Annotated in this window: 105 protein-coding genes and 4 tRNA genes (1 of these 109 running past the window's edge); 51 read left to right on the top strand and 58 right to left on the bottom strand. The window is 47.8% G+C overall.

The window, feature by feature from the left end; translation table 11 throughout:
- Positions 1–437: the 3' portion of an RPA family protein gene (locus MHUN_RS13250; protein WP_011449497.1), read on the top strand. It extends 139 nt beyond the left edge of the window; the window shows 437 of its 576 coding nt (coding positions 140–576); its start codon lies beyond the left edge, outside the window; its stop codon occupies positions 435–437.
- Between the two features lie 42 nt (positions 438–479).
- On the opposite strand, the gene MHUN_RS13245 is transcribed toward MHUN_RS13250, so the two are convergent.
- Genes MHUN_RS13245 through MHUN_RS19245 form a run of 5 tightly spaced genes read right to left on the bottom strand, consistent with a single transcriptional unit; the run spans position 480 to position 3,789 of the window.
- Complete coding sequence (locus MHUN_RS13245; protein ID WP_011449496.1) at positions 480–791, bottom strand: hypothetical protein; 312 nt, start codon at positions 789–791, stop codon at positions 480–482.
- A 44-nt stretch (positions 792–835) separates the two neighbouring features.
- Positions 836–2,569 (bottom strand): IS1634-like element ISMhu4 family transposase, encoded by a 1,734-nt coding sequence (locus MHUN_RS13240; RefSeq protein ID WP_011447340.1) that lies wholly within the window; start codon positions 2,567–2,569, stop codon positions 836–838.
- Between the two features lie 58 nt (positions 2,570–2,627).
- Positions 2,628–3,080: an XcyI family restriction endonuclease gene (locus MHUN_RS13235; RefSeq protein WP_011449495.1), complete on the bottom strand. Its 453-nt coding sequence runs from the start codon at positions 3,078–3,080 to the stop codon at positions 2,628–2,630.
- Positions 3,077–3,526: a DNA-methyltransferase gene (locus MHUN_RS20070; protein ID WP_204222974.1), complete on the bottom strand. Its 450-nt coding sequence runs from the start codon at positions 3,524–3,526 to the stop codon at positions 3,077–3,079. Before MHUN_RS20070 ends, MHUN_RS13235 begins: the two co-directional genes overlap by 4 nt.
- Positions 3,442–3,789 (bottom strand): DNA methyltransferase, encoded by a 348-nt coding sequence (locus tag MHUN_RS19245; RefSeq protein ID WP_204222972.1) that lies wholly within the window; start codon positions 3,787–3,789, stop codon positions 3,442–3,444. The genes MHUN_RS20070 and MHUN_RS19245 overlap by 85 nt, the downstream gene beginning before the upstream one ends.
- Positions 3,790–4,130: 341 nt before the next feature.
- Between MHUN_RS19245 and MHUN_RS13225 the strand changes: the two genes are divergently transcribed.
- The 3 genes from MHUN_RS13225 (at position 4,131) to MHUN_RS13215 (ending at position 6,382) form a co-directional block, all read left to right on the top strand.
- Positions 4,131–4,757, top strand: a complete 627-nt coding sequence (locus MHUN_RS13225; protein WP_011449494.1) for a peptidase M50 — start codon at positions 4,131–4,133, stop codon at positions 4,755–4,757.
- A 61-nt stretch (positions 4,758–4,818) separates the two neighbouring features.
- Entirely contained in the window at positions 4,819–5,394 is a 576-nt protein-coding gene (locus MHUN_RS13220; RefSeq protein WP_011449493.1) for a flavodoxin family protein, read from the top strand.
- Positions 5,395–5,455: 61 nt separating this feature from the next.
- Entirely contained in the window at positions 5,456–6,382 is a 927-nt protein-coding gene (locus MHUN_RS13215) for a hypothetical protein (protein WP_011449492.1), read from the top strand.
- Between the two features lie 4 nt (positions 6,383–6,386).
- Here MHUN_RS13215 and MHUN_RS13210 read toward each other — a convergent pair whose 3' ends face one another.
- Positions 6,387–6,983: a chemotaxis protein CheW gene (locus MHUN_RS13210; RefSeq protein ID WP_011449491.1), complete on the bottom strand. Its 597-nt coding sequence runs from the start codon at positions 6,981–6,983 to the stop codon at positions 6,387–6,389.
- Positions 6,984–7,067: 84 nt separating this feature from the next.
- On the opposite strand from MHUN_RS13210, the gene MHUN_RS13205 reads away from it, so the two are divergent.
- Positions 7,068–7,676, top strand: coding sequence for a chemotaxis protein CheW (locus tag MHUN_RS13205; RefSeq protein WP_048067541.1), 609 nt, complete (start codon positions 7,068–7,070; stop codon positions 7,674–7,676).
- A complete protein-coding gene (gene hisD / locus MHUN_RS13200; RefSeq protein ID WP_394296007.1) occupies positions 7,649–9,007 on the top strand; it encodes a histidinol dehydrogenase in 1,359 nt (452 codons plus the stop codon). Before MHUN_RS13205 ends, hisD begins: the two co-directional genes overlap by 28 nt.
- 24 nt (positions 9,008–9,031) lie before the next feature.
- On the opposite strand, the gene MHUN_RS13195 is transcribed toward hisD, so the two are convergent.
- Positions 9,032–9,727, bottom strand: coding sequence for a dolichyl-phosphate beta-glucosyltransferase (locus tag MHUN_RS13195; protein WP_011449488.1), 696 nt, complete (start codon positions 9,725–9,727; stop codon positions 9,032–9,034).
- An 82-nt stretch (positions 9,728–9,809) separates the two neighbouring features.
- On the opposite strand from MHUN_RS13195, the gene MHUN_RS13190 reads away from it, so the two are divergent.
- From MHUN_RS13190 to MHUN_RS13160, 7 genes are read left to right on the top strand one after another with little or no spacing between them, the layout of a single operon-like run.
- Positions 9,810–10,259, top strand: a complete 450-nt coding sequence (locus MHUN_RS13190; RefSeq protein WP_011449487.1) for a PaaI family thioesterase — start codon at positions 9,810–9,812, stop codon at positions 10,257–10,259.
- A gap of 46 nt (positions 10,260–10,305) precedes the next feature.
- Positions 10,306–11,889: a glutamine hydrolyzing CTP synthase gene (pyrG, locus tag MHUN_RS13185; protein ID WP_011449486.1), complete on the top strand. Its 1,584-nt coding sequence runs from the start codon at positions 10,306–10,308 to the stop codon at positions 11,887–11,889.
- Positions 11,889–12,806 carry a glutamine-hydrolyzing GMP synthase gene (gene guaA, locus MHUN_RS13180; RefSeq protein ID WP_011449485.1) on the top strand — a complete coding sequence of 306 codons (918 nt, stop codon included), beginning with the start codon at positions 11,889–11,891 and terminating at the stop codon, positions 12,804–12,806. Before pyrG ends, guaA begins: the two co-directional genes overlap by 1 nt.
- Positions 12,807–12,825: 19 nt before the next feature.
- Entirely contained in the window at positions 12,826–13,965 is a 1,140-nt protein-coding gene (locus MHUN_RS13175; protein ID WP_048067539.1) for an aspartate aminotransferase family protein, read from the top strand.
- Positions 13,940–15,016 (top strand): histidinol-phosphate transaminase, encoded by a 1,077-nt coding sequence (gene hisC, locus MHUN_RS13170; protein WP_011449483.1) that lies wholly within the window; start codon positions 13,940–13,942, stop codon positions 15,014–15,016. The genes MHUN_RS13175 and hisC overlap by 26 nt, the downstream gene beginning before the upstream one ends.
- The gene (locus MHUN_RS13165) at positions 15,013–15,525 is read left to right on the top strand and encodes an adenylate kinase family protein (RefSeq protein WP_011449482.1); all 513 of its coding nucleotides are present in this window, start codon (positions 15,013–15,015) and stop codon (positions 15,523–15,525) included. Before hisC ends, MHUN_RS13165 begins: the two co-directional genes overlap by 4 nt.
- Positions 15,522–16,115 carry a CDP-alcohol phosphatidyltransferase family protein gene (locus tag MHUN_RS13160; RefSeq protein ID WP_011449481.1) on the top strand — a complete coding sequence of 198 codons (594 nt, stop codon included), beginning with the start codon at positions 15,522–15,524 and terminating at the stop codon, positions 16,113–16,115. Before MHUN_RS13165 ends, MHUN_RS13160 begins: the two co-directional genes overlap by 4 nt.
- Here the strand turns inward: MHUN_RS13160 and MHUN_RS13155 are convergent.
- The 3 genes from MHUN_RS13155 to MHUN_RS13145 form a co-directional block, all read right to left on the bottom strand.
- A complete protein-coding gene (locus MHUN_RS13155; protein ID WP_204222970.1) occupies positions 16,110–18,638 on the bottom strand; it encodes a PKD domain-containing protein in 2,529 nt (842 codons plus the stop codon). The two genes, MHUN_RS13160 and MHUN_RS13155, sit on opposite strands and share 6 nt — an antisense overlap.
- A 127-nt stretch (positions 18,639–18,765) precedes the next feature.
- The gene (gene fen, locus MHUN_RS13150; protein ID WP_011449479.1) at positions 18,766–19,767 is read right to left on the bottom strand and encodes a flap endonuclease-1; all 1,002 of its coding nucleotides are present in this window, start codon (positions 19,765–19,767) and stop codon (positions 18,766–18,768) included.
- 7 nt (positions 19,768–19,774) lie between these two features.
- The gene (locus MHUN_RS13145) at positions 19,775–20,089 is read right to left on the bottom strand and encodes a hypothetical protein (protein WP_011449478.1); all 315 of its coding nucleotides are present in this window, start codon (positions 20,087–20,089) and stop codon (positions 19,775–19,777) included.
- 44 nt (positions 20,090–20,133) lie between these two features.
- Between MHUN_RS13145 and MHUN_RS13140 the strand changes: the two genes are divergently transcribed.
- The 5 genes from MHUN_RS13140 to MHUN_RS13120 all read left to right on the top strand — a co-directional run bounded on the left by MHUN_RS13140 (position 20,134) and on the right by MHUN_RS13120 (position 24,226).
- Positions 20,134–21,057 carry a presenilin family intramembrane aspartyl protease PSH gene (locus MHUN_RS13140; protein ID WP_011449477.1) on the top strand — a complete coding sequence of 308 codons (924 nt, stop codon included), beginning with the start codon at positions 20,134–20,136 and terminating at the stop codon, positions 21,055–21,057.
- A 1-nt stretch (position 21,058) separates the two neighbouring features.
- Positions 21,059–21,991, top strand: coding sequence for an ABC transporter ATP-binding protein (locus tag MHUN_RS13135; RefSeq protein WP_011449476.1), 933 nt, complete (start codon positions 21,059–21,061; stop codon positions 21,989–21,991).
- Complete coding sequence (locus MHUN_RS13130; RefSeq protein ID WP_011449475.1) at positions 21,988–22,779, top strand: ABC transporter permease; 792 nt, start codon at positions 21,988–21,990, stop codon at positions 22,777–22,779. Before MHUN_RS13135 ends, MHUN_RS13130 begins: the two co-directional genes overlap by 4 nt.
- Positions 22,776–23,270, top strand: a complete 495-nt coding sequence (locus MHUN_RS13125; RefSeq protein WP_011449474.1) for a DUF6125 family protein — start codon at positions 22,776–22,778, stop codon at positions 23,268–23,270. The genes MHUN_RS13130 and MHUN_RS13125 overlap by 4 nt, the downstream gene beginning before the upstream one ends.
- Positions 23,271–23,353: 83 nt before the next feature.
- Positions 23,354–24,226 carry a hypothetical protein gene (locus tag MHUN_RS13120; RefSeq protein ID WP_158498228.1) on the top strand — a complete coding sequence of 291 codons (873 nt, stop codon included), beginning with the start codon at positions 23,354–23,356 and terminating at the stop codon, positions 24,224–24,226.
- Positions 24,227–24,311: 85 nt separating this feature from the next.
- Here the strand turns inward: MHUN_RS13120 and MHUN_RS13115 are convergent, their stop codons facing one another.
- The 3 genes from MHUN_RS13115 to MHUN_RS13105 all read right to left on the bottom strand — a co-directional run bounded on the left by MHUN_RS13115 (position 24,312) and on the right by MHUN_RS13105 (position 28,804).
- Positions 24,312–25,505, bottom strand: a complete 1,194-nt coding sequence (locus MHUN_RS13115; RefSeq protein ID WP_011449472.1) for a PLP-dependent aminotransferase family protein — start codon at positions 25,503–25,505, stop codon at positions 24,312–24,314.
- A gap of 149 nt (positions 25,506–25,654) precedes the next feature.
- A complete protein-coding gene (locus MHUN_RS13110) occupies positions 25,655–28,198 on the bottom strand; it encodes an MEMAR_RS02690 family S-layer glycoprotein (protein WP_011449471.1) in 2,544 nt (847 codons plus the stop codon).
- Between the two features lie 533 nt (positions 28,199–28,731).
- Positions 28,732–28,804: transfer RNA gene (locus MHUN_RS13105), tRNA-Thr, on the bottom strand.
- 83 nt (positions 28,805–28,887) lie between these two features.
- Here MHUN_RS13105 and mmp10 point away from each other — a divergent pair.
- From mmp10 to MHUN_RS13070, 7 genes are all read left to right on the top strand, one after another.
- A complete protein-coding gene (gene mmp10, locus MHUN_RS13100) occupies positions 28,888–30,114 on the top strand; it encodes a methyl coenzyme M reductase-arginine methyltransferase Mmp10 (protein WP_011449470.1) in 1,227 nt (408 codons plus the stop codon).
- A 187-nt stretch (positions 30,115–30,301) separates the two neighbouring features.
- Positions 30,302–30,760: a 30S ribosomal protein S15 gene (locus MHUN_RS13095; protein WP_011449469.1), complete on the top strand. Its 459-nt coding sequence runs from the start codon at positions 30,302–30,304 to the stop codon at positions 30,758–30,760.
- A gap of 13 nt (positions 30,761–30,773) precedes the next feature.
- Positions 30,774–32,000 (top strand): DHH family phosphoesterase, encoded by a 1,227-nt coding sequence (locus tag MHUN_RS13090; RefSeq protein ID WP_011449468.1) that lies wholly within the window; start codon positions 30,774–30,776, stop codon positions 31,998–32,000.
- Positions 31,997–32,257, top strand: coding sequence for a KEOPS complex subunit Pcc1 (locus MHUN_RS13085; protein WP_011449467.1), 261 nt, complete (start codon positions 31,997–31,999; stop codon positions 32,255–32,257). The genes MHUN_RS13090 and MHUN_RS13085 overlap by 4 nt, the downstream gene beginning before the upstream one ends.
- 70 nt (positions 32,258–32,327) lie before the next feature.
- On the top strand, positions 32,328–32,924 hold the full coding sequence (locus tag MHUN_RS13080) for a 30S ribosomal protein S3ae (RefSeq protein ID WP_011449466.1): 597 nt from the start codon (positions 32,328–32,330) through the stop codon (positions 32,922–32,924).
- A 152-nt stretch (positions 32,925–33,076) separates the two neighbouring features.
- The gene (serS, locus tag MHUN_RS13075) at positions 33,077–34,354 is read left to right on the top strand and encodes a serine--tRNA ligase (RefSeq protein WP_011449465.1); all 1,278 of its coding nucleotides are present in this window, start codon (positions 33,077–33,079) and stop codon (positions 34,352–34,354) included.
- A 96-nt stretch (positions 34,355–34,450) separates the two neighbouring features.
- Complete coding sequence (locus MHUN_RS13070; protein WP_011449464.1) at positions 34,451–35,287, top strand: hypothetical protein; 837 nt, start codon at positions 34,451–34,453, stop codon at positions 35,285–35,287.
- Positions 35,288–35,367: 80 nt separating this feature from the next.
- On the opposite strand, the gene MHUN_RS13065 is transcribed toward MHUN_RS13070, so the two are convergent.
- The 5 genes from MHUN_RS13065 to MHUN_RS13045 form a co-directional block, all read right to left on the bottom strand.
- Positions 35,368–35,700: a P-II family nitrogen regulator gene (locus tag MHUN_RS13065; protein WP_011449463.1), complete on the bottom strand. Its 333-nt coding sequence runs from the start codon at positions 35,698–35,700 to the stop codon at positions 35,368–35,370.
- Positions 35,701–35,712: 12 nt separating this feature from the next.
- On the bottom strand, positions 35,713–36,906 hold the full coding sequence (locus MHUN_RS13060; RefSeq protein ID WP_011449462.1) for an ammonium transporter: 1,194 nt from the start codon (positions 36,904–36,906) through the stop codon (positions 35,713–35,715).
- Positions 36,907–37,164: 258 nt separating this feature from the next.
- Positions 37,165–39,270, bottom strand: coding sequence for a DEAD/DEAH box helicase (locus tag MHUN_RS13055; RefSeq protein WP_011449461.1), 2,106 nt, complete (start codon positions 39,268–39,270; stop codon positions 37,165–37,167).
- A complete protein-coding gene (locus tag MHUN_RS13050; protein WP_011449460.1) occupies positions 39,267–40,070 on the bottom strand; it encodes a winged helix-turn-helix transcriptional regulator in 804 nt (267 codons plus the stop codon). Before MHUN_RS13050 ends, MHUN_RS13055 begins: the two co-directional genes overlap by 4 nt.
- Positions 40,063–40,548, bottom strand: a complete 486-nt coding sequence (locus MHUN_RS13045) for an ArsR family transcriptional regulator (protein ID WP_011449459.1) — start codon at positions 40,546–40,548, stop codon at positions 40,063–40,065. The genes MHUN_RS13050 and MHUN_RS13045 overlap by 8 nt, the downstream gene beginning before the upstream one ends.
- 77 nt (positions 40,549–40,625) lie before the next feature.
- Between MHUN_RS13045 and hypF the strand changes: the two genes are divergently transcribed.
- Positions 40,626–42,851, top strand: coding sequence for a carbamoyltransferase HypF (gene hypF / locus MHUN_RS13040; RefSeq protein ID WP_011449458.1), 2,226 nt, complete (start codon positions 40,626–40,628; stop codon positions 42,849–42,851).
- On the opposite strand, the gene MHUN_RS19785 is transcribed toward hypF, so the two are convergent.
- The 5 genes from MHUN_RS19785 to MHUN_RS13015 form a co-directional block, all read right to left on the bottom strand.
- The gene (locus tag MHUN_RS19785; RefSeq protein WP_011449457.1) at positions 42,846–43,970 is read right to left on the bottom strand and encodes a PKD domain-containing protein; all 1,125 of its coding nucleotides are present in this window, start codon (positions 43,968–43,970) and stop codon (positions 42,846–42,848) included. The genes hypF and MHUN_RS19785 overlap by 6 nt on opposite strands.
- A 75-nt stretch (positions 43,971–44,045) precedes the next feature.
- On the bottom strand, positions 44,046–45,443 hold the full coding sequence (locus MHUN_RS13030) for a PEGA domain-containing protein (RefSeq protein ID WP_011449456.1): 1,398 nt from the start codon (positions 45,441–45,443) through the stop codon (positions 44,046–44,048).
- A 21-nt stretch (positions 45,444–45,464) separates the two neighbouring features.
- Positions 45,465–50,060, bottom strand: coding sequence for a PKD domain-containing protein (locus MHUN_RS13025; protein WP_011449455.1), 4,596 nt, complete (start codon positions 50,058–50,060; stop codon positions 45,465–45,467).
- A gap of 332 nt (positions 50,061–50,392) precedes the next feature.
- The gene (gene lysS / locus MHUN_RS13020) at positions 50,393–51,910 is read right to left on the bottom strand and encodes a lysine--tRNA ligase (RefSeq protein ID WP_011449454.1); all 1,518 of its coding nucleotides are present in this window, start codon (positions 51,908–51,910) and stop codon (positions 50,393–50,395) included.
- A gap of 129 nt (positions 51,911–52,039) precedes the next feature.
- On the bottom strand, positions 52,040–53,284 hold the full coding sequence (locus tag MHUN_RS13015; RefSeq protein WP_048067537.1) for a PEGA domain-containing protein: 1,245 nt from the start codon (positions 53,282–53,284) through the stop codon (positions 52,040–52,042).
- 228 nt (positions 53,285–53,512) lie between these two features.
- Between MHUN_RS13015 and MHUN_RS13005 the strand changes: the two genes are divergently transcribed.
- Positions 53,513–54,892, top strand: a complete 1,380-nt coding sequence (locus MHUN_RS13005; protein WP_158498227.1) for a S8 family peptidase — start codon at positions 53,513–53,515, stop codon at positions 54,890–54,892.
- Between the two features lie 33 nt (positions 54,893–54,925).
- Here the strand turns inward: MHUN_RS13005 and trxA are convergent, their stop codons facing one another.
- The gene (gene trxA, locus MHUN_RS13000; RefSeq protein WP_048067534.1) at positions 54,926–55,351 is read right to left on the bottom strand and encodes a thioredoxin; all 426 of its coding nucleotides are present in this window, start codon (positions 55,349–55,351) and stop codon (positions 54,926–54,928) included.
- A gap of 92 nt (positions 55,352–55,443) precedes the next feature.
- On the opposite strand from trxA, the gene MHUN_RS12995 reads away from it, so the two are divergent.
- From MHUN_RS12995 to MHUN_RS12985, 3 genes are all read left to right on the top strand, one after another.
- Positions 55,444–55,518 (top strand) — tRNA-Met (locus MHUN_RS12995).
- A gap of 24 nt (positions 55,519–55,542) precedes the next feature.
- A complete protein-coding gene (locus MHUN_RS12990; protein WP_011449450.1) occupies positions 55,543–57,795 on the top strand; it encodes a hypothetical protein in 2,253 nt (750 codons plus the stop codon).
- 10 nt (positions 57,796–57,805) lie between these two features.
- Complete coding sequence (locus tag MHUN_RS12985; RefSeq protein ID WP_011449449.1) at positions 57,806–59,173, top strand: MBL fold metallo-hydrolase; 1,368 nt, start codon at positions 57,806–57,808, stop codon at positions 59,171–59,173.
- Between the two features lie 9 nt (positions 59,174–59,182).
- On the opposite strand, the gene MHUN_RS12980 is transcribed toward MHUN_RS12985, so the two are convergent.
- Both MHUN_RS12980 and MHUN_RS12975 read right to left on the bottom strand, forming a co-directional pair.
- On the bottom strand, positions 59,183–59,455 hold the full coding sequence (locus tag MHUN_RS12980) for a 2TM domain-containing protein (protein WP_011449448.1): 273 nt from the start codon (positions 59,453–59,455) through the stop codon (positions 59,183–59,185).
- Between the two features lie 131 nt (positions 59,456–59,586).
- Positions 59,587–59,658, bottom strand: a tRNA-His gene (locus MHUN_RS12975).
- A gap of 231 nt (positions 59,659–59,889) precedes the next feature.
- On the opposite strand from MHUN_RS12975, the gene infB reads away from it, so the two are divergent.
- On the top strand, positions 59,890–61,704 hold the full coding sequence (gene infB / locus MHUN_RS12970; RefSeq protein WP_011449447.1) for a translation initiation factor IF-2: 1,815 nt from the start codon (positions 59,890–59,892) through the stop codon (positions 61,702–61,704).
- A 124-nt stretch (positions 61,705–61,828) separates the two neighbouring features.
- The gene (locus tag MHUN_RS12965; protein ID WP_011449446.1) at positions 61,829–62,236 is read left to right on the top strand and encodes a 30S ribosomal protein S6e; all 408 of its coding nucleotides are present in this window, start codon (positions 61,829–61,831) and stop codon (positions 62,234–62,236) included.
- A 5-nt stretch (positions 62,237–62,241) separates the two neighbouring features.
- On the opposite strand, the gene MHUN_RS12960 is transcribed toward MHUN_RS12965, so the two are convergent.
- Complete coding sequence (locus tag MHUN_RS12960) at positions 62,242–62,706, bottom strand: DUF2240 family protein (protein WP_011449445.1); 465 nt, start codon at positions 62,704–62,706, stop codon at positions 62,242–62,244.
- A 183-nt stretch (positions 62,707–62,889) separates the two neighbouring features.
- Here MHUN_RS12960 and MHUN_RS12955 point away from each other — a divergent pair, with 183 nt between their 5' ends.
- Positions 62,890–63,348 carry a hypothetical protein gene (locus MHUN_RS12955; protein WP_011449444.1) on the top strand — a complete coding sequence of 153 codons (459 nt, stop codon included), beginning with the start codon at positions 62,890–62,892 and terminating at the stop codon, positions 63,346–63,348.
- 18 nt (positions 63,349–63,366) lie between these two features.
- On the opposite strand, the gene MHUN_RS12950 is transcribed toward MHUN_RS12955, so the two are convergent.
- Positions 63,367–63,744 carry a 30S ribosomal protein S8e gene (locus tag MHUN_RS12950; RefSeq protein WP_011449443.1) on the bottom strand — a complete coding sequence of 126 codons (378 nt, stop codon included), beginning with the start codon at positions 63,742–63,744 and terminating at the stop codon, positions 63,367–63,369.
- Positions 63,745–63,841: 97 nt separating this feature from the next.
- The gene (hypB, locus tag MHUN_RS12945; protein ID WP_011449442.1) at positions 63,842–64,489 is read right to left on the bottom strand and encodes a hydrogenase nickel incorporation protein HypB; all 648 of its coding nucleotides are present in this window, start codon (positions 64,487–64,489) and stop codon (positions 63,842–63,844) included.
- A 55-nt stretch (positions 64,490–64,544) separates the two neighbouring features.
- On the opposite strand from hypB, the gene MHUN_RS12940 reads away from it, so the two are divergent.
- The 5 genes from MHUN_RS12940 (at position 64,545) to MHUN_RS12920 (ending at position 66,917) form a co-directional block, all read left to right on the top strand.
- Positions 64,545–64,826, top strand: a complete 282-nt coding sequence (locus tag MHUN_RS12940; RefSeq protein ID WP_011449441.1) for a signal recognition particle subunit SRP19/SEC65 family protein — start codon at positions 64,545–64,547, stop codon at positions 64,824–64,826.
- A 1-nt stretch (position 64,827) separates the two neighbouring features.
- Positions 64,828–65,478, top strand: coding sequence for a histidinol phosphate phosphatase domain-containing protein (locus tag MHUN_RS12935; RefSeq protein ID WP_011449440.1), 651 nt, complete (start codon positions 64,828–64,830; stop codon positions 65,476–65,478).
- A gap of 104 nt (positions 65,479–65,582) precedes the next feature.
- Entirely contained in the window at positions 65,583–65,813 is a 231-nt protein-coding gene (locus MHUN_RS12930; protein ID WP_048067533.1) for an H/ACA ribonucleoprotein complex subunit GAR1, read from the top strand.
- A gap of 8 nt (positions 65,814–65,821) precedes the next feature.
- Positions 65,822–66,835, top strand: a complete 1,014-nt coding sequence (locus tag MHUN_RS12925; RefSeq protein ID WP_011449439.1) for a transcription initiation factor IIB — start codon at positions 65,822–65,824, stop codon at positions 66,833–66,835.
- Between the two features lie 10 nt (positions 66,836–66,845).
- Positions 66,846–66,917 (top strand) — tRNA-Ala (locus MHUN_RS12920).
- Positions 66,918–66,956: 39 nt separating this feature from the next.
- Here the strand turns inward: MHUN_RS12920 and MHUN_RS12915 are convergent.
- A complete protein-coding gene (locus tag MHUN_RS12915) occupies positions 66,957–68,093 on the bottom strand; it encodes a PEGA domain-containing protein (protein ID WP_048067532.1) in 1,137 nt (378 codons plus the stop codon).
- Positions 68,094–68,302: 209 nt separating this feature from the next.
- Here MHUN_RS12915 and MHUN_RS12910 point away from each other — a divergent pair, with 209 nt between their 5' ends.
- Positions 68,303–70,612, top strand: a complete 2,310-nt coding sequence (locus tag MHUN_RS12910; protein WP_011449437.1) for a S8 family peptidase — start codon at positions 68,303–68,305, stop codon at positions 70,610–70,612.
- 7 nt (positions 70,613–70,619) lie between these two features.
- Here the strand turns inward: MHUN_RS12910 and MHUN_RS12905 are convergent, their stop codons facing one another.
- Genes MHUN_RS12905 through MHUN_RS12890 form a run of 4 tightly spaced genes read right to left on the bottom strand, consistent with a single transcriptional unit; the run spans position 70,620 to position 73,773 of the window.
- Positions 70,620–71,753: a pyridoxal phosphate-dependent aminotransferase gene (locus tag MHUN_RS12905; protein WP_011449436.1), complete on the bottom strand. Its 1,134-nt coding sequence runs from the start codon at positions 71,751–71,753 to the stop codon at positions 70,620–70,622.
- A complete protein-coding gene (gene ribH / locus MHUN_RS12900; RefSeq protein WP_011449435.1) occupies positions 71,750–72,172 on the bottom strand; it encodes a 6,7-dimethyl-8-ribityllumazine synthase in 423 nt (140 codons plus the stop codon). Before ribH ends, MHUN_RS12905 begins: the two co-directional genes overlap by 4 nt.
- A gap of 12 nt (positions 72,173–72,184) precedes the next feature.
- Positions 72,185–72,643 (bottom strand): riboflavin synthase, encoded by a 459-nt coding sequence (gene ribC / locus MHUN_RS12895; protein WP_011449434.1) that lies wholly within the window; start codon positions 72,641–72,643, stop codon positions 72,185–72,187.
- Positions 72,640–73,773, bottom strand: coding sequence for a pyridoxal-phosphate-dependent aminotransferase family protein (locus tag MHUN_RS12890; protein WP_011449433.1), 1,134 nt, complete (start codon positions 73,771–73,773; stop codon positions 72,640–72,642). The genes ribC and MHUN_RS12890 overlap by 4 nt, the downstream gene beginning before the upstream one ends.
- Before the next feature lie 168 nt (positions 73,774–73,941).
- Between MHUN_RS12890 and purE the strand changes: the two genes are divergently transcribed.
- The gene (gene purE, locus MHUN_RS12885; RefSeq protein WP_011449432.1) at positions 73,942–74,337 is read left to right on the top strand and encodes a 5-(carboxyamino)imidazole ribonucleotide mutase; all 396 of its coding nucleotides are present in this window, start codon (positions 73,942–73,944) and stop codon (positions 74,335–74,337) included.
- A gap of 19 nt (positions 74,338–74,356) precedes the next feature.
- Here purE and MHUN_RS12880 read toward each other — a convergent pair whose 3' ends face one another.
- The 3 genes from MHUN_RS12880 to MHUN_RS12870 are packed head-to-tail and all read right to left on the bottom strand — an operon-like array spanning position 74,357 to position 77,310.
- Positions 74,357–75,568, bottom strand: coding sequence for an aminotransferase class I/II-fold pyridoxal phosphate-dependent enzyme (locus tag MHUN_RS12880; protein WP_048067531.1), 1,212 nt, complete (start codon positions 75,566–75,568; stop codon positions 74,357–74,359).
- Positions 75,525–76,016, bottom strand: coding sequence for an Lrp/AsnC family transcriptional regulator (locus MHUN_RS12875; protein ID WP_011449430.1), 492 nt, complete (start codon positions 76,014–76,016; stop codon positions 75,525–75,527). Before MHUN_RS12875 ends, MHUN_RS12880 begins: the two co-directional genes overlap by 44 nt.
- A gap of 19 nt (positions 76,017–76,035) precedes the next feature.
- Positions 76,036–77,310, bottom strand: coding sequence for an ORC1-type DNA replication protein (locus tag MHUN_RS12870; RefSeq protein ID WP_011449429.1), 1,275 nt, complete (start codon positions 77,308–77,310; stop codon positions 76,036–76,038).
- A 385-nt stretch (positions 77,311–77,695) separates the two neighbouring features.
- Here MHUN_RS12870 and MHUN_RS12865 point away from each other — a divergent pair, with 385 nt between their 5' ends.
- From MHUN_RS12865 to MHUN_RS12855, 3 genes are all read left to right on the top strand, one after another.
- Positions 77,696–78,184, top strand: coding sequence for a MogA/MoaB family molybdenum cofactor biosynthesis protein (locus MHUN_RS12865; RefSeq protein WP_011449428.1), 489 nt, complete (start codon positions 77,696–77,698; stop codon positions 78,182–78,184).
- 81 nt (positions 78,185–78,265) lie between these two features.
- Complete coding sequence (locus MHUN_RS12860; protein WP_011449427.1) at positions 78,266–79,075, top strand: HAMP domain-containing protein; 810 nt, start codon at positions 78,266–78,268, stop codon at positions 79,073–79,075.
- An 11-nt stretch (positions 79,076–79,086) separates the two neighbouring features.
- Entirely contained in the window at positions 79,087–79,317 is a 231-nt protein-coding gene (locus MHUN_RS12855; protein WP_011449426.1) for a hypothetical protein, read from the top strand.
- Positions 79,318–79,319: 2 nt separating this feature from the next.
- Here the strand turns inward: MHUN_RS12855 and cgi121 are convergent, their stop codons facing one another.
- The 8 genes from cgi121 to MHUN_RS12815 form a co-directional block, all read right to left on the bottom strand.
- Positions 79,320–79,856, bottom strand: a complete 537-nt coding sequence (gene cgi121, locus MHUN_RS17725) for a KEOPS complex subunit Cgi121 (protein ID WP_011449425.1) — start codon at positions 79,854–79,856, stop codon at positions 79,320–79,322.
- Entirely contained in the window at positions 79,850–82,249 is a 2,400-nt protein-coding gene (locus MHUN_RS12845) for an ATP-dependent DNA helicase (RefSeq protein WP_011449424.1), read from the bottom strand. The genes cgi121 and MHUN_RS12845 overlap by 7 nt, the downstream gene beginning before the upstream one ends.
- A gap of 44 nt (positions 82,250–82,293) precedes the next feature.
- A complete protein-coding gene (locus MHUN_RS12840) occupies positions 82,294–82,833 on the bottom strand; it encodes a KH domain-containing protein (RefSeq protein ID WP_011449423.1) in 540 nt (179 codons plus the stop codon).
- A 29-nt stretch (positions 82,834–82,862) separates the two neighbouring features.
- Positions 82,863–83,633, bottom strand: coding sequence for a serine protein kinase RIO (locus MHUN_RS12835; protein ID WP_011449422.1), 771 nt, complete (start codon positions 83,631–83,633; stop codon positions 82,863–82,865).
- A 15-nt stretch (positions 83,634–83,648) separates the two neighbouring features.
- Entirely contained in the window at positions 83,649–84,590 is a 942-nt protein-coding gene (locus MHUN_RS12830) for a tyrosine--tRNA ligase (RefSeq protein WP_011449421.1), read from the bottom strand.
- A 42-nt stretch (positions 84,591–84,632) separates the two neighbouring features.
- The gene (locus tag MHUN_RS12825; protein WP_011449420.1) at positions 84,633–85,652 is read right to left on the bottom strand and encodes a type II glyceraldehyde-3-phosphate dehydrogenase; all 1,020 of its coding nucleotides are present in this window, start codon (positions 85,650–85,652) and stop codon (positions 84,633–84,635) included.
- A gap of 87 nt (positions 85,653–85,739) precedes the next feature.
- Positions 85,740–86,186, bottom strand: coding sequence for a GIY-YIG nuclease family protein (locus MHUN_RS12820; protein ID WP_011449419.1), 447 nt, complete (start codon positions 86,184–86,186; stop codon positions 85,740–85,742).
- Complete coding sequence (locus tag MHUN_RS12815) at positions 86,179–86,784, bottom strand: MBL fold metallo-hydrolase (RefSeq protein WP_048068037.1); 606 nt, start codon at positions 86,782–86,784, stop codon at positions 86,179–86,181. Before MHUN_RS12815 ends, MHUN_RS12820 begins: the two co-directional genes overlap by 8 nt.
- 37 nt (positions 86,785–86,821) lie before the next feature.
- Between MHUN_RS12815 and thiC the strand changes: the two genes are divergently transcribed.
- Entirely contained in the window at positions 86,822–88,096 is a 1,275-nt protein-coding gene (thiC, locus tag MHUN_RS12810; RefSeq protein ID WP_011449417.1) for a phosphomethylpyrimidine synthase ThiC, read from the top strand.
- A gap of 661 nt (positions 88,097–88,757) precedes the next feature.
- Here thiC and MHUN_RS12805 read toward each other — a convergent pair.
- Both MHUN_RS12805 and MHUN_RS19780 read right to left on the bottom strand, forming a co-directional pair.
- Positions 88,758–88,967 (bottom strand): histone family protein, encoded by a 210-nt coding sequence (locus tag MHUN_RS12805; protein ID WP_011449416.1) that lies wholly within the window; start codon positions 88,965–88,967, stop codon positions 88,758–88,760.
- 600 nt (positions 88,968–89,567) lie between these two features.
- Positions 89,568–89,690: a hypothetical protein gene (locus tag MHUN_RS19780; protein WP_275039186.1), complete on the bottom strand. Its 123-nt coding sequence runs from the start codon at positions 89,688–89,690 to the stop codon at positions 89,568–89,570.
- Between MHUN_RS19780 and MHUN_RS20065 the strand changes: the two genes are divergently transcribed.
- Together MHUN_RS20065 and MHUN_RS12790 are read left to right on the top strand one after the other, a co-directional pair.
- The gene (locus tag MHUN_RS20065) at positions 89,689–89,940 is read left to right on the top strand and encodes a DUF7123 family protein (protein WP_011449415.1); all 252 of its coding nucleotides are present in this window, start codon (positions 89,689–89,691) and stop codon (positions 89,938–89,940) included. The genes MHUN_RS19780 and MHUN_RS20065 overlap by 2 nt on opposite strands.
- A gap of 1,270 nt (positions 89,941–91,210) precedes the next feature.
- Positions 91,211–91,528 (top strand): RNA recognition motif domain-containing protein, encoded by a 318-nt coding sequence (locus MHUN_RS12790; RefSeq protein ID WP_011449414.1) that lies wholly within the window; start codon positions 91,211–91,213, stop codon positions 91,526–91,528.
- 16 nt (positions 91,529–91,544) lie between these two features.
- Here MHUN_RS12790 and MHUN_RS12785 read toward each other — a convergent pair whose 3' ends face one another.
- Genes MHUN_RS12785 through larC form a run of 3 tightly spaced genes read right to left on the bottom strand, consistent with a single transcriptional unit; the run spans position 91,545 to position 94,884 of the window.
- Positions 91,545–92,948 (bottom strand): NosD domain-containing protein, encoded by a 1,404-nt coding sequence (locus MHUN_RS12785; RefSeq protein ID WP_011449413.1) that lies wholly within the window; start codon positions 92,946–92,948, stop codon positions 91,545–91,547.
- Between the two features lie 47 nt (positions 92,949–92,995).
- Positions 92,996–93,700, bottom strand: a complete 705-nt coding sequence (gene radB / locus MHUN_RS12780) for a DNA repair and recombination protein RadB (protein ID WP_011449412.1) — start codon at positions 93,698–93,700, stop codon at positions 92,996–92,998.
- Positions 93,697–94,884 carry a nickel pincer cofactor biosynthesis protein LarC gene (gene larC, locus MHUN_RS12775; protein WP_011449411.1) on the bottom strand — a complete coding sequence of 396 codons (1,188 nt, stop codon included), beginning with the start codon at positions 94,882–94,884 and terminating at the stop codon, positions 93,697–93,699. Before larC ends, radB begins: the two co-directional genes overlap by 4 nt.
- Positions 94,885–94,927: 43 nt before the next feature.
- On the opposite strand from larC, the gene MHUN_RS12770 reads away from it, so the two are divergent.
- Both MHUN_RS12770 and MHUN_RS12765 read left to right on the top strand, forming a co-directional pair.
- Complete coding sequence (locus MHUN_RS12770) at positions 94,928–97,342, top strand: CDC48 family AAA ATPase (protein ID WP_011449410.1); 2,415 nt, start codon at positions 94,928–94,930, stop codon at positions 97,340–97,342.
- 92 nt (positions 97,343–97,434) lie between these two features.
- Positions 97,435–98,988 carry a class I adenylate-forming enzyme family protein gene (locus tag MHUN_RS12765; protein ID WP_011449409.1) on the top strand — a complete coding sequence of 518 codons (1,554 nt, stop codon included), beginning with the start codon at positions 97,435–97,437 and terminating at the stop codon, positions 98,986–98,988.
- On the opposite strand, the gene MHUN_RS12760 is transcribed toward MHUN_RS12765, so the two are convergent.
- The 4 genes from MHUN_RS12760 to aspS are packed head-to-tail and all read right to left on the bottom strand — an operon-like array spanning position 98,945 to position 102,088.
- Positions 98,945–99,274: a hypothetical protein gene (locus MHUN_RS12760; RefSeq protein ID WP_011449408.1), complete on the bottom strand. Its 330-nt coding sequence runs from the start codon at positions 99,272–99,274 to the stop codon at positions 98,945–98,947. The genes MHUN_RS12765 and MHUN_RS12760 overlap by 44 nt on opposite strands.
- 7 nt (positions 99,275–99,281) lie before the next feature.
- Complete coding sequence (locus MHUN_RS12755; protein ID WP_011449407.1) at positions 99,282–99,839, bottom strand: helix-turn-helix transcriptional regulator; 558 nt, start codon at positions 99,837–99,839, stop codon at positions 99,282–99,284.
- A 42-nt stretch (positions 99,840–99,881) separates the two neighbouring features.
- Positions 99,882–100,793 carry a methionine synthase gene (locus MHUN_RS12750; protein WP_011449406.1) on the bottom strand — a complete coding sequence of 304 codons (912 nt, stop codon included), beginning with the start codon at positions 100,791–100,793 and terminating at the stop codon, positions 99,882–99,884.
- A 2-nt stretch (positions 100,794–100,795) separates the two neighbouring features.
- The gene (aspS, locus tag MHUN_RS12745) at positions 100,796–102,088 is read right to left on the bottom strand and encodes an aspartate--tRNA(Asn) ligase (RefSeq protein WP_011449405.1); all 1,293 of its coding nucleotides are present in this window, start codon (positions 102,086–102,088) and stop codon (positions 100,796–100,798) included.
- Between the two features lie 101 nt (positions 102,089–102,189).
- Here aspS and MHUN_RS12740 point away from each other — a divergent pair, with 101 nt between their 5' ends.
- Complete coding sequence (locus tag MHUN_RS12740; RefSeq protein WP_011449404.1) at positions 102,190–103,539, top strand: amidohydrolase family protein; 1,350 nt, start codon at positions 102,190–102,192, stop codon at positions 103,537–103,539.
- A gap of 31 nt (positions 103,540–103,570) precedes the next feature.
- Entirely contained in the window at positions 103,571–103,819 is a 249-nt protein-coding gene (locus MHUN_RS12735; RefSeq protein ID WP_143709500.1) for a hypothetical protein, read from the top strand.
- On the opposite strand, the gene cofD is transcribed toward MHUN_RS12735, so the two are convergent.
- On the bottom strand, positions 103,814–104,707 hold the full coding sequence (gene cofD, locus MHUN_RS12730; RefSeq protein WP_011449403.1) for a 2-phospho-L-lactate transferase: 894 nt from the start codon (positions 104,705–104,707) through the stop codon (positions 103,814–103,816). The two genes, MHUN_RS12735 and cofD, sit on opposite strands and share 6 nt — an antisense overlap.
- A 45-nt stretch (positions 104,708–104,752) precedes the next feature.
- Here cofD and MHUN_RS12725 point away from each other — a divergent pair, with 45 nt between their 5' ends.
- On the top strand, positions 104,753–105,952 hold the full coding sequence (locus MHUN_RS12725) for an HD domain-containing protein (protein WP_011449402.1): 1,200 nt from the start codon (positions 104,753–104,755) through the stop codon (positions 105,950–105,952).
- Positions 105,953–105,959: 7 nt separating this feature from the next.
- Here the strand turns inward: MHUN_RS12725 and MHUN_RS12720 are convergent, their stop codons facing one another.
- The 3 genes from MHUN_RS12720 to MHUN_RS19770 all read right to left on the bottom strand — a co-directional run bounded on the left by MHUN_RS12720 (position 105,960) and on the right by MHUN_RS19770 (position 115,110).
- On the bottom strand, positions 105,960–108,785 hold the full coding sequence (locus MHUN_RS12720) for a PKD domain-containing protein (protein ID WP_011449401.1): 2,826 nt from the start codon (positions 108,783–108,785) through the stop codon (positions 105,960–105,962).
- A 149-nt stretch (positions 108,786–108,934) separates the two neighbouring features.
- A complete protein-coding gene (locus MHUN_RS19775) occupies positions 108,935–111,925 on the bottom strand; it encodes a PKD domain-containing protein (RefSeq protein WP_011449400.1) in 2,991 nt (996 codons plus the stop codon).
- A gap of 44 nt (positions 111,926–111,969) precedes the next feature.
- Entirely contained in the window at positions 111,970–115,110 is a 3,141-nt protein-coding gene (locus tag MHUN_RS19770) for a PKD domain-containing protein (RefSeq protein WP_083758466.1), read from the bottom strand.
- Between the last annotated feature and the right edge of the window lie 233 nt (positions 115,111–115,343).

Here is a 115,343-nt window from a genome sequence, read left to right as displayed (position 1 = left end):
GAGAACGGTGTAATCGTGTATTCATCGCCGGAACTCTGACTGAAAAGAAGAAGTCTGAAGGAGAGGCGGTCTTTTATCAGATCAGGGTCATGGATCCCACCGGAATCTTTTTTGTGAGTGCCGGGAGCTACCAACCCGAAGCGCTTCATCAGATCTCATCGATCGAATCACCATCCTATGTAGTCATTATTGGAAAGCCTGGGGTGTTTCAGGCCCCTGATGGCAGAAACCTGGTATCAATCAGGGCAGAATCTATTACCGCCGTTGATAAAACTGTGGTTGACTGCTGGATTCTGGATACTGCCCGGCTTACGCTGGACCGGATTGAGAAGAATAATGACGATCCCGATCATCAGAAAGCTGCTGAAATATATCAGCGGCCATTTGAATCCTGGAGACCAAAAGTAAAAGAAGCACTTGCTTCTATACAACTCTGATTTTTTGCTGAAAAAAGTTATATTACGGTTATTAACCGCTGTTTATAAACCGTACTTGCCTGTCCGCCTCTGTTTACCGTCAGCCGGACTGAGAATGTCCCTTTCTTGAGATAGAGTTGTATATTCAAAAGATGCTTCACAGATCTCAGGGTACTGGAATGCATCCGGGATATCCCGAAGGACACGGCGGATAGCATCCTTGAGACTGAGTGATGTATCTCCGAGGATGCGTGTAGAATCCAGGAGTAATTTCTGCTCTTTCAGGCGTTCTATATACTGTGCAGCAAGTATTTTCAGTTTTTCATCTTCGCCTATCTCTGCTTTGAGCAATTCTTCAAGACCTGTAAATCTCATTATCTATCCCCTACCAATGCAATTAATTAAAATTTATTCTGATCTCACCGTTCGCTGATCTTAAATTCAGATTCCTGAATTGATCCCAATTGAGTATAAACACTAATATCAACATTCATCAGATTTAAAATCTCTCGATGCTTTTGATTTATCCCAGTAATTGTGTAAAAAACCTGTTCACCATAAAATGAAACTAACAAATAAATCTCTTTGAAAAACTCAATAATTCTTTCAGTTTTAGGATTATTTACTATTTTCGTTGGATTATATTCGAAAAGACCACTCAAACCCTGACCTCTACTTTTCAGCGAATCCCTGACTTTTTTCTCAATAATAACAAGTGGTCTCATTACAATAGTCAAAAACTTCACTAAACCATCAATTCTGTCATCTCGTTGAATAAACATTGGGGCAAGTGAAAGTGCCTTTCCCTTCAGCCGATGAAATTGATGCTCTATGATATACTGATCACGGTAAGTCAGAACAACATCTTGCATCGATAATTCATTTTCTGGTTTATTTGTTACATATACCCTCCATCCTGATAATTCCTGCGCTTGTTGAAGGGCTTGCAAGTTAATAGTTGGTTTAACCTCAATTCTCGTCGATTGTTCAATTCTGGCGGGATTGTTTCCGTATTTTCGTTTTGGAGTATTACTAATATGCTCGATATACTCAACTTCGAATACCGCTGTTAATCCCTTATCTCCAAGAATAGCATGTACTTTTTCTTTTGCTTCCTCGATTGTTCGGTAAATTTTCTTTCCCTTTCCTCTTTTATTCATTGAATTTATCTCAAAGAAAGCTTTTTTTACTTGCTCTTCAAGTGATAATCTGAATTTATTTGCATGAGCAAATGATTTTGCGTAGATTAGCCGTTCCTCCCAGGTTATGATTTTCCCCTCATATTCCATTGAATGAGATATTTTTTTCTCAAATCCTTCGGCTATAATCGCATCGCTTCCATCATAGTACGATCGTGAAACTTGTGTGAAGGAAAGATTAGACTCCTGATGTGCTATGATTGCAGAATAAATTTCCTGAGTAGGATGAGAGACTTCTGATAACGGGCATAAATAAAAGTCATTATTGATAGTCGTATACAAACGAGTTGCTATGGCACCCATTTTGCAATCTCCCACAAAAAGTAATCCAGATTGTCCCGTAGATTTTTTCACCTTTTCCATTGCAGGGATATAGAGAGGATCATCAGCACAATTTCCAGGGACTACACTAACGGTGAGGGGCAAACCCAGCACATCAAGCACTGAAAGTACGATTTTTATTTGAGGGAGGGAGGCGTCATCTTTTGAGTTGCCAAATTGTATTAATCCGTTTTTATCGATAATTCCATTGCTGTTTACTGTTGTCATATCAAGACGGACGATGTTTTCATCCGTTAAACCATATATACGCAGTGTAGAACGATTTAATTCAGATTCAAATCGGTTCCAAAGTTCATTATTGTGCAATAGAGATAATATACGAGCCAAATGGTCATCAGTAAAGCATTTTGGACTAAATTGAAAACCAATCAATTTTTCCAGTAAATTTTTTTTGGTAGTAACCCACTTCTCCAAGGGACACATACGATGATCATTTTCGGTCAGGCAGTAGCAGATCCAAATGGCAATCGTTTCACCAATCGGCAAACCCACCCAGTTTCTGTGAGGCGAATATACCTCATTCAAAATTCGTATGATTTGAAGTTCTTTTAATGTTTCAAAGATATATGGGATTCCGCCGATGTGTTCAATTTGATGTGTCGGAGCGATCATCCCATATATATGTACACTTCTCAGATATAAAGTTAAGCTTTATAATTTAACATTTACCTTATAAGATCAGCGAAAGGTAAGCTGATACAACCCGAAACTGCAATGTGCCATACAGGCGGTCATATACGATAAGAAATAATTTCATGATTAAGGTATAAAAGCTCATGCCATGGGATGAGAATATTCCAAATTTACCAAAAATATTCGATTGATAAAACTGTTTTTGAGAAAAACCAAATAATAAACGATAATAGCCTAATAAAAACGGATTTGCCACTAAAATACATGGTATGGGGAAAATTCTTTCTCCACGCAGACCCCAACCTGCAACTTTCCTAATTTTATCCTTTGATACAAGCTGTAGTAATTCCCCGTCAATTCTTTCAATATCCATTTTCAATATCGTATCAGTGAGAGCTTTGGAAAGATACTGTTCAGAAATTATCTTTAGTTGATTATAAAAGGAAAACTGAAGGTCTGGAGATAGTACAATAAGAGATCTATCACTCATAGTGTTTGTTGGGATAATCTATTCAAGCTAATATTAATAAAATCGGGATTCAATTCAATTCCTAGAAAACACCGACCTAATCTTCGACTTACGATCCCTACTGTCCCTGTCCCAAAAAAGGGATCAAGTACAATGTTACCTTCTTTTGATCCACCTAACACACATGGCTCTATTAATCCTTCAGGGAAAATTGCGGAATGATCATACGCATTCGGAACAGTATGTATTGACCATACTGTACGAAGATTTCGAAGGCCATCACCTTTCGAATCCGGTTCTTTCATAACAGAATGATTATAATAATATCTTTCATTTTTTGAAAGCAAAAATACATACTCATGTGATCTCGTAGGACGATCTTTTACAGACTCAGGTTGGCAATTTGGTTTATGCCAAATAATGTCCGACCGGAGATACCAACCATCTTCGAGAAGAGCAAGGGCCATCTCCATGGGATACCAATGAGGTCTTTAGGTTTCAGACCTTCAGGTGTTGGTGGCCTATAATCCATCTTTCGGGCAGGATTTTTCTTATCAGAATCCCTGGTTTTACGGTTACCACTTGTATAGGTATCACCAATATTGATCCATATCGTTCCATCGTCTGTAAGAGTCCGTCTCACCTCCCTGAATACGGCAACAAGATGGGCAATATAATCATCAAGATACCTTTCGGCACCGATCTGTCCAGGGATTCTATAATCCCTCATCCCATAATATGGGGGACTCGTTATAACAGTTTGAATAAAAGAATCGGGCAATTTTTCCAATATTGTGAGTCCATCACCACAGATAATGTATGAACCTTTCCCATCGTTCCATCGAATTTCAGGAATTTCTGGAGTATGCCCAACGCTAAATAAAGAATCCCTGAAAATATTATCAGAATAGTGATCGACACTGGTTGTTTCCAATTTATTCCATTGATAATTTTACTATGGATATTTTTACACCCACATAATGAAACCTTTTATTCAGGATTAATCCACTGAAGCAATCTTGTAAATGTGAATCTTGGTATCCGTCAAACCATTGTAGTATTACAACATACATGTATGCCATGTATATATGGGAAAAAATCCCCCCCCATGAAAGACGTGACCTTTTGGTTGCCTGGCTCGCTCTTTCTGCAGCATTTACCCTCGCGATGGTGTGGGGGCAGCGACTTGATCCATTCATTATCGGACAGTTCTTTATAATCTCCCTCGTCACAGCAGGAATCGCCTTCATTGTACATGAAATGGCCCATAAATTTACCGCAATGAAGTACGGATACTGGGCTGAATTTCAGATGAACAGTATGATGCTGGTAGTTGCCGTTGCCATGGCTGCACTCGCAGGGATTGTCTTTGCAGCTCCGGGAGCTACCATGATATATGGAAATTATATCTCACGGGAAGAGAATGGAAAAATATCACTTGCCGGGCCGGTGAGCAATCTCATCCTCTTAATACCCTTTGCTGCCCTGATAGTAATTGGTCAGTCAGCAGGGTCAGCTTTACTTGCGATCATCGGCCTCGTGGGCGTCAAAGTCAATGCGATGATTGCCGCATTTAATTTACTCCCAGTCGGACCTCTGGACGGGGCTAAGATCCTCAGCTGGAACCCGGTCATCTTCGCAGGTGTGGCACTCATTGCATTTGGTATCCTCTTCGGATCTTTGAGTGGCTTTTTCTAAGACGGAGCATAGAAAAATCCCTGAGTGGATTTTATCAATCTCCCTCACTCATGTATGATTTATGAAAGTAGTTGCATTTCTTGGAAGCCCCCGTCCGGATGGAAATTCGGAGCACCTGGTCCGTCGTGTCTTTGATATTCTGGAATCAAACGGGATAGAGACAGAAATGGTTCGAATCGGTGGAAAACCATTGCATGGATGCCTTGCCTGTATGAAATGTTACGAAACCAGAAATGGACAATGTGCAAATCAGACCGATGATCTGAATGAATATGTTGAGAAGATGCGGGAGGCAGACGGGATAATCTTCGCGTCACCAACCTACTTTGCAGACGTCACCGCCGAGATGAAGGCTCTCATTGACAGGACCGGTATGTTAAGCAGGTCAGGTGGTGACTTTCTCAAATTTAAGGTAGGTGCTGCGATCATATCGGTCAGAAGAGGAGGAGCCATCCATGCGTTTGATACCATCAACCATCTGTTCCTGATGTGTCAGATGATAGTGCCCGGATCATCCTACTGGAACATGGGCCTTGGAAGGCTTCCAGGGGAGGTCGACTCAGACGAGGAAGGTTTGGAATGCATGGAGACCCTTGGGGTCAATATGACCTGGCTTCTCAAACGGATCGCTGAATAAATCCTTTTTTTCCCACCGACCAGCTAACATATCAGGTACCGGGCTGAGGTATGTGCTAGTCATGGTACTTGAAGAAGAGATCTTGTTTTCTTCGGAAGAAGAAGCACAGGGTTGTGTAAAGATTTTTCGAAATCTGAACATCTCTGCCAGTCTGAAGACCAAGGTGGAACTGGAAAGCAGGGTGTTATACAAAGCACCCTTCAGAGCGTTAAAGGGAGTTTTTGAAGAAGAGATAGCCCGTATCCGTGATGCCGGGGAGGAAGGATTTGAAGAGTTTGTAAAGGCCTTTGAAGAGGGTTTACAGGATCTCATCACTGAAAGAAACTACCTGGAGCAGACATTTATCAGCCATAAACCTGGAGATCACATCAACACGAAGCTTTTCAATGTCCTTATCAGTGACGGTGAGATGCCTGAAACCGAAGAAGATATGGAGGCATTTTTAAGAGAAGCCACAGTTACACAAATTCTGGGGCTCAATAATCTCCTTGACATAGATGAGGAGGGCATGATTCTGACACGTACCATCTCTCCTGATGACGCGGTCATGTCCCTGTTCGGTGATGAAATTCCCCCATTCAGGGAGGAGGCATTACAAAAATGGGAGATCATCCGGAGCCTTGAGGCACGGCAAACCTATACCTATGTCGTCACCACAGGGCCTGACGTCATATACCTGGAAGATCTGACAGAACTGGAAGAGTACTTCAAAAAGACTGATAATGAGGAGGAAACAGATAAATTCTTCGCCAACCTTCAGGTGAAACAGGTATTAGTCGGAGAGATTCTGGGGATTATTCAAAAGGATGGCCGGGCATCAAAAGAGCACCTGATGTCTGAATTTATCCATAAGACCCTGCCGATTGAAAATGATAAACTCACTATCGACTTTCACCTCTCGCCGGCATATATTGAATCGGTCCTCAATGACATGAAAAAACTGGGAATCTTGAAAGGAAAAGACTCAAAACTGAAACTTGTGATCTAATCCCTTATGCTTTCATTTTTCCGGTATTCTTTTTCCATTCTCCAGAGAGCAGATATTGCGGATTGAAAAGAGCAGTGAGACGGAAGACAATAGAATCAGCCTGGTCCCCGTCAATGATCGTACGGATAAGATCTTCAAAGTCGATCCAGACAAGGTCATCTTCGCCAGCCGCGAACTGTCGTCCATTCTGGTGCAGGAATGTATCAAGTGAAATTTTCATAAACCCGAGCATGAAATTATTCTGAATTTTTGCATCAGACCGGTCAAGATGGGATACAACAGCATCAGGAACCTCCATAATTCCATACACATCATCGACCAGGATACCAAAACGCGTACTGTGTGCATCCTCAGGGACGAAGACGATGATCTTCTTTTTGGCCCGTTCCTTTCCGAGCGGGATGATTCTTCTGATATCGATGACCTTTATGACGTCAGATCTGACATGTATGATACCTGGGATAAAATCCGGTGCGCCAGGAAGGGGATTTTTCACCTGGTCAGGCACTATCTCGCGGATATATGAGACCTGTGCCCCGTACAGACCATCCCCAAGGGCAAAAAGCAATAACCGATGAAGTACATCATTTTTTGTCGTCATCCCATTAAACCCCCGGGACTGACCGGCATACATTCAGGCCCGGTCTATCATAGGAGTACTGTTGGTTCAGGATATGGATATATTTTGCAGCAGAAGAAGACAGATACCAAAGAGTATATACAGGGAACGGATAAGATAAAAAACAGAACGGATTTTACTAGCATGCAGGAACATCTGACACTCGTTGAGATATTACTGGGAAAGGATCACTATCTTATTGATGGAGACATCATCGACAAGTTTGTCCGTCCCCTTCAGACCATCGATGTCTATGATGCTCCCCCGTACATCGAAGGGATGGCACAATGGGGTGAGGAGATGATACCGGTCATCAGTATTGCACCCCTTCTTGGCATGGACAGGGCAGAAAATAAAAGACGGAGAACTCTTATCATCCACAAAGGAGCAGTCAGTGAAACAGAAATGGCGGTCTCGGTTGATGATGTATTCAATGTCAGGAATGTCAATCCGTCTGATATCATGCCAGCCGATATATCGGCATGTGACGGGATGGAAGAGTATGTAAAAGGATTGATCCGGCTGAAAACAGAGTCTGAAGGGAAAACAGAGGAACTACTTCTCCTCTACCTGAATCTTTACAAAATGCTTACCGACCTGTTACGTGGAAAAATTGCGCGTCCTGCACCTGATTTTTACATCTGGAGATGGGACAGCGGGATTGCATCCCCCTAGTATTGGTCTGGCACCCATTCCGGTCTGCTCTGTCATATCACTTTTTTGAGCCATACATCCATGTACTACCCATGAGCTGGAGTCCGGTAACACTCGAGAACTGGCTGATAAGACAGAAAGACACGCTTGATGAAGTCAGGGGGCCGGTTGAGGCGATCATTTCGGAAGTCAGAGCTCGTGGCGATGCAGCGCTCCTTGATTATGCTGAAAAGTTCGACAAAGTCCGTCCAGAAGCAGTCAGACTGAGCGAAGAGGACTGGGATGCAGCATACGAGGACGTATCGCCAGAGTTAGCCGAGGCATTATCTGAAGCATATGCACGAATCAGCAGATTCCACGAACTCCAGCGCCGTGAGGACTTCTGGATAACAGAAACAGAGCCGGGGATCTCCCTGGGGGTAAAGACAACCCCTCTCACACGGATTGGTATCTATGTTCCGGGGGGGAGGGCAAGTTACCCCTCAACTGCTCTCATGTGTGCTATTCCAGCGAAAGTAGCCGGGGTACAGGAGGTCATATGCTGCACACCCCCACCGGTTCACCCGCTGACTTTGGTTGCTTGTGATATCGCCGGAGTTGACGAGGTGTATTTGACCGGAGGAGCACAGGCGGTTGCTGCCATGGCATATGGTACTGAAAGTATGGCTCCGGTCGAGAAGATCGTCGGTCCGGGGAACCGGTACGTGACCGCAGCAAAGATGATGGTTCGCCATACCGTCGAGATAGATTTTCCGGCAGGACCGTCTGAGATCGCTATCATCGCCGACGAGGATGCCAGACCGGACTTTATCGCTGCTGACATCCTTGCCCAGTCTGAACATGACCCGCTTGCAGCGTCCATGCTCATAACCCCAAGTACACAGCTCGCTGATGAGGTGGGGAAGTGGATTGCCCGACTGACTGCAGAGGCTGATCGGAAAGAGATAATTTCACAATCTCTTGAGCGCTCAGGATATCTTATCGTAAAGGATCTAGACCAGGCAGCAGAGGCAGCAAATAAAATCGCTCCTGAACACCTGGCAATACAGGTCAGTGATTCCTTCTCCCTGCTCGGAAAAATTAAGAATGCCGGATCGATATTTATCGGCCCCTACGCAGCAGTTGCTTGTGGAGATTATGCATCAGGTACAAACCATGTCCTCCCGACCGCAGGTAATGCCCGGTACTACTCTGGTCTGAATGTTGCACATTTCACAAAGACATCCACGATCCAGATGATTGACCGTGAGGGTCTTGAGATGATTGGGGATATTGTGGAGACGATTGCAGAGGCAGAGGGGCTGTCAGCTCATGCAGATTCAGTTCGGATAAGGCGTTCCTCTCCAAGGTGAAAAAAATCTTTTTCCTTTTTTGTCTTACGATAATAAATGGAAACGTATCCGGAAGAGTGTTACCAGCATTGAGAGTGTATCTGATAGCCGAAGCCGTGAATCAAGAGTATCATTCCAGATGACCGGGACTTCAATAAGCGAGTATCCTTTTCTTGACAATTGCCAGAGAAGTTCCACATCAAATTCAAATCCAGTTGAGCGAAGATGTGGAAGAACTGCATCAAGAGCCTGTTTCTTAAAAATTTTTGCGCCACACTGGGTGTCATAAAAGGGAAGTCCAAATAAGAGTCGAATGAGGCCGTTGAATATCCTGCTCTGGATGCGCCTGAACAGGGGTTGTTTTCTCTGAAGAACCTGACCGGGAAGGTGCCTGGAACCGATGACCCCGTCATGATCTCCAATACGGCGGGAGAGACGGACCAGTTCTGACACCTTCGTTGAGTTGTCAGCATCCATGAACCCGACAAGAGGTCCTGATGCGACTGTAAATCCTGCCCGGACCCCTCCACCTTTCCCAAGCCGGTGTGGAAATGTCAGGCACCTGATGCTCAGATCAGGATGAATTTTTTTGTAATCCTGAATGATATCAGCAGTATCATCGGTACCATCACAGACAAATATAAACTCAAGGTCAGAATCGGTTAATTCTGACAAAAGTGGCCTGATACGCGTTGATTCATTATATGCGGGGATAACAATACTGACAGATGGATGATTCATAATGCTGGAGAATGAATAGTTCGTACCCTAACAGGTTCACCTGAAATACTCATATGCATTCCCCATTTTTATCGTCAATCTCATGCACCTGTACCATGCATATGTATGTATGAGTTATCTGAATGAGATAAAAAATAGGGGCCAGAAGGCAAACCCATTCTTCTGTCTCATGGGTATCGAGCCTGAATCGTTCGGAGATGGAAAAGCCCGGTTAAGTATGGCGGTCAGGGATGACATGAAGAACGGTGAAGGATGGCTCCAGGGAGGATTATACACCGCCCTTGGTGATGAGGCAATCGCCCTTGCTATCTATACGCTGCTTTCGGAAGGAGAGACCATTGCAACCGTCTCCTGCACCACTCATTTCATCAGGGGAGTCAGGGAGGGTACCATTTTTGCAGATGGCACCGTGGTCAGAAAAGGCAGAACAATGATTTATGCCGAAGCCTCCATCACTAATGCGAAAGATGGGAACCTGCTCGCACGGTGCACCGCTTCTTTTATAGTCAGGCAGGGTACTGGCACAGGGTAAATGAGGGATAAGGGTTAACTTTTCTGCAGGTTTTCGGAGGAGTCACGTGAAGTATATTTTTGTTACCGGGGGTGTTATGAGTGGTCTTGGAAAAGGTATTACCGCAGCATCCATCGGCCGGCTTTTAAAAAACCGAGGATACCAGGTTACTGCAGTAAAAATTGATCCATACCTGAACATTGATGCGGGGACCATGAACCCGGCCCAGCATGGAGAAGTTTTTGTCCTGCATGACGGTGGTGAAGTTGACCTGGACCTTGGGAATTATGAGCGTTTCTTAGATATCGAACTCAACTCCTCCCATAATATCACCACCGGTAAAGTGTACAGGATGGTCATCGACAAGGAACGTCGTGGTGACTACCTGGGTCAGACAGTTCAGATAATTCCGCATATCACCGACCAGATCAAGGATTGTATCAGATCTGCTGCAGAAGAGAAGGTCTTTGACGGGAAACCGGCTGACATCTGCATCGTTGAAGTCGGTGGAACAGTCGGTGATATTGAGAGCATGCCGTTCCTTGAAGCAGTCAGGCAGATGAGAAGTGAACTTGCCACGGCAGATCGGGCTCTGGTTCATGTCACCCTCATGCCATCGGACTCCATGGGGGATCTGAAGACAAAACCAACCCAGCACTCGATCAAGGCACTTCGTGAGCTGGGAATATTTACCGACATCATTGTTGGCCGGAGTGAGAGACCGTTAAACTCCCATACGAAGAAGAAACTCTCATCACTCTGTGATATACCACAGAACGGGATCATCAGTGCGGCAACCGCTCCGGATATATATCAGGTTCCGATGGAGCTGGAAAAGGAGGGAATGGCCGATGTCTTATGTCAACTTCTTCAACTGCGGAAGGATGGTGCTGACCCTGAATGGTACCGGATTGTCACCCGTGAATATACCCACCGGATTACCATCGGCATCGTCAGCAAATATGGAAAGGAAGATGTATACCTGTCCATAAAGGAAGCACTCAGGCATGCGGGGAGGAAACTCTCGACCGAAGTATCGATCAGGTGGCTTGATGCAGAGCGGGTAGAGCCTGCAGACCTTCGGGAATGTGACGGGGTGCTAATACCAGGAGGATTTGGTGTCAGGGGCATTGAAGGCAAGATTAATGCGATCCGCTTATGCAGGGAAGAAAGGATACCGCTCCTTGGCCTGTGTCTTGGGTTCCAGCTATCAGTCGTTGAGTTTGCAAGAAATGTCCTGGGTATCGCCGATGCCTGCAGCAGTGAATGCGGAGACGGCACGGCGGTCATTACCATCCTGCCTGAACAGGAAGGTGTTGAAAACCTGGGAGGGACCATGCGGCTCGGTGACTGTCCGGTTGAAATAAAATCCGGTACGATTGCATACAAACTCTACCGGCAGCATGAGATCATCGAACGTCACCGGCACCGGTATGAGGTTGACCCGGCATACATCAGCCGGCTGGAGGATGCAGGCCTCATCTTTTCAGGGAGAAACGGGAATCGGATGGAGATAGCAGAGATTGAAGATCATCCCTTCTTCTTTGCAACCCAGTTCCATCCGGAGTTCAGATCCAGGCCAACAAGCCCATCACCGCCATTCTTGGGTTTTGTAGAGGCATGCCTGAAGAACAGGGGGAAAGGAGAATAATGGTAAACACAGAGAAATTCATCAAAGAGGCCATTCACCGGATACAAGAAGAATCGAACGGTGAAAAGGTAGTCATTGCATTGTCCGGAGGAGTAGACAGCTCTGTCTGTGCAGAACTTGCATCGCGGGCTATAGGTGAGCGGCTGATCCCAATTTATGTGGACACCGGGCTTATGCGGAAAGGAGAAACAAAGCGGATATCAGAGATCTTCGGTCATCTGGGTCTGAAGGTTGTGAACGCCGCTGATGAGTTCCTGGATGCCCTTGAGGGAGAGAGTGACCCTGAAAAGAAACGAAAAATCGTTGGAGAACGTTTTATTCGTGTCTTTGAGCGGGAGGCTACCGCAACCGGAGCTCAATATCTCCTGCAGGGAACTATCTACCCGGACTGTATCGAAAGTGAAGGAGGAATTAAAAGTCACCATAACGTCGGCGGGCTGCCCCTCACCATGCAGTTTCAGGGCGTTATCGAACCACTCCGGGATCTCTATAAGGATGAGGTACGGGAGGTCGCAGAGGCGCTCGGCCTTCCCCGGGAGATTGCTCACCGGATGCCCTTCCCTGGTCCAGGTCTGTCGGTCAGGGTTGTAGGAAAGGTGACAAGAGAAGCAATCGACGTGGTGAGAGAGGCAAATGCCATCATCGAGGAGGTTCTGGTTGAGAAATACCGGCCATGGCAATGCCTTGGGGCCCTGGTGGGACTTGGAACCGGAGTGAAAGGCGATAACCGGCTCCATGGATGGATCGTGGCCGTCCGTGCAGTCAATTCACGCGACGGGATGACTGCAGATCCCATTGAAATATCATTTCAGGATCTTCAGGAGATCGAATCGCGGATCACCTCCTCAATACCAAGTGTAGCCAGGGTTGTTTATGATGTAACCCCCAAACCCCCTGCAACGATAGAATACGAATAACCATACCATTGGAGAAATCATGAAATACGAAGATAATTATCGAGAACTTGAATCGTCATATTATATGCCTGCATTCAGCCGGGACATGATGCTGGTGAAGGGATCAGGCTGCACCGTCACTGATGCAGAAGGGAGATCATACCTTGACTTTGTTGCAGGAATTGCGGTCTGCAGCACCGGGCATTGTCATCCGAAGGTGGTAAAGGCTATTCAGGAACAGGCTGCAGAACTCATTCACTGTTCAAACCTGTACTATGTCCCTCACCAGGGAACCCTTGCAAAACGGCTGGTTGAATATTCTGGATTAAAGAAGGCATTCTTCTCCAACTCCGGAGCAGAGGCGAATGAAGCGGCGATCAAACTTGCACGGGTCAGAACCGGGAAGAAAGAGTTCATAGCCTGTGAAGACGGGTTTCACGGACGGACAATGGCCTCTCTGGCATGCACACACAAACCTGCCATCAGAGAGCCATTCCTGCCCTTAAATCCCCGCTGCACCTTTGTTCCCTATGGTGATGCAGATGTCATCCGCAAGGCAATTACCAAAGATACCGCCGCAGTGATGGTTGAACCGGTCCAGGGAGAAGCCGGAGTCATCATCCCACCGAAGGGCTATCTCCGGGAAGTCAGGGAGATCTGTGATGAAAAGGACGTCCTCCTGATCCTAGATGAGGTACAGACCGGGATCGGACGGACCGGGAGATGGTTTGCATACCAGCATGAAAAGATCCAGCCAGATATCGTATCACTGGCAAAAGGGATCGCAAGCGGATTTCCGATGGGAGCAATCATAGCCCGCGACGGTCTTGAGTTCTCAAAGTCAGAACATGGAAGCACCTTTGCCGGCGGGCCCGTCGCCTGTGCTGCAGCTCTTGCAACCCTTGATGTCATTAATGAGGTACTGCCATCGGTGGCACATAAGAGTGAGCAGATGAAAAAAGCACTCTCCGCACATGAAATACGGATTACCGGCCTCATGGCAGGAATGACCATCGGTGATTCCTGTCCGGCCGTCCAGCAGGCATGCCGGGAAAACGGTGTCCTCGTCAATTGTGCTGCACATGGCAATCTCCGGTTAGTGCCGCCTCTTGTCATCAGTGCTGAGGAGATCGACAGGGGATGCGGAGTCATTCATGCAGCAATCGAATCGATCTGCTGATCTGATCCGTGATCTCTACCGGCAGGATACGGGTTACGTATTTGCAAAAAAGCCAGAGGAGATTGCAAAGGAGTTCGGGTTTGCAGAGGTAGCCAGGCTTGCCAGTAATGAAAACCCCTTCGGACCATCACCCCGTGCATTAAAAGAGGCAGAAAAAGCCCTTTGTTCCATGCACCGGTACCCTGATACCACTCATACAAACCTTATCAGTGCTCTGCGAAGATATCACGGTGACTACTCCTTTGTTACCGGTGTGGGAATGGACGGAGTGATTGAGACCTGTATCAGAGTACTGATAAATCCCGGTGATCAGGTTGCCATCTCAACTCCAACCTTCTCCTTTTATGGTCTTGCAGCTGCTGCCCAGGGAGGAGACGTTACCCACATTCCAAGAAACCCTGATTTTTCTGTAGACATTCCGTCTTTTATTGCATCAGCCAGAAAGGCAAAGATTTCCTTCCTCTGTACTCCGAACAACCCCTCAGGGACAGTAACACCGGTTTCAGATATTGAGGAGATCCTGAAGAACATAGATGGCATCCTCTTTTTGGATAACGCATATGTGGAGTTTTCACCGGTGGACTACCGGGATCTTATGAACCGGTATGATAACCTGATCATCGGACGAACCATGTCCAAGGTCTTTGGACTGGCAGGATGCAGAGTCGGATATGCATTTGTTCCGGACTGGTTCAGACCGGTGTATGAAAAGGCAGCAACCCCGTTCACGCTGAACACCATATCAGCGGCTGCAGCTGTAGGTGCCCTTGAGGACCATGAATATATCGACCGGACCATCGCCTATGTGAAAAAATGGCGTGACATATTTACAAAGGAGAGCGGAAAAACGATTCTTCCAAGCGGGGCAAATTTTGTGATGATTGATGTTACGCCGCTCACTGGTGATCAGGCTACAGACTTCTTTGCACAGAACGGGGTTCTGGTTCGGTCATGCCGGAGTTTTCCCGGTCTTGCAGATCATTATATCAGGGTATGCATAGGAGAAGAATGGGAGAACAACCGGTTCATTGAGGTATTCAGAAGATTATGATGATCGCTCTTTCCGGAACACCCGGAACAGGAAAGACGTCCGTTGCCCGGGAACTTCAGAAGAGGGGAGTCCCGGTGACCTATGCTACAGATACGGTCGGACCATATCGTATTGGTGAAGATCCTGATCGGGACACCGATATCATCGATGATGAGCGTTGGGTTTCAGAGTTCACGCCGGTTAATGGGATCGTAGAGGGGCATCTGACACATCTCCTCCCGGCAGACCGGATCATTATCTTACGGTGTCATCCAAGTATCCTCAAGGACAGACTAAAAAAACGGGGATATTCAGAAGTGAAGATCCAGGAGAACATAGAAGCAGAAATCCTGGATGTTACTCTGGCAGAAGCATTTGATATCCATGATGAGGAGAAGCTCTACGAGATTGACACAACACACATGGATATTGCAGAATGTGCAGATAAAATTGAGGAAATAATCAGAGGAACTGCACAGCCGTCAATCGGAATTGTTGACTGGCTTATCTCATGCGGAGACATGTTATGACCCTTGACTCATATCGTGAGCAGGTAAAGCCGATCATCGACCCGGTTGTTGCCACATGTATCCGAATGAAAATAACTCCGGACAGTTGTACGGTCCTCTCCCTCATCGCTGCAGCAGGAGCAGGTATAGGATTCTATTTTTACGAGATCGGGATCGGTACCGCCTGCATTCTTCTCAATGCAATATTTGATGCCCTCGACGGCTCAATTGCACGGGCCATGGATATCCAGAGTTTGAAAGGAGATTTCCTGGACCACACCGTTGACCGGTACGCAGATATTTTTATGATATGCGGGATTTTCGCCGGTCCGCTCTGTCCCTGGCAGATAGGTGTTTTCGGACTGACCGGCGTTCTGATGGCATCATACCTTGGAACCCAGGCACAGGCGGTCGGGATTGGAAGGTTTTATGGGGGATTTTTGGGACGGGCTGACCGGCTCATTCTTCTTATAGGAGCAGGAGTTGCTTCTATAATCTCATCCGCACTCATCATAGGACTGTCCCTCTTTGCATGGGTGTTATTGATTTTTGGCATCTTTGGTCATATTACCGCAGCCCAGCGGTTTTGGCATGTGTGGAAACAGTTATAGCTGTTTCCCAACCATCTGGGCCGAAGAATTCATAAATATCCAGTATCCCTGTCTCGGGTCAAGAGAAACGTCCCTACTCTCAACTCCATTCGTAATAGGGGCAGAGAATCTCTGCTTTTCTGCATCATACCCGATAACATAACTCCAGAATTCTTCGATTGATCGGAAAGCCTCATCAGCAGATACCATCATGATATCTGCAAAGCTGACAAGATTCCACCCTTCATCCAGATCCCTGGTCAGATTATACTCCGGACCTTCACCTGATATCCTGATCGGAACCTGCACCATATCTGATGAGTATATAAAGAAGGCTGACAAGGGGGAGATTGGATCAGATCGTGCTGATCTCATCCAGGCAGCTGATGTACTGTTCCATGTAAAAATGGAATGTCCTGCGGTATCAACACCGGAGAGAATATCCATGGTGTCGAAACCTGGTTCAAGGGTTACTGGAACAGAGACCAGATTCCAGCCATGAAGGAGAGTAATATTCAGGTAATAGGGAGAGACTGCAACAATATATGCTGGTTTTCTGATATCCTCACACCCGGAAACTGAATCACATGCCTGAAGAGCGGGTGAGTATATCCCGGCGGTCTCATAGCAATGGAACGGATTTCGTTCATTTGTCTTCTGTCCGTCACCAAAGTCAAGCTCTGACTGCTGAATCTGACCGGTCACTTTATAGGAGGTACAGAGAGGAGCAAGGCCACGCCTTGGAAGACCGGAAAAGTCATATGGGGAATCTACCTTCTTTAAGACGTGGACGGTCTGTGATTTTGATCCAAAACAGTCGCCGGCCCCCCATATGGTCAGGGTCACATTATAATTCCCTGGTTCATCAAACCGGTGCTCTACAATTTTTCCTGAATCTGACGTGCCATCACCAAAGCTCCAGTACCGTTTCTCAGCGTAATCAACAGTCGTATCAGTGAACTTGACCGTGAGAGGTGCATCGCCGTGGGGAGGGAACATGGTAAATGAGGGTTTCGGAACCGCATGAGCCGTGATATAGTTCTCCTTTACCTCCTGCTGTGTGCCGTTCGGAAATGTGTCAGTCAGACTCACCGTGTAAGGACCAGGGAACCGGAAACAGTGGAAGGGATTTTTCTCGGAGCTGGTCTCACCATCACCAAAGTCCCACACACGGGAGAGGGGTATCTCGGGGGATTTTTCATTAAACTGTACACAGTGGGGTGCACAGCCGGCCAATGGGGTCGCAGTAAAATCAAGTTTCCCTTTGGGTTTCATCTTTAGTTCCTTTACCGCTATGGCATTACATCCACAGGTACCTGTGACCACCAGTGATACCCGGTATGTTCCTTCCATATCAAACCGGTGTGAGGGAGCAGGCCCCTCTGCCCGTGTCCCGTCTCCAAAATCCCAGGAATATTTCAGTCCTTCTGGGGCATCGGTACTGAATTTGTATTCATTCAGAGCACTCCCCTGGGCAATCAGAATCCGGGGCTGATGAACGAGTATGGGCTCTTTTCCTTCCACCGTGTCACATAAATTATTGGAACAGTAGGTCAGAGATGGGAAATAATTCCCACTGGTCCCATAACAATGGGTTGCCTGTGCACTGGTCGCCGTGCTGTTGTCACCAAAATTAAACTCCCATGACTGAGTGGGATTGATGACACTGTATGCAACACATAAAGGAGCAATCCCTTCAACCGGGGTAGCGGTAAAATCAGGAGTTCCTGCTGGAACATATTTCAGGTACCGGTTTTTAGTGATGGTATACGGAGCACCATCAATCGTATAGGTCATGGAGACGGTGTAAAGACCCGGTTCAGGGTAACAATGGACCGGACTCTTTTCATATGATACACTCCCATCACCAAAATCCCATTGAAATGAGTCGGCCTCCCCATAGACGATGAACCTGGTGCAGATCGGGGCAGTGCCATTCTGTCGTTCGGCAAGAAAATCTACTTTGTTGCCCGGTGCAACCTCGATATAATTGAATTTTGAGATCTTGTTGCAGGAACCTGCAATACAATATGTCAGGGTGGGGCTGTAATTTCCAGGTTCCCTGAACTGGTGCCGTGGGCTAAGGTCAGTACTATCATCACTTCCATCTCCGAAATGCCAGATGATATTTGTAGGATTGCCGATTATTGAAAACTGAGTAGTAAGCGGGGCTGGTCCAGAGGAGGGTTCTGCGAAATAATCAACATACATATCAGGATCTCCGACTTTCACACAGTCAGGTTTTGAAACTTCCCCGGCGATTGTGCCATAGGAATATTTCAGTTTAACCCAGTAGGATCCCTTCTGTTTATAGCAATGGACCGGGTTCATAACATATGACGTTGTTCCATCACCAAAATCCCATACATATTCACCATTCGGGCCTGAAACAGTAAACTGAACGCAAAGAGGAGGATACCCTTCAAATGGAGAGGCGGTAAAATCCACGACCCACTCAGCTGACAGATTGCTGGTATTATTCGTGATATTCTCCTCCGGCTCATCAGCATGCGTTATGGATATTAGAACCCCAGAGATACACACACAGAATACGAAAACACATAATAGCCGGAAACCCACGCATTTCTGCATCTGACCAGAATACTCTGCCATAAGTAAAAATCAGGTACCTGTAGGCACTTCAAGTATAAAAATAAGTGACGAAAAGAGGTCAGAACCAGCTCTCAAGAGTTTTCTGCTTCTCCTTCTTTGATATCTTATCAAGAACCGGATCCACCCGGTCCTGGGAAAACCCATGTTCACCACAGAGAAATGCCCTGATTCCGTCACGATCAATCCGTCCGGGATCAAGAGTATATGAATCGGTGACAGGGGGATTCAGGAAAAAACTACGAACAGGTTCAGGATCAAAATCAGGAAGTTTCTCACGGATAATTGAATCAAATTCTCCGGATTTGATCTTCTTTAATCCGGTTTTAGCACCAATCCCCCTTATTCCGGGATTAAAGTCGGTGCCGGTCAGGATGGCAATCTCGATAAGCTGCTCTCTGGTTATATCAAGGGTACTGAGAACATCAGACAGGACAATTCGCTCAGGCTGGACGGTTATCTGTCTCCCATGAAGCCGACGCTTGCCTGAAATGGTAAGATTTCTGACCAGGACCGGAGTACCAAAGAGGAGGGTGTCATAGTCCTGAGAGACAACATAGTCAGCATCCCCCTTCAGGACCATATATGCCCCCTGAGCTTCTCCTTCTGATGGTGCATCAACAACAGGCAGACCCATCAGCTGGATCAGCTGACGTGCCGAAGACAGAATATAGGCATCGATGGCCGTACTGGACATGGCATACCTGAAGGCCCCGGCGAGATCACCCTCTTTTTTTGCCTGGTCCCATTTTTCTTTCGACTCTTCGCGGACATCCCTTCGTTCCTGGATGGTCCTGCCTTTCATCTCCGGTGATTTTCCATCAAAGATGAAGACCGGACGGATGCCCTGAGTCAGAAAGTTGGCAGTTCTGAAGAAGATGCCGGAAAGATGTGAGGTGATTCTTCCCGAATCATCCATAAGGGGGGTACCATCCGGCTGTCTGATGATAGAGAGGAACTGATACAGCGCATTAAATGCATCGATTGCCGCGACTCCTTTCAGTTCATCGGTTTCAGCCGGCCGTTTCAGGTCAGTAAGAATATCTCTGAGTGCTACACCCATGGTTAGCCTACCGGTACACCCTTCTGGTCAGTTCTGTATGGACATCCATCATCTTTCGCATAGACTCCTCATATCTTCGTTTCATATCCGATGCCTGATCATCGACTGCCCGATGGATAATTCTGCCCTGATATTTTACTCCTGCTGCAAGGTTTTCAACTCTGACAAGAGTATACCACATAAGAAAGATAATGGGAAGTGTCATCAGGAGAAGTCCGATAATCGCTTCAAAAGGGAACCTGTATGCAAATCCGATCAGGATACACCCGCATGAAACCAGAAGGAGCGGGATAATACCAGCCAGAAGGATCCGATCATCCATATATTCAGATAGGTAGTTCTCCCATGATGTAAGTACTGGTTATCATGAGATCGAAGGAACAAATCCGGGAGTTTTTTGCCATCCTTGCAATGCCGGTAATGCTCCTTGCTGTGGAAATCGGATCCGTTCTCCTTGCAATGCCCATGAACGCCTCCGGATATGCGGTCTTTGAAGACCCACAGTCACTTTCAAATCCGGTATGGTTTATCGTGATGCTCCTGGTATTCACGGCATTTCTTCTTATCCTCATACAATACAGATTCAAACGAGTGCTGGGCTGGATAATCCGGGCATCCCTGTTTATCGCATATATCTATGTATTCTCAGGACTTCTTGGACTCATCATGTCAGCGGAGTCTGGACTGGTTATAGGAACAGCCTGTGCCGGAGCGGCAACGTTCCTGTTATGGAAATACCCCGAATGGTATGTTGTAGACATTCTGGGTGTCCTTCTTGCAGCAGGAATTGCATCGATGTTTGGTATATCACTCGAACCGGTACCGGTCATTCTGCTCCTTATCCTCCTCTCGGTATATGATGCAATATCAGTATACAAAACAAAACATATGCTCACCCTCGCAAACGGTGTTATTGAAGGCAGAATGCCCATCATGGTTGTGGTACCAAAGAAGGAGGGATACTCATTCATTCGTGACGGAATCGGGGGCAGTATTGATCCGGGTATATCCAATAACAATAGTCCGAAACATGACCGTGCTGCATATCTGATGGGTCTTGGGGATCTCATCATGCCATCAATCCTCGTGACATCGGCTGCCGTATTTATTCCGGGAGGTGGAATGGGAATACTGAACCTTCCGGCAATAGGGGTGATACTGGGATCTCTTGCAGGACTTGGAATCCTTCTTTATGCAGTACATTCAGGCCGGCCTCATGCAGGACTACCACCACTGAACGGCGGAGCGATACTGGGATTTCTTATCGGCTGGTTTCTATTGACACAATAATATGAATACATCAGACTCCTCTCTTCCGAACCAGGTAATTGAGGCAACAGGCCTTATTAAACGATACCGCGAGCTGACTGCGGTAAATGGCATCACTTTTTCTGTAACAAAAGGAGAACTTTTCGGATTTCTCGGACCGAACGGAGCTGGAAAGACGACAACCATGAAGATGGTGCAATGTGTCTCTCCCCGGTCCGGAGGAGAACTGAAAATATTCGGAGAGGATCCGGAGTTTTCAGGAAGAAACATCAGGAAGAGAATTGGTGTTGTCCCACAGGAGACAAATCTCGATCCCGACCTGTCAGTTTTTGACAACCTCGTGATGTATGCAAGATTCTTTGATATCCCAAAGTCCGATGCTGAAAAACGTGCTCTAAGCCTTCTTGAATTTTTTGAACTTGAGGCTAAAATGGACACTATAATCGAGAAACTCTCTGGAGGGATGAAAAGAAGACTGCACCTTGCACGATCTCTCATGAACAATCCGGATCTTCTCATCCTTGACGAGCCGACCATCGGCCTGGATCCACAGGCCCGCCATCACATCTGGGAGAAACTTCTGAAATTACGTGCGGAAGGGCACACCATCGTTCTGACGACACACTATCTTGATGAGGCAGCCCGTCTCTGTGACCGGCTGGTGATCATGGATCATGGGAATATTCTGGTTGAAGGATCTCCGGATGAACTGGTCAGAGCCTATATCGGTATGGATATTGTCGAGACAGACAATACTGATGAGGTTAGCAGGTATCTGAATTTGATGAATATCTCGTTTGAGATTGGCGGAGAGACGATACAGATACGAACCGATAAACCTCGTGAACTGGCTAACATATTGATGGACAAATTCCAGGGAATACGGGTTATCACCCGGCCAGGATCACTCGAAGATGTATTCTTAATGCTGACCGGAAGGAGGATTCGTGAATGAGGAGGAAGACGGGTAAAAAATTCAGGATCCTTTTTATTGGTGCATACCATGTCTGGCTTCGGAATGCTCTGGTATTTCGTAAAAATATTCGTGTCAACCTTCTTCCTCCGTTCATCGAACCTCTTTTGTACCTTGGGGCGATCGGGTTTGGAATCGGAGCATATATCACCGATATTGAGGGGCTCCCATATGTCAGATTTATTGCACCGGCAATCCTTGCAGCATCCGTGATGAATGCATCCTTCTTTGAATGTGCGTATGGGACATATGTTCGCATGTATTATCAGAAGACATTTGATGCACTGCTTGCAACACCGATCACCATTCATGAAGTTATCCTGGGAGAGATATTCTGGGGAGCAACCAGGGGTTTGATCTCTGCTCTGTCAATCAGCATCATTCTCCTTCTGCTGGGACTAGCCTCTCCAGTCGGGTTACTCCTTGCACTCCCCCTCTCATTCGTTGCAGGTTTGTTATTCTCCGGTATTGCCGCATGTTTTTCTGCGGTTTCACCCTCAATAGATACCATTTCATACCCGGCTACTCTCTTCATCGCACCGATGTTTCTCTTTTCAGGGACGTTTTTTCCTCTGCACCTCCTCCCCTGGATTGTTCAGATTCTGGCCCTCATATTCCTGCCACTTACCCATGTGGTCAGTCTGATTAGGGGACTTCTTACCGAAAGCACTGACCCATTATGGGCTTTGAACATCACATGGATAGTCCTCGGAACCATAGTCTTTTCAGTGCTGGCTATCCGGCTCTTTGAACGGAGACTCATTGTATGACTGATAATTCTATAGAATTGAAAAAAGAACTGATTGATGCGGCAAAGAACTGGCTTGCAATCGACGGACTATGGTTTTTAGAGATTGAAAAACGGTTTGGGCTTGATATCGCTCTTGAGTGTGATGCTGCTGTCTGGAAAGAGTTCTCGAGGATAGAAGCGGATCGAATCATGACCCGTCTAGCCCTTCCTTCCGGTGGCGGACTGGAGGTATTGGAAACTGCCCTGCACCATCGGCTCTTCTCCCTCCTGAACACCTATGAAATACGAAAACCTGTCCCAGGAGTTCTGGAGTTATTTATGAACTCATGCAGAACCCAGGCGGCACGTGACAGAAAAGGCCTCCCGTTATTTCCTTGCAAGAGAATTGGTCTGATTGATTACAAGATATTTGCTCGTACCATTGACCCGAAGATAAATGTTGAATGTATCGCATGTCCACCTGATACCATGATCCGAACCTATCATTGTGGATGGCGGTTTACTATATAATACCTGTCTTATTAGGGAACCATCATGAATAAGAGATCTCGGAACCATCAATCTTTATGAATATAAAATGTTTTCTCATTATTGTGAACGTGCTTATCCTCTGTATTATTATCAGCACATCTCCAGCTGATACCCCTGATTCATTAAAAGCCTCCACTTTTTCAAAGAATATATCGGATAATTATAACGAAAAAATTGAGACTCAGAAATATTCTTCATATTCAGGTACTACTGCGTGCTGCCCACCAGGTCGTTCATGTGAATTTAATCCAGATTATGAATCCTGTATCTGTAACCCGAGTGACTATGATCCTTACTGCATGTATGATGGCTGTGAAGAAGTAATAGTCAAGGGGAGAAAAAAATGTTCATGCCCTTGCAAGGGTTACATCCCATATTCTTATAACCAAAACCCAAACTCCATCCCTGAACCATCGCCGGTTTCTACTCCAAAACCAATTCAAATGATTATAACAGACAATTCTCACATTGCTAAATCTGATAAATCTGGTCAGGAGGAGCCTTCTGTAAATATAAATATTCAGATATTATCTGGAAGAACTCTCATTTTTGATTCAAATAAGAATAAAGACAATAATATACTGGTTCAATCTGGAGAGATAATTAAATTTGAGATCGTGTGTAATAACACAAATATTCCAGGAGAGATGTCAATACAGGAGAAAGGGAGAACTCTTTCAGACAAACATGTATCTAAGGGAGGAGCTCAGAATCTATCATATACCTTCCAGGCAACAAAGAATAAAGAGTTATCAGTGGTTTTTAGCGATGTTGAAAATAACATAATTTTTGATAAAATTTTTTCAATAATCGTTGAGAAACCGGAACCAATGGTTATATCAACTTATACAATAGGTCCGGAAAAGACAATACCTCCACAAAGCGGACTTACAGCAGTGATAAGTTCAAAAAAGAATTCCGTAGTCAATAACTAGTTCATGAAGAATCTTACATAAATAATTAAGAATTACTTATACAAAAATTGGGTTATCGTTGCATAAAAATCCGAATAAATTGAATTTATCTTTCGGATTTTTCAAGTAACCTATTCAGTACCCTGCTTAATCGAATAATCCCGTCCTCAATTTTTTCATGTGATGAGTTTGTAAAGTTGAGACGTAACGTATTAAACCCGCCTCCATCTGTATAGAAAGGAATACCAGGTAACACCGCAACTTTCTCCTTTAATGCTCTCGCAAATACTTCCATTGAGGATATATTCTCCGGAAGGGTCACCCAGAGAAACATCCCCCCTTCAGGAATGGTATATGAAACTGATTCAGGAAAATGTTCTTGAATAGAGCGGACCATAGAGTCGCATTGGCATTTATAGGTATCTGAAATCCTTTTGATGTAGGCATCAATGGGATATTCTGAAAGATATCGGTATATAATCCGCTGGGCAAGGATGCTTGAATGGAGATCAGTGCCCTGCTTTGCCGTAACAAGTTGATCCATTATAGGCTTTGGAGCACAGATCCACCCCATCCTCATTCCGGGGGTAATAATCTTCGAAAAAGAGCCATTCATGACGACCTGATCAGGAACCATTGTCTTCACCGGACGCGGGATATCGCCCCGGAATCTGATCTCCCCATATGCATCATCCTCGATGAAAATCCCTTTATTATCATGGAGAGAATCTGCCACTGCCCTGCGTTTTTCATCCGACCAGGTGATTCCTGAGGGATTCTGGGAATTTGGAACCCCATAAAAAAACCCGCAATTCTTTATCTGCAGAAAATTCTGAAGATCATCAAGAGCGGGGCCATCCATTTCTAATGAGATCGGTACAAATGCAGGTTCATACAGAGAAAATGCCTGAATTGCTCCGAGATACCCGGGCCGTTCAATCCCGATATGAGTGCCTTTATCAATGAATATCTTACCAATTAAATCAAGACATTGCTGGGAACCGTGGGTAATAAGGATCTCATCTGGCGTAACCGAAATCCCATACCTGTGAGCATACCTTTCTGCAATCCAGTTTCGTAATGGCAGAAATCCCTCAGTTGTTGCATACTGAAGAGCCGCCGGGCCATCTTCCCTGATTACCTCCTCAGCTGTCTTCGCAAGTTCCTGGACGGGGAAAACTGATGGATTCGGAAGACCGCCTGCAAATGAGATGATATCAGGATGTTCTGTAACTTTTAGTGTTTCGCGAATAAACGAACGGGGAGTTTTTCTCATCCGATCTGCAAAACGATAATTCATTGGTTCTTACGTATCGTTAGGATCCCTTTTGATGATTTTGGTAGAGAAATGGTCAATTCGGAAAATAATCTGAAATATTCCGGAAGAATTTTATAAAAAAAAAGAAACCCCGGGTTTCCAGGGAAATCAGATGTTAAACCTGATTTAATTTACGCAGTCTTGTTGACTGGTTCTTCTGCAACAGGTGCTTCTTCAGTTGTGTTGGTTTCAGTTGCGTTGGTTTCCTCTGCAACTGGTTCTTCAACAGCTGGCGCCTCTGCAGTTACTTCAACAACGGGTGCTTCAGTTGGTGCAACAACCGGGGCGACCGGTGCTGCGCCAGCCTCAACAACGTTGAAGAGAGCAGTCTCGACAACATCGGTGGTAACACCAGAGACACGGACGATGTACTCATCCGGCTTGAAGGTGCTTGCATCGACAGTGAAACTCCACTTGTTCAGACCATCGGTGCCCTGCTGAACCTTGATAGTTCCGGTTGCACCGTTGAACTCACCACTCTGTGACTTGTCGGTCGGCTTGAATGAGGATGAAGTGACCTCGACCAGCAGATCGTTGTCGTCATACATGAGGTTGGTGGTACCAGTGATCTCAAACTTGGAACCTACAGCCTGTTCTCCAATCGGATTGATGGAGACCTTTGGCTCCTCAACGAGGAACTGCATCTTGGTGTAGATATCATCTACCATAGCTGAGTCAATTGCTCTTACAAGTGCCTCTGCTGCGTCAGTTCCCTGAAGTGCACCTGCACCGCCGATTCTGAAGACTTCAGAGTCACGGGTCGGGTATGCACCGAGGATCTTCTGTGGTTCGAGTGGGTTGTCTGGGTAGACATCGAACTCATTGTTGTACATTGGGTGCTGGATAACAACGAAGTACTGCCCTGCATAGAGAGATGCAGTTTCTGCGCTCTTAATCTCATGCTCGAATGACATGTCATCGTTCACGGATTCAGTTGCGTAGAGAACTTTGTTCTTACCAAGGATCCAGATTGCGACACCCTTGGACGGGTCGCCTTCTGCAGTACCACGGAGGTACATCTTGTCACCCTTTGCAACAACACTTGCTGAAGCGGTTGCCTGGATGTACGGCTTCTTGATCACAAGTGAGACAGTGTCGTACTGTGCGTCACTGAGGTGATCCTTGTCGCGCGGAGCGCTGACTGCGTAAACGGTGTAGGTACCTGCATCCATCTCAAGGTTGGCGGTCTGCCACTTGAACTCGTAGGTGTCGTCATCCTGAACGTCAGCCTGGTCAAAGGATGCCGGCTGGTCGTTGTTGACTTCCTTACGTGGGGATTTCAGCATACCACCTGCGTTCGGGAGGTTTGGACCGGTGATGAACAGATAGGTAACGTCAGTCTCGGAGTTGGTACCGGAGAGTTTGACTTCCTCACCAAGGTAGTAGCTCTGGTCTCCAGATGCAACGATGGTAACATCGCCCTTCTCTACCTTGACATCGACCTCATCAGACTTGTACTGGCTTCCGGATTTGCGTTCTACACGGATAGTGTACTTCTTGTCCTTGGTGTCCTTGGAGGTCTTCCACTCAACGGTTCTGGTTCCACTGGAGTTAAGTTTTACAAGTGCGTAGAACTTGGTTCCATGGAATTCGGGATCATCGGGGACATCCTGCTTGATGCTCTTCCCTGCTCCTCCCTCGTACTGGTACTTACCGATCTCGTATGGTCCTGCAGCTGCGTCCTGCTTGACATCAGCCTGGGTGGACAGAATCATCGGTGGCTGGTCATCAGGCTGGCCGGTCATTGAGCCGGATCCCTTTGCCCAGACATAGTACTCAGCGTTCGGGACACCAGTGATGGTGACAGAGAATGGGTTGCCACGGACTACAGTGTCCTTGTTGGCTTCGATCTTCACCTGGTCGGTGGCGATCTGAACACTCTTTACTGCAGAGATGGTCTTTCCGGTGTAGTCTGAACCGTCTGGTGACTTGTACTGATCCTTCATTTTGTTGGCGTTACACTCTGCCCAGACTGTATAGGTACCTGCCTTGTACATGCGGTTGCCATACTTGTCCTCGGCTGCAGTGTTCCATCCATCGTTGGATGCCGGCTCAGTGTGCTTCTCGTCTGGGGATACCCAGTACCAGAGCTGCTGGTTGACAGCAAGATTCGTCAGCGAGATTTCCTTACCGTTGTTTCCAACAAGGTTGGTGTAGACACCACCATCTGCACTCTTTACTTTGATCTTGAAAGGTGCATCTGCAGGCTGGTACCCTGGACGGGTGATGATGCTCTGCATGTTGGTCTCAACGACAAAGTTCCCGTAGTTGCCTACTGGAATTGCCTTGCCGGTCACATCTTCATTTACAGATCCGTCCCAGACCTTAAGGTTAAGGGATGGTTCCTTGATGTTAAATGCGAGCGGGCCTTTTACGCTGCCGTTCCACTGATACCAGTTGCCGGTCTTTCCGACGAAGATATCAGGAGAAACATAAAATGACTGTGCGTTGGTAACCTGCTGAATATCTGCAGGCTGCTCAGTCTCAGTGTTGGTACCTGGCTGCCACCATGCAATCTGGCTTGAGCCACCGGTTGCTGCAGAGACATCAAGTCCCTTCTCACCAAGGAAAACTTCTCCTCCGGCGGGGATCTTGTTGATTGCTGCAGTAGCGGGGAATGCCATGATTGCAAGTGCGACAAGCACCATCATGACAACTGCAAATCGTGCGTTCATTACATGTCCTCCGAATGAATACAACCCATACCTCACACAACCGGCTATCTATCCTGATGTATGAAGATATGGAATACTCCGAGAGTAACTCCGAAGTATCATTACTTAGTTGTCTGGTATATTTTATATTCTTGTGATCCGTTTTGTGGCTAAAAGCTGAATCACAGAGAGGGTCAGGGAGTAAAATCCGATAAAGAGAGCCACTTTGCTGAAAATACTCAAATATATTTCCTATTTTAAGTGGTCAGAGAAAGTATTTAATATATTGTGAAAAGACCTAAAACTCATAATTCTTTTTTCAGAATCAACCAGCGCCAGAGCGGTCAGTATCTGAGCGCGTTGATCCGGTCTATCAAGTCATTCGCATACCGCTGCCCCATCCGGCATGATTATTCTATAGATCGAGAGTAGGTATCACTGACCAATCCATGCTACGAACGCAGTGAATTGGTTCAATCAGACTGATGGGAGTCTCTTTAGAACAAGAGTCCTAATTTTGAAGAAAATTCAGGATGGGTTGTCAATAAAAGGGAAGCCTCAGCCGAGATTTGAACTCGGGACCTGTTGATTACAAGTCAACCGCTCTGCCAGCTAAGCCACTGAGGCGCGGGAACAACTTATACCTCTCAACACTTAAAGGTGATGTTTGATCGGTTTCTTTTTCCTGCTCTGGTACAGACCAATCAGGAATGGTACAGCTGACCGTGGACATAGGAGGCAGACCAGGGATAGACTGCCGAGGATTTTGTGCATACTGCTATTTCAAACACGCACAGGATCTCCCTGCATTTGGATGCAAATACTGTCTTCCTTTCACGAAAGGCTGTGATTATTGTTCGCGGAGTGTCCAGGAGAAGTATTCGGGCTTTATCCCATTGCAGGAGGTTGCGGGAAAAGTACTTGCCGACCTTCAGATGCTCACCGGTGACCTGACAAGGATTACGATTTCTGGTGGTGGAGACCCCAGTTGTTACCCGGAATTTACAGACCTGATGGAACTTTTATCCTCTCTTGAAGCACCTATCCACATTGGATATACCAGCGGAAAGGGATTTGATAATCCGGATATTGCAGAATTTTTGATAGAGAACGGCCTTCGGGAGATTTCTTTTACAGTATTTGCCCATGACCCTGAACTTCGCCGGAAATATATGAAAGATCCAACACCAGAAGCTTCGCTGGAAACGCTCCACAGGCTTGCACAAAAAATTGAGGTATATGCCGCGCTGGTAATTCTGCCTGGAGTGAATGACGGCAAGGTTCTGATTGATACCATCAGATGGCTGGAGAAAGCCGGAGTGAAAGGTGCTATTCTGATGCGCTTTGCAAACACTCCGGAGCAGGGCCTTATCCTACAGAATGCACCTATCATTCCAGGACAACGAATCCATACCCCTCTCGAATTTGCCGATCTGGTGAAGGAAACACAAAAGATTACCAGTATAAGAATCTCTGGAACGCCCCTGTATGACCCAGATCTTGGTTCTCCATTCATTCTGGCCCATGAACCAGATCATCTTCAAACCCTTCCAATGATTTCAAAGTGTGCCGGAGTCATTACCGGTGCAATAGCAGGTCCTTTTTTGGATCAGATCCTCAGAGCGAGAGGAGGTGAGAATCTCATCTTCATGGTGAAAAAAGAGATCGCGGATCTCATTACCATAGATGATATTCAGGAACTGGATCTCTCCACCATGCCGGATACGATTATTTTACCGGGGAGATCTTTCATTCATATATCTGAAGCAGAAAAAGTGCTCTCTGCAGATGGAAGATCAAGAATTGTCATTCGTGGACCGGATATGCTCACTGCTGATGGTGAGACATCAATGGGAATGACCAGGGATGAGGTTCTGGCTCTTGAACTGGAGGGGTGCCGCACACTTATCAATCTCATAAACCAGTGGGGCTCCTGACGGGTATCCTTATCACCTGACACGAATCATATTATACCGCACTTTTTATAGTGCTGGCAGACGCAAGTCCGACGTGATTTTCATCACTGCCCGTTCTGGGCTTTGGGATTGCAGAGAGTTAGCAGATTAGTCGTATCTGACTCTTTTCTCTCTCAGGATTTTGCTCTGTTTACAGGAGGATTTAGAAATGGCACGAATGCATGCCCGTAGAAGAGGTATTTCACGTTCAGTCAGACCGTACCGGACACAGGCTCCGGAGTGGTCGAACACGGACAAGGAAGCCATCATCAAGCAGATAGTAGACCTGCGCAGACAAGGAAGCTCAACAGCCGAGATCGGGCTTGTAATGAGAGACAAATATGGTGTTCCCAGCGTCAAGCTCGCAACCGGAAAAAAGATCACCCAGATCCTGCGTGACAATGATCTTGCATCAGAAATCCCTGAAGACCTCCGCAATCTGATAGAGAAAGCCCTTGGAATGCGCAAGCATCTCGCAGAAAACAAGCGGGACATTCATAATAAACGCCAGCTCATGCTGACTGAATCAAAAGTCCGCAGACTGGTCAAATACTATGTAAGCAGTAAAAAGCTTCCAAAAGACTGGGTTTACAAACCTGAAACTGCAGAAATTCTCCTGTCCAAATAATCCTACGGTTGAAATGTCCATAGAAACTGCTGCAAAAGACCTTGCATATGAATTATCCAGACAGAGTTCTGTTGAAATACTCTGTCATCATGATGCAGACGGCATAGCAGCAGGATCGATCATGGCGATGGCTCTGTACCGGGCAGGCATTCCATTCAGACTTCGGATAACTCACCGGTTGTCTGAAGATAATATCCCAAAGACCAGGCCATTACTTCTTTGTGATCTTGGTGCAGGTCTTGCCGGATTACCTGAAGAGACGATGGTCATTGATCATCACCTCCCTTTCTTTGAGGGCCCGCATCATGTGAACCCAAGATATGACGGGATCGATGGAGACACCGACCTCTGCGCAGCGGGAACTGCATATCTGGTCGCAAATGCTCTTGGAGATAACCGTGATCTGGCAGGATTGACACTCCTTGGCGTCATCGGAGACGGGCAGACCCTGACCGGCAAAAACCAGGATATCTATCTTGATGCCCTGGGGAACGGGATCATCAGTAAAAAGAGGGGAATTATTCTTCCAGGCAGAACGCCTGCCGAGCAGATTGAGCTCTCAACAGAACCATTTCTCTATGGGATTTCCGGCTCAAAGGAGGAATCCCTCAATATTATTCGAACATCAACGATTGATGATACCCTTCAGGGAGATATACTCTGCTCACTCCTTGTTCTGCAGGCCGCAGAGAGGTGCAGACCTGAAACCTTGGATTCAATATGGGGAGATATGTGGATGCTGGAACGGGAAGTGATTGAGCATGCGCATAATATGGCCTTTATAGTGGATTCATGTGGAAAAGCAGGTCATGGAAGCATTGCAGTTTCACTCTGTCTTCGTTCATCGAAACTGACTGAAAAGGCCTATGAGATAGCACGAACACATCGTCTGGCCCTCATTCAGGAGATGAACCGATTCCTTGCAAGTTCACAGGATGATAAAAAAGGCCCGATCATGTGCAGCGATCAACATCTCACCAGTGACCTTGCCGATACCGTGTTTCGGAATATACCGGACAGTTCCCCCGTAATTATTGCAGTGCAAAAAAATGACGGGACGTGCTCTTGTTCCATACGAACAGACGGCAGGAGTGGAAAATATGCAGGAGAGATAGTCCGTCAGCTGGCTCTTGAATACGGAGGATATGGAGGAGGCCATCAGAACAGGGCAGGAGCGACCGTTGCTTGTGAATATCTTGACACATTTTCATCAAAGGTTGTTGAGGCCTTCAGCTCATGAATATTCAGGGTATCATCCGGACAATTCATGACCATGCACAATGTATTGCGGATTCGATATCTGTCGATAACTTGTCAGAGATGAAAACGAATGCTGAGGGGAGTTATGTTATCACACAGATCACAAGTACCAAAATCCGGTCAGTCATCGCCTCAATGGACGATTATCTTATGAATCTCACCGTAGCAGAAGAAGTTTGTGAAAAATCCTCACAAACATCAAATCAGGAGTTTCACAATAATACCGGGAGAAACTAACCGGTTGAATTATTTGACATCAATACAGGAAGTCAGAACATATGCATCATAATGAAAAAAGGTGTGAATAATGGCAGCGAAAAAACCAACAGGCAGAAGAGTCGACGGATGGAAAGCAAAATCCTGGTATAAGGTGTACAGCCCTGACAATGTGGGAAAAGTATACCTTGGTGACACCGTGGCAGATGATCCGTCCAAACTTATGGGACGGGTCATGCAGGCACCGCTCTCAGAATTGGTAAATGACTATACCAAGCAGAATGTAAAGATGAAGTTTGCTATCACGAATGTAGCAGGTGATGCAGCATACACCTCATTCATTGGTCATGAACTTGCGCGTGATTTCATCAGATCACTGGTAAAACGCCGTACCTCAAGGATTGACTGTGTGGTAAACTTTGTCAGCAAGGATGGCTGCAAGGTCCGTGCAACAGTTACCTGTTTCACGCTCACCCGTGCAGACCAGAGTCAGCAGCACGAGATAAGAAAAATTCTTACCGATGATGTTCTGACCTTTGGCAAAGAGAATGAACTCGGTGTTTTTGTGAACAATATCATCAACGGCGATCTTGCAAAGGAACTCTTTAAGAAAGTAAAAGAGCTTCACCCGGTTCGTCGTGTTGAAGTAATCAAAACCAAGGTTGAGCTCCCGAAGAGTTCTGCCTGAAACTTTTTTTATTTTCGATCTCTCAATCGCTGAACGTAACCTGTTCCCATACATCAGCAGATCCGGTGATCATCGTGATGTAGGGGGAAGACCAAAGGTACTGGCAATCAAAATAGATCAGGGTCTTATTACCAGAATCCAGGTGTACTGTAATGCTTGATATACGATTTGTCCGGGCAAATCCGGATGCCATCAGGGAAGATCTAAAGAAACGAAATGATATGGAGAAGTTAGCATGGATAGATGACCTGCTTGTTCAGGATATCCGTCACCGTGAACTTATTGGTCAGACCAATGAATTACGGCGAAGACGAAATTCCATCTCATATGACATAAACCGTGCAAAAAAAGCCGGAGAAGATGCATCTGCACTCATCGCTGAAGCTGCAGGGCTCCCTGGACGCATAAAAGAAAATGAAGCTGAGATGGAGGAGATCTCGAAAAAGATACGGTATTACCTCATGCGTATCCCGAATATTCTCCATGAGAGCGTACCGGTTGGTGCTGATGATACCCAGAATGTCGAGGTGAAGAGATATGGCACACCCCGGACCTTTACCTTTGAACTTAAAAACCACGGGCAACTTGCTGCAGATAATGACTGGGCTGATTTTGAACGTGCTACCAAAACATCCGGAGCGGGCTTTTATTTTCTGAAAGGAAATCTGGTGCTTCTTGATCTCGCCCTTCAGAGATTTTCCCTTGATATTTTGATGGAAAAAGGGTATACGCCCATCATACCTCCATACATGATTAACCGGAAATCATACGAGGAAGTTACTGATCTTGATGATTTTGAGAAGGTCATGTATAAAATTGAGGATGATGATGCATACCTGATCGCCACCAGTGAGCATCCGATGGCAGCAATGTACCAGGATGAAATTTTTGAAGAGAAGGATCTACCACTCAGACTTGCAGGACTCTCACCATGTTTCAGACGGGAGATCGGATCTCATGGTCTGGATACAAAGGGCCTCTTCCGTGTTCATCAGTTTCATAAAGTAGAGCAGTTTGTCTACTGTCATCCGGATGATTCATGGACGATTCATGAAGAACTTCGTGAAAATGCTGAGGAGATATTCCAGAAACTTGAGATCCCGTACCGGGTTGTAAATATCTGCACTGGTGATATCGGAACGGTTGCAGCAAAGAAATATGATATTGAAGCCTGGATGCCCCGTGAAAACGAATACCGTGAAGTGGTTTCATGTTCAAACTGCACCACATATCAGGCGGTCAGGTTAAATATCAGAGTCAGGGACAAAGAGGATTTTGAGTCAAAACAGTTTGTTCATACCCTGAATTCTACTGCTATTGCAACTTCACGGGCCATGCGGGCAATTCTTGAAAATAATCAGCAGGAAGACGGCTCTGTAGTGATTCCAAAGGTACTCAGGCCCTACATGAATGACAAAGAATTTCTATAAGAGCAGAATTTTCAATTGTATTCTTTTTGCCTGACCTGCGCATTTCAAACCGATAGTTCTTTTTTTTCATAGTCCTAACAGGTTCTGACTTGAAATATGAAAATTGCACAAATGCTGGAACTTGAAACCATCTCTCTTGTTGAACCAACATTTTCTGATCTGATATATCAGGAGATGGATGATTTTATGACCGGTTCCCCAGGAAAGGACGGAAAGATACTGGTTAATGAAGATGAGAACCCGGTTCTTTTTGCTAAAACTGACAGCGGAGGAGCGTGGAACGGGTGTGTAACCATGTTCCGTGAGCCATCACTGGCACTCATCGATCTTTTCGAGCAGTTTGAATGGGAGATGTATCAGGAGGAGAATGAGACTATCCTCGATGCATTAAGGGAATATTACAGTACCCTGCTGTGTGATTCTGTCCTCCCCGGACCTGATGATCTCAATCCAGCCAGGGTTCAAAGCATTAAGACTCTTTTACGAAACACCGTAGGAATTGATCAGCACGGGCTCTGTCTGGACTGCTGCTGTGGGACCGGTGTAGGCTCAATGGTCATGGAAAGTTGTGGAATGCATCCGATAGCCTATGATAATGACGAATCCCTCCTTGTCCGGGGAATGAAAGCCGGACGGCTCAAACCAGAACGGACCATGTGGATAGATGGGCGGATGATAAACCGGTTCATTCAGAAACAGGCTTCCTTGATATGTGGATTTATGATCGGTGAAATTCATTCATTTAATGCACATATATGGCAGGAGATCATTGGTGCTGCATGTATGGCATCAGACAGGGTTCTTTTCACCGCTGGCACAGAACACGAGATTAATCAGATAAAAGACTGGGTTTTTGACACCGGAAAAAAAGCGGAGATATTTGAATCGGATGCAGATCCGATATATGACCGGTGGATTTGTTATTCAGAGTAGGGAACAGGAACATTTCTTCCCTTTCTAAAAAAGGGGGAGGAATTTTTTCTCTGGCAGGAACCCATGAATTCCGACAAGATTTATTCAGTGATTACTTCCCCGGTTCTGATCTTGATAGATGCATCAACAGGGATGACAAAGATCCTTCCGTCACCAATCTTTCCAGTATATGCTCCTTTCTTGATGGTTTCAATGACATGATCGACCTTATCTGCAGAGACTAAAATCTCCATCTCTATCTTGGGGATGAGATCTACCTCTATTGTTCCACCACGGTACTGAAGGCTGATACCTTTCTGTTCTCCCCGGCCCTGTACTTCGGTGATGGTCATTCCGAAATACCCGGCGTCTTCCAATGCTTTCTTAACGGCGTCAAGCCGCTCTGGTTTTATGATGGCTTTTATGAGTTTCATGATTCACCTCTGTTATGATCGTGCCCGCTCTCCATGCTGGGAGATGTCAAGTCCGACATATTCTTCATCTTCCGATACCCGAAGTCCGATTGTCCTGTCTATGATCATCGCCAGGATATAGGTCACCACGAAGGCATATCCGACAGCGATCAGGGCATCAATGGTATTGATCCCAAACTGATACGCATTACCGGCAAGAAGTCCGGTCTTACCAACACTTGCAAATATACCGGTAGCGATTGCACCCCACAGACCACCAACACCATGAATGGCCCATGCATCAAGACTCTCATCAAATCCTTTCTTCAGGCGCCAGAGCAGTGCCCCATAACATATGAGACCGGCTACACCACCGATGACAAGGGATGACGGAACATCGACAAATCCGGCTGCCGGTGTGATACCGACGAGACCGGCAATGGCTCCTGACACCATGCCGACTGAACTTGGTTTCCCACGGATACTGCTTGCAAGCAGCCATGTCAGTGCTCCGGCAGCCGCTGCGGTGTTGGTGACCATGAGGGCGTTTGAAGCAAGACCGTCAGCTGCTATGGCACTTCCGGCATTAAATCCGAACCATCCAAACCATAACAACGCCGCACCAAGCAGAGTCATCGGAATATTATGGGGTTCTATCGAATTTTCTCCAAAGCCCATCCGTTTTCCAATCACTAGTGCAATGGCCAGGGCACCGAATCCTGAACTGATGTGAACGACAGTTCCTCCTGCAAAGTCCAGAGCTCCAAGCGACGCAGCCCAGCCACCACCCCAGGCCCAGTGTGCAAGGGGATCATAGACCAGCGTTGTCCAGAGCAGCCCGAACACCACAAAGGCCGAAAGCCGTATCCGTTCTGCAACTCCTGATGTCAGGATTGCCAGTGTCAGTGCAGCAAATACCAGCTGGAATGCTGCAAACAGGATATCCGGTATGGGAAGAGCTGAAGCTTCCATCCCGACTCCGGAAAGGCCGATATAGTCAGGACCACCGATAAATCCACCAATATCTGAGCCGAATGCGATTGAATATCCGCAAAAGACCCACTGTACACTCACGAGAGCATAACTGAGGAATGCTAGTGCCACCATTGCGATGACATTTTTCCTCCGCACTAATCCTCCGTAGAACAACCCGACCCCTGGAGTCATGAGCATGACCAGGCAGGTAGAGGCAAGTATCCACGCAGTTGCACCACTATCTAGCGTCATTTTTAATCACCTGATTGATCACCAGTATTGCTGATCTCGTAGCAGCCCATGATTATCCTCTCCTTTTTCAAGATCAACTATTGAACTGCTAATTTCAGTCATCCCCAGTGGGTCTAGTCCACATGGGTAGTAAGAAGTTATCTTCCACCATATATAAAATTAATTGTAGCTATACTAAAATTAAAACCCAGTAACATACCGCAGAATCAGATAAAAAGGTAAAATATTTGTTGAATAATGAATAGGCAAAAAATAAGCTTAAGAATTCTTTTTCATCCTTCTTCCATGTCTTTTTTTCTTTTTCCGGTGGCTATCACCCTTCTCATTCTCTTTTCGGATCTTTTCCTTTGCAGCCTCTTCATCTGATGCGCATTCAAGATCTGCCAGGATGTCGAGCGGATCTTTCATCTCATTGACCAGACGTATGATGCGGGATAACCGCTCAACACCGATAAAATGTTCAGACATTACCCTGGCCAGGGGAGTCAGACGAATGAGTCCGTTCTCTTTGGAGATGAGATTCCTGTTTATAAGAAGCTCTTCAACCGGTTCAGATTCACCAACAAGGTACCCTTCGATCTTCTCAATTGAACTCACATCTCCTTTGCATATCACCGCATTTGCAACATACAGTTCAGAGCTCTGCTCAAGATTGTACTGGGGGGCCACCTCTCCCATCTCCCCCTTTAAAAGACCCATGGCTACCTCTTCTTCAGTGAGCCGTGAACCTCTTATATAACTCCCACCAGGTTCTGCAAGGATTACCACCTTACCAAGATCATGAAAATCAGGACGCCCAGCTCTTCCTGACATCTGGTAAAACTCCTGCACAGTAAGCCATTCAATACCCATGGCAAGAGAGTCAAAAATTACCTGGGATGCAGGAAAGTCAACGCCTGCTGCAAGGGCTGCCGTGGTAACGACGGCACGAAGCTGCCCTTTCTCAAACTTTTCCTCAACCTGACGACGTTCTGCCTGTGTCAGCCCGGCATGATAGGGAGCAACGCCCTCTCCTATCTTCTCTGCGATAATATGACACCGGGCACGGGAATTTGTGAAGATGATGGTCTGCCCATGATATCCCTTGTCTGATACATGATTATACTCCTCTGCCACAAGGGTACGTTCTGTTGGAATCTTCTGTTCTCGTTCAGAAAATATCAGATACCGCTCCAGTGAGACCGGACGATCATCATACCTGACCAACTTTGAACCGAGCTTTGCAGCCAGTAATTTTGGATGCCCGATGGTTGCACTGAGGTATAAAAACTGTGCTTTCGGAGATGCAAACTTCATCCGTGCGATCAGACCATCAACACGATGACCACGGTCGCGATCTTCAAGCATCTGGACCTCATCAATGATCACCGTGCCAATGTTTGTCAGGGACTCTCCCAGTCTCATGAGATGATCTATCCCTTCATAGGTAGCAACAAGAATCCCAGCATTCCTGTTCCGGTTAGCTGGCCTTCGGTTATCTTTCACCAGAATCCTGCTGGCCCCGGTGATAATTGACACATCAGTGAGATGACCATATTTCTGTGAAAACCGCTCATATTTCTGATAAGCCAGGGCAACAAGAGGAACAAGAAACAGAACCCTGCCCCTCTTTTCAAGGTAATTTTTCAGCCCTGCCATCTCACCGATAAAGGTCTTCCCACTGGCTGTAGCCGAAACCACCAGGAGATCCTTGCCATACAACAACCCTGCCTCTACTGCCAGCTGCTGAACCGGCATTAATGACTCAACGCCACATGCCGTTACAAACTCACGGGGAAATGGAAGCTCTTCAATCCTGGCTGTCTGCACAACTGGGTGAGCTTCAAGACGATCATAGAGCGTATGTCCGACTGTCAGCCTATCTGGCTCTATCGTTGCAAGTACCCGGTCAACACTCCTGTACTTTTCCAGAAGTTCATCAAGATGGGAAAGAGCGGATCTTCCAAGCCGGCCCATATGCACCAGCTCCCTGCGCAGTTCCTTGCGGGCACAATCCATGCAGATCTGCTCTTCCTCTCCAAACCCTACAGCGTTCTTTTTGTCAAGTTCTGTGACCCGGTCATCCATCAGACAGAACCTGCAGAGTGACACATACGAATACGGGATTTGAAGATCCTGCAAAAATGATTCAAAGGGTTTATCCTTCGCCGTGAGGTAAAGACGGGAACGGCGGAGATGAGTGACCAGATCCTTACTGGGAGTGTTCCGGTATCCCCCGCTTTTCGTATGCCGGATCCGGTATTTTACCGGTCTGATGCCTTTAGGAGTATCAACAAGCTCAAGCATCCCCGTTATCCGGATATGATGCGTATCGATGTATAAAACCCGGTAATATTTCTTCGTCGGCTGGATTATCGCCTTCATGAAGACACCAGGTCATGGATCTCGTAACTAAGATCCGCCTGCTCGAGCTGTTTGAGAAAATCTGTGAAAAATTCATCTACAATCACAATGGCACACGGGATACCATGCAGGGCTGCTTCAACCGATCCTTCACGTGATCCGAAATAGAGATCTGGAACGCGATCAATTTTTTTTAGAGAGACCCATGCTTCAAGACCAACACAGGCAACCACGGTAACCCTGCTGATAACATCCCTTAGAAGATCCAACCTGACCTTTCGCGAGCCGCCCCGTTCCACCCTGGGAACCTTGCAGACAAGAACAGTCGCCTCCCGGTGGGTTATGATTCCCTCAAGACCGGAAACCCCTGCATCTTCACCTTTTGGTGTATCGGAAACTGACAGGCCATTCGCTGACTGAGGCTGCTTTGAGGCATAGAGGAGACCATTTTTCATATACACTCCGACGGGATCACCTCTTTTTAAATCCTCCGCTGCAATGGCTGTCCAGACCGAAACCTGTTTAATGACATCATTTCGGATATGCCGTGCATATGTTTCAAGAACTTCTGCATGGTGCAGGATCCACTCAACACCTTCCCTTGTGACTTCATACCTGCCCCGGCCTGGTGCCTTAAGCATACCTTCTTCAGTCAGTTCCCTGACATATTCCGAGATCGCCTGGGGAGTAACCCCGAGACCTGCCGCTATCTCCTGCTGCCGTATTGCAGGCTGATGTGCTGCGATATCAACCAGGATTTGAAATCTGGTAACATCACGCTTATTTTTTAGGATGGTGTATCCTGGATCATTCTCATTCATCCAAAACGACCAGACCCTGACCTTTTACATCCAGATGTGGAATTCTCTTCGCGATCCCTTTTATAATCACAGGTGAGACTCCGAATTTTCTCGCAATGTCATTTATGGAGCAATTTCCCCGTAACAGTTCAGCTTCCACACTATCACCTTTCATTTTGAGATCATCCCCATTCGTGAATGCAATTGCAAGAAGATCCCCGAGATCTGAAAAATTACACTGAAAGTTAGCACGGACCTTACAATAATTCGCTCTGTATTCCTTCTCCGGCTTCTTACCTGGTTCAGGCATTCTCCATTTCTCCTCTATAAGATTTCCTTTCCGAAGCAGGAGCAGCCCATCTCTGACGTAATCTGTTCCGACTACATCACCCAGCTCCGTACGGGTCATCCAGTTCTTATTCAGGAGTTCGAGAATTTTCTTATAATGAGTATTATTAAATACCACGAAAAGGGGAACCAGCTCTACCGGATCATTCACAATCCGCACATGACCCGTCAATTCAAAACCCTATTATAATAACGTTGGATAAAAAATTAAAGGTTACTTGTACAAAAATGCCAAAACAGGGTCATATCATTATAAGGGGGATTGTCCAGGGGGTTGGTTTCCGTCCGTTCGTGTACGCCCGGGCTATTGCGCATGGAATCCGCGGCTCAGTCTGTAACACCGGATCAGAAGTTCAGATAGATGCCTGGGGAGATAATTTTGACGATTTTCTGAGTGATCTGAGAAAAGGTCCGCCACTCTCCACCATCGACTCAGTTGAAGTGCACCCGCTCTCAGGGGATTCACCGAAATCCTTTCATATACTGAAAAGTCATGATGGTGTCAGGACAGGTCTTATTCCTCCGGACATTGCCACCTGCCCGGACTGTATCAAAGATATCTTCACCCCAAACGGGAGGTATGAAGGATATTTTGCGACATCCTGCGTGAACTGCGGACCCCGGTATTCAATCATCAAAACCCTGCCATATGACCGGGAAAGAACGGCAATGGATGAGTTTCCACCCTGTGGAGATTGTTCAGAGGAGTATTCAGATCCCTTCAGCCGCAGACATCATGCCCAGACGATCGCCTGTCAGATCTGCGGGCCAGAACTAGTTCTTCATTCTGGAACCGGTGCAGTGATCAAAGAACAAAGCCCGATTAAGAGAACTGCACAACTCCTTGATCAGGGATCCATTATTGCTATTCGGGGAATCGGCGGGTTTCATATCGCATGCACCGGCGATATGGCCAGGACATTAAAAGAGCGTCTTGGCAGAACTGAACAGCCCTTTGCCATCATGGCCAGAAAAGAATGGATTCTTGATAATACATCCATATCTCCCGATGAAGAAAAGATCCTGCAGAGTGAGATCTCCCCAATCGTAGTTCTGGATAAAAAAGATCCCAACGCATTGGATAATGTCAGTAATCTTCACACTATCGGGTGCATGGTACCTTATACCGGTCTGCACCATCTTCTCTTCTCCTATCTTTCAGCACCATATCTTATCATGACCAGTGCTAATGCACCCGGTTATCCGATGATTACGACATTAGCCGAGGCATTGAGTAAACTTTCCAGAATCACCGATTATTACCTCACCCATACCCGTGATATCATGAACCGCTGTGATGACTCGGTCATCAGAAAAGGACATATAATCCGTCTTTCACGGGGATATGCACCGAAGAGAACAAAGATAGATCTTGGTAATACCGCCATCCTTGGAACCGGACCAGAACTGAACGCCACCGTAACCCTCTATACCCAGGGGTTTTGTATAACCTCACCCCACATTGGCAATGTCAGAAATCCAGGGACCTATGCATACCTGAAAGAGACAACTTCCTGCCTGTGTAATCTGATGCAGCCTGATATCAAAATCATCGCTCATGATCTTCACCCGCAGTTCCTCTCAACCAGATATGCAAAAGAATTGAGTGACGAGACCGGGGCCCTTCTTGTTCCGGTCCAGCACCATGAGGCTCACATCGCTGCATCATGTCAGAAAGAGTGTATCGGAATCGCAATCGATGGGGTGGGGTACGGAACAGACGGGACGATCTGGGGCGGTGAGATATTCCAGGGTTCTGCTCCGCACTATTCCAGAGTAGGGCACCTTATGCCGGTGCTGATGCCGGGAGGGGATCTGGCTACTATCTGGCCTGAACGGATGTTGTATGGTATTCTTCCTGATGAACAGACCCATCAGTTACTTTTGTCACGGGGATGGAAAGAACAGGATCTTTCCATATTAGAGAAACAAGTCTCAAAACGGTTCAATACCGCTGTCACCTCAAGTACTGGCAGGATCCTGGATGCGGCAGCTGCACTCCTGGGAATTTGCAGGAAAAAGACATACGACGGAGAGCCTGCGATGAAACTTGAGTCAGCCGCCTATGGAGCATCTCCGGAGACCTGGGAGATTCCGCTTACCAGAATTGGTACGGCTGAGGTACTTGATACACCTTCACTTCTTAAACAAGCCAGAGATCGGTTTATGTCTGATCCAAAAGATTCTCAAAATATTCAGCAGATCGCAGCATCTATCCAGTATAACCTGGCACGAGGGATCGGAGTAATTGCCTGTAACGCCGCTGCAAGTGCAGGACTACAAACCATTGCGTTATCCGGGGGCGTTGCATATAACGAGATGATCCGGAATACTATCCGGGAGACGGTGCATAAAAACGGATACCAATTGTGCACAAACCATGATATGCCACTTGGAGACGGGTGTATCTCCTTTGGTCAATGTGTATATGCCGGCAAAAAAGAGATTTTATGAGACTGGTTTCAGCATAACTTTTGGAATCAGCTTCATCTCATTCGGACGTATCGTCACATTTACGGTCTTCTTCTGATACCCTTCTTTCTGGAATGTGAGCGAACGGGAACCAGCCGGCACAATCAGGGTGGCAGGGGTCGTTCCAAGATAAAGGTCACCCATATGCACCTCAGCTCCGGATGGCTGTGAGGTCACCATGACAAATCCGGACGGGCCTGTCGGGTAGTCACCAACGACCCGGATGATCTCCGGTTTTCTCTCAACCGATGAGTAATTATCACTGATTACTTCAAGGGTTACCGTATACCGGCCGATACCACCGTACACATGGGTTGGATTCTGAACTGTTGAGAGTGTTCCATCTCCAAAGTCCCATCTCCACTTCTTCGGAGTTCCCGTGGAATGATCTGTAAAGTTCACGGTTAGTGGTGGTGTCCCGGTCATAGGCTGTGCAGTAAAGGCTGCAATAAGCGGTTCAGGCTCTACTGTTGGGATATGGGTTGGTTCCTCAGTCGGGGTGGGAGTAGGTTCACCGGTTTGTGTTGGGATTGGAGTCGTTGGAACAGGAGTCGGCCCACTAGTTAGTGTAGGTGTCGGGACCGGAGTTGTCGGAGCAGGGGTCGGTTCACCGGTTGGTGTAGGTGTCGGAATCGCAGAGCCCACAGTGACATGGCCGGGCTGAATGGTTACAGATACAGGATTTCCATTATCATCCGTCAGCTCGGTTATTGCAATCTGAACCTCGGATGAACCATCTGCCAGACCTTGTACGTTCAGGGTGGCCAATTTTACCGAACTTGCTCCAGCTTTAATCTGATCAGTAAGGTCTACTGCAACAATACTGACTGTAGAAGCAGGGAGCGTTGACGCAGAATTCATACTAAAGGCTGCAGGAAAATTAACCGATGAAAATTCTGCAGAACCTGCAGGGTTCATGGATACCTCAAGCTGATATCCCGCTAATCCACTGGAAGCCTGATCCAGCATAATATCAATACTCCCGGAAGAACCGGAAGTTACCAGAGTCAGATCTGTCGCAGATAATGTAGCTGCGTGAACGCCGGCCCCCAGAGAGAGAAGGAGGACGAGAACACAGATACCAAAATTTTGTCCTTTCATTTCATTCACCTGTCCGTCCCATCGTGCAAGATGGTGCTGAAATTGCTAAAAATCTTCTCATAAAGGGAAGATAATTCAGGGATACTGAACATATTCAACCGTCCTGTTCAGAGAGAAGTATGGCTCTTCATAATGATAGGTCTGAATCACTGCAAGGCCATTCTTGATCTCAAGGGTGTCATTCCATGGTTCATACCCTTCCTTTTGTAAGGTCAGGTTATGCATTCCGACAGCGAGGTTCATAACCATGATATCCGTCTTTCCAACCGGGGTATCATCAATTGTGACATTCACCAGCTCCGGATATGAAACGATGTATGCTGCACCGGTCTGTGGCGGATTTGCAGATAATTCTCCAATCTCGGCGAGGTGTGGCATCATCACAAACCCGGAGATGAAGGTTGGAAGGACATCATCAAGGATCGATATCGGAGAGACAACATCGTAATAGCCCTCCTTATGAAGCCGGAGTTGATAATCCCTGGACGTAAGATTGGTGAGAAATGCAGGAGTTACACCCTGATACGCATTGTTCAGGTATACTTCTGCTCCGTCAGGTACAGAAAAAATCGTAACATTGTTTTTTGCTCCCCGAACAGGAAGGTGCATCGGCTTTACCGTGATAAAACCGGCTTTTTCTGTGGTATTGGTATATTCACTGTTCGATGCCGTCAGAGATACCGTGTACACTCCGGGAATCCGATAAATATGCTGGGGATTCTGAAGAGGAGATGTGTTGTCACTCGAACCATCACCAAAGTTCCACATGAATTTCGTTGGGTATCCAGTGGAGTTATCGGTAAAGAAAACGGTCATGGGAGCAGATCCCTCCTGAAGCTGGGCAGTGAAATCTGCAACGACCGTCGGAACCGGTGTGGGGGTCACGGTTGGTGTTACTTCAACTACCGGAGTGTTTTCCTGAATTTCCGGAGTTACTTCAGGGGTAGGTACCTGGGTAGAGGAGGACTGGGGCGTCTGGACCGGGACTGGTGCTGCGGTCTGGCTCCCGACTGTGATGGTTGCAGGAGTAAGTTCTACAGAAATGGGGTTCCCATTATCATCGGTGATTTCGGTGATATTGAGTGTAAGGGTTGCGACACCCTCAGACAATCCTTCAATGCCAAGTGTACAGATTTGTACCTGCCCTGTCCCAGCCTCAACCTTCATCTCAAGATCCAATGCAGATACTAACACCTTTTCACCAGGTGCTCCTTCTACAACTTTAATTCCAGCCCATTCAGGCATGGTTACTGAAGATACCTGTGCAATCCCGGCTGGAGCAAATGACGTGGTAAATTTATAACCGGCAATTCCTCCAGGAGCTGAATCCAGAAGAACGGGAAGTTCAACTTTTTGTCCGACGGTACTGATTCCGATATCCTCAAGGGATACCTTATCAGCACATACTGTTCCACAAAGGAACAATGAAACCATACATATGGTCAGAATGCTTGTAAGGAATTTGTTTTTCATGAGATCACCTGAAATGAAAGGTTACCAGATGAGATTGAAATACTCAACAATATCATCGGTATCAATCCGGTTGTTGTGATTATAGTCAAATGGCGGAACCGGCATGCCGGTAAATCCTCCTGAAACCCAGGTGTTAAAGAACACGGTAACATCTGCGGTGTTTACAACCCCGTTGCCGTCAAAGTCATCGATGAGTCCGTCATGCACACCAGGAGGCCAGATATCAGCAGGCTTATTGGAGTATCCAGGGAGAGGACTGACAGCATATACGTGAATATCAGCAGGGACTCCTGTCAAAGACATAAAAGAAGAACCATACTGAGCAATCGATGTTCCATTCAGCCTCAAATCTGCATCTCCTGCAGAAATTCCAGTCAGACTGATATTTCCTAATGATATATTTCTGGAACCGGCTGGAAGCATTCCACTATCCTTATACCCTGACAAGGTAATCGAATCAAACGCCGGACTTACTGAATACGTGAAATGATCTACCCATGATGGAGATGTTGCCCAGTTCCGGATATGTGCCCGTGCTGAATTATTCAGATCGATTTTTATCGTATACGAAGAAAGCCCGTAGTCTGCTTTACTTAAAACAACATTCAGAACCCGGTAGTTGAGATCCTCAGTAATAAGAGTAATATTTTGAGGAATGAAGTAAACCTGACCAGATGAATCTGCAGATGTAATATTTACATACCGATACCCGATTCCGGTTGCCCCATACTTATTCCAGACTTCCAACATGACATTCCACACTGCAGTAGAATTGAATACATGACTCACAGATGACAGCCCTGAGACATTCTGACTGCCATCAGTGAAATGCCAGTTCCAATTGACTGGAGAACCTGAAGATTGATCAGTAAACAGGATACTCTGTCCGACAATCCCCGAGGGCGGGGTTGCACTAAAGTTCACAATGATCGGGGGGTATACACCTATCCAGTCGGTATACAACCCACCAGTTGTTCCGGAACCATAAGTAGTATTGGTAATCTGCAACACTGGCGTGTAATCTCTGACCGTGTAGTATTTGTGTGATGTATTGAACCAGGTATTATCAGCCGGCCACCCGGCTGCTCTGGTCTGAGTTGTTGTATTCGAATCGCCAAAACTCCATACGGCTGAATCAATCAGCGTGCCATCAGTGGTATTACCAAGGAACGTGACATTAAGAACCGGAGTGCCATTAACCGGATTTTCTGATGTCGGGGGAAACGTGCTATTCCCAAATAATATTTTGGGTGTCATGTTTCCATTGACGGTTATCCAATCAGTATAATTCGCACTCGCGACATGACCACAATCATTAGTAACGGTAAGGTTCACCGTGTATGTCCCGGCGGTGTTATATACATGATAGGGGTTTTGAGAGGTATTCGAACCACCATCACCAAATCTCCAATCCCAGGATGTTGGCACTCCCGCAGAGGTATCAGTAAACTGAACACCCAGTGGAGCTGTGCCAGCTCTGGGTGAAGCCGTAAACCCGGCAGTCACATTTCCACTAACCAGAACATAACCAGGCTGGGTGTACGTATTGGAACCAGCAGCATTTGATGCTGTCAGACTAACTGTGTATGTTCCAGCATGCTGATAGGTATGGGTTACGTTCTGGGTAGTACCATTCCAAGAGTTATCGCCAAAATTCCACTGCCATGCGGTGGGAACCCCATAATCAACTGTACCGACAGGGGAAGTATCATTAAAGGTCACGGTAAGTGGAAGACACCCGATTCGTGGAGTGGTTGTACTATTCACAAACCTTGCTAACGGAGGAGCGAGAACCCGAATCCGTTTTGAACCGACGATATTCGTATTATTATCACAACAGGTTCCCGAAGGAGCGGTCATATTTACCGTGTATGTTCCCTGCTGAGAGAACAGGTGATGAGTCGTCTGCCCTGTTTGGTTTGCAGAACCATCAGCGAAATGCCAATTATAGGAAGTGGGCGTGTAATTCACTGCATATCCACTGAAAGTTATGTCTGTGTTTATAGGTACATCAATCGGATCCGCTGTGTTATTATACCCTGCTACGGTGAAGTTTGCACTTGTATATGGATTACAGAAGGTAATACTAACCGGATCGCTCACGAGTATACTCGTATATGTATAGAGTGTTAAGGTTGCCTGGTACGTCCCTGGACTAGTATAATTATGGCTTACCACCATCGGTATTGCTCCGGTATCATTTACCGGAGTGCCATCACCAAAGTTCCATATCCTGTTCAGAATATTTCCTGAACCGGTTGTCGTTTCAGTGAAAGTTACAGTCAGATTAGGCTCTCCCGTCCCACAAACAGGGCTGGCACTAAATGAAGGAACAAGTGATGGCTGTCCGAATTTCATGACAAAGGCATCAAAGCTGCCCTGAAAATCTCCACTAAAGTTCCCCCCAATATAGAGTCTGTCACCATAAACCGTCTGGTTAATCCACTTGTACACAGGGAATGCTTCCCGTTCACAATCGCTTCCGCATACCAGGTTAAGCATTGTTGGAGAACTGGTGTATCCGGTAACAAAACTGGTATTTCCATCAGGAGATATCGCAACACCCCTGCTGACATCATCGCGGTACCCTCCGAACAGGGTTGATGACTCAGCAGAGCGGCCGTCACTCTTAATCACCGTCAGGAATCCGTCCTGACCACCAGATGCCTGTTTAATGGTATTGATGAGTCCACTCCGGGGGATCTGGGATGAGCGACTATAACCAGTGACAAACGCACGGAATGAGGAATCAACTTTGATATCATATCCCCAGTCATCCATACTTCCTCCGAGATAGGTAGAATAGATAAGGCCAGTTCCATCAGAACCAAATTTCGTTACATATGCATCTTTCTCAAATGCATCATATGGCCACCCCTTTACCGTCTGTAATGCCATATTCGTGACTGGGAAATCAGTAGAGGCTGTCGCTCCGGTAACATATGCACTTCCTGCAGAGTCAACAGCAACCGCTTCACCATAGTCATACCCGGTTGATCCACCCAGATAAGTCGCGTAGATTGGCGGAATGCCTGCCTGGAAGTTCATTTTAAAGAGGAATGCATCCTGCCCTCCCTTGATGGATTTTTGATACCCTGGGACTCCGGTAGGGAGCAGATTTGTTGAACTTGTTGTTCCGGTGATATATGCCATGCCCTGACCGTCAACCGCAATACCATTTCCATAGTCCTGCCCGGAACCTGAAATATATGTAGAGTATTCCAGAACCTGACCAGTCGGGCTGATTTTTACTGCAAATGCATCACCCATCACAGCATCCGGATTTGGTGCAGTCTGATACGCATTCGGGGTTGTTGGGAAGACCTGTTCCAGTTTCTTGTAAGGACTGTTCCCAACCGTCTGACCAGTCAGATACACCGCATTCAGACTGTCAAGGGCGATATCATTCGCCTGATCGGCAAAATTTCCTCCAAGATAATCAGACCATCTGATAATTGTGCCGGTCGGATCCAATTTTATAACAAATGCATCATTTGACCCATGAAGCCTGTCACCATAGGCAAACGGAAGCATTATTGGAAAGTCTTCAGAGAATGTGTCTCCAGTCACGTAAATATTCTTCAGGGAGTCAACTGCTATTCCCCTGCCAAAGTCTGCCTTATCTCCACCCAGATACGTTGAAAATATGATGGATGCATTTCCAGTTGTCTGGTTGATCCCAATTTTCGTTATGAATGCATCCCGACTGTTATGACAATATGAACCATTAAATTTAAGATATGCAGTATTAATGACCGTTGGATCTCGTAACGGAAAATTACACGACGACGTATATCCGGTCACATACACATCCCCCGAAGAATCCCTGGCAATATCCATACCATAATCTTCGAGATTTCCCCCAAGCAAGGTGGAATATTCTAGGTACGGATCAATTATAAGCGGATAGGCAGGATCATATTCTCCAATAGTATACCCGACCTCACCATTTTCAAAAATCTGGTATGAAGACTCAACCTCAATAGTATTGCCTTCAATTATCTGATAAGAATAAGGAGACCGTTCGGTCAGATTACCAAACGACGTAACTACCTGCAGGGAACCATCTTCTGTGAGCGATAACCCCTCGTTTCCTCCATAAATGAGTCGGATGGCATTGGGATCGGCGCCTTCCCGGACGGTGAACTCCCGTTTGAGAACACCCTGCTTTCCGGAATAGGAGAGATCAATTCCAGGAAGTATTTCGCGATACCGGATGCCCCCATACCAGGGAACATACTGCTGCCAGTCTGACTCATTCTTCCCGATGAGGAAGTTTGCATATCCATCAAGTTTGTCAAATGCCTCAACGGTGACGTTCTCTTCAGCATCTGCAACTGTTACAATCACCGGAGTAGTGACATTCTCTCCACACTCCTCACAGTCACCGGACGGACCACTTACCAGAAGAGCATCTTTGGTAAAATCAAATGAAAATTCAGAACTTTTCACCTGATACAGAATATCTTCGTGTGCCTGTCCGGCATTTTCGATAAACTGCACCGGATGTGCAGAAATATCAGTATAATTTATTTCCTGATTATCTGCCATCACAATGCAGCATAAGAGAATACATAAGAGCGCAGCAAGCACTCCTTTAGATATGTTCCGGTTCATCGCATCCTAACCCCCAAGTCCATAATTGACCCCATGGTAAAACTCCTGCATATTCTTTTAATTCAGCATTTATCCGAGAATCCCGCCTCAGATAAAAACACTGGATTATGCAGGGTCAGTTCTCCCGTAAGACACCAGTTTTATGCCATGTACAATATGACAAGGATATTTTTTATTGACGTATAATATTTTCTAAAAAATATTAGAGCATCGGTGCGTTTATGCAGAATTAAAGAGCATGCAAAACAGGTGGTGCGAACAAAAAGATTTGCAGATTTGAAATGCTTTGTGAAATAAAAGATAATGGATAAAATTTTTCCTTTACATTCATCTTAAACAGACGATGGTTCCTCTTCGTCAGCCGGAGTGGTAACTTCCCGCTTCATGGATGGGAAGAGGATCACCTCCTTGATTGAGGTATTTCCTGTTATCAGCATAACAAGCCGGTCAATACCAATCCCGACACCTCCCGTCGGTGGCATGCCATACCCAAGAGCATTGACAAAATCGTAATCATGCATCTGGGCCTCTTCATCACCAAGCCTCCGCTTCTCTTCCTGAGCCTCAAACCGTTCCATCTGATCCAGGGGATCATTCAGCTCGGAGAACCCGTTGGCAAGCTCCATTCCGGCAATGAACAGTTCAAACCGTTCGACAAATCCCTCTTTTTCCCGATGAGACTTTGCCAGTGGTGAGTTTTCAACAGGAAAGTCGGTGATGAAGGTCGGTTGTATCAGTTTATCCTCGACAAGAGCTTCGAAAAAGAGGACCAGCATCTCACGTTGTGTGTGGACATCGTCAATACCATCAACGCCTTTCTCTTTCCCGATCTTTTTCAGACTCTCCAGATCATGAGCAAAGATATCAACCTTCCCAATGGTCCTCACAGCCTCTTCCATGCTCATGACCGTCCAGGGTGCTTTGTATGAAATGGTATTTTCTTCAAATGCCACCTCATATGACCCGGTCACTTCGTGGACAATGCTGCTGATAATACCTTCGGTCAGTTTCATCATATCAGTGTAATCAGCATATGCCTGGTATATCTCAACCATAGAGAATTCCGGGTTATGACTGGTATCAATGTCCTCATTTCTGAAGTTTTTCGCAACCTCGAAGACTTTCTCAAAGCCACCTACAACCAGTCTTTTCAGGTATAATTCGGGAGCGATCCGGAGATAGAGTTTCTGGCCAAGGAAATTATGAAAAGTTGTGAAGGGCCGTGCATTTGCTCCTCCATAGAGGGGCTGGAGAGTCGGGGTCTCAAACTCAAGAAATCCCTGCCCGGTAAGGTAATTTCTCAGCAGCGATATGATCCTGCTCCGTGTCCTGAATGTCTCCCGGCTCTCTTCATTGACGATGAGGTCCAAATACCGCTGCCGGTACCGTTTCTCAAGATTGGTCAGACCATGAAACTTCTCCGGCAGGGAGCAGAGTGTCTTGGTAAGAAGGATAATATCATCGACAAAAATGGAAATCTCCCCTACCTTAGTCTTGAAAATTCTCCCGGTTACCCCGATGATGTCCCCCCTCTCAATTGAGGATTTAAACATCTGGAATTTCCCTTCAGGAAGAGCGTCCTTGCGGATATACAACTGAATTCTTCCAGTCTCATCACGGAGGTCTGCAAAAAACGTCTTTCCATGATCCCGCACACCATATAACCGGCCTGCCGTGATCACCTGATCTGATGACGGATCATGCCCTGCTTGTGAATATTTTGCTCTGATTTCTGCTATTGTGTGTGAACGCCTGAACTCATGAGGGTACATCGGTACCCCGGCCTCGATGAGTTGCTGACGTTTCGCCAGTCTTTGATCATCAAACTGAATAGATGGATTATCCTGCATGAAAAACTCCGATATTTCAGGTGTAATGAGGAGTCGATATTTTCCTCATATCCCATGCCCTGATCTAAACTCTCTACATATTGCCCGGCACGGTATATATCATCACGGAAAGAAGGAGAAGGGATCTGTTCATACTCTTCTTGAGAAGATGACCAGTACAAGAGCCAGAACTGCGATGATCACTGGAATCGCCGGTCCCGGAGTCCCTTCTGCCTTTTCCGGTTCGGGCGTGAGGACAGTATTTACCTGCAGAACCTGACCAGGGATCAGTTCTACCTGTGATGAGTAGTCGTGGTATCCTGCAAGGAACAACCGGTAAGTATGTTTCCCTGTGCAGACTGTGTCTATGGTTGCCGGCGTAACCCCAACAAGTGAACCGTCAATATATACCTCTGCGCCTGCCGGTTCGGTATTCAGGATAAGTTTTCCACAGTCCTGGGGCATGGGGCTCGGGTTCAGTCTGGCTGAAACCGGCGTTACCTCACCTGCCCGTATATCAACCATTGTTGAGTAGTCCTCGTAATTTCTGATACTCATGTAAACTTTGTGCTGGCCCGGACTCATACCGGTCAGTTCAAGCGGCCTGCCGGTCTCTGTCGTTCCTCTGAACTGATCATCCACAAATACTGAGGCTCCGGGAGGATCTGATGTGATGACAAGTGCTCCGTCAGATGTTTTTGTCACCGGCTTTAAGGCAGTTTCAATTACTGTTACCTGACGGTTACTGACCACTACCCATTGCTCATAATCTTCAAACCCCGCCCTCGTAATATGGACACGGCGTTTTCCAGGCGGGATATTTCCTATCACTGTGTTCGTGGTCCCGGAAAAAACCCCGTCCACATACACCGATGCTCCACCGGGGGTTGTACTGACCTGCAGGGATCCCGCTCCGGAACGGATCGTCATATTCGCATGAAGCCTGGTTACCTGGCCGGGAAGAACATCAATATTGACCACATACGGCTCAAATCCGGAGAGAAAAAGAGAGACCAGATGTGTCCCGGTACTGATATCCCGGTAAGTCCAGGGAGTCATCTGACCCATGCCATTATCCACCGTGACTAAAGCTCCTGAAGGAGAAGATGTAACTTCAAGTGTTCCAAATGGAGAGATCGGGATTAATGAGACCTTTATGGGAACTACCTGACCGGCAGCAGGGGTTCCTGCAATATTCTGTTCCCATATCTCAAATCCCTGCATCATAACCCGGATCCGTGTTCCATCTGTCTGATTACGGGCAGGTATCAGAACCGGAGTTTCTCCCATAAACTGTGAGCCGATAAAGACATCTGCCCCCTCAGGAACTGATGTCACTTCAAAATATCCTGTCTTCTCTTCCGCCATTGCAGCGGGAAACAGAAGACAACACATACAGATACAAAATAATGAAAACCAAATTCTAGAACTCTGAAACACATAAATCTGCATATTGAACATATCAGTATTCGTCAGGCCAGATAATAGAAGATTTGATTGACCAGAGGGAGGACTCTGAGAACCTTATATTTCATGGATACATAGCTCATCAAACAGGAAAGCGTCCTGAAGAGGGGCTCCTGTCTGGTCTTCAGATCCGGGGGGATCTGTCAAATGGGGTGCATGAAGGTACTTGTTTTGTGTGTGGTACTTGGGTATATCTGCCTGAGCTCATGCGCTATGAAGACAGATACTACATCCCTGACATTATCTTCTGATAACTCAACCATAGTATCCTGCGTTGGATCTTTGCAGACCGAAGGGGATCTTCTGGTCAGAAGTAATGGTATTCGAGAAGTATTCGGTGCATCAGGAAAAGGTATCAAAGTTGGAGTCATCGGAAACGGAGCAGAGTCCCTGGAACTGTCCCAAAAGATGGGAGAACTGGGACCGGTAACCCTGTATGAGAGAGGGACTGGAGATGAAGGGACGGCAATGCTTGAGATCATCCATGACATTGCACCTGATGCAGAACTCTGTTTTCATGCGTATGGAGGAAATTCAGACGATTTTAAACGAGCAGTTTCAACACTGGCTGCTGCCGGATGCCGGATCATCTGTGATGACCTCTATTTTTTCAAGCAGCCATTTCTCGAAGATGGTGACGTTGCAGATCATATCAGGGAGGTCTTGAAATCTCATCCGGATTGCATCTATGTTACCGTTTCAGGCAATTTTGCCTCACTTCATTATCAGAAGTCCTGGGAACCGGGTTTAAGTATCGGACCAGAGCAGACGGTCCATGACTTTGGTGATGGATACTCTGCAATTCCTATTGTCCTCAAACCTGATGACGAGGTTATAATTACCTTACAGTGGGATGACCCATGGGGAGGTGCGGTTCATGACTATGACCTCTTCCTCACCGATCCTGCAAAGGGTGAGGTCGTTGCAACGAGTATGAATATTCAGGAAGATACCGGAGAACCGTTTGAACATCTGGTCTACAGAAATGAGATGAACGAATCCAGGCGGATATCATTGTCAATTATACGGAACGGTGAAAATATCACACCGAATATTCTTGAAATGTATATCAGGAATATCGATCCACGCCAGGTTGAATCAGAGGTCGTAAAGGATCCAGTAGATTCCATTTTTGGCCACGCGGCACTAGAAGAAGTGGTAACGGTAGGATCAGTCGGGATTGGAACACCGTATTCTGTCTCACCGGATTCATCCCAGGGGCCGGTTACTATCCGGATACCTGAACCATCCAGACGGTGGAAACCGGATATCTGTGCACCGACAAATGTACAGGTCAGCGGTGCCGGAAGTTTTCCGGTTCCATTCCCCGGTACAAGTGCCGCAGCACCCCATGTTGCCGGAGTCATCGCACAATTATTGAGCTCTTTTCCTGATGTGTCACGGGATGACCTCTTGAAAGCATTGTATTCAAATGCGTTTGACCTGGGAGAACCTGGCTGGGACCCAACCTATGGATATGGGTTGATCGATGCTGTAAAAGCGTTTCAGTTCCTGTTGGAAGGTAGAAATCAGTAAACAAGCTTCTATGATTCATTGTCATAGTATACCCTAATCACTCCGGTGGGGGGCTTGAATAGTATACACCGAACGAATCTGCATCTCAAGATGTTCTTTTGGAAGAGCTCCTGAAACTGTATGAATAATCGTACCATTCTGAAAGAAAAACAGGGATGGTATAGCTGATATTCCAAACTGATATGCAATCTGCTGATTTTCATCGGTATTACATTTGGCAAACCGGATTCTTCCGGCATATTCTGCCGCCAGCTGTTCGATAACCGGAGCAAGCATCCGGCAGGGGCCACACCAGGGAGCCCAGAAATCAATGATAAGATTCGGGTTTTCACGGATTATCCTGGAAAAATTTTCCTGCGTGACGATAAGAATTCCTTCATGGGCCGATGGCGGGGTCATTATGCGCTGTTTGATCTCCTCCATTCTTTTTGCCCGTAACCGCTCAAGTTCCTCATCCATAGGTGATGATTGGCTTGGTGTTGGTTTAAAAATTCGCATCAGAGAAGCGATAGATATATATCTTCATCCGAGAGACATTCATATCCACTTTTAGCGAGGTGGGGTAGTCAGGATATCCCGACGGGCTCATAACCCGTAGACCGATGGTTCAAATCCATCCCTCGCTATACTTCTTTTCAGGTATTCTTCGTATGATTCCTGACATTCACCAGGATTGCATTCAGGTAATCAGGAAGGCAGGCTTTTTAGATAATATCTGTTCCCTGAGAAAGAGAAATCTCATCATCAAAGATTATAATCACAGTATATCCTGTTTTTATGTCACCCTGGATGATCTCCGTCAGGTTATCATCTGGGATTGTTCCAAAGAGTCTGATATCAGTGATGAGATAAAAAAAGAACTCATAATTCACCTGAAAAATACAGGTGCCTGTGCAGGATATCGAATTATCAGTAGTACCATTAGCCAGGTAATAAACGGGCAGACAAGAGACCCGGAATATTCCAACATAATAGAGCCCCTTCCTGAACTCATCCAAACAGGAATACTCTGTGAATCTGCTGATATTTCTGAATCTCTGGACACATATCTGGATGCTTTACACAGGACATTGTCAGGGGTTTTTTACAGGACCTATGGAGAGAGTGATCGGGAGAGACGTGAACTCCTGGTCCTTTCCGGCATTCTGGAAACCGTTACAAAGAAAATTTTCGAAAGCAGTGGCATTGATTTTTACACGGTCCCGGAACATTCCTGGATCAGTTATCTTGTGAAATGTGGATCTGCGATCCCAGGCTATCTGAAAGACAAACCTCCTTACTTACCTGATCCGGTAACTCATTCCATGATGGTAAGAGAAGGGTGCTCTCTCCCGGTTCCTGAGCCCATCCGGATATATCTCATAGACCCGGTCATTCTCGTTCGTGCGTTCAGCCGTCTGATAACGCGGGTCAGAGATCGGAACACGCGAAAGAAGGATTATATTGCCAGTAACTGCGATATCTCATCTCTTATATCATCACCGGTCTTTTTCCATGTAATCCGGTACATAAACGAATCAGAGGGAACTCCGGTTGTCATTGATCCGCAATCGGGCAATGGTGAATTATTGCTTCTTCTTCTCAGATCACATACCGGAAAAGAGGATTCTCCCCGTGATCGGTTCAGCAGAATTGCAGATACTGTCTTCTGTTCAGATCCCTCGTTTTCTTCAGTTCTGCTGACCAGGTTCGGGCTGATACTCCATGCAATCGATGGTGATTTACGGCACCCGGACCTCTTTCAGCTCTGTGAGAAAGAACAGCTGGATATGTTCCGGTCACATATCAGGGTTGGAAATATCCTCTTTTCCAAAGAGATTGCAAATGAATATCTCTCAGTGCACGAGGCACAGGCAGCCGTTCATTCGCTGAGACCATCTGATGAAGATTGGCTGGAAAACATACCTCGTCCTGCCATGCTCATCACCGCTCCATGCAGACAAAAAGCCATGAAAGATCCGGAAGTACACCAGTACCTGTGTAAACACTTTTCATCTTATTCCTATGATGCGATGACTGCATTGTATACTGCTGAATATGCAATCAGAATGCAACACCGCTCATTTATTTTTCTCCCGTCAGCATGGCTTTCTGATATGCATGCGGGACCATTCAGGAAGATGATCCGGAGAAGCAGAGTGACTCAGATCATCCTGGATGAACATCCATCGGAACGGGACCTGTCTGATACATGGTCATGCATCTGTGCAGGAAATATTTCGTCATCAATCGGGATCACCCGGTTTACCAATAACGGATGTATGGTATCATATCATCTGAACCGGGATGATCTGCCAAAAGAAGATGGCTGGAACCTTGAAGATCCATTGGAGAGCGTCGTTCTGAGTTATCTCCTGAAAGATTCGGTATCACTCTCTGAGTACTGTCTTGGAGCTCTCTATACACCAGAAGACCTGTCTGAACACAACCATGACGGGTGCTGGATATCACTAAAAGACACTTCGGATGGTCTGCTGATTACCGCAGGAGATACTTATGAGAACGCTGCAGATATCATCATAAAGGGCCCGGATGAATACCTTGAAGGTCTGCTTGGATCATCCCTGATCAGGTGGTACTACAGGTATATAAGTAAAAACCAGCCTTCTCTCCATCCGGAACAACTCATCGCTGCTATCCCGTTTCATCAGCCAGACTGGTATTCCCCTGAAGAGATGGAGCATGTCAGGCAGATTACCAAATCTTTACATAGGCTGACCTTTCTTAAACAGAGACGTGAATGTGCCAGATCCTTTCATGACAAGGAGAGAATCAGGAAAAAAATTCAGCAGATAGAAGAGGAGATAAACAAAGGAGTATGCTCCCTGTACCAGATCCCAAAAACCCTGCAGGACCGGCTGGTCATACGAGATGGGGGAATGATTCATCACTTCCTGAGATGATCATCTCTTCATGATTATCAGGCAGTTTTTCATTCCGGGGATCGCTCACAGCTCATACCTTCTGGGCGGGGTTTCCTCCTGCATGATCATCGATCCAGCCAGGGATCCGGATATCTACATTCAGGCTGCTGATGAAGAAGGATTTAGAATTACCGGGATTCTTGAGACACATCTGCATGCAGATTTCATATCAGGTCACCTCGATCTCCATGAAAGAACCGGTGCACCAATCTATGCTCCAAAGAGTGCCGGATGTGTATTTCCCCATATTCCTGTCAGTGAGGGAAGTACCATTACCCTTGATGATTGTTCCATCTCTGTCATTGAGACACCAGGCCACACACCGGAGCATGTCAGTTATATTGTCACCCATATGAGCAGAGGAGATGAACCGGCTGCTCTTTTTCCCGGTGATACCCTCTTTGTCGGTGATGTAGGAAGGCCGGATCTTTTTCCCGGACGTGCCCATGAGCTTGCATCAGCATTGTATGACTCCCTGCATGAGAAGATCATGAAACTGCCGGATTATTGTGAGGTCTATCCCGCTCATGGAGCCGGATCATTCTGTGGAAGATCATTATCCGCTAAACGGACGACAACCATCGGCTATGAACGGAGGTTTAACCAGATACTCCAGATTCACGATAAAGAGGCATTCATCAATGAACTTACGAAAAATATGCCCCCCTCTCCGGATCACTTCAGCCGGTGTTCTGATGAGAATCGAAGGGGCCCTGCTCTTCTCTCAACTTTACCTCCTGTCAGGGGAATCAGCCCACGGGCAGGAAAGGATCTCATGACACAGGGGGCATGTGAAGTGCTTGATTCCAGACGATACGATGCCTTCGGGTCTCTTCATATCCCGAAGAGCTGGAATATCGATGGTGAGATGAACTTTTCAACATTCACCGGGTGGGTAATCCCTCCTGACAGAGATATTCTGCTCGCTGTTCATCGTCCTGATGAGATCCCAAAAATAACCCTTATGCTTCACCGGGTAGGTATTGACCGGATCATCGGGTATGTAGAGGGAGGAGTGTGGGGATGGGCTCTGGCCGGACATGAACTGGACCACGTCCAGACGATTTCTGTTCAGGAACTTGCTGCGTTATTGAAGGCTGATAAGGAGCTTATTGTTTTGGATGTGAGAACGGGGGCAGAGTTTGCCGGGTATCATATTCCCGGATCCGTGAATATCCACTGGCCTGATCTCCGGACCCGGTACTCAGAACTATCCAGGGAGAAGCGGATCGCCGTTCTGTGTGCAACTGGGGCGAGATCTTCCATGGCCTGTAGTATCCTGAAGAGAAACGGTTTTTCAAACATCCTCAATGTGGCCGGCGGGTATACCGGATGGGTTGCAGGAGGGTTTCAGTAACCGCGGGGTTCACTTTTTCTTTCCCATATATTCCTGAATCTTCTTCTCCTCCCAATCTTTTCCGAGGATCTTCTCATCTCCAAAGACATCATACGCCTGCCATAGCACAGCGATTCCCCAGAAGATGGTCACCCAGTAAAACCACAGACTGTCCGGGCTTATTATTAAATTTATTACTATGAGAATGGCATTCATGATGATATAAAAGCCAAGATGCTGATAAAATCCCCTGAGTTTTGTGACTTTCCTTTTAGCTTCGTGATACTCTTCGCTCTGGTCCATACCATGATATTGACCGGGGTATTAAGAAAATTATCGGAGAGAGCGGTTGATTTCAGATGCCAGGAACAGAGACGGTAGTATTAAACCAGAATATCAGAAGAAATAGCAGAATTACTGAATAAAAACGGACAGGCCTGGACCGGGAATTGAACCCAGATCGAGGGAACCACAATCCCTTAGGATAGCCATTACCCCACCCAGGCAGGTTGCACCATATATGTTATCAGGGAGATGACTTGAACTTATCCACTCCCTGACTCTGACGTATCGAGATTGCTGTCAGTATGAATGACCGTCCCTGAGAGGTACTGTGAATGATTATTAGTCGTGACCACTGATGTATACCACATTATCAGATCCTCTTCCCGGAAGGATATCTCCTGTTTTCAAATAGCACCGGGAATGGACAACAGAATAGGTGTGGTGGTGGAAAGGTGGGTAAAAAAGAAGTAAAGAAAAATAAAAACGAAGGAGATACACCCCATATCAGGACTCCAATTGTCTGCGTCCTCGGGCATGTGGATCATGGGAAGACATCTCTTCTTGACCGGATCAGGGGATCCTCAGTCGTCGCCGGAGAGGCAGGAGCAATCACCCAGCATATCGGTGCAACCATTGTCCCGATAGATTCGATTATGAGCATGAGTGGTGGAATGAAAAATCTGAATATCAGCATTCCCGGACTCCTCTTTATTGATACGCCGGGGCATCATGCATTCACCACCCTTCGGGCACGGGGAGGTGCACTTGCTGATATGGCCATCGTGGTTGTGGATATTACCGAGGGATTTCAGCCTCAGACTATCGAGGCGATCCAGATCCTCCGCAATTGCAAGACCCCGTTTGTGGTCGCTGCAACCAAACTTGACCGGATTCCTGGATGGAGATCCACAGAAAAATCTCCGTTCCTGAAGAGTTTTGCGGCACAGAATGAACGGGTAACTCTCCTCGTTGAGACAAAGGTCTATGACATCGTTGCCACTCTTGCCGAGCATGGATTCTCATCAGAACGGTTTGACCGGGTATCTGATTTCGCAAGAAACCTGGCGATTGTCCCGGTCAGTGCCCATACCGGTGAAGGAATTCCAGACCTTCTGATGGTTCTCATTGGTCTTGCACAGCGGTACATGGAGGAAGCCCTGACTCTTACTGTTGACGGACCTGGATCAGGAACCGTCCTTGAAGTGAAGGAAGAGAAGGGTCTTGGTGCCACAATCGACGTCATATTATTTGACGGGACCATTCGGGTCGGTGACGAAATAGCAATCGCAACCACAGAGGGGGTTCAGACGACAAAGGTCAGATCTCTTCTTCAACCAAGACCAATGCAGGAGATCCTGGTTGAAGACCGGTTCTTACGGGTAAAAGAGGTCGTCGCCGCAGCGGGAGTGAAGGTTAGTGCCCCAGGACTTGACCAGGTCATTGCCGGATCTCCGGTGCGGGTTATCGGTGAAGATCCTGAAGAGGTGAAGACCAGTATTGCGAAAGAGATGACCGAAATAAATGTCAGTCTCTCTCCGGAAGGTCTGATCATAAAGGCAGATACCATTGGGGCGCTTGAGGCACTATGTAAGGAGCTGACCGCGCATGAAATACCGGTCATGCGGGCTGAGGTTGGCCAGGTCAGCAGGCATGATGTTATCGAGGCTGAAACGATAAAAGATCCCCTTTACAGGGTATTAATCGCATTCAACACCCCGGTCCTTCCTGACGCCCAGGATCTCCTGAAAGAACCAGCCTATGCAGAGATGATCCAGTTCTTCTCAGGGAATGTTATCTATCATATTCTTGAGGATTACCTGGAATGGAGGAATAATCTTAAGAGGATAATGGACCAGAAGCGGTTTGAAAAAATAATCTTCCCCGCTAAAATCCTTGTTCTTCCCGGATGTGTCTTCAGGCAGAATAATCCTGCAGTGGTCGGGGTCAGAATCCTCTCAGGAACTCTCAGGACCGGTGTGAATCTGGTCAGAAGAGATGGTAAAAAGGCCGGAACGCTCAAATCTATGCAACTGAGGAAGGAAAACATCCAGGAGGCACATGCCGGAGATGAGGTTGCAATTTCCATTGAAGGTGCCACGGTTGGCAGACAATTTGACGTTGAGGATGAACTGCTTGTGGGCATTCCGGAACGGCACGTAAAAGTTCTGGAGACTGAAATGCTCTCTCACCTGAACGAAGATGCAAAGGAAGTGCTGAATGAATACACCCGGCTCTTTCGTAAGGAGAATCCCTTCTGGGGGAAGTAGAATTATTAAGGATATATACCAACCTGTATGGAGACTTCTCAGCGATGTCTGAGTGATGGGTTCTTCGGATCGGACGAAAAATAAAAAAAACAGCGGTCGTTGAATTTCTTAGTAGGTGATTATAATGGTTGATTTTAAGGTAGTCCTTTCAGATCCGGCAACCGGCAAGGCATACAATATTGATGCCAGTGGTGCAGGTGCCGGCTCTTTTATTGGCAAGCGTATCGGTGAGGAGATTGATGGTGCTGCACTTGGGTTTGACGGATACAAGATCCGGATCACCGGTGCATCTGACCGGAACGGAACCCCGGCAAGAAAGACCCTCCAGATTGCCGGACGGCGTAAGGTCCTCATGGCAGGCGGTGTCGGATTTCACCCACGTGTAGATGGCGAGCGTCGGAGGAAAATGGTCCGTGGTGCAGAGATCACCCAGGACTTTGTTCAGATTAATGCGATCGTCGCAACCCAGGGTTCAAAGACTCTTGCAGAATACTTTGCTCCGGCAGAGCCAGAAGCACCGGCAGCAGAATAAATATTTTAATCTTTTTTCAGCAGTACCTGCTTGAGCGGATCCAGCAGATCGGCAACTGGGATGTGATTTCTTTTTGCAACAATAACTAGTGCTGCTTCAGGTCTTATATTTCCATCAAAGTCTTCGGTTATCACCTGATTCATCCGGGCAATGATCTCCTCCGGTTCTTTCCGGGTATGACTGGTGATACGGTCCAGGAGCTGTTCAAAGGGATCATGCGCATCAAAAATAGATGATGATGGTTTATACCCGATAGGAATCTGGACCTCTGCGAGATCGAAGAGAGGATAATACATCTCTCCATCTGTTCCGAGAAGATGCTGCTCTACGCCCCGGTGAATCAGGAGATCAACCTGTTCACGATCCATCCACCGGCGGTCAAAGGCATAATAGTAAATTAATTCGCTTTTTCCAAGCTTTTGAGCCCTGCTATGATAAAAGGGTGCTGCGAGTGCGGTTTTCAGTGTCATGTCAGAGTACCGGGGGTGAGAAATCCTGTACTTTATGTTAGATTCCTTAACTCATCATTCTTTTTTCATTGATTTAAAATTCCCACGGATTGGACAGATAATACTTCCATCCCATTCTTTTTATCTACACAAGAGAATATTGGTGGTACACATACTGCATAAGCGGATGGAGATGTGAGTCAGATGAATGGAGAAATCAGATCGCATTATTATATGCTGCTGATTTGTGTGCTGGTGGGGATTGGCACCATTTCAGTCAGCAGCGTTCTGGCAGATACCGGAGGTGTCCCTTCTTCAGCCCCCGGGTATCACCCAGGACTTTTTACATCGGCTCAGGGAGTGAGTATTCCTGCCGTTGTAAACACCTATGAAGGTGGAATTCCGGAGCCTTTTGTAAACCAGGAACAGAACATATCATTCTCGATATACCCCGGAGATCTCTCAACTGGTAAAAAACCATCACTCGTGGGATTTTTATCTGCAGGAAATCTAAGAGCACCTGTTAATATCTTCGGGCGTATGACAGGAGCTGCCGAGTATCAGTATCTTGCCACCGTTATTCCGGATGATCAGGGCATATTTGTCTGGGAGATTCCTGTCAGTTATTATGGATATACTGATTTTCAGGTAAAACCCACCTGAAACCTTTTTAAAAAAGAGTTATTCGATCAGAACAGCGTTGATAACGCCATGCTGACCTGGTCTGCTGGTAATCCGTGCACGGCCAAGTTCAGTTCTGATGATTGCACCGCGGGTGAGAAGGTTACGCCGGACATAGTTCGGGTTTGCTGCATTCTCTTCCACAGTCTCAATCTTTACTTTCTTCGTCTCTCCGGTCTTTGCATTGCTGATTGCAGCATATTCACACCGGAGTGCCCGGACCTTGTTATTTCCACCGTAGGTACGGGAAATTTTTCTCCGGTCAATACCAATATGGGTTTCAGCCGGGGCTGACCCTATCTCCCTGCGTCTTTTTCCACGGGACGGGCTGTACCTGCCGCCGGTGGATTTCCGAACAGAACGTCCTTGCCATTGCATAATATCTCATCCTCAAGTATCATTTACCCGGAGTGGGAGAGCCGGGTAAACCACGGAGTCTTATACATATCCCCCGCGCCAGTATATAAGATTCCGCCTAGGACAGGATCTCATCAACCAGGGGATCAATCCCATCGCCAGTCTTCATATTCGTCCTGAATATCTTCATAGCTGGATTGTACCTGAGCATGTCCCGTTCCATCCGGTTCAGGTCTGCACCAACCGCATCGGCAAGATCAATTTTATTCAGGACAGCAATCGTGCAGCCCCGAAACATCATCGGATGCTTGTTGACTACATCATCGCCCTCAGTGGATGAGACAACAACAATCCGTTTCTCCGCGCCCAGCTCAAAATCAGTCGGACATACCATATTTCCAACATTCTCAATAAACAGGACATCCACATCATCGAGCGGAAGATGATCCAGAGCATGTTCGATCATATGGGCATCAAGATGACACTCCTTTCCGGTGTTCACATTTTCAGCAGGAATGCCAAGAGCCACAATCCTCTGAAAATCATCATCGCCATATACATCTCCTGCGATCGCTGCTGCTTTCAGTCCTCTGCTCTTCAGTTTTGGAACGACCTTCTCGATGAGTGCCGTCTTTCCTGAACCGATGCCCCCGAGCAGATCAAAGGCCCTGACTCCATGGGCATGAAGATGCGCGGCATTTGCATCAGCCAGTTTTCGGTTCGCTGAAAAAATATCTTTTTCAATGGAGATATCGATATGATGCATACCATAGCATCTCTCCCGCTGGTACTTTATAGGTTCAGATTGCAGATCTGTGAGAATGGATAAGGGAGTAAAACTCTATCCCTGTTACTTTGACAGTGAGCTGATGCGGTCAGAGGGGCGCAGAGTCTCCCATGACACCGGCGTCGCTCATCCTGAACCCGGGGATATCGAACGTATTTTAAAAGCAAATAAAATTCCTTTTACCCGTGAGTCAAAATGCCACCCGGCATACTGGTGGAAACATCAGGGAAGATTTGTCGTCGAATATCCGGGATCGAAGGGTGAACTGATCGCACTTGTCAGTTCCGGATTGAAAACCGGAGGAAAAAAGAACTGATATGTACGATTTTCACACCCATACACTCCTGTCAGACGGGGACCTCCTTCCGACTGAACTGCTCAGACGGATGCAGGTCCTTGGATACACCGTCGTCGGGATTACCGATCATGTTGATGCCGGAAATATAGACGAGACACTCGTATCATTAGGCCGGGTGGCAAAATCTGCCCATACTATGGGAATTAAACTGCTCAGGGGAGTTGAGATAACCCACGTCCCACCGGTAGAAATTCCGGATCTGGCCAGATATGCAAAAGAGAACGGGGCAGACATTGTGGTGGTACATGGTGAATCTCCGGTGGAACCAGTGATGCCAGGAACAAATCATGCTGCCCTCTCCTGTCCTCACGTTGATATTCTTGCCCACCCAGGTCTCATCACGGAAGAGGATGCAACCCTTGCCAGAAAACACAATATCGCCCTGGAGATCACCGCTCGGGGGGGGCATAACCGGACCAACGGCCATGTTGCCAGGATTGCAGAAAAGACCGGATGTCTTATGGTTGTGGATTCAGATGCACATCATCCGGGTGATCTGATGTCAGGACGAGACCGTGAGATCATTGCCGCAGGTGCTGGAATATCTAGTGAATCACTTAAAAGCCTTCTCTCTACAGAGGGAAATGAGTTTTTTAACCGGTTTACGTAATACTTAATAATTGTCATAAATATTAAATAGATCTTATTCGCACATATATAGGTTGCTTATCTTATCTCCGGTGGGGGGATACAGGCATTTTTGGGGGCGATGTATTGGTACGGGCTATTGGAAGAGTCAAAAGTAAATTTGGACATCACATCCTTATCGTTGAATGTGATGCAGCAAAGCTTCCCCGCCTGTACAGCAAAGTTCTTGATAAACGTTGGAAACCAGTGGGGAAACTTATCGATATTTTCGGTAATGTCACATCACCGTACGCTGCGGTATTGACCAATATCGAGGAGCCTTCGCGACTCATCGGCGAGAAGCTCTTTATCAAATAGAGGAAAGAATGTCAGAAGAGATTGAGAAACTCCGGACCCTTCAGAAGGAACGTGAAGCCCTGAAAAACAGGCTGACCGGGAAGGTAACTGAGAAACAGAAGAAGATTGAGAACCAGACCGAATCTCAATGTCCAGAGTGTGGCAGCAGACAACTCGTTCATGATTATGAACGGGCTGAACTGGTATGTCAGCAGTGTGGTCTGGTTATTGATGCAGAATTTATCGACCGCGGGCCCGAATGGCGTGCTTTTGACCATGACCAGCGGATGAAAAGGTCCCGTGTCGGAGCACCGATGACCTTTACCATCCATGACAAAGGTCTCTCCACCATGATTGACTGGAGAAACCGGGACAGTTATGGAAGGGCTATCTCATCCAAGAACCGTGCACAGCTCTACCGGCTCAGGAAATGGCAGCGGCGTATCAGGGTAAGTAATGCAACCGAACGGAACCTTGCTTTTGCATTGTCTGAACTGGACCGGATGGCTTCAGCACTTGGTCTTCCCCGCAATGTCAGGGAGACGGCTGCCGTTGTCTACCGTGATGCCGTCGATAAAAACCTTATTCGTGGCCGGAGTATTGAAGGGGTTGCAGCAGCCGCATTATATGCTGCCTGTCGTCAGTGCAGTGTTCCCCGGACACTTGATGAGATTGCAGAAGTATCACGAGTATCAAGAAAGGAGATCGGCCGTACATACCGGTTCATATCCCGTGAACTTGGATTAAAACTCCTGCCGACCTCGCCGATAGATTATGTTCCCCGGTTCTGTTCCGGGCTCCAGCTGAAAGGTGAAGTTCAGAGCAGAGCTGTTGAGATTCTCAGGCAGGCAGGAGAACGGGAGCTGACCTCAGGACGAGGACCAACCGGTGTTGCTGCAGCTGCCATCTACATCTCTTCCATCCTTGGCGGTGAACGCAGAACCCAGCGTGAAGTTGCAGAGGTTGCAGGTGTGACAGAAGTTACCATCAGGAACCGGTATAAGGAACTGGCAGAAAAACTGGATATTGAGATCATTCTCTGATCTCCATTTCGGGCTCGTAGATCAGTGGGAGATCGCTGTGTTCGCAACGCAGAGGCCGCGGGTTCAAATCCCGCCGGGTCCATTTTTTTGATAATTAAAAATAAGAATTCGTTTTTGTTGTCTATGATACCTGCCTGCTCAGGCATCCCATATCAATAACACTCCGAAGTGTACCAGGCAGGGTATGATGCTGCATACCTTCCATTCCCATGACTGAGAAGTACAGGTAGGTTGTATCATCTTCACTGATGATTTCAGGATCCATCAGCCAGACGCCGGGTTCCATCGTCTCAAGTACCTGCACAGGTAATCCTGAAAAATTTAGGCCATCTTCAGAGAGAGAGAAGAATATCCGCTGACCTTTAGACTTTGGAGTCGTATCAACATAAAAAATACCAGTTCTCCCGTCCGGAAGGATCATGACCGCAGGGTCGGTCCCATATCGGATCCTGATACCATCCTCCTTCTTCCAGGAAATACCCATATCATCAGATATTGCACTTTTTATCCCGGAACCAGGGATGCTGTAGTACATCCTGACAGTTCCGTCATCATAGGTTATCCCGGTTGGGACAGATGGATATCCTGAATTGCCCTGAGTATCCTCACCATCAATGGGTATCTGTTCCTCCCCGGAGAAAGATATCCCGTCCTGAGAAGTACCCAAATACAGTGAATGTTGATGACCGACTGTCTGGCGAAACACCATCCGGTATGTCCCGTCAGGAAGGGCAAAGACCCATGGTTCGGTTCTGAAAACACTTCCTCTCGTCGGAACACCAAGACAAGGCTCACTCATCCGTTCCCAGGAGATCCCATCAGTTGACTCCATGCACATGATTCCTTCTTCCCACCCGCTATAATACGCCATAAGGGATCCATCAGGCAGACGGATGATATCATAGGCAGTTCCATCCAGATCAGAGGGCTCAGGTGTTCCCACACATTCGCCAATCCGGACCAGCGCAGGCATTGGGATCTTGTCACTATTGAGAAAAGAAAAGGAAACATATGTTAATTCACCAGCCTCAACAGAGATATTCTGTGTCTGAGAGAAGAACCCTTCCGGAGAAGCCCGAATCAGGTGATAACCCTCCAAAATCTCTGAAACGTGTACCGGTGAAAGTCCTGCATATTCATTATCAATATAAACCGGAACTGATGGAATGTCAGCGGTGATCTCAAGAGAGCCAGATTCCGCTGCTACGGAGACCATGAGAAAAAGAAGGCCGGTTACAATCAGCAGCAGAATCTTCATAAGATGAGATCTGTCAGATAGAGATATGTATTTTCGGTTTCCCCGCTTTACTCATCATTCAAAAACTCTCTGGTTTGAATCCGTTTCAGGATATATACCAGACTTCGCATACATATCCTCTACCGGTACGTGAAAATCCCTAAATACTATCTGAAACGTCACATACTTATAAGGGGCCGCATAATCTCCTAGTATCAGGTGATCAAACGATGAAAGATGGGATTGGATGGATGAAACTTTTTTTTTCAAAGGTTTTTGTGCTGGTTCTTCTTAGTATTTTCATACAGGCTGGTACTGCAATTCCGGTAATGCCTTTCAATTTCGATGAAATAAAACCTCAGGATCTTCAGGATTCATATCAACCAGGTGTCCTCCTGGTCCGGGCAGACGGTCCTGCTGAAGATACCGCTTCAGTTCTCTCTTCAGCTCACGCAACAATAGGTGCCAGAGTGCTCGAGGATTTTTCTGCTTCGGGTGCCCCAGGTCTGCAACTAGTTGCACTTCCTGAAGGAATGAGTGTGACGGACGGGGTTGCATACTACTCGGTAAAATCCGGGATTCAATACGCAGAACCGGATTATTACCGGACATCAGCAATCATCCCTGACGATCCGGATCTCTGGAGACAATGGGGACTTGTGAACACAGGACAAGTATATAAAGAAGATTTTGCACCAGGAACACCCGGAGCAGATATTCAAGCAGCATCTGCCTGGAATACAACCACGAATTCGGATGTCATCATTGCCGTCCTGGATTCAGGTGTTGATTACCTCCATGAGGATCTGGCAGATAATATCTGGACAAATCCCCTGACCGGAACACATGGGTATGATGCCATAACCGGGACATTAGAACCCATGGACCTTGCCTCACATGGGACACATTGTGCCGGAATCATAGGAGCTGTCGGAAATAACGGAAAGGGAGGTTCAGGAGTAAACTGGAATGCTACCATCCTCCCGGTCAGGTTCCTGAACAGTTTCGGGACAGGAACAGTATCGGATGAGATAGAAGCAATATTATGGGCTGCACGAAACGGTGCTCAAATTTTTTCATGTTCATATGGGGGCTCTGATTTCAGCCAAGCCGAGTATGAGGTCATTGCCGGAACAGAGGGGCTTTTCATCTGTGCAGCAGGAAACATTGGGCAGGATAATGATTTTGAGCCTCATTACCCGTCAAGTTATGACCTTGACAATATTATTTCTGTGGCAGCGACGAATGCCCATGACGAATTGGCTTCATTTTCAAACTTCGGAAAAGTATCAGTTGATATCGGAGCACCAGGAGCAGATATCTATTCTACCAAACACAATATCTATAAACCAGACCCGGTTTGGCGTGATTCATTCGAAACATTAAACAACTGGACGATTCACGGAAATTGGACGCTCAATACTGAGAATTTCTCCTCTCCACCATCTAGTGCCTCCGGATTGGTAAACAATACCGTCTTGAACCAGACAGAGCCACCTGTTATCATCTCATTAAAAGAACCCCTTGACATTTTTAACCTGACAGAACCGATAATCTCCTATCAGCTCCAGATGGTGGGGGCATACTCCACATTCTATATTGAAGCTTCCAATGATAATCTGACCTGGAAAAAACTGGAGTATGACACAAAACCATTGACCGTTCTTCCCTGGATCTACCGGGAGTGTAAAATTCCATCAGATATGATGAACGCACCTCTGTATATCAGGTTCGGTGCGGATGGCACCTTTGTCATGTGTTTCCTCGATGATATCACCCTTTCAGAAGGGTATGGAGATCTTGTAGAGACCAGATATGGGTATATGGACGGTACATCCATGGCTGCACCGTTTGTCAGCGGAATGGCAGGTCTTATGGCGACATATGCTCCTGATGTCTCATATCAGACAATAAAGGAGGCCATACTGAAAACTGCTGATCCAATTCCCAATCTCGCAAATATTACAGTATCTGGTGGGCGGGCAAATCTGTCTGCAGCTCTTGCATTCCTGAAAAAACCTGAACCAGAACCGGACCAGATATCCCTGTATCCAGGATGGAACCATGTTTCCATTACAAAAAGGCTGAAAGCTGGCAATGACACCGCCTTCGACCTCTTTGGACAGATCACCAACACCTCCGGACATTCGGTTCTGAAATACGCACATGCAAACTGGACAACAGTCCCGGCAGAAGAGAAGATTGCCCCGCTCTCATCATACTGGATATATTCAGGAGAGAGTCAGAATATCACCCCAAAATCAGATCCAAATCAAAGCGGAACATACACCAGAGATATGGAAAATGGCTGGAACGGGTTTGGAGTCGTTGGAACCGGATATGAATCAGCAAAAACCAATCTGATTCCTTTGGGAGATAACTGGACCTATGTGATTGGGTATGATGCCCAATCTCAAATGTACGATGAGCCCATTTTACGGAATGGAACCGGGAACCAGAGTGATAGCCGGATACTGGTACCCTGGCAGGGATACTGGCTCTATACCACCAGGAATGTAACCTACCAGGTTACCATCTGATTTTTAATTAGAGAACAGCAGAGATTCTCCTCATCGCTTCTTGTAACCGGTCCATTGACGCTGCATAACTTAACCGAACCCATCCCGGATGATTGAACGCAGATCCATGGGTGACAGCGACATGACCCTTCTCCAGCCAGCGGTTCGCAACCTCTGCATCATCCCCGTCGACCTTGACATAGGCGTAAAACGCCCCGTCTGCCGGTGCATACGAAAGGCCCATCTCATCCATGCTTTTCAGAACAAAGGCACGTCTTCTCTCAAATTCTGTCCGCATCTCCTCAATACACTCCTGCGGCCCTTTGAGTGCTGCTACCCCGCCATACATCGCAAAGGTCGTCGGATGGGAGATGGTATGCTGTTGGACCTTGTTCATGTTCCCGATGATCTCTTTGGATGCGACGGCATACCCAAGTCTCCATCCGGTCATAGCATAGGCCTTTGAGAATCCATTCACCGTAATGGTCCGATCCTCCATCCCTGGGAATGCCCCGATAGAAGTGTGGATTTTCCCATAGATCAGTTTCTCATATATCTCGTCGGAGAGGACAATGAGGTCATGATCCTGACAGATATCAGCAACCAGCTGCAGGGATTCATGGTTTAATATCGCTCCGGAGGGATTTGACGGAGTATTGACAATGATCATCCGGGTCTTCTTTGTAACCTTCTCAAGAAGACTATCATCAACCTGGAATGTATCCTGATGCAGAGGGTGATGTACTGGTACACCTCCGGCAATCTGAACACAGGGCTCATAACTGACCCATGATGGATCCAGAATGATGGTTTCATCACCTGGACTCAGGACCGCTTCACATGCCTCATATATCGAGTCCTTTGCCCCGCATCCGACGATCACCTGATCCGGAGTACAGGGAATCTTATTCTCCTGCTCGATCTTTTCGGCGATGGCCTTCAAAAGCTCCGGGATTCCCTTACCGGGTGCATAGTGGGTTTCACCCCGCCGGAGAGCATCAATACATGCCTCGGTGATATGGGCCGGGGTAGGAAAGTCAGGCTCCCCGATAGAGAGACTAATGACATCTGTCCCTGCAGCCTGCATTTTTCGGGCTTTTTCCGTGATCTCGATCGTTGCTGACGGAGCGATGGCAGCAAGTTTGGTCGAGAGAGGCCTCATGCTAACCGCTGTACCAGTTTGATTGCGGATTCGACCGCACGCTTTCCATACTCTATCCGCTCAGTCGCCTCGATCCTGGTCATACCCGGACCGGAGATGCCGAGGGTCACCGGCTTTTCAAACTCAAGGGAGAGATCAATGATCTTCCGGGCTGCATGCTGGACCACAATTTCATCATGCTGAGTTGCCCCTTCAATGACACACCCGATGGTAACAACGGCGTCGACCTTGTTATCTCTCAGCATTTTTTTAATGGCAAGAGGCATGTCATAAGCGCCGGGGACATACAGCCGCTCTGTTACCTCGGCTCCCAGAAACTTTGCATGCTCTTCTGCCTCAATCTCCATCATATAGGTGATGTCACGGTTAAATTCCGCGACAACAAAACCTAGTTTTATTCCTGTATTTTTCACTGTCATAATTATCCTCTTCTATTGTCGTGCCGAACCGGCATCAGAAAAACCCTGTCTCTGACCAGTTCCGGCTTCCCGCTCAAGGGTTCCGGGTCGCATGAGTTTGATGACATTTACCGCATGTTCCCTGGTCCGTTGTTCAGCAAGCCAGGCAAGTTCTGCATCATCTGCTGCTTCATCTTCATGGACAAACACTTCGATGATATGGCGGTTTGTCATGAGCTGGCAGGCGATAAGGCCGGTAGATGCTTCGTGGGCACACATCCGGTCTTTTTCCTTCCCGCCAGGCATCCCAAGAGCCATGCAGATGTCACACTGATACTCGTCAAAAAGCTTTTTGCAGGCTACCGGTAGATCTTTCACACCGGGGACGGTATAGCGCTCTATGGTAACACTACTATGTTTTTTCAGTTCATCGATCGCGAACCTGCCCATATTCACCCGTGCAAAGGTCGTGTCCGCGATACCTATCTTCATCCTAAGTCCTCTGCTGCAGCCATCACACCAGACTCCAAAACCTGATGGCCGGTCTTTCGGACTGCGTATTCTGTTGCTGCAAGGGTTGCCAGAAGCTCGGGGGCTGATACAGCGCCCATATGACCGATCCGGAAAATTTTATCCTTCAAGTGGTCCTGTCCACCTGCGATCTGAATGCCAAGTTTCTTGACTACTCCCCTGAAATCCTTGTCATTTGACCCGGCCGGGATACAGGCAGCAGTTACGGTATTTGAGTACTGATGAAGACTGTCGGTCTTTGGGAACATGTCAATACCCCAGGCGTGTACTGCCTTTCTGACTGCTCCTGCCATCCTGTGATGCCGGGCGATCCGCTTGTCAACCCCTTCTTCTTCAATGATGAGACAGGCCTCCCGAAGTGCAAGAAACAGCGGAACTGCCGGAGTATAGGGAGTCTCCATGGGATCTTTGGCTGCATTCTTCTTGTACGCCGGAAGGTCCAAGTAATATGGTGGATTTTTTACTGCCCGGTCCCATGCCCGATCTGACACGGAGACTGCTGCAAGACCTGCAGGTGCTGCCAGACATTTTTGTGAACCGACGACGGCAACATCGACCCCCCAGTCATCGGCCAGAACCTGGTCACCACCGATGGAGGTCACCCCGTCCATGATAAAGAGCGCATCATATTTCCGGCAGATCTTACCAACCTCTCCTGCAGGGTTTAATATTCCGGCTGATGTCTCATTATGGACCATCGTGACGACCTCACACCCATCCTCAAGGGCAGATTTCAGGCTTTCAAGGTTCAGCGGAGTGCCCCAGTCTGACTCAATCGGACGGGCTTCGGATGCATACCGCTGTCCAATCGTGTACATCCGCTCCCCAAACTTACCATTGATCAGGTGGGCCATTTTGCGGCCCTTTCCAAAGTTTGCAACCGCAGCCTCCATTCCGGCCGTCCCTGAACCTGAAATGACAAGAGGATTATTCTTCGTACCAAACAGGCCTTTCAGAACACGAACGATATCTGCATATGCATTGCCGAATTCTGCCCCCCGGTGATTGATAGCCTGCCGGGCCATGACTGCACGAACCCGTTCAGGCAGCGGAACCGGGCCCGGAAGCATCAGGAGCAACTCATCTTCCATAAAAATCGAGTATAGTATTTTACTTCCAGACTGATTATAGTGCCTTTCACTCCATCCATCATAATCGGGATGAAAACAAAGATTATTTCCTAGTGTATATTGTATGTGCAAAAGATGGGATAATATGACCCTCTGATAGGGAAAAATCCCGGTAATTGTGGAGAGAGTATGCCTGACGTCAGCATTATCTGTGGTTCCTCATCTGATGAAGAGATCGCGAAAAAGGCCTGGGAAGTCCTGAAAGGTTATGAAATAAGTTATGATTACCAGGTCATTTCAGCTCACCGTGACCCTGACCGATTGGATGAACACATATCCGCTTCTGATGCCAGGGTCTTTATCTGTATTGCAGGACTTGCCGCCGCCCTTCCCGGTGTTGTAGCATCAAAAACAAAAAAGCCGGTGATCGGTGTTCCGGTCTCCGGTAAACTCATGGGGGGTCTTGATGCCCTGCTCTCGATTGTGCAGATGCCGAAAGGGGTTCCGGTCGCCTGCGTCGGAGTTGACAACGGAGAAAATGCTGCCCATCTTGCAGCACGAATACTTGGAATCGGATCTGGATAAAAACAGATTATTATTAAGTTCAGGGCAAAGACCTGATAAACTCATCCATTCTTCGTATTGCTTCAGTAAGTTCCTGCCTTGAAACGGCATATGAGCACCGGACATGCCCGATACCATTGTTTCCAAAGACGCTGCCCGGAACGACCGCAACGCCAGCTTCTGTTATCAGACGCTCGGCAAACTCATAGTCGGTAAGTCCGGTCCCTTTGACGGACGGAAATGCATAGAACGCTCCTTCTGGAGTATGACAGGAGAGCCCGATCCGGTTTAACCCGTCAACAAAGAGGTTTCTCCTGAGATGATACTCCCGAACCATCTCACGCATCGCTTCTTCTCCGTTTTTCAATGCCTCGAGTGCAGCATACTGGCTCATAGTCGGAGCCGACAGCATCACGTACTGGTGAATTTTCAGAGTGGCAGCAGTGATATCCGGAGGGGCGCAGAGATATCCCAGTCTCCACCCGGTCATGGCAAATGCTTTCGAAAACCCAGATAGTGTAATTGTCCGGTCCCACAGACCTTCGATTGAGGCGGTAGCGGTATGATGACCTTCATAGGTCAGTTCGGCGTAGACCTCATCTGAGAGGAGGAGCAGATCATGATCAATCGCGACATCTGCAATTGCTTCAAGATCTTCCCGTCTCATAACACCACCGGTCGGGTTATTGGGAAAGTTCAGGATGAGAGCCTTGGACTGCGGAGTGATGTGTTCCATCAGGACATCCGCAGTAAGACGAAACCGGTTCTTCTCAGTACAGGGGACCGGAACCGGGGTACCGCCTGCCATGGTGACACAGGGAGCATAGCTCACGTAAGACGGGTCAATGACCAGTACTTCATCTCCCGGGTTAGTTACCGCACGAATGACGATATCGAGGCCCTCAGATACCCCGGTGGTGATGATCATCTCTGACATCGGATTATACTCAACCTGGTACCGGTCCCGGAGGAACCGGGCAAGCTCCCTTCTCAAAGACTCCATGCCGGTGTTTGAGGTGTATGCCGTATGACCCTGCTCAATAGATGTGATCGCTGCATCGCAGATATGCCAGGGAGTTGAATAATCCGGCTCTCCAACCCCGAGAGAGATGACGTCCTCCATCTGTCCGGCTAGATCAAAAAAGCGCCGTATTCCTGACGGTGGTATAACTTTCGCCCGTTCAGAGACGAAATCCCGTTTTCTCTGATCAGAACGAGAATGGCAGGCGTTGTCCGTCTTCACGCTCAACATAGAGCACCCCGTTTTCCTTGTATGTCTTCATGATAATGTGTGTCGCAGTCTCCCGGATCCGTTCCATGGGAGCAATCTGCTCAGATACAAACCGTGCAATCTCCTGCATACTCTTCCCCTTGACCAGCAGCTGGAGATCATGGGTCCCGGTCCTGAGTCGTAGGTTACGAACATTCGAAAACCGGGAGATCCGTGCTGCGATTCGATCGTACCCATAGTCCCGCTCAGGCGCAACTTTCAACTCAATAATTGCATACACTGCACCTTTATCCACCTGTTCCCAATTTATAACCGCAGAGTACCGGCGGATAATGCCATCTTCTTCAAGTTGCTTTTTCCGTTTTTCTACCTCTTCATCACTGCACCCAAGCATGACTGCCAGATCATGAAGGGGAGTTGAGCAGTCTTCTTCAAGAAGAGAGAGTAATGATCGGTCTATATCATCCATGAATTTCAGCCCTGTTTATTTACCGTAATATCTGGACCACAATCTGTTCATCAACCTGTGCGAGACGTCCATCTGACTCTTCCATGATTACCTCCCATATCTTGTCCGTATTAGTATCAAACCACATTTCTTTGGTTCTCCCATGGCGACCCCGGTTTACCAGCCTTGTATTGATAACGCCGAGCATATTGAGTTCTGAAATAAGGTCTGATATCCTTCGTGCGGTAAGAACATCAATCTCAAGAAACGGAGTGAGTTCTTTATATATTCTCGTAACATCTCCTGAGATGAAGATCCGCTGACCAGCCCGGTGCAAAAGAAGCATGCAGTATAACACAATTTTGCTCTGTGTAGGCAGCGTCCTGATACACTCTACCATGCTGTCAGTCTCTATCTTTGCCTGGGCCTTTTTCACATGTTCAACGGTGACCTTTGATCCATTCTCCCTGTCAGCAAGCTCACCTGATATCCGGAGGAGGTCAAGAGCCCGCCTTGCATCGCCATGCTCCTGGGCAGCGAGTGCAGCACACAAAGGAATGACTTCATCTTCCAATGCATCTTCTGCAAAACCTATCACTGCACGCTGCTGAAGAATGTCACAGAGCTGAGGGGCATTATAGGGGGGAAAAACGAGTTCTTCTTCTGACAGGGATGATAAAACCCTGGGATCAAGAAAAGTTTTAAATCCGAGATCGTTGGAGATCCCGATAATGGATACTTTAGACCGGTTGAGATCAGTATTAATCCTGGTGAGATTATAGAGGGTATCATCCCCACTTTTTTTGACGAGCTTGTCTATTTCATCTAAAATTATTATGAAAACACCGGAATTAAGTTCAATCTGATTCTTAAGTTCACTATACACCTGATCTGTCGGCCACCCGGTCATGGGGATATGAGTTTTAATCTTGTCACTTGGTGTTTCATCCTCACCCATGATTAACTTGGAAATCTGTGCCAAAACCCGGTACTGAGTGTCAATGACTTCACAGTTCAGATGGATGACTCTGCAGACGGTCCCCCTTCTGGCGCTTACTGACTCCAGCTCTGATCCGACATATCGGACAGATGCAGTCTTTCCTGTTCCAGTCTTTCCGTATATTAAAATATTTGAGGGAGTTTCTGTCTGAAGTGCTGGTGCCAGAATGGCCGCTATTTGATCTATCTGAGGTTTCCGGTGAGGAAGAATATGAGGCCGGTAGGAATGGCGGAGTACCTCACGGTCCCGAAAAATCCGATTCTCTGAGAGATATTTATCAAAAAGTCCAGGACTGTCATTCATATCTTGTGTCATGGAACAGGTAATCCCTCTATTGTACGATCGGTACTCCAATAATACTAGTGGAGTATTCAGGTGTCTGAAGAATTATACCCCCACCCCTTCATTTCCACTGGAGCACTTACTTTGACTCATGCCATGTAGTTTTTTAAAAAATAGGATAGACTTTCTGTGGTATAGGTCAGCTCGAGTACATAAAAAGATACCGATTTTATTATAAGATAATAAAAAATTTAAAAAATTAAGAAAAATGAAAGATTGTATATGAAGGAAGCAGGTGCGAAAGATGTTGTGGGTGAAAGACGATCCATCTTTCCAGTGGAAACAAAGGGGTGGGGGATCCTGCTGATGGAACCCTTCCAGTCGAATACTATAATACCAAATCTATCAACTTTTTTACATGGATCCCTCTCATATTCAAAAGATATCTGTTCAGACGATCATTCTGGTGATCTCTACATCCAGAACAGAAAAAGAAGATACAGCAGGAAAAGCAATACAATCACTCTTTCAGGAGTCATCAATCCCGGTTATCAGAACTGAAATCATTCCCGATAATATTGAAAAGATCCAGAAAGCTCTTCACAAGGCTCTTTCTGAAGCGAACTGCATTATCCTGACTGGGGGTACTGGGATAACTCACGATGACTGCACCATTGAAGCAGTGGAACCACTTTTTGATAAGAGACTTGACGGTTTTGGGGAACTATTCCGCATGAAAAGTTTTGCAGAGGTTGGAACCAGGACAGTATTAAGCAGGGCTGTGGGAGGTATCATTGATGGGAAAGCCATCTTTTGTATACCTGGGTCAAAAAATGCCGCAGAACTTGCTACCCGGGACATTATTATCCCTGAAATTTATCATATCCTCACTCATGCAAACCGGTGAGTTTTCCTTTCTAGGAATTTTTTTTTCGTTGGCACCACTCAAATAAACCTGCTTATTACGTATTAGAACAATCATGTCTGCATGGTTCAGTGGTATCATAGTATCATTACAAAACTCACCGTTGCTTTTGTCATTCTGATTCTGGTTATTGCCGGTCTGAGTGTGCTCTATACATTCGGAGCGACAAAATCAGCTTTTAAAGAGACTACGCAGGATGAACTGGTGGCTCTTGCCAGTGTTATTGCAACCCAGATAGACGGGGATATCCTTGCAGCGTTGCAACCTGGTGATGAGGTAACTCCTGAATTCATCACAATGCGGGATCAGCTCTATGCGATGCAGACCTCAAGCCCTGAAATTTTATACCTCTATACCATGAAACAGACCTCAGATGGGATTGTTTTTGTGGTTGATGCAGAATATGGAATATCAGAAGATTCTGCAGGTATTGGTGATGTATATGATACTCCCACAGAGGAGATGAAGATGGGATTCCAGATTCCGGTTGCAGAACATGAGTACACAACCGATCAGTGGGGAACCGTCATTTCAGGGTATGCCCCGGTAAAGAATGCAGCAGGAGAGGTCACCGGCATCGTTGGTGTTGACATGAGTGCGACCAGGGTCATCGAACGGCAGGACTTTATCGGGAACATCATCTACCTGATCATGCTGATTGGTATTGGCATCACCGCGGTCATCATCGGGGTCATCAGTAAGACCATGATTCGGGATATAAGAAGCCTGAATGATTCTGCCGAAAAGATCTCCACCGGTGATATGAACGTTCTGGTGACGGTTGAACGAAATGATGAGATCGGGGAACTTGCCGGGTCATTTAGCAGGATGGTCTCAAGTCTTAAGATCATGATGATGGATGATAGTCCCTAGGCAGGGAGTCTATGTCAGATATATCAGAAAAGGTCCTTGCCATAACCGTTCAGGTGTTAGGTCCGGCTTCCAGGCGTTTTTTGGAGCGGCAGACAAAATTTCACCTGGACGGCCTTGAGTTTGACGACCTGAAAAAAGAGCATATCCCTGAGCTGGCTAAATGGGTTGGGATATCAGCCCAGCTCATTGTTGATGAAAAAAAGGCCTCTCAACTCGCAGATAAAATAAAAAATCTCTCTTAATTTTACCGGTTCACAGCCAGGAGAGCACACCGTTCACATATGAGATCTGTCAGGCGGTCCGGACCAGTTACCTCCAGTTCTTCAGACGTCACCTCGAAAAACTGTATAAGTCTGCTTTTTTTCTCTTCAGACATCAGACTCCTGTCATCATCCCTGACCTCCTCCATTCCCTCCAGAAGCGATGTGACGGCTTCCGGTTTTGGAGGAATTATACAAAGATAGCAGTCATTAATACCATTTTCAGGTCCAAACGGGGCAATCTGCCCGGTCTGCCTGGTACCGGCGGCATAGAGCAGGACCTCCATCTCAAGACTTCGTGCGATCATCCGGTCTTCTCTCCAGGCGCGGATAGCATGAACCAGGGCGGTTTTCACATGCTCAAACCCGGCAATCATGTTCCGGTTCAGGCACACAATAGTCACGCCATATTTTTCTCCGGTCTTTCTGATCATATCAAGAAATTCTGCCCGGTCCTTGATGGTCACTCTGACCGGGATGATATCATATTCATCAGTATATCCGTGTTCCTGTGTTAACATCCAAAATCCTCCCAGGAAGACTGGCCCCTAATCTTCTGCGTATCAGGGATCTCTTCTGTCTTATCTGAAGATGAGTTTTCTTTTTCAGAATTAGATAGAAATGCCAGGACTTTTCTTGCCCTGGCTGCCCCGAGAACATCCGAGAGGAGCACCTCATCAGCAGTCAGCAGGTCAGAAACTGTAATTATGCCAGCATTCTGGAGTTTTTCAGCCATTTTTTTACCAATTCCCGGAATATCGGTTAATAACTCAGGTGTTTTCTGCTGATAATCATCGTCGGATGAGTGTATTCCGGATCTCTTCACTCCGGTAATTTCATCGATAACCTGCCGTGCAATTCCTTCCCCAATGATTCGTGCAATCGTTGAAAGCCCTGCCCGTGCTACCGCTTCAGGATCCGGATATCCTGCATTATACAGAGTTCTTGCACGAACGCGACCGATATTACGGAGAGCAACGAGAGGCAGAAGCTCTGATTTTACTCCATGATGAACCCTGACCGAGAGCGTCTTTACAACCTGGCTCATCTCCGGCATCTCGACAGAAACCAGTCGTTCCGTTCCATGGAGGAGCCATTTGCCGGAGTCTACGATATTATAGAGATCCCCGGCTCCGATTCCATACCGCTCCTCTATCATCCCCTCTGAAAATTCATCAGCCCAGTCGGTCAGGACCAGAGCGGTCTTCAGACCGGAGAGCCAGAGTTCTTCCTCCTCCTGTTCAAAAGGAAGGGGTAATATGAGGTCATCCTTGTGTTTAAAGAGAAATGTCCGGAGAAGCTGGGTGTCAGCAGCCTTGAGATACAGCCGCTGCATATCAGGTGAGACACAGATGACATGAAGCAGTCCGATAAGTGTCGGAGTTTTACATGACTTCAGGCTGTCCAGGATCAGGCGTGCCGTGCAGGGATTGAGGTACAGCCGGGAGACCAGACTACCAAGCCTGGTTGCTGAAAGTGTATTCTCTCTCTCCTCTACCATCCCTGCCGTGGTGAGGAACCGGATCGCATCAGCAACCAGCCGGGGGAGCGAACGGGTTTTGGGATGCTGAAAAAAGTAAAAGGTGCGTTCCATGAATGATGACAATGCCTCCTGATCATGGGCAAATCCGGTTGCGATAAGAGAGAGGATATGAGCACACAACGACGCATCATCCACGCACTGTGAATCTACTCGTTCCGCTTCTGCATCGATGAAGGTTTCAAAAAGTCGTTCAACGCTCGGTGCATCCTTTGCCAGAAGGACTGCCTCTCCATAGGGATCAAGATGGGGCCTTCCTGCCCGTCCGGCCATCTGGTGATACTCCCCGACCGGGATCGGGACCATACCAAGACCTGAGGCAAACCGGTTATAATCCCGTATGATGACCCGTCGTGCCGGAAGATTGAGACCAGCAGCGAGGGTCGGGGTAGCGGCAATAACCTCAATATAGCCGTTTCGAAACCCCTCCTCAATTATTGTCCGCTCTTGCCGTATAAGACCGGCATGATGGAATGCGGCCCCCCGCTCCACGCAATCAGCAAGGACATTTCCTTCATCCCGGTCACGAAGTCTCCGAAGTTCTTGTGCGAGGGCCTTTGAGTCCGGGCTGCCGGCTTTTAATGCCCCTGCTGCTTTTTTCGCAAACCCCTCAGCATTTCTTCGTGAAGAAACAAAGACCAGGCACTGTCCTCCTTCTTCTATCGTATCAAGACAGAGGTTCAGATCATCATGCTTGGTTTTTCCCTGGATCGGACGTTCCGAGTCAGAAAATCGTATCTTCCCATTATAATAAACTCCCTGACGAAGGTCAACCGGTCGCCAGGTGCTGGTGATCAACGTAGCATCAAGCCATTCTGCGAGCTGGGCCGGGTTTCCAATCGTTGCAGACAGACCGATGATCTGCATAACTGGATTTGTGTACCTGAGCTTGGTTATGACCATCTCAAGAGTAGCCCCCCGGTTCTCTGACCCGATCAGGTGGACCTCATCCAGCACGATGCAGGTGATCTGTGAGAGCCAGGGTGTCCGGTTTCGAAGTAGTGAGTCAGTCTTCTCACTCGTTGCCACAATGATATCATTCTCACCAAGGTATGCATCGGTCCGGTCAAGATCACCGGTGGCGATACCGACCCTGATGACCCCTTTCTTTGAAAATTCATCGTATTTTTCAGATGCAAGTGCCCTGAGTGGTACAATATAAAGACATTTTCCCCCTGCGGCTATCCGTGACCACATCGCCATCTCGGCAAGGAGGGTCTTCCCACTTGCAGTCGGAATCGATATTAAGAGATTTTTCCCTTCCAATAATCCCTTCTCTATACATTCCGCCTGTGGTGGGTAGAGTGACCTGATCCCCTTTGCATGACAGGCTCTGATAAAAGAGTCGGGGAGGGGGAGTGATGCAATCTCCATGGATTCACCAAAGCAACGGGAAAGAAGAGGGCATGAAAGTCCTGTTAGTAGTAGTAACTGATCATATCCTGTTTTAATTCACGGCGTTTCTTTTCAAGGAATGAGAAGACCGATTCATGTGACACACCTTTGATGAGCATCTCAACCGCTTCCCTGGCTATCTTTACCTGTTCAATGGTGCCGATGATACCAACGGTTTTGCCATATACGGATATCTCTGTCGCCGTCATATCCTGGATCTGGGCTCGTGACCGGCCGTCACGTCCGATGATTCTCCCCCTTATCCGCTCAATTTTTGAGTCACTTCCGGCATATTCAGAGAGTTCGATGATCTCAAGATAGAGGTCAGGATCTTCAAGTAATATTGCTGCCCGTTCAGGAGAAAATCCCCGGGCTATTGCCTTTACGGTCTCAACAGCCTGGATAAACCCGTCTGCATCCTCACCCTCGATGCTGACCAGCCCCTCCTCACTGTCAACCTGTATCCGCGTTTTTGTCTTCTCCTCAATCTCCCTCTTCGTAAGCCCTTTCTTTCCAATAAGAACCCCTATTCGTTCCTGGGTTATTCGTGTTTCCTGTTGCATAATTACTCCAAAATTACTCTGAAATGTGATTATTGTAGGGATGAGCCGCACAGCTCATCAAGTGTGTCTGATACCTCAATTGTAGAGCACTGCTCACTAAAGAACCGGTTCAGCTGTTCCAGATCGCGTTTTAAAAAACCCGGAGCATGGGGGTGATCCAAGGTTACTGCCTGACCCATATCTATCAGATATGGATGTCCTTTGCCATAGAGAATGTTATATTCTGAAAGATCCCCATGAACCAGTTTTGCTTTCCTCCACAGAATCCTGATATCCTCCAGTATCTCGTCATATACCGCCTGAGCATCTTCATACTCTGCAAGCCTCAGCTGAGGAAATGCCCCATGTTCATCTCCCAAAAAATCCATGACCAGGACATTCCGGTCAAAAACCAGAGGGTGAGGTACCAGTATTCCGCTCTCTTCTGCACGTTTCAGGTTTGAAAACTCTTTTCTGGTCCAGGCAAAGATTACATCCCTCCTGCTTTTCCCGATATTAATAAATCTCCGGTCAGCAGTGATGTAATCCTGCATCTTTTTAAAATTCGCAGTCCGTGTCAGATAGATCTTGACCGCCACAGGAGTTCCGTCCCGGTCGGCAAGATAGACATTCGCCTCTTTACCGGTGGATATGGGCCCCCCCATTGCCGTAATCCACCCCTTGGAAAGAAGTTTATAGAGGCCGAGGAGGGTGTATTCATCAAATACATCATCCCTGACCTTCAGCTGGTCAAGTCCCTTTATTTTGGTCCTGAGTTCATCGACCTTCTTATCAAATTCATCTGTCTGTCGATCTCTCAAGAAACCACCCTGAACTTATTTAAGATACTCACGGACCGGTGCCAGGATGGTAATCAGGCTTTCTGCGACTGCCGTTTTCAGGTCAGCAGGATGAATCTCACCCTTGGCATACGCCTGTTCCATCTCTTCATATGATCCAAATGTCCGGTTGCCCCCGAACTTCTCTGGTCGTTCGATGGTTACGGTGTCAAGTCGTGGGAAGATGTGATGCTGCAGTACCTGCAGGACCGGGTTGTCTTCTACCTCCGGTGGACAGAACGCCTTTTTCATCTTTTTTCTGATATCCTCCTCCGACTCTGCTACGGATATGTAATTGCCCTGGGAAGAGGACATCTTCTTTCCGTCAAGTCCTTGAAGAATGGGGACATGAATACAGACCGGGGAGGGATAGTTTTTCGATGGCAGATACTCACGAGCCAGCATATGGATCTTCCGCTGATCAATTCCGCCAAGTGCAGCATCAACACCAAGCATGGCAATATCAGCCATCTGCATAATGGGGTATACCATCTGTGAGACGGTCGGGTTGTCCATCTGCCGTCCGACCTCATCCATACTCCGCTTAGCACGATTCAGGGTGATGGCCTGGGACAACTCATGAACCAGAATCTGATACTCCGGGGAGAGCTGGAAACTGGACCCGAGCACATATTTGATGTCAGTCAGGCCCAGCCCTTCAAAACAGCGGCGGTTATATTCTGCAAGTTTTTTGACCTCTTCCATCGTTCCTTTCCGGTTCAGGAAAGCGTGGAGATCGGCAAGGAGAACAGTGACTTCAAAACCTGCATCTCTCAGGTCTATCAGTTTATTGATAGTAACCAGGTGTCCAAGATGGATCTCTCCACTTGGCTCATATCCTGCGTAGACCTTTCTGACCGGACGGTCAAGGAGGGAACGCAGTTCCTCGTCAGTAACGACCTCGACCGTGTTCCGTATTACACGGGCGTATGTATCCATTCTGAGGAGGTTTGTATTGGATCGTGATAATAGGATGAGTGATTAGAGGGCAGTAAACTGCATGGCCTCGTTGGTCATCCTGATTGAAGTCTCCGGGTCTCTGACTTCGCCCATCATCGCGCGGATTGCATCCACGTTCTCAATTACGACATCAGCCTCCTGATGGATAGCCTGGAAGAAGAAGAGTTCCTTTCCAACCATATTCACCGATGCCTCAAATATGCCGTTCTCCCATAAGTCAGAACGTGGCCGGCCCATATCCATAACATACTCCTTGAGTTCTGCCGTGCTCTTGATCGCAGTCTTTGGCTGGACAAGACCAATCCGGTTGTGACTGCGCATGACGGCGAGTACATCATCACGACTGACTTCCTTTTTCAGTTCTATGGTGATGGCGTGCATATGCATCTGGGTCGTCGGTACGATCATGGCCATGGTTACAATATCGATGTGGGGAAGGACGGTGTTGACATCCGGCCCGTGATGACTGGGAATGGTCGGTGGGTCAAGGACGACCGCATCAATCGGGCCCTTCTTGACGACATGCGGGTCGGCTCCTCTTCTGACCATGACCGCCCGGACTTTTACAACTCCGAAGGCATCATCCACCGCTTTGATAACCCGGCAGAGACCGGTGGTGTTACAGGATACAACTCTGACAAACTGTCTGCCAATCGCATCCTTGTAATTTGCATGGGCATTGAATGAGAATCCTGCAACCTCGTGATCTTCACCGCCCTGCCAGATAGCCTTGACCCCTGCTTTCTCATACAGGGCCTTGTTTGATTCACCGACACCGCCAGGGGTTCCATCTACAACAATGTCGGCTTTTTTGAGCATATCTTCAACTGAACCTGCAACCGGGATTCCAGCTTTCGCGAATGCATCCTTCTTGCTCATGTCAGCAATGTAGATCGGGTACCCTCTCTGGACAGCAATCAGGGCCTCGGCTGATGGTTTTGTCTTTGATACCCCGATGATCTCCATATCTTTCTGGGCAGAGACCGCATCCGCAACACGCTTTCCGATGGTTCCATATCCATTAATTGCAACTTTGATCATGTGTGGACCTCTGAATAACGGTGATTGAGTTTGGTATCTGCTTTATAAATACATATAATATCCCTTCATGTCCAATCACCGGTCAGGTCAGGGTGTCCGAACTTCAATCTGAAACGTATTTCTCTCCTTTTCAGCAAAAGACTGAATATTACGGAGTATATACTCATAGGGATCAGATGGATAATAAAAGAGATGGCCCTCGCAGGTGCAATCTGATGATCCAAATCCCACAATGACAGTCCCGGTCATATGCCGGGCAAGATGGCATTCAATCCTCTCTTCGGTATGGATACAACAGGCCAGGACTACCTGAAAATAGGGAGAAAGCAGGAGTGAGTCAATATGCCAGCGGGGGCTTTTATTTTTATCACGATTCAATCTGAAATGTCGCATTACCCGGGAAAACCCTCCTGGTCCCAGGGCAGACCCAACATATGCATGCCATCCGGCAGAAAATGTTCTCTGACCTTGTGCTCCTACCTGAATCCTGCATTCATCATTCTTCAAAATGAGGATGTATGCTCCCTTATCCATATCCTGATTGTATGAGGGCTGCAGCCGCCTTAATAAACCGCTCTCCGTTCTCCCGTGCAGGAATTCCATGACCGGGGTATAGGCCCCCGACCTTCAGCTGGGTCAGTTTCTGTATTGAGTCGGAAAGGGTGCTCCTGCTCCCGCCCGGGAAGTCATACCGTCCGAATGCGCCGTCAGAAAAGACCGTATCACCGGAGATGAGTTCTGCTGTTCCTCTGTCATACAGACAGATGCTTCCCGGTGTATGGCCGGGAGTGTGGATGATCTCATACCCTTCAATTATTTCCCCTCCATGGAGGATGATATCAGGGATGATTCCGGGAGAATGTTCTCCGAAATGCATTGCAAGGCTGAGGTTGTCATGTATGAGTCCTTCTGCGTCAGCCTCATGAATACAGATCTTAGCCCCGGTCATCTTCTGCAGAGCCGGAAGGTAGGCGATATGATCAAAATGACAATGGGTCAGGATGATATGGGTGATGGTGTTTCGATGCGCCTCTATTGCCATCGGGGTCACACCGGCGTCAACCAGAACCGTACCCCGTGCAACATAGGCATTTGCATACATCCCTCTCCCTGGGATGAATTTTACTGCCATGTGACTATCATATTCCCCGGCATACAACAAGTAGGATATGGTACCTACCCAATATTCCCTTCCTGATACATCTGTCCTGAATACAATAGCTCAGGCTGAATCACTCGATAATGACCGGTTAATCAGACTGATACAGGCGGGAAGGGTAGTAGTCCCCCGAAATCCGAGACGGCTTTGCCCCCCCTGTGCCATCGGTGAAGGATGCAAAGTCAAGGTCAATGTCAATGTTGGCACGTCCCAGGGTCTCTGTGATCCCGCCCTCGAAAAGGAGAAAGCAGAGGCAGCGATTCAGAACGGTGCCCATACGTTGATGGATCTCTCGACAGGGGGTGATTTACCTGCTATCCGCCGTATGGTGCTTTCGTCTCCGGTACCGGTCGGGACCGTTCCTATCTACGAGGCTGTCAGAAGAGCAGGATCGGTCCGGGATGTTGATGCAGACCTCTTGTTTACTGTCATTCGGGAGCACTGTAGGGACGGGGTAGACTTTCTCACCCTGCACTGTGGGGTAAACCAGGATGTGCTCCGATCCCTTCGGGAAGATCCGCGCCGTATGGGGGTTGTTTCACGGGGAGGATCGTTTCATGTCGCTATGATGGCTGCACAGGAGGAGGAGAACCCTCTCTGGAGTGAATTTGATTACCTGTGTGAGATACTTGATGAATACCAGGTCGTGGTCAGCCTTGGTGACGGGATGCGTCCGGGCTGTCATGAAGATGCCACACGTGAGGCAAAGACGGTTGAATATCTAAACCTTGGCCGGCTCGCACGAAGGGCTCATCACCTCGGCATCCCCCGGATGATTGAAGGACCGGGTCACATGCCCCTTGAGCAGATTGGATACAATGTCCGGATGATCAAGGAACTGACTGATTATGCCCCGCTTTACCTCCTTGGCCCGCTGGTGACTGACATTGCGTCCGGGTATGATCATGTGGTTGGTGCGATTGGTGGTGCCATTGCCTGCAAGCATGGGGCAAATTTCCTGTGCATGGTATCTCCCAGTGAACACCTCGCTCTCCCCCGGGTTCATGATATTATTGAAGGGACCCGGGCCTCTGTTCTCGCAGCCCATATAGGGGATCTGCTCGCCGGCAGGGAGGATGCACGAAACCGTGAGATTATGATGGGAAAAGCCCGTCAGGAACTGGACTGGGAAAAACAGTTTAATCTTTCATTATTCCCCGAAGTAGCACGGAGTATCCATGATCGGGACCAGGAAAAGGAGACCTGCTCCATGTGTGGTGACCTGTGTGCGGTGAAGATGGTCCGGGATCTCTTCACGACCCCTGATGATAATGGAACAGCGTGAGAAGGGATGATTAACCTGTGGCCGTACATTCTCTGGGATGAGTGCCTTTGTTGATGTGACACCTTATGCTCCCAACCCAATTAAGTATGTTATTTATATATTCGAAGATTTTGTGTTTCAAAGGGTGGAGATGTGATACTCACTATATCAATGAAATATTTTGTCAGACGTATGTCTGCCGGATCTTCCTGAGATCAGATTAGCTCGTACATCTGATCTGAAATATAGAATAGACTTTTAAATAATGGTCGAATTTAATTATATTTCTCTCCTAATGTATTTTTCAATAATTCTGATTCTTAAATTAAATCCTCATCAAAATTATTCTGCGAAATTGACTAATATTTGTAATATTTAATAAATCTTAACTAATTTATTCGAAACTCTTAAAAATATGCTTCTTAATTCAGCAAAAATAAATAAGAACCATAAACTGTGTTATTATCTGGATTCATACGAAGAAAATTGCGTGAACTGGGAAAAAGGAGACTGGGGGTAACATCACCCCCGGTTAGGATTGTCAATTGATGATCCCCAACCAAAAATGTATGGACAAAAATCCTGTCGGTATAGGGGGTTTTCTCATGAATCTGGTTTTTCGTATACTGTGAAATGAACTTAAAAAGGACTACGGTAATAATGTCCTTATAAGAAAAAGAGGTTAGGCGAATTTCTCTGCTGCCATCTCAATATCTTCGGCCTTGAGAGTCTTCCGACCGGCATGGATGGAGAGTTTGTTTGCTTCCTTTACAAGTTTTGCCAGGTAATTTTCCGCATGTTCAACAAGTGCCTGGGTAGCATCTGCTCCGACCCGTTCAGCTCCATTGTTCTTTGCGACACGGGCAACGGCTGCAAGTGGTAAATCTGCCATAATATATCAAGGATTAATATATGAAGTATAGTATTAATAGATTTTGCTCATATTTTGCCTAAATCGTGTGTTATCAAGCCCGGTATAAGAAGAGCATATAAATAAATTCAGTCGTCTTCTGATACATGGTTGAGCGTGGATCCCTTCTCCGCGACCTGAACAGATCCGCACATTGATCCTCTGGAAATCTGATTAATACTCTGACAGAATCGATGGTTGCAACCGGTTGCAACTGTTGAAACTGGGAGAAATTTTAAATTTCATCTAATATCTTCTGGTTTCTCTCTCACAGAATTTTTTCTGAAAACCAGATGCAACCCATGAGAAATCGCCTGATCGATCAGCTATCGTGGTTATGATTCTTTTTGAGAAAAAAACACACGATTGTTTCAATAAATTGTTTCAGACTGTTTTCCAGTGGTTTTATCCATATCCCTTTTAACCTGTTTCGGGCAACACTGGTATGTCACACAGAGCCCTGTGAAAACCCTAGGACATAACTCCTGGATGACTGGCAGGATCTCTGTGAGGTGAGTTGTGTTCAACATGTCCTCCTACACCTGTTGTATCAATCTCATCCGGAAAAGGAAACTCCCCTGGTCAGGAGAGGGTTTCATGTCCTCCAATTCTTCTCTCCTGACCACACCTGAACTTCACCCGGCCGATACCAAGGCCGGTTTTCCTCCTGCAATGTTTCAACGAAGTACTTATGGAGATAGACATGCTTTTACAGAGTAAATTTCCCATAAAATACAATGAGCGTCAGATCTGTCTGATAAATTACCTCAAATGTCAGATGAAACCAGGATCCAATTTTTTTAAGTCAAAGTATATCGCCAGGGATACTGGGTTGTCCTCAAAAGAAGTGGGGACTAACATGGCGTTATTGTCAGAGATATGTCCTGATTTTAAGATTGAGCGGTACAGTTACTCGAACAGTACGACCTGGTTAGTGACAGTACCACAGGTATAACCCTATTTTTCCTCCTCGTTTTACTGCGTTGGTTTTTATTTCTTCTGTCGGTCGATTGTCTCCGGACTTGTATCATTCCAGATCGTTGACCATGGTAACTGTCAAAGTTTTTGTCAGATCAAGGGTTCTGGTGTGATAGATACTGCCCACATTTGTGAGACCATGTATTTGAGTGAACGAGTTCTTGCATGTGACTGGCTCACATCTGAAGAGGATGAAGCATGGGAGTATTTGTAAAAGGAGATATTGTCGTTATACCGTTTCCGTTCTCTGATTTAAGTTCTGTAAAACGACGCCCTGCATTGGTGATTGCACCTATAACCGGGGACGATTAGATCCTATGCCAAATTACCTCAAAATTTCACTCAGATACGTATAGTATCCCCCTCCATCCGTCAGACCTAATATTCGGAACCTTAAAAGAGATGAGTTATATCAGACCTGATAAACTGTTTACTGCTCATGTTTCAATGATCCAGTACACCTTGGGACATGTAGTAGATCCTGTCATACAAACCGTAGTCAAAACCATAATTTCAATCATTCAGCAGGAATGATCCCGGCAGATCTCTTTTTATTCTTATACTCAGTCTTTTCCCTTATCCTTCCTTCTTTTCTTGAAAAATTCTCGCTGATGTATCCACAATCCAGGATACTCACGACAGACCTCATGCGTATTTGCCAGAGTAACACATTCGAGTCACTTCCTTCTTGGCTTCACACGAACACAATGGCTCTTCCTCGTTCCCAGGAATCACAGATCCCGGCCCCCCTGCATGGGAATGGGTGCTCCTCGGCGAAATTGCGCGGCAGACACCTTGGATTATATATGCCCCACTCGTGCATTCCCAAAAGGGCGGTATACAGGCAGCCGGTCATATAGGCATGACTTATCTGGTGAGCTCATGGGAGATAACTTGTCGATGAGGTTCATTCCTGCTCGGGTTCTCTGAACACCCGGTCCTGCTCACATCCCTTTTTTTTTGGATGAGAAAACCGGATTCAGGGTTGGTGATTCCCTGGAAACAACACGGTAAATCAATCTTTGGGTCATTCTCTCCTTCCCAAACATAATTATTAATAACATATGAGTCGTCTTTTTTCATGATCAGCTTCTCGAAAGTTTGGCGAATACCCGATCCGGGCAGTCAGATGTATGCTGGTGAAATCTCCCGTTGTCGGTCAGATTGCCGGGTGAAAGGGGCATGATCACACTCCTCTCATGTCTAAATAGATTGTGAAAGGAAAGAGACACGGTGTCTGATATCTTATGGAAGGAAAGCGACTGTACGTCGGCAATCTGACGTACTCTGTGAAAGAAGACCAGCTGAAGGATCTCTTCTCTCAGTATGGTGACGTTGTCAGTGTAAAAATTATCGAGCAGAAAGGCTTCGGATTTGTCGAGATGGGTACCAGCGAAGAAGCCCAGGCGGCGATGGACGCTCTGAACCAGACCGTATTTGAGGGGCGGACCATGCGTATTGATGAAGCACGGCCCATGCAGCCAAGACGGGAGTTTGACCGTGGATCCGGCGGCGGGGGATATAACCGTGGCAGGGGATATGGCGGAGGCCGTAACTACTCATAATAATTCTTTTTCTCAATCATTGAACCGTTACGACCTTCTTATGTGGTCTACCGAATGTAACAGAAACTCCCTGCCCCCCCCGGACCGCCTGATAGGAAAGCTCATATGTTCCGGGTGATGTTGGTGCCTTTAACTCAAAATTAAACGTATAAAACTGCTTTGAATTAATCCCGGAAGGAACAGGAAGCCATTCAGGACCCCAGGTCGCTGCATCGCCCACAGCCCTGATACCAACTCCATGCATATCAAGCCAGTTATCAGATCCATCATTAAGGAGGGTGATGGTTACCGGGTATGACATACCGGCTTTCATCTCTGTCGGGATGGAATCCCCGGTGATGACGGCATGAATCCCGGTGATGATGGTAAATGGCGTTGAGACCGGAACCGGTGTCATCACGGTTTGAATTGGTTCTGGTTCAGGTATCTCCACCGGGATAAAACCACTCCCGGCCGGGATTAAGGGGTATTGATCGATGAGACCCGATTCGATGTAGGGCATATCACCGAATCCGTCATGATCCGCGTCAGCGATCATATGGGATGAATAGACCGGAACCCCTCCCTGTGCCCAGAGGTTTCCACCCGTTTTCTGACCCTTGATAATATTGGTCTGGTTTGATGGGATCTGATACAGTAATGCCCCTTCGCTTGCGGCATTTCTGATGTTCACATAGTTATCAAATATATTATTCCAGATCTGAATCCCTTTTGCATGGTCCAGGAGAATGCCGGGGCCCTGGTTTCCTTCAATCCGGCACCCGGTAATAACTCCCCCACTTGTTCTCTCCAGATGAATGCCTGCATTGGTGTTCTCGGTAACCACAAGGTCCCTGATATCCGGAGCACCGTCTGAAATGGAGATCCCTTTCTCATTTCCCTTTATCTCTGACTGCCAGATTGCCGGTGTTTTCAAACCCCTCGATGCGATACCTATCCGTGAGCCGGTGATCGTAACACCGCTGCATTTTATATCCCGATCAGAGAAAGTGGCATCAGACACTGCATAATCTTTCGAGCGATCACGTCCCCAGGGAAACTCAGATGAGTCAGCCCCTTCAAGATATATACCGGTCACCTCATCATGGACGGTCAGGTTCTGAATACGGACGCCGGTGACTGGTTTTCCCTGTGAATCAAGAAGGGTCACCCAGATCCCAACCGACGGATCACCGGTTTTTGCAGGACGTACCTGATATCCCTGTCCGTCAAGGATGACCGATGAGGAGGTGATGATAACACCGACCGGGTAGGTATGGGTGACATTGTTCTCAAGCGTATATCGTCCGGGCTCCTGGATGAGAACATAATCCCCGGTATATGGCCCTGATTCAGGGGGAAAAGTGATAGAAATTCCAAACACCGGAGATGAGAAAAGCAGGGTGATGGAAACCGCTGCGAAAAATATTGATCGGATCATATTCTTCCCTGTGTGGGTGTCTTCTGAAAGATGGGTATTGTCAGGGTTTATGGCTTCCCGATCTGGAGGTCTTCCAGGTACTCATCAATAATTCTGATTCCCTCCTGGACAAGGATGACATCAATATAGGTTCCTTCAGGCCGTGCATGATGTTTCATGACCCGGATCCTCCTGGTATTGTCCCGCCGTTCAATCTGAAGGATGATTTTACTGAGATGATACAGGCCGGTCCCTCCGAGGGGAGCAAAATCACCTCTGCTGATATCCATATATACCTGGTTTGAGATGAGGACCGGAATGTCATATCGCTTTGCATACCCAAGGAGCATCGTCATCTGGCGGTTAAACTTCTGAAGCGCCTCCTGGATATGTTCAAGTTCGGTCCGGTACAGGCCGGTGGCAGAATCAAGGATGATGATTCCTGCCTTCTGCTCCCGTATCACATCCTCAGATTCAAGTATCATCAGAGCCTGCTGGTTAAAATCCACTGGTTCATAAAGGAACAGCCGGTCAGCAAGAGTCGCTGCCTCATCACCGGCAATCTGGCTGAACCGTTCGGCAGAGAAACTCTCAGTATCGAAATAGACAACCGACTCACCCTGCTTTAAGACTGAGACTGCCGCCATGAGGCATAAGGAAGATTTTCCTGAGCCGGGCTCACCAAAGATCTGGGTGATCATCTTGCGGGGGTATCCGGTCCCCATCAGGTCATCAAGTGCTGCATTTCCTGAGGATACGCCGGTTAATCTCATCGGCTCTCACCTGACCTGATGAATTTTTTCCCCGCTTCCGTCACGATATGGAGAACATCCCTCACCGGAATAGTGTGGGTTTTTGCATACTCCTCGGCAACCCCGTATTCTGGTTTTACCAGGTAGCAGGTATCTCCGATATACCCGAACTTTACCGGAAACCTGACCTCCTCCCCGTGTATCTGAACCGGTACCTCCTGTATCTCCCGTTCGGCAATAAACCGGTGAACAGCCGGGGTAACCCTGATACCCAGTGTCCCAAGTTCCCTGGCAAGTATCTCTGCAAGCGCTCCTGACCGTTCAGCCGGTGAGATGACCCTGATAAGATGCCCCGGCCGTCCTTTTTTCATGAGGACCGGCACTGCACAGGCATCCCGTGCCCCTTCTTTCATTACAAGTGAAAGCACGGTTCCGATGCACTCGCCGGTGATGTCGTCAACATTCGTCTCAAGGATGTCCACCCTGTCTTCTGACAGGCCCTGGCACTCCATCACATATGCCCTGAGCACGTTTGGAGATCGGGGATCATCCCTGCTGCCTGCCCCGTATCCGGTCTTCAGAATGATACCGACAGGAAGATACGGGGTCCCCTCTCCACAGAACTCGGAGAGGATTGCCGCCCCGGTGGGGGTGAGTTGTTCTCCGGTATGCTCTCCAGACATTACAAGAAGTCTGCCGGATGAGAGGATCTCGGCGGTTGCTGGTGCCGGCACAGGAAAGGTCCCATGAGCACAGGTCAGCATCCCGGTCCCGACAGCAACCGGCAGGGAGATGATTTTTTCAGGAGCAAGCAGATGTACCGCCATACAGGAACCGATAACATCGGCAATCGCATCGTCGGCGCCGACTTCATGAAAATGAACATGGTGCGTTCCGTGGACTGCCTCCTCTGCCTTTGCGATCCTGATAAAAATGTGTTCAGCCTGCGCAATTACTGCCGGAGGGGCATGTGCCTTTCGGACGATATCCAGCACTTCCTCGAGAGTCCGGTGGGCAGGACCGGCACGGGTATGGACCTTCACGGCAGCAATGCCACACCTGTTTACTATCTCACTATCTGGAGTCTGCACAACAGAACTCATCGCTCGCATGACCTGCTCTTTGTCAGCACCAAGGCTCAGGAGAGCTCCACATATCATATCCCCTGCAGCGCCGTGAAAGGGGTCAAATGCGAGAAGACGCATGGTTCCTATACTTTTAAGTCCCGGCGTATATGATGGTTAGGTAATGGAATTGTATCTCAGGGTTGATAGTGCATATCCCGGAGACCAGGGGGGAGGGAAAGCCCGCCTGGATCCGGAAACTATGAACCAGATGCGACTTTCACCGGGCGACATCATCCGGATCTCCGGCAGGTCCGTAACCGTTGCAAAGGTCTGGCGTGCCCAGCTGGCAGACTGGAATCAGCAGAAGATCCGGATTGATAATTTTACCCGGATGAATGCAAATGTCTCGATTGGAGACACGGTCAAAATAACCAAGGTGGAAGAGACGATCCCTGCCGCGACCGTGGTGCTGGCACCCCCCGAGGATCTCCCGAAAAATGTGCCGATGGCAGATCCCTCAACCATACATCACAACCTCATAGATTATCCGGTCGCAATGGGTGACTCGGTACCTATTCCCATAGGAATGCCATTTGTCCAGCCGCAGATGGTGGCATACAAGGTCATCGAGCTGGATCCCCCGGATGCGGTCATCATCAGTCAGCGGACCGAGGTGATCATATCAGACAGTCCTATCAGCGGGTTTGAGGGCATCAGCCAGATTACCTACGAGGACATCGGCGGTCTTCGTGATGAACTCCAGCGGCTTCGGGAGACCATCGAACTTCCGATGCGGCATCCTGAACTCTTCCGGCGTCTTGGAATAGAACCCCCCAAAGGCGTGCTGCTCTTCGGACCACCGGGAACCGGAAAAACACTCATCGCAAAGGCGGTTGCCAATGAGTCAGGGGCTCATTTCATTCCGATTGCCGGCCCCGAAGTCATTTCAAAATATTACGGGGAGAGTGAGCAGCGGCTTCGTGAAGTGTTTGAAGAAGCAGCTGAGAATGCCCCCTCTATCATCTTCATCGATGAACTCGACTCAATCACCCCAAAACGGGAGGAAGTGACCGGTGAGGTCGAACGGCGGGTAGTTGCCCAGCTCCTCACCATGATGGACGGCCTTGAGGAACGGGGGCAGGTTGTCGTCATCGGAGCAACGAACCGGCTTGATGCCATCGACCCGGCACTCAGGCGTCCTGGCAGATTTGACCGTGAGATTGAGATCGGCGTCCCCTCAAACCCGGACCGTATAGAGATATTAAAAATTCATACCCGGGGAATGCCTCTCTATGATGATGTAAATCTCGAGGAACTGGCCGAACGGACCCACGGATATACCGGTGCAGATATCGCAGCCCTATCCCGTGAGGCGGCAATCAGGGCCCTTCGCCGGTACCTCCCTCACATCAACCTTGACGAGGATATCATCCCTGATGAGGTCCTGGAGACCATGGTTGTAACCGGAAAGGACTTTCACCAGGCCCTTCGTGAGATCACCCCGTCAGGAATGCGCGAGGTCATGCTGGAGGTCTCCCACCTCAGATGGCGCGATGTGGGAGGGTTGTCTGATGCCATCGAGGAGATCAGGGAATCGGTTGAGTACCCCCTTACCAGAAGAGAGAAGTACGATGATCTTGGTATCCAGTCACCCCGTGGTGTCCTCCTCTATGGCCCGCCTGGAACCGGCAAAACCCTCCTTGCAAAAGCGGTTGCGAACGAGTCAGGTGCGAACTTCATCGCTGTCAGGGGTCCCCAGCTCCTGTCCAAGTGGGTTGGTGAGTCGGAACGTGCGGTCCGGGAGATCTTTAAGAAAGCACGTCAGGTCTCCCCTGCCATCATCTTCTTTGATGAGCTGGATGCCCTGACTCCTGCCAGGGGAACGGCGGGCGACAGTCACACTATGGAGAGTGTCTTAAACCAGTTCCTGACCGAGATGGATGGTCTGGTTGAGCTGCGTGACGTGGTTGTGATGGGAGCGACAAACCGGCCTGACATTGTAGACCCTGCCCTTCTCAGAACAGGACGGTTTGACCGGCTCATCTATATCGGTGAACCGGGCCCATCTGACCGGGTTGACATTTTAAAGATCCATGCACGACTCATACCCATCGAGGGGTCCGCACTGGAATCACTGGTGGATGCCACCCAGAACTTTACCGAGGACGACTTTGAGATACTAGCCGGAACACTCCCCCGTGAAGTCAAATCATCAGGGCCTGAACTCATGGAATATATCCGCACGGTCACCCCGTCACAGGGAACTATCAGCCGGTCAGCACGTCGCAGGATGCTGGTTGAGATCTTTGAAAAATTCAGGATCACTATTGAAGATCCGGTTCTGGATAAATTGTTTGGTGATATCGCGTCACGGACAGACGGCTATGTCGGGGCTGACCTTGAAGGACTCTGTCGTGAAGCAGCCATATTTGCCATGCGGGATCAGCTCCATTATGTGAAGAAAGAGCACTTTGAGCGTGCCCTTGAGAAGGTCCACCCGACCATGAACGAGCGGCTTCGTGAGGCATATGATCGGGTAAAAACTCATTTCAAAGGTGGTATGCCGAAAAAGAGCGAGCCACCTGAGTACCAGTAACCAACCCTTTTTTCCCTCCATTTCCAATGCATGGAGGTAGTGCTATTTGGGCATCTATGTACAACATAGTACACAAGTGAGAGTACCCTGTTATGTTTAATATATCCACATTTCTTGATACCCATCAGGCCAGGTTTCCAGATAAAATAGCGCTCATCCACCCAAAATCCAACCGGTCCTATACATATACCGATCTCCACCGACTCAGTGGTTCTCTTGCTGTAGTTTGTGAAGAGTTTGGTCTGGTTCCAGGTGACCGGGTTGTCCTGTATCTGGACAGTTCACCCGAGTACCTGATCAGCTATTTTGCACTATGGCGTGCCGGTCTTGTAGCGGTTCCGACCAACATCGTGTACCGGAAGGATGAACTTGCCTATGCAATCCGCGACTCTGGTGCAAAAATGCTCATCACATCGGTTAGTTCACGTGATATCACCGGTTTGATGAAGGAGTCCTGTCCTGAGCTGGTACATATTGTTGAGGTGGGAGGAGTAGGCAAATACTCCTGGGAGAATCTCACCCTGTCTCATGATCCTCTCCGCCCGGTACCCTGCTCTCCGGATCAGGTCTGCCAGATACAGTATACCTCAGGGACCACGGGCAGGCCGAAAGGTGCCATGCTGACTCATAGCGGATGGCTTGCCGCCCTGCAGGCCGAGGGGGAGGCTCTTGATCTGACATGTGATGACATCTACCTTGGCATATATCCGATGGCACATGTCGGGATTTCATGGGGGCTTTCTGTGCTTCGCGCCGGCGGGACCTATGTGATCATGGAGCGGTATAACCTGGATGAGTACATCAGTCTGACCCGTGAGTATCAGATAACGATCCTTGCCGGAATGCCCCCGGTCATTCATGCCCTGACTGAAACCCCCCCGGGAACCGAGGATAACTTCACCTCTGTCCGCCGTATCATCAGTGGGGGCGGGCCGATGCACTCACCGACCTGGAAAAAGTTCAATGAACGGTTTAAAATTCCGGTCATCAATGCCTACGGTCTTTCAGAGACGATCGTTCTCGGATGCGGGACTGTTATCCGGCCTGAAGACTATCCGACTGCGGATGAGTATAACAGCGTTGGAAAACCGGTCGGGTATGCGGAGGTAAAAATCGTTGAAGTTGGAAACCCGGCAAAGGAACTTACATCGCCACATGCTGGTGAGATAGCACTTCGCGGGCCGGGGGTAGCCCTGGGATACTGGAACCAGCCTGAAGAGACAAAAGAAGTCTTCATGGAAGATGGCTGGTTTCTGACCGGAGATATCGGGTATATCGACGATCATGGCATGCTGGTCATCACCGACCGGAAAAAGGACATGATCATTATGTCAGGATGGAAGGTTTATCCGACCGAGGTTGAGAACGTCCTCATCAATCACCCGAAAATCTCAGATATTGCTATCTTTGGTTGTCCTGATGAAGAAAAAGGTGAGATCCCCGCAGCAGCGGTTGTCCTCCGGAATAAAGAGGATACCCTTACCCTTGAGGAACTCTCCGGCTGGAGCCGTGAGCAGCTTGCAGGGTATAAAATACCCCGTCGTCTCGTGATTCTCAATCAGTTACCAAGAGTTGGTGGGTGGAAACTTCTCCGGCGGGAACTCAGGGAGTCGTTATGTTCGGAAAAGCGGAGCGGGGAAGCGTAAGTGGAGCGGTGGCATTCACCACCCCCTTTGTCTCGTGGACCGGACTATCACGAATATTGAGGATATCATTAAAGCTTACAACAATACCGGAGTCTCCAATCATGTATGTCTGATTGGCATATGATGCATTTTTCCCGGCCATCGACTGCATGATAAGGTAATTTTCCAAAAGTGAGCTCTGTTCCCTCACCGGTGCCCGGACACCCATCAGGAAATTACCTGCAACCGAGAGGAAAATGCCGCAGACGAGGAGCACTGCAAGAAATACTATCCGGTTTTTCTCCATATTCTCCTCATTTCAGCAGAATGAGGTTTCCCATCCCTCTCCTTCTCTTCTCAATCAGCCCCATACTCTCGAGCATATCAAGAGACCGGCTGACATTGGATTTTGAAAGCCCGGTCTTTTCAACGATATCACTCTGGGGGATAATCCCGTCTGCATCAAGGATGGTCTGATAGATGAGCTGCTGATCCTCTTTGAGTGTGGGAAGAACCGTCTCCCATTTTCGTTTTCTATCTTCCAATGGTGAGAATGGTAAAGGCGCTTCCTGATATGGCAGGGGTGGCGCTCCCTGTGCTTGGAGTGCCGGAATGGGATGGATCTGTTCATAGAGCAGAAGATAAAGCCCGCTTCCACAAATTATCAGGGACGAGACAATGAGCACGATAACATCAGTTGCCGAATATATATCCCCAATCCGTTCGGTCTGGATGATATAATCCTCACCGGTATACCAGATTACGAGCGGAGTCGGGTTCATCAGCTTCAGGCCAAGGATAAAGACCGATGCAATGAACAGCACTGCTGCCAACAGCTCTTTTCCGTTCAATGAAGGAATGCCAGGCGTCATCAGGTTACCTATCAGATGTGTGTTCAGACGCAATCATTGTTTTCACAAATTCCCAATTTCCTGCCGTACTTCAGAAACGACCCCGGTAAGCCTGGTCAGTTTAGCGTATGCACTCTCCGGAGTGTGCATCCGAAGACCACAATCCGGGTCAGGAAGGATCCGTTCAGCCCCAAGGATATCTATTCCCTTCCAAAGCCGCCTCTTGACATCATCAGCCGAATCAAGTACAGGGGAGGACGAATCCACGATTCCATACCCGATGTACCGGTCTTTTAAATCCTTCCCGGATAATGAGGCCAGGTTTTCTGCATTTACACTCCCTTCAAAATCAAGGATCTGAATGGGCATTGCCAGCAGGTCATCGATGATATGTGCAATGTTTCCACAGGCATGCAGACAGACCGGGATTGAAACTGCCTTTGCGATGGTACTAATTGCCTTTTTCGCAACATCCATGTCAGCTGCCCCGGTCGAGAGGATTGGTTCATCAATCTGCAGCATAACCGCCCCGGTCTTTGCAAGGCCCTGAGCCTCCACCACAAGGGAAGATGCAATATCCGGGACCAGTTCATTCCGGTTCCGGTATAGAGGTGTTCCAAGATGCAATCCGTATGCAAGTGTGGACGGACCGGTAATGATTGCTTTCACGTATGGATGCTGCCTGACTGCGTATGCCGTATCTTTTATGGTTATTGCCTGATCAGGGGGCATCACCCGGCCGATGACGTCGCCTCCCCGGATCCCCGGGAGTTTTGAGGCAAATGCCCCGATTATGTCACCCCGCACCTGACCGTCTGATATGATGGTAATGCCTGCCTTTTTCTGAAGGGATACCGCCTCCTCTACCGCTCCGTGGTAGGGATCAAACAAGCTTCTCAGTGTTCGCTTTGGCTGTGACGGATAGCTGCCGACGACGGTTGTCGGAAGGATGGTGTCTGGGATGAATGACTGCATGATCAGGGAACAACCCGGTGTCTGTCACGGGGGAAGAGGACTGCTTCACGGACATTTGGAAGACCGAGCATGGTCGTTACGAGACGCTCGGCACCAAGTCCCCAGCCCGCATGGGGCGGCATACCAAACCTGAATGGGTTAAGATAGAACTCAAAGTTCTCAGGATTTAATCCTTTCTTCGCTATCTGCTCTACCAGAAGGTCATGCTGGTGGACCCGCTGGGCACCGGATGAGAGTTCCATCCTGGGGTGCATCATATCAAAGGCCTTACAGATCTCGGGATCGTTCTCGTACGGCATGGCATAATAGGGTCTGATTGAGGATGGCCAGTCGACGATAAAGTACAGGCGTCCCATCTCTTCACCAATCGCACGCTCTGCAGCCGTTCCGATATCATCACCATACGCGATATCCTCTTCACATGTAGCAGATGCAATCTCGATCGCCTCACTATAGGGAAGACGTGGGAATCCTTTTTCAGGAACGGCAAAGTCATCAAGCCCTAAATCGGCTATGGCATCACTGCAGGTCTTGTCAACAAACTGGTAGATGTCCCTTATCAGATCTTCGAGCGTCTGCATGACCCCGAGATGATCGGTGAATGAGACTTCAATATCGATGGATGTCGCCTCATTCAGGTGCTTTGTTGTATTGTGCTCTTCAGCACGGAAGATCGGACCGATCTCATAGACCTTCTCAAACCCGGCAGCCATCATCATCTGCTTGTAGAGCTGCGGGCTCTGATTCAGGAAAGCTTCCTTCTCAAAGTATGCGATCGGGAAGAGCTCAGTTCCCCCTTCAGTTGCTGCGGCGACGATCTTTGAGGTATTAATCTCGATAAACCCGTTTTCAAAGAAAAAGTTCCGTGTTGCATGCTGAACAGCGTTTCGGATTTTAAATATGGCACTGACCCGTGGTCTGCGTGCATCCAAAAACCGGTTATCAAGCCGGGTGTCGAGTTCTGCCGGCACTTTTTCCGCCACATCGAGAGGAAGAGGGGTCGCGGAAAGGCTCACAATCTCGATTGCATCGGGGATGAGCTCTCTGCCGCCCGGTGCTTTCCCTTCAGGTTTGACCGTTCCGGTGACCCTTACAACAGACTCACGGGATATTGCTCGGATCGTTTCAGCAATCTCCGGTGCAACCTTCTTTTTTGGTACGGTTACCTGGATAATTCCTGTTCTGTCACGTATTAAGAGAAAAGCAAGACCTCCAAGGTCACGTATCTCATGTGCCCATCCGATAACCTCGGCTGAGGGCGTATCAGGAGTAATGGTATTGATCGGAACACGCATATTATACCCTTACTCAATGAGCGGGAACGCTCAAAACTCTTTGTGGACTCACCCTATCATCTGGTTTTATTGGTGATACAAGAAGACAGTATGGGTAATTCATGGCAGATCCAAAGGATATCTCACCCTGTAAAAACGAAGATTTATTTTTAAAATGTCGCTCCACGCTCATCACCGGTGTTCTCCTTCCTGATAAAACGCGGTCCGACATCTGGTATGATGAGACCGGTACAATCCGTACATGCGGCCCTGATATTGCCCGTAATCATAGGAATGAAGCAGATATCATCCTTGACGGATCAGGATTTCTCGCGATGCCAGGTCTTATCAATACCCACACTCATGCTGCCATGACCCTCCTTCGTGGATATGCCGATGATATGCATCTGCAACAGTGGCTCTCAGAAAAGATCTGGCCACTGGAAGCCCACCTTACCGGCGAACATGTCTACTGGGGGACGAAACTTGCCTGTCTTGAGATGATTCGGTCAGGAACGATCGCCTTTAATGACATGTATTTCTACATGAAGGATGCGGCCCGGGCGGTGCAAGAATCCGGTATCCGCGCCGTACTCAGTCATGGGATCATCACCTTTGGAGACGAAGCCAAGATGGAGGCTGAACTGAAAGCCACCGAAGACCTTGTTCATCATGTACGGTCACTGAATACGTCCCTGATCACGTCTGCCATCGCCCCCCATGCACCCTATACCGTTCCACCGCAGCACCTCGAGGTTTGTGCCGACTACAGCCAAAAGGAGAAGATAATCATCCATACCCACCTTGCAGAGACAAAACAGGAGGTTGATGACTGTCAGAAATCCTATGGTATGACCCCGGCAGCCCTTCTTGACAAGACCGGATGCCTGACCGAACGAACCGTGGCGGCACACGGATGCTGGCTCTCGGAAGATGACTGCAGGCTTCTTGCAGAACGGAGGGTTTCTGTTGCCCATAATCCGGTCAGTAATATGAAGCTTGCAACCGGGCGGGCAATGCCCTATCACTGGCTCAAAGACCAGGGGGTAAATGTCTGTCTCGGGACCGATGGATGCTCATCAAATAATAACCTGGATATGCTCGAAGAGATGAAGACCGCTGCCCTCTGTCAGAAGTTCTTCTGGAATTCAGACACCCTTCTCCCGGCAGCAGAAGCCCTCTCCATGGGGACTTCCTGGGGAGCGAAGGCCCTTGGCTATCAGGGAGGAGTGATTCAGGAAGGCATGCCTGCAGATATTGTGCTCATATCCCTCTCTCACCCGTCCATGGTACCCCTGCATAACCCGGTCTCAAATATTGCCTATTCAGCGGAGGGCAGTGTCGTTGATACGGTCATCTGTCAGGGTAAGATTCTCATGTACAACCGGTATATCCCAGATGAAGAGAAGATTATTGCCGGGGCACGAGAGAGTGCTGATGATCTCCTCAACCGTGCAGGAATTATGGCATAACTCAATAATGCCAGCATCCCTACATATGTGCATGAGGTTCATACGCAGTTTAACGGCGGTTTTAATCTGTTTTGTTCTGCTGGGAGTATCCCTGTCAGCGGCAGAAGAGACAGGGAACAGTGCGAGTGATTTTTCCGGTGAGGACCTGAATCAGCTGTTCTCTGGCATGAATTCGGGTTCGTTTGATCTAAGCAGCCTCCTGAATGAGGAAGTTATCTCCGGCATTCTCAGCTTCTTACTTGCCCTGTTTATGTCGCTCTTTGGAATATCGTTGTCATAATCGGGTAAGGATCTCCCTCATGAGACGTTCTGCAATAGCAGGGGTCTTCATGAGGGTATCCAACCGGACAGAACCCGGAACCTGGGCAGTATCCCGCTCGTCCTGTATGAAGACATCGACAAGATCCGCATATAGTGCCCTGACTCCCGTGGAATCAGCCGGGTATTTCATCGTCTTCATGAGCTGGGCAGCCGGTCCTGAAACCGGGCCTTCTCCGATAAAAGGGCTGATTGCTATTACTTTCTTCTGTGCAAGCTCTTCCCTCACTCCGGTACAGGAGAGGATAGGCAGGATACTTGTCACTGGGTTACTGGGGCCGATGATAACTACTTCAGCCTTCCTGATAGCATCTATGACCTCCGGTGTTGCCGGTGGCTGCTCATCGGGGACATGAAGAACTGCACATATATCAGTGTTGCCCCGGTATCTGACCCAGTACTCCTGGAAATGGATGTCTCCCTTCGCAGTCCGCACATAGGTGGTGTAGGGCGAGTCTGACATCGGGAGAATAGTCGTTGATACCCCGAAATGCGAGCACAATTGCTGTGTAACCCGGGTCAGTGTCATACCCTTTTTCAGCCACTCAGCCCTCGCGATATGAACTGCCCGGTCCTTATCCCCTATGGACATGTACGAAGCCGGAAGCAGAGTCTTCAAGACGTCATGTGTCAGGAAACTATCTCCCCGAACGCCCCACCAGGTATCGGTATTAAGCAGACCGGCAAAGAGATACATCACGGTATCAACATCAGGAGAGATGTGTCCGCCCTGATACCAGATATCCTCTCCCGTATTAACGATAACTGATATATCTGAATCCGGAAGCATATTCCGGGCGCCCTCGAGGAGTTTGGGTGTGCCGGTTCCACCGGACAGGAAGGTGATCATCCTTTTCTATGTTACCTGCCCGATCATAACTCATGTGGGGACCGAATGAAATCGATTAAGGATCCGGTCCATGGGTATATCCAGGTGGATTCATCATTTCTTCCTCTTCTGGATACGCCACAGGTCCAGCGTCTCCGATATATCAGACAACTAGGCTTCTCATTTCTCGTCTATCCTGGCGCACATCATACCCGGTTTGAGCACTCGCTGGGGACCATGCACCTGGCCCATTCCCTGGGAACCCGGCTCGCTCTCCCCCGTGAGGATCATGCCCACATCACGGTTGCAGGCCTTCTTCATGACATCGGTCATGGTCCGTTCTCCCATGCAATAGAAGGTCTTTCAGAGGAGATCCTGAAAAAGAGACATACCGACATATCTGACCAGCTGAAAACCGGAATTCTTGGAGAGCGAATATATGAGGCCGGGCTTGATCCGGAGATCATCTATCAGCTCATCAACGGCAGATCCCAGTGTTCAGGAATCATTCATGGAGATCTGGATGTTGACCGGATGGACTACCTCCTCCGCGATGCCCATTACACCGGGGTGCCGTACGGAACGGTTGATGCCATGCGGCTTATCAGGGCGATGCGGCTTTGTGAGACTGGAATTGTCCTTGATATGTCAGGGGTCCAGGCCGCAGAATCACTGCTGATTGCACGAACTTTGATGCGACCTGCGGTGTATTATCACCATGTCAGTCGGATTGCAGAGAAGATGTTCTCCCTGGCGGTGTATGAATACATCAAAGATGATCCGTCTCTTCTCCGTTCTCTCCTGATGGCAGATGATGCAGCCTGTATGCAGCATCTCCTTCATGCAGACAATCCGTCCGTTTCAGGGCTTGCACAAAACCTCTATGAACGCCGGCTCTTTAAACGGGCATTGTATGTCGGAAAAGATGATGTCAGGGAGGTTCACCTGATTACTTCTGAATCATTCCTTCGTGAGCGCAAACTCGCTGAAAAGATAGCGGATGAGGCTGGTATTACTCCTGAACAGGTGATGGTTGATATTCCTGCATTTCCCCGTGATATCTGGATGGAGGTTCAGGTTCAGGACAAGCATTCCCTCTGCCGGCTGGAAGAGGTATCGCCCCTCGTCACCACTCTCAACGAGACAAGAAGAAGTCAATGGCGGCTTGGTGTGTATGCACCAAAGGGTCTGACAGATGTCGTATCAGATGCAGCCAGATCAGTTCTGAATATCAAACCGTTTACAAGGCAGGAACGACTCTTATAAAAAATTTTTATGCAGCGTTTGCTGCAAGGACTCCGTCTGCGGTCATGTATAACCAATACCCGCGGAACGGATACATCAGGGTTGCATCATTGCTTCCCTTGATGATCATCGGGTCATACTGCTGGGCTTGGGCATTAAAGCCTGCACAGTTCACCCACTTATCCTGCACGGAAAGGAGTGTGAACTTTGCTTCTATTGGTGTTGTTCCGGTAAACCCGATACCATTCCATCCCTTCTTCAGGTATGCAGTCGGCGGAGTCTGGACCGGGTTTGTGTCATATCTGATCGGAACAGACGAGGTCCCCTTAGAGTAGATCCAGAACCCCTCCAGCGGTTTTATCGGGCTGGACGGATCAAGGGTGTGCCACAGATGCTTTCCGGTGTCATACTGGAACATACTGTGCCCGCCTGAGTCAATGACCTTGAAGATCGATGCTGTGTCAAATCCGGGTGCCAGTTTCTTCGGCACTGATATGAAGTTCCAACCACCCGATACCGGGATGAGATCATCATAGGGAGTGTTCACGGTGATGAACTCAGATTTTGAGATCGTGTCAGATCCATATGTGCTGGATGCGGTCAGGGTGACGGTGTACTTTCCTTCCCTGGTATAGGTATGGACAGGATTTGCAATCATGTCCGTTGCCCCGTCTCCAAAGTCCCATGCCCACATGGTCGGGTTTCCGCTCGAGCGATCGGTAAAGCTGACCGAGAGCGGGGCCTCACCAGACCGTGGTACTCCATCAAAGTCTGCCTTGATTGCCGGACAACTCTCCACCGTGATAAATGCCTGTTTTGTGACCGTACCAGTTGCTCCATACTGGTTTGAAGCGGTCAGGGTGACGGTGTAGGTTCCTGGAACGGTGTAGGTATGTCTCGGGTTCTGCAGGGTGTTTGGCGGCGGACATGCTCCTCCTTCGCAGGTTACATTCTCTTCTGTACTGGCTGGAATGATGCCTCCGTCTCCGAAGTCCCAATTCCACATGGTTGGTGAATCTGATGACTTGTCGGTGAACTGGACGGTAAGCGGGGCACATCCTGATCGTGGGGTTCCATCAAAGTCTGCAACGATTGCATTTGCGGTGACCGTGATGTATGCCTGCTTTACCTCTGTGTCAGAGGTGCCATACTGGTTTGATACCGTCAGTGTAACGGTATACGTGCCGGGGAGCCGGTAGGTGTGCCGTGGATTCTGCAGGGTGTTTGGCGGCGGACACCTTCCTCCTTCACAAGTTACTTCCTCATCTTCACTTGCCGGAATAATTCCCCCATCCCCGAAGTCCCAGAGCCACTTGGTCGGGTTTCCGGTTGAAAGATCGGTGAACTGAACGGTCAGAGGTGCATAGCCGCTGGTCGGATTACCGACAAAGTCAGCATTGATTGACACATCCCTGACGGTAACCCACTGTGTCTTGCACACGGTGTCGGACGTATACTGGTTCGACGCGGTGAGCGTTACCGAGTAGGTTCCCGGTGTTGTGTACACATGGGTCGGGTTTGCAACCATGTCTGTTGCCCCGTCTCCAAAGTCCCATGCCCACATGGTCGGGTTCCCGGTTGAGAGATCGGTGAACCGGACTGTCAATGGTGCATCTCCAGACCGTGGGTCTGCAGAGAAGTCTGCCTTGATTGCCCGTGGTGTGACCGTGACAAACTGGGTCTTTGTGACCGTATCAGAACTGTACTGGTTTGAAGCGGTCAGTGTCACGGCATATGTTCCGGGTACCAGGTAGGTATGCCGTGGGTTCTGAAGCGTGTTCGGCGGCGGACATCTTCCCCCTTCACAGGCCACTTCCTCGTCTTCACTGGCTGGTATGATTGTGCCATCCCCAAAGTCCCAGTTCCACATGGTCGGGTTCCCGGTCGAGAGATCAGTGAACTGAACTGTCAGCGGAGCTTCACCAGACCGTGGGTTTGCAGAGAAGTCTGCCTTAATCTGCGGCGGATTCACCTTAATGGTCGTTTCACTGACTCCTGGTTCACAGGTCTGGCTTGAAGCGGTAAGACGAACCTGGTATATTCCGGGGTTCTTATACACATGGGTCGGGTTTGCAACCATGTCGGTGGTTCCATCCCCAAAGTCCCATGCCCACATGGTTGGTCCTCCAACTGAGAGATCTGTAAACTTCACCGTGAGCGGAGCAGAACCGGACGTTGGATCAGCTCTGAACCTGGCCTCTATGATACAGGAAGGCTCAACGATGATGTACTTCTCCTTCACCTTGGTACTTGTCCCTGCAGTCGGGCTGCTCACCGTCAGTGTAACGGTGTATTTGCCAGGCCGTTGATAGATATGACTTGGATTCTGCTCATATGCAGTACCCCCGTCTCCAAAGTCCCATCTCCACTCTTCAACAGCACCTTTGGAACAGTCGGTAAACTGAACATGAAGTGGCGCTTTCCCATAGGTTGGATTTGCCAGGAAATCTGCCTCAAGCGGATATTTATCCCTGACAATGATATACCGCTGCCTGACTTTGGTACTCGTAGCACCGGTAATACTGGTCGCCGTCAGACTGACGGTATAAATCCCGGGCTCACTGTAAATATGGACCGGATTTGCAGTTCCGGATGCAACATTTCCGTCTCCAAAGTCCCAGTTCCACATCGTCGGATACCCGGTCGATGAATCAAGGAACTGAACACGAAGTGGAGCGACCCCGTCTGTAGGGCTCCCGATAAAATCAGCAATAATGCAGGCACCACCAGGACCATCACAGATGGCCTCTCCAGCTCCTGCTTTACTAGTCTGCTCTCCTGCTCCTGACACGATACCTGATGCCGCAAATGTCAGCACCAGAAACAGGGCGAGCATATACACTATTTTTTTCATTCTTCCCACCACCAGCAGTTGTGAAATGTGCCTCTGACACACCCACTCAAACCGTACCTTATCTCATACCAACTTAATGGTATCCATCTGAATCCTGTCTCTGTTCGCATATCACATCCCCCCACATTTTTATCATCCCCAAAAAATAATCAGGCTGAAATAGCGGCAAGAGTGCCGTTATCAGACATGAACAACCAGTACCCGCTGTATGGATACAGGCGTGCATCATCATTCCTGCCCTTGATGATCATCTGATCATACTGTTGTTTCTCTTCGTTGAATCCAAGGCAGTTTACCCACTTATCCTGAACTGACAGGAAGGTGAACTTTGCTTCCAATGGTTCAAGTCCGGTAAATCCGATTGCATTCCAACCCTTTCGTAACTCCTTGGTCGGAGGTGTCTGCAGCGGATCAGAGTCATAGGTAAGTGAGACCTTGTCTGCGACCCGTGAGTAGATCCAGACTGCATCGAGTGGCTTTATTGGGCTTGATGAGGTCATGGTTATCCACTGCCCGGTCACTGCATCATACTGGAAGATACTGTGCCCGTCCACCTGAATATGGCTGAAGATTGCTGCAGTATCCTTTCCTGGTGCCAGTTTCTTTGGAACAGATATAAAGTTCCAGCCTGGATAAATCGTGATTGAATCAACCGGTTGTGGACTGCCTCCAACACAGATGTATCCTGACTTTACTTCCGTGTCTGATGCTCCGAACTGATTTGATGCAGTCAGCGTGACGGTGTATGTCCCGTCATTTACGTAGGTATGGGTCGGATTTGCCAGGAGACCTTCAGTCGTTCCGTCTCCAAAGTTCCATGCCCACATCGTCGGCCCACCGGTTGAGAGATCGGTAAACTGGACCGTCAGGGGTTTTGAACCGCTCCGTGGGGATGCGGTAAAGTCCGCCTGTATGCCCGGTGTAATCTGTCCAACGGTGATATATCCGGTCTTTACTTCAGTATCAGATGCTCCGTACTGGTTGGATGCTATCAAAGTGACGGTATAGGTGCCTTCCCGTGCATAGGTGTGAATCGGGTTTGCTATATTGTGACAGTCAGTTCCTGAGCAGGTTGCATTTGCCGGAATGACTCCATCACCAAAGTCCCAGAACCACATGGTCGGCCCGCCTGTTGAGAGATCAGTAAACTGAACAGTCAGGGGAGCAGGACCGCTTCGTGGAGAAGCGGTAAAGTCTGCATTAATACCAGGTTGTGGTGAGCTGCCAAAGTCCAGGTCTTTTCGGATGATACGCTCCCCGCCACGGGTGATGACTTGGGTTGCCCCTGCCCTGATGGTTCCGATCCAGAATGAGATCGTCTTTCCTGCATCAGCTTCAGTGACCGGAACGATCAGTCGTGGATCGTCAGGAGCCTGCCCCGGAGCCCCGTACGAACCTGCATACCTGGTGACATAGGTGGTCACGACGGTATTATCGATCTTTGCCTGTATGGTGGTTCCCACCGGGGCTGACTTACCGTCAATCTGGACATATCCGTAGAATTCATACGGACTCATTGGCGGAATCGTGGTAAAGGTAAGATCCTGTCTGAATCTGCCCCCACTGGTTATCTGGAAAGTCTGACCTGCAGCATACTCCCCCTCCATGAAGGTGATGTGCTTTCCGATGTCATCAACAGTAATCGGGACCCGCAGAGCCGGATCGGTTTCATATTCTCCACCATACTGACCGGTCTGGGTTATTTCATAACTGCCTCTGACAACACCGTCAATCATTGCTTTCAGGACTGTTCCCTTCGCAGCAGGCTGACCATCAATGGTAACCGAACCGTAGAACAGAAGGTCCGGAAGCGGCTGTGCATAGATAAAATTCAGCGGCTGCTCCATCATCTTCCCGTCACCGGAGACGGTAACCGATGGTGCTCCCTGGATTCCTCCACTCCAGAATGAGATCTGCCGACCGATATCAGCCTGGTTAATCTTTACCGTCAGCTGATCTGCAAAACCTCCTGCTCCACCATAATATCCCTCCTGGGTCGTGACGATGGAGTCCTTGGTTACCTCGTCAATCTTTGCGATGATCTCTGTTCCTACCGGAGCAGGGAGGTAATTGAAGGTGACCGGGCCATAGAACTGGTATGGAGTAAAGGGGGTATCCGGTTCAAGGGTGTAAATGAAGATATCCCATCCGCCAAACCGGTCATCCTGCCAAACAACCTTATCACCATAGATATCAGGACGTATCTGGTTTCCAGGACCGACACAAACCGCATAGGTCTTCGGGATCTGGAGGTTTACCATGTAGATATCGCTGTTATTCTCCTGATCATACCTGGTCCACACGATCTTGGATCCTGATACGGCAGGCTCTACATCATCATAATCATCAAAGGTGACAGCGGTTGTCATGTCCTTTTTGATGTTATACATGAAGATGTCCCATTTTCCGTTCCGGTTGTCCTCCCAGACGACGTAATCACCGGAGATTCGTGGATTCTGCTGGATACGGAGATCTCTTGTCACCTGAACTGTTTTATCGGTCTTATAATTATAGAGGTAAATGTTCCAGTCGTTTTTGTTGTCATCAAGCTGCTGATAGACAATCCAGTCGCCATCGATGTCAGGGTTGGCCTTATCTTTGTCATTTGGATTGATGTATACCGGCCTGGCACTGGTACCTACCTTTACCATCCCGATATCCCTGATATCATCATTGCCAAAGTCCTCAAACACAACCATATCCTGGGAGACAGCCGGTCTGAACTTATTGGTAGTATCCACATACACCGGGCTTTCCTTGTGCATCGGTATGTTATATGAGTAGATGTCAGAGTTCTTGTGCCGGTTATCATCCCAAACAATAATACCTCCGGAGATGTCCGGATTATTCTGATCGCTCATAATATTAGCGACCATCTGTCGGTTTCCGGACTTCATATCATAGTACCAGACCTTTCCCTGTCCTTCGTATTGTGTCCAGGTAACATACTGTTCGTCAACCCGTGGGTCCCAGTCAAAGACTGAGTCAAAGGTCATCTGTTCTTCAATACCTGGTGCCTGCGCAATCAATTCTTCTGCTGAGAAACTTACAACAGGCTCAAATTCAACGATCTCCTCTTCTGCAAGGCAGGGCACAAGCAGGAGGAACATCAGAACCATTAACAGTGATGCGATTTTCATGGTTTTTCCTCTCATATTGTACAAAAATTGGTGATACATTCTCCTTATATGCCGATAGCGGCAAGATCTCCCTCTTCACTCATATAAATCCAGTATCCATATCCGGGATACAGAACATTGGCATTACTCTCCGGCACGTTCATGATGGTGCCCTGATACCGCTGGATCGAGGAGTCAAAGCCGATTACATAGATCCACTGGTCTCTGACTGAAAGCAGGGCATTCTGTGCAGGAACCGTATTCAGGCTGGTTACTCCGAAGGTATTCCATCCTTTGACCAGTTTTCTGGTCGGTGGGATCTGAAGAGCGTCACCGGCAAAGTAGAGGTATATTGCATCTTTCTTGGTTGAGTAAATCCAGACCGCATCAAGAGGATTGATAACCGTATTAGCACTGACGGTGCTCCAGGATTTTGTCCGTGGATTATATGCAAAGATACTGTGACCGCCGACATCAACATGACCAAAGAGGGCTTTGGCGGAGTTTTGTCCATCTGCAAGCATCTTTGGTACAGAGATGAAGTTCCACCCCTGGTTCAGGGTGACCTGTGCCTCTGGCGGGCTGACTATTCCGGCGGTAATAAGGTTCTGTTTTACAACGCTCTTTGTCTGCCCGTTCCACAGGGTTGTCATCAGACCGACAGAATAGACCCCGTTTCTGGTATATACATGGGTCGGGTTTCTTTCAGAAGAGGTTGTTCCATCGCCGAAGTCCCAGTACCAGGATTTCGGGTTTCCTGATGACTTGTCTGTGAACTTGACGGAAAGGGGAATAGCCCCCTGGGTCGGAGTTGCCGTGAAATCAGCAGCACTGGAAGGTTTTGAGACGAAGTTAATGTTCTTTAAGACTTTCAGACCACTTACAACCAGCTGACTCTGGTCTCCCTCTGCCCCGGTTGCTGTCTGGAATCTGATGGTCTTTCCAATGTCGGCATTGGTGATCGGCACTTCAAGGTATGGTCCGTTTTCAGAGCCGTATGAACCGGCGATCTGGGTAGTTATCTGTCCCCGAATCTGATTGTCTATAGTGGCGTAGATGGTATTTCCTGCAGCAAGAGGTGTTCCGTCAAGGGTTGCCCGGCCCCAGAATGAATATCTGGACTGGGCAGACACAATGAAGGTCAGGTCAAGTCTCTTCTGAATAATCTGACCACTTGCGGAAGAGACATCTGCGGATGCGATGATGAGATCGCCCTGCGGGACCGAGACCGTCACCTGTTGTCCGGCAACATAGGTAGCCCCGCTGAACTGAGCGGTAAAGGTTATATATTTCCCATTATCGGTCTGGTACACCGGAACGTTCAGGGTGCCGTACTGCCCGTTTGTCGTAACGGTTGTCTGCCCCCTGATCTGATTGTCAATGACTGCGGAAAGGACTGTTCCTGCTGGTGCATACTGCCCGTCAAGCAGAACTGACCCGCTGAACTGGTAGGTAGTCGGCGAGGGAGTTGTTCCAAAGGTCAGGTCAAACCAGCCACCTACCTGTTGTCCGACGCTAATACTCTGGGAAGCCTGCAGAGATGAACTGCTGGTTGTTGCCGTAAAGATGATCGTCTTTCCAGAGTCGTTCTGATTGACCGGGATTGCAAGGCCGGTATAGGACCCCGCGGTGGTAACCGTAACCTGTCCCCTGATCTGGGAATCGATGGTTGCGGTAATGATTGTTCCAACCGGTGCGGGCATGCTGTTTACGAATGCATTCCCGGAGAGGGTATATGTCTGGACGGGTGGAACCGATGAAGCAGAGAGATCCTGCCTCATAACTCCGCCCGTGCCGACGGTAAGGACCTGATCTGCCTGGAACTCGTTCAGTCTGAATGAGATGGTTTTGCCTGTATCTGCACTGGTAATCGGAATCTCAAGGAACGGTCCGTAGGAGGATCCATAACTTCCAGCCTGCTGCACCGTGGTCTTTGCCCTGACCACCCCGTCAATCAGAGCCTTGACTTCAGTCCCGACCGGTGCTGCATTTCCGCTTATCGTGGCAGAGCCATAGAGCTGATACTTCCCAGATCCGACTCCCTGTGAGAAGGTATACAGGAATATGTTCGAGTTTCCAGTCCGGTAATCCTGCCAGACCAGATGATTTCCATAGATCGACGGATTCTTCTGGTCTCCCTGGTTGGTTGTTACCTGGTAGATATACCCGGTAATAAGGTCAAGCAGGTAGATATCTGCGTTTCCGTTCCGGTAATCCTCCCACACCACAAGCGGACCAGAAACATCAGGATTTACTGCCTTATACTTACTATCGGTCAGTTGGTACTCCTGGAAGGTATCCAGCGTCATGGCATAGATATCAGAAATTCCATTCCGGTTATCTTCCCAGACAACAATCTTCCCGCTAATCCGTGGGTTTCTCTGATCAGATCGGTCATTTGTCAGCTGGTACTCCTTCCCGGCGGTAATGTCATACAGATAAATGTCGGCATTACCGTTCCGCCAGTCTTCCCAGATAATATATGATCCGGAGATGTCAGGTCTCTTCTGTTCTGCAAGATCCTTTGTTACCGCCTGGCTGGTTCCTGAATTCAGGTCAGCCATGTAGATATCAGGATTGCCACTTCTCCAGTCCTGCCATGCGATATATCGTCCAGATACCACCGGCTGGTTCTGGTTGGAAGTTGATGAAGAGATTGGCGCTGCAGTGTCGGTCTGCAGATCATACCCGTTGATGTTGGTTACCTGGTTTGATCCTGCTCCGGCCTGTTCATAGACGACGATTCTGCCAGAGATATCCGGGTTGGTCTGATGAAGTTTCCCCGGATATACCGGATACAGCCCACCTGACTGTATATCATACAGACCAATGCCGGAAACACCTGCATTCCATTCTTCAAAAACAACTCTTCCATCAGAAACTTTCGGGTTAATATGGTTCAGGTTTCCGAACGTGATCTGCTTCTCAGCTCCCCCGCATGACTCTGAGGAGAGATCAAATCTGGTAGTATCTACCGTCACGGTATTCGAGATGGTATACTCATCAGGGTTTTGTGCAACCGAAAGAATTGCAATACCGCTTGATGCACTCACCGGGGTACTGAATGATATATTCCCCGCCTGGATCTCTTCTCCTGTTCCCCCTGTAGGAGAAAACACAATCTCCTGTGCAGTGACCCCACCACAGAGGAGAATAAGCAGAATAATTGGTACATATCTCCACATCTTCATCATTACGCCTCCCATCCGCAGGTAGACCCGAATTGATTCAGGTGATACCCTTCACATGATATATGTGCTAATCTGTACGCTTAGCTCTATTAAATACTATCATTTTCAAACCCGGCTCTGGAAATGCCCCTGACCGGAAAACAAGACCTAATTCTGTTAATAAGGATTTATATCAATATATTGGATCCGATAAATCCTGAGCGCGCCAGATTTCTATGAGTGGGTCTTAATTATCTTTTGTGCGCGAA

Source organism: Methanospirillum hungatei JF-1, assembly GCF_000013445.1.
Classification (GTDB): Archaea; Halobacteriota; Methanomicrobia; order Methanomicrobiales; family Methanospirillaceae; genus Methanospirillum; species Methanospirillum hungatei.
Note: the sequence above shows the minus strand (reverse complement) of the source record. Positions and strands in the feature narration are given on the sequence as shown.

Coding starts and splice junctions, on each gene's coding strand:
- MHUN_RS13245 (WP_011449496.1), bottom strand. CDS start 791: ATGAGATTTACAGGTCTTGAAGAATTGCTCAAAGCAGAGATAGGCGAA.
- MHUN_RS13240 (WP_011447340.1), bottom strand. CDS start 2,569: ATGATCGCTCCGACACATCAAATTGAACACATCGGCGGAATCCCATAT.
- MHUN_RS13235 (WP_011449495.1), bottom strand. CDS start 3,080: ATGAGTGATAGATCTCTTATTGTACTATCTCCAGACCTTCAGTTTTCC.
- MHUN_RS20070 (WP_204222974.1), bottom strand. CDS start 3,526: ATGGCCCTTGCTCTTCTCGAAGATGGTTGGTATCTCCGGTCGGACATT.
- MHUN_RS19245 (WP_204222972.1), bottom strand. CDS start 3,789: ATGAGGGATTATAGAATCCCTGGACAGATCGGTGCCGAAAGGTATCTT.
- MHUN_RS13225 (WP_011449494.1), top strand. CDS start 4,131: ATGTATGCCATGTATATATGGGAAAAAATCCCCCCCCATGAAAGACGT.
- MHUN_RS13220 (WP_011449493.1), top strand. CDS start 4,819: ATGAAAGTAGTTGCATTTCTTGGAAGCCCCCGTCCGGATGGAAATTCG.
- MHUN_RS13215 (WP_011449492.1), top strand. CDS start 5,456: ATGGTACTTGAAGAAGAGATCTTGTTTTCTTCGGAAGAAGAAGCACAG.
- MHUN_RS13210 (WP_011449491.1), bottom strand. CDS start 6,983: ATGACGACAAAAAATGATGTACTTCATCGGTTATTGCTTTTTGCCCTT.
- hisD (WP_394296007.1), top strand. CDS start 7,649: ATGGGACAGCGGGATTGCATCCCCCTAGTATTGGTCTGGCACCCATTC.
- MHUN_RS13195 (WP_011449488.1), bottom strand. CDS start 9,727: ATGAATCATCCATCTGTCAGTATTGTTATCCCCGCATATAATGAATCA.
- MHUN_RS13190 (WP_011449487.1), top strand. CDS start 9,810: ATGCACCTGTACCATGCATATGTATGTATGAGTTATCTGAATGAGATA.
- guaA (WP_011449485.1), top strand. CDS start 11,889: ATGGTAAACACAGAGAAATTCATCAAAGAGGCCATTCACCGGATACAA.
- MHUN_RS13175 (WP_048067539.1), top strand. CDS start 12,826: ATGAAATACGAAGATAATTATCGAGAACTTGAATCGTCATATTATATG.
- hisC (WP_011449483.1), top strand. CDS start 13,940: ATGCAGCAATCGAATCGATCTGCTGATCTGATCCGTGATCTCTACCGG.
- MHUN_RS13165 (WP_011449482.1), top strand. CDS start 15,013: ATGATGATCGCTCTTTCCGGAACACCCGGAACAGGAAAGACGTCCGTT.
- MHUN_RS13160 (WP_011449481.1), top strand. CDS start 15,522: ATGACCCTTGACTCATATCGTGAGCAGGTAAAGCCGATCATCGACCCG.
- fen (WP_011449479.1), bottom strand. CDS start 19,767: ATGGGTGTAGCACTCAGAGATATTCTTACTGACCTGAAACGGCCGGCT.
- MHUN_RS13145 (WP_011449478.1), bottom strand. CDS start 20,089: ATGGATGATCGGATCCTTCTGGCTGGTATTATCCCGCTCCTTCTGGTT.
- MHUN_RS13140 (WP_011449477.1), top strand. CDS start 20,134: ATGAGATCGAAGGAACAAATCCGGGAGTTTTTTGCCATCCTTGCAATG.
- MHUN_RS13135 (WP_011449476.1), top strand. CDS start 21,059: ATGAATACATCAGACTCCTCTCTTCCGAACCAGGTAATTGAGGCAACA.
- MHUN_RS13130 (WP_011449475.1), top strand. CDS start 21,988: ATGAGGAGGAAGACGGGTAAAAAATTCAGGATCCTTTTTATTGGTGCA.
- MHUN_RS13125 (WP_011449474.1), top strand. CDS start 22,776: ATGACTGATAATTCTATAGAATTGAAAAAAGAACTGATTGATGCGGCA.
- MHUN_RS13115 (WP_011449472.1), bottom strand. CDS start 25,505: ATGAATTATCGTTTTGCAGATCGGATGAGAAAAACTCCCCGTTCGTTT.
- MHUN_RS13110 (WP_011449471.1), bottom strand. CDS start 28,198: ATGAACGCACGATTTGCAGTTGTCATGATGGTGCTTGTCGCACTTGCA.
- mmp10 (WP_011449470.1), top strand. CDS start 28,888: ATGGTACAGCTGACCGTGGACATAGGAGGCAGACCAGGGATAGACTGC.
- MHUN_RS13095 (WP_011449469.1), top strand. CDS start 30,302: ATGGCACGAATGCATGCCCGTAGAAGAGGTATTTCACGTTCAGTCAGA.
- MHUN_RS13090 (WP_011449468.1), top strand. CDS start 30,774: ATGTCCATAGAAACTGCTGCAAAAGACCTTGCATATGAATTATCCAGA.
- MHUN_RS13085 (WP_011449467.1), top strand. CDS start 31,997: ATGAATATTCAGGGTATCATCCGGACAATTCATGACCATGCACAATGT.
- MHUN_RS13080 (WP_011449466.1), top strand. CDS start 32,328: ATGGCAGCGAAAAAACCAACAGGCAGAAGAGTCGACGGATGGAAAGCA.
- serS (WP_011449465.1), top strand. CDS start 33,077: ATGCTTGATATACGATTTGTCCGGGCAAATCCGGATGCCATCAGGGAA.
- MHUN_RS13070 (WP_011449464.1), top strand. CDS start 34,451: ATGAAAATTGCACAAATGCTGGAACTTGAAACCATCTCTCTTGTTGAA.
- MHUN_RS13065 (WP_011449463.1), bottom strand. CDS start 35,700: ATGAAACTCATAAAAGCCATCATAAAACCAGAGCGGCTTGACGCCGTT.
- MHUN_RS13060 (WP_011449462.1), bottom strand. CDS start 36,906: ATGACGCTAGATAGTGGTGCAACTGCGTGGATACTTGCCTCTACCTGC.
- MHUN_RS13055 (WP_011449461.1), bottom strand. CDS start 39,270: ATGAAGGCGATAATCCAGCCGACGAAGAAATATTACCGGGTTTTATAC.
- MHUN_RS13050 (WP_011449460.1), bottom strand. CDS start 40,070: ATGAATGAGAATGATCCAGGATACACCATCCTAAAAAATAAGCGTGAT.
- hypF (WP_011449458.1), top strand. CDS start 40,626: ATGCCAAAACAGGGTCATATCATTATAAGGGGGATTGTCCAGGGGGTT.
- MHUN_RS19785 (WP_011449457.1), bottom strand. CDS start 43,970: ATGAAAGGACAAAATTTTGGTATCTGTGTTCTCGTCCTCCTTCTCTCT.
- MHUN_RS13030 (WP_011449456.1), bottom strand. CDS start 45,443: ATGAAAAACAAATTCCTTACAAGCATTCTGACCATATGTATGGTTTCA.
- MHUN_RS13025 (WP_011449455.1), bottom strand. CDS start 50,060: ATGAACCGGAACATATCTAAAGGAGTGCTTGCTGCGCTCTTATGTATT.
- lysS (WP_011449454.1), bottom strand. CDS start 51,910: ATGCAGGATAATCCATCTATTCAGTTTGATGATCAAAGACTGGCGAAA.
- MHUN_RS13015 (WP_048067537.1), bottom strand. CDS start 53,284: ATGTGTTGTCTTCTGTTTCCCGCTGCAATGGCGGAAGAGAAGACAGGA.
- MHUN_RS13005 (WP_158498227.1), top strand. CDS start 53,513: ATGAAGGTACTTGTTTTGTGTGTGGTACTTGGGTATATCTGCCTGAGC.
- trxA (WP_048067534.1), bottom strand. CDS start 55,351: ATGGATGAGGAACTTGAGCGGTTACGGGCAAAAAGAATGGAGGAGATC.
- MHUN_RS12990 (WP_011449450.1), top strand. CDS start 55,543: ATGATTCCTGACATTCACCAGGATTGCATTCAGGTAATCAGGAAGGCA.
- MHUN_RS12985 (WP_011449449.1), top strand. CDS start 57,806: ATGATTATCAGGCAGTTTTTCATTCCGGGGATCGCTCACAGCTCATAC.
- MHUN_RS12980 (WP_011449448.1), bottom strand. CDS start 59,455: ATGGACCAGAGCGAAGAGTATCACGAAGCTAAAAGGAAAGTCACAAAA.
- MHUN_RS12965 (WP_011449446.1), top strand. CDS start 61,829: ATGGTTGATTTTAAGGTAGTCCTTTCAGATCCGGCAACCGGCAAGGCA.
- MHUN_RS12960 (WP_011449445.1), bottom strand. CDS start 62,706: ATGACACTGAAAACCGCACTCGCAGCACCCTTTTATCATAGCAGGGCT.
- MHUN_RS12955 (WP_011449444.1), top strand. CDS start 62,890: ATGAATGGAGAAATCAGATCGCATTATTATATGCTGCTGATTTGTGTG.
- MHUN_RS12950 (WP_011449443.1), bottom strand. CDS start 63,744: ATGCAATGGCAAGGACGTTCTGTTCGGAAATCCACCGGCGGCAGGTAC.
- hypB (WP_011449442.1), bottom strand. CDS start 64,489: ATGCATCATATCGATATCTCCATTGAAAAAGATATTTTTTCAGCGAAC.
- MHUN_RS12940 (WP_011449441.1), top strand. CDS start 64,545: ATGGATAAGGGAGTAAAACTCTATCCCTGTTACTTTGACAGTGAGCTG.
- MHUN_RS12935 (WP_011449440.1), top strand. CDS start 64,828: ATGTACGATTTTCACACCCATACACTCCTGTCAGACGGGGACCTCCTT.
- MHUN_RS12925 (WP_011449439.1), top strand. CDS start 65,822: ATGTCAGAAGAGATTGAGAAACTCCGGACCCTTCAGAAGGAACGTGAA.
- MHUN_RS12915 (WP_048067532.1), bottom strand. CDS start 68,093: ATGAAGATTCTGCTGCTGATTGTAACCGGCCTTCTTTTTCTCATGGTC.
- MHUN_RS12910 (WP_011449437.1), top strand. CDS start 68,303: ATGAAAGATGGGATTGGATGGATGAAACTTTTTTTTTCAAAGGTTTTT.
- MHUN_RS12905 (WP_011449436.1), bottom strand. CDS start 71,753: ATGAGGCCTCTCTCGACCAAACTTGCTGCCATCGCTCCGTCAGCAACG.
- ribH (WP_011449435.1), bottom strand. CDS start 72,172: ATGACAGTGAAAAATACAGGAATAAAACTAGGTTTTGTTGTCGCGGAA.
- ribC (WP_011449434.1), bottom strand. CDS start 72,643: ATGAAGATAGGTATCGCGGACACGACCTTTGCACGGGTGAATATGGGC.
- MHUN_RS12890 (WP_011449433.1), bottom strand. CDS start 73,773: ATGGAAGATGAGTTGCTCCTGATGCTTCCGGGCCCGGTTCCGCTGCCT.
- purE (WP_011449432.1), top strand. CDS start 73,942: ATGCCTGACGTCAGCATTATCTGTGGTTCCTCATCTGATGAAGAGATC.
- MHUN_RS12880 (WP_048067531.1), bottom strand. CDS start 75,568: ATGTTGAGCGTGAAGACGGACAACGCCTGCCATTCTCGTTCTGATCAG.
- MHUN_RS12875 (WP_011449430.1), bottom strand. CDS start 76,016: ATGGATGATATAGACCGATCATTACTCTCTCTTCTTGAAGAAGACTGC.
- MHUN_RS12870 (WP_011449429.1), bottom strand. CDS start 77,310: ATGACACAAGATATGAATGACAGTCCTGGACTTTTTGATAAATATCTC.
- MHUN_RS12865 (WP_011449428.1), top strand. CDS start 77,696: ATGGATCCCTCTCATATTCAAAAGATATCTGTTCAGACGATCATTCTG.
- MHUN_RS12860 (WP_011449427.1), top strand. CDS start 78,266: ATGGTTCAGTGGTATCATAGTATCATTACAAAACTCACCGTTGCTTTT.
- MHUN_RS12855 (WP_011449426.1), top strand. CDS start 79,087: ATGTCAGATATATCAGAAAAGGTCCTTGCCATAACCGTTCAGGTGTTA.
- cgi121 (WP_011449425.1), bottom strand. CDS start 79,856: ATGTTAACACAGGAACACGGATATACTGATGAATATGATATCATCCCG.
- MHUN_RS12845 (WP_011449424.1), bottom strand. CDS start 82,249: ATGGAGATTGCATCACTCCCCCTCCCCGACTCTTTTATCAGAGCCTGT.
- MHUN_RS12840 (WP_011449423.1), bottom strand. CDS start 82,833: ATGCAACAGGAAACACGAATAACCCAGGAACGAATAGGGGTTCTTATT.
- MHUN_RS12830 (WP_011449421.1), bottom strand. CDS start 84,590: ATGGATACATACGCCCGTGTAATACGGAACACGGTCGAGGTCGTTACT.
- MHUN_RS12825 (WP_011449420.1), bottom strand. CDS start 85,652: ATGATCAAAGTTGCAATTAATGGATATGGAACCATCGGAAAGCGTGTT.
- MHUN_RS12820 (WP_011449419.1), bottom strand. CDS start 86,186: ATGGATAAGGGAGCATACATCCTCATTTTGAAGAATGATGAATGCAGG.
- MHUN_RS12815 (WP_048068037.1), bottom strand. CDS start 86,784: ATGGCAGTAAAATTCATCCCAGGGAGAGGGATGTATGCAAATGCCTAT.
- thiC (WP_011449417.1), top strand. CDS start 86,822: ATGGTACCTACCCAATATTCCCTTCCTGATACATCTGTCCTGAATACA.
- MHUN_RS12805 (WP_011449416.1), bottom strand. CDS start 88,967: ATGGCAGATTTACCACTTGCAGCCGTTGCCCGTGTCGCAAAGAACAAT.
- MHUN_RS20065 (WP_011449415.1), top strand. CDS start 89,689: ATGCTTTTACAGAGTAAATTTCCCATAAAATACAATGAGCGTCAGATC.
- MHUN_RS19780 (WP_275039186.1), bottom strand. CDS start 89,690: ATGTCTATCTCCATAAGTACTTCGTTGAAACATTGCAGGAGGAAAACC.
- MHUN_RS12790 (WP_011449414.1), top strand. CDS start 91,211: ATGGAAGGAAAGCGACTGTACGTCGGCAATCTGACGTACTCTGTGAAA.
- MHUN_RS12785 (WP_011449413.1), bottom strand. CDS start 92,948: ATGATCCGATCAATATTTTTCGCAGCGGTTTCCATCACCCTGCTTTTC.
- radB (WP_011449412.1), bottom strand. CDS start 93,700: ATGAGATTAACCGGCGTATCCTCAGGAAATGCAGCACTTGATGACCTG.
- larC (WP_011449411.1), bottom strand. CDS start 94,884: ATGCGTCTTCTCGCATTTGACCCCTTTCACGGCGCTGCAGGGGATATG.
- MHUN_RS12770 (WP_011449410.1), top strand. CDS start 94,928: ATGGAATTGTATCTCAGGGTTGATAGTGCATATCCCGGAGACCAGGGG.
- MHUN_RS12765 (WP_011449409.1), top strand. CDS start 97,435: ATGTTTAATATATCCACATTTCTTGATACCCATCAGGCCAGGTTTCCA.
- MHUN_RS12760 (WP_011449408.1), bottom strand. CDS start 99,274: ATGGAGAAAAACCGGATAGTATTTCTTGCAGTGCTCCTCGTCTGCGGC.
- MHUN_RS12755 (WP_011449407.1), bottom strand. CDS start 99,839: ATGACGCCTGGCATTCCTTCATTGAACGGAAAAGAGCTGTTGGCAGCA.
- MHUN_RS12750 (WP_011449406.1), bottom strand. CDS start 100,793: ATGCAGTCATTCATCCCAGACACCATCCTTCCGACAACCGTCGTCGGC.
- aspS (WP_011449405.1), bottom strand. CDS start 102,088: ATGCGTGTTCCGATCAATACCATTACTCCTGATACGCCCTCAGCCGAG.
- MHUN_RS12740 (WP_011449404.1), top strand. CDS start 102,190: ATGGCAGATCCAAAGGATATCTCACCCTGTAAAAACGAAGATTTATTT.
- MHUN_RS12735 (WP_143709500.1), top strand. CDS start 103,571: ATGAGGTTCATACGCAGTTTAACGGCGGTTTTAATCTGTTTTGTTCTG.
- cofD (WP_011449403.1), bottom strand. CDS start 104,707: ATGATCACCTTCCTGTCCGGTGGAACCGGCACACCCAAACTCCTCGAG.
- MHUN_RS12725 (WP_011449402.1), top strand. CDS start 104,753: ATGAAATCGATTAAGGATCCGGTCCATGGGTATATCCAGGTGGATTCA.
- MHUN_RS12720 (WP_011449401.1), bottom strand. CDS start 108,785: ATGAAAAAAATAGTGTATATGCTCGCCCTGTTTCTGGTGCTGACATTT.
- MHUN_RS19775 (WP_011449400.1), bottom strand. CDS start 111,925: ATGAAAATCGCATCACTGTTAATGGTTCTGATGTTCCTCCTGCTTGTG.
- MHUN_RS19770 (WP_083758466.1), bottom strand. CDS start 115,110: ATGGGAGGCGTAATGATGAAGATGTGGAGATATGTACCAATTATTCTG.